Consider the following 115,343-nt stretch of genomic DNA (forward strand, 5'->3'; position numbering starts at 1 on the left):
AACTGGCCGAACACGCCGAGCGCGAGGGCAACCCGCCGAAGGTGCGCATCTACTGCTTCGGCGGTGACGCGGTGCCCAGCGCCAGCTTCGACCGGGTCAAGCGCGCCCTGGATCCGGACTTCATCATCAACGGCTACGGCCCGACCGAAACCGTGGTCACCCCATTGATTTGGAAGGCCGGTCGCGAGGTGGCGTGTGGCGCCGCGTACGCGCCCATCGGCAGCCGCATTGGCGACCGCAGTGCCTACGTGTTGGATGCTGACCTGAACCTGCTGCCCCAAGGCTTGGCTGGCGAGCTGTACCTGGGCGGCACTGGGCTGGCCCGGGGTTACCTGAACCGTCCGGGCCTGACGGCCGAGCGTTTTGTCACGGATCCGTTCAGCGCTGACGGCGGTTTGCTGTACCGCACTGGCGACTTGGTGCGCCAGCGCGCCGATGGCACCTTCGATTACCTCGATCGCATCGACAACCAAGTGAAGATCCGTGGCTTTCGCATCGAGCTGGGTGAAGTCGAGGCCAGCCTGCAAGCCCTCGAGGGTGTGCGCGAAGCCGTGGTGGTGGCCCAGGAAGGCGCTGCTGGCAGCGGCAAGCGCCTGGTCGCCTATGTGGTGGCCGATGCACCCGTGGGCAAGGATTTCGCCGAGCACCTGCGCGAGCAGCTCAAGGCGACCCTGCCGGCGCACATGGTCCCGGCCAATCTGCTGCTGCTTGAACGCTTGCCGCTGACCCCCAACGGCAAGCTCGACCGCAAGAACCTGCCCAAGCCCGACGTCAGCCATTTGCAGCACACCTACGTGGCGCCGCGCAGCCAACTGGAGCAGCAACTGGCGTCGATCTGGCGGGACGTGCTCAAGCTCGGGCAAGTCGGCCTGCGGGATAACTTCTTCGAACTGGGCGGTGACTCCATCGTCTCGATCCAGGTGGTCAGTCGTGCCCGGCTGGTCGGCATTCACTTCACGCCGAAGGATCTGTTCCAGCACCAGACCATCGAGGCCCTGGCTGCCGTGGCGCAGACCGGCGCGCCGCTGCAAGTGATCGACCAGCAACCGGTGACTGGCGAAACCGCGCTGCTGCCGATTCATCAGTGGTTCTTCGCCCAGCCGATCCCTGACCGTCATCACTGGAACCAGTCGGTGATGCTCAAGCCGACCCAGGCGCTGGATGCCCAGGCGCTTGAACGAGCCTTGGGCGCGCTGATCGTGCACCATGACAGTTTGCGCCTGGACTTTATCGAGCAAGGCGAAGGCTGGACCGCGCGTTATCGCGACATCGCGGCACAGGCCGCCGGCACGCTGCTGTGGCAAGCCGACGTCGCCGATCTCGCCGAGCTGGAAGTGCTGGGTAATCAGGCCCAGCGCAGCCTGCAACTGGACGGCGGGTCGCTGATCCGTGGGCTGCTGGCGAACCTCGCCGACGGCACGCAGCGGCTGCTGCTGATCGTCCATCACCTGGTGGTGGACGGCGTGTCCTGGCGGATTCTGTTCGAAGACCTGCAAAGTGCTTATCGCCAGACCCTGGCGGGCACGGCGGTGCAACTGCCGGCCAAGACCAGCGCGGTCAAAGCCTGGACCGCAGCGTTGCAAGACTATGCCGCCAGCGCACCCTTGCAGGCCGAGCTGGGTTTTTGGCAGCAACAGTTGCAAGGCGCCGCGGCGGGGTTGCCATGTGACAATCCCCAGGGAGGCCAGCAGCATAGCCAAGCCGTGACGATCCGCACGGCATTGGATAAAACCCTCACCCGACAACTGTTGCAGCAAGCCCCGGCGGCCTATCGCACCCAGGTCAACGACCTGCTGCTGACTGCTCTGGCGCGGGTAATGGTGCGCTGGACCGGCGCGGACAGTGTGTGGGTGCAACTCGAAGGTCACGGCCGTGAAGATCTGTTCGCCCAGGTCGACCTGAGCCGTACCGTCGGCTGGTTCACCAGCCTGTTCCCCGCGAAACTGACCCCGGCAGCCGATCTCGGCGCCTCGCTCAAGCAGATCAAGGAACAACTGCGCGCCATCCCCAACAAGGGCATTGGCTTCGGCGCCTTGGCGCACCTGGGCGATGAGCATGCGCGTCAAACCCTGCAAGGCTTGGCGAAACCGCAGCTCACCTTCAACTACCTCGGTCAGTTCGACGGCAGTTTCGATGGCGTCGAGGATGCCTTGTTCGTGCCCACCACCGAGCGCGGCGGCGAAGAAGTGAACATGCAAGGCCCGCTGGGCAGCCCGTTGGCCCTCGACGGCCAAGTGTTCGGCGGTGAGTTGGACTTGAGCTGGACCTTCAGCGGCGACCTGTTCAACGCCGCGACCATCCAGCGCCTGGCCGATGACTATGTGCAAGAACTCACGGCGCTCATTGCCCATTGCTGCGACCACCACAGCGGTGGCGTGACGCCGTCGGATTTCCCCCTGGCGCGGCTGACCCAGGCACAACTGGACGCACTGGTCCCACATCCCCAGGCCATCGACGACCTCTACCCGCTGTCGCCGATGCAGCAGGGTATGCTGTTTCATACCTTGCTCGAACAGGGCGGCGACTACATCAACCAGCTACGCCTGGACGTCGAGGGCGTCGATCCGCAACGCTTCCGGGCAGCCTGGCAAGCGGTGGTCGATGCCCATGACATCCTGCGCAGCGGCTTCTTCTGGCAGGGCGATCTGGCGCAGCCGGTGCAGATCGTGCAGCGCCGGGTCGAGGTGCCGTTCCGAGTGCTCGACTGGAACGGGCATGCCGACCTTGATAGCGCCCTGCAAACCCTCGCCGATGAAGAACGTGCCCAAGGCGTGGACCTGACCCAGGCGCCGCTGATGCGCCTGGTGCTGGTGCGCACCGGCACTGATCGTCATCACTTGATCTACACCAACCATCACATCCTGATGGACGGCTGGAGCAGCGCGCAGTTGCTCGGTGAAGTGCTGCAGCATTACCGGGGCGACAGCGTGGCCCGTCCGGTTGGTCGTTATCGCGATTACATTGCCTGGCTGCAACGCCAGGACGCGGCCGCCAGCGAAGCGTTCTGGGCGCCTGCGCTGCAGCGCCTGGAGACCCCCACACACCTGGCCGACGTCATGCCGAAGCCGGCGCAGGCCGATGCCGGTTATGGCGATCACCTGCAGGTGCTGGACGAAGCGCTGACGCGCCGCCTGGAGGCTTTCGCCCGGGCCTCGAAAGTGACCGTCAACACGCTGGTGCAGGCCGCGTGGCTCCTGCTGTTGCAGCGTTACACCGGCAAAGACACCGTGGCTTTTGGCGCAACCGTGGCCGGTCGTCCGGCGGATCTGCCGGGCATCGAGCAGCAGATCGGCCTGTTCATCAACACCTTGCCGGTGATCGCCAACCCGCGGGCCGAGCAGTCCCTGGACAGTTGGTTGCAAGCGGTGCAAGGGCTGAACCTGGCGCTGCGGGAGTTCGAGCACACTGCGTTGCTGGATATCCAGCGCTGGGCCGGGCAGGGCGGTGAAGCGCTGTTCGACAGCCTGCTGGTGTTCGAGAACTACCCGATTGCCCAGGCCCTGGAACAGGGCGCGCCGGACGGCCTGCGCTTCGGCCCGGTGGCCACCCAGGAGCAGACCCACTACCCGTTGACGCTGTTGGTGAGCCTGGATCGGCAGCTGTCAGTGCACATGAGCTACCAGCGAGCCAGTTTTGCGCCCGCCAGCGTGGCGCGCCTGGCGGCGCATCTGGTTCAACTGCTAGGACAGATGACCGCCGACGGCGAGCGCTGCCTCAGTGAGCTGTCGATGCTTGAGTTCGATGAGCATCAGCGCCTGACCCATGACTGGAACCCGGTTGACGCACCGTTCGAGCAAGCGCTGTGCATTCACCAGATGATTGCGCGTCAGGTTCAAGCCACGCCAGAGGCCCTGGCGGTGACTTTCGCCAACACCCAACTGAGCTACAACGAACTTGACGCTCGCGCCAATCGCCTCGCCCATAAGCTCATCGAGCTGGGTGTGGGGCCGGAAGTGCGAGTAGGCGTGGCAATGCCTCGCTCCGAGCAGTTGCTGATCGCCTTGCTGGCGGTGCTCAAGGCCGGTGGCGCCTACGTGCCGCTGGACCCGGACTACCCGGCCGAGCGGGTGGCCTACATGCTCGACGACAGCCGTGCGCGGGTGTTGCTGACTGAGCAAGCGGTGGCGGCGACGCTGAGCGTTCCGGCCGAGACCGTTGTGTTGAGGCTCGATCAGCTCGACTTGACGCACTACCCACTGAGCGCACCGCACACCCAGGTCAGCCCGGACAACCTCGCCTACGTGATCTACACCTCCGGCTCCACCGGCAAGCCCAAGGGCGTTGCGATTGCCCATCGCAACGTGCTGGCGCTGATCGACTGGTCCAAGTCCGTCTACAGCCGCGACGACATCCAGGGTGTGTTGGCCTCGACGTCGGTGTGTTTCGATCTGTCGGTGTGGGAACTGTTCGTGACCCTGGCCAACGGTGGTTCGCTGATCATCGCCCGCAACGCCCTGGAGTTGCCGCACTTACCGGCTCGCGACCAGGTGCGCCTGATCAACACCGTGCCCTCGGCGATTGCCGCGTTGCTACGCAGCGGTGAGATCCCCGCCAGTGTGCGCATCATCAACCTGGCGGGCGAACCGTTGAAGCAGAGTCTGGTAGATGCCCTGTACCAACACCCCACCTGGGGGAGTGGGCCTGTGCAAGCAGGACCAGTAGAAACAAAACCAGTGGGAGCAGGACCTGTGGGAGCAAAGCTTGCTCGCGACAGCGTCCTGTCAGCTGGCCCCTATGCGACTGACCCACAGCCATCGCGAGCAAGCTTTGCTCCCACAAGCTCGCTCCCACAGGTGGGGGGTGGGGTTGAGCATGTCTACGACCTCTACGGCCCTTCGGAAGACACCACCTATTCCACCTGGACCCGCCGCACCGCCGGCGGCACGGCGAACATCGGCCGGCCGCTCAAGCACACCGCCAGCTACCTGCTCGACGCCGACCTGCAACCCGTGCCCCAAGGCGTCTCCGCGGAGCTGTACCTGAGCGGCGCGGGCATCACCCGTGGCTACCTCGGCCGTGCGGCGATGACCGCCGAGAAGTACGTACCCAACCCGTTCTCCACATCCGGCGAACGCCTGTACCGCACCGGCGACCTGAGCCGTTATCGCACCGATGGCGTGCTCGAATACCAGGGCCGCATCGACCATCAGGTGAAGATTCGCGGCTTCCGTATCGAGCTGGGGGAAATCGAAGCGCGGCTGCTGCAACAACCCCAGGTGCGGGACGTGGCGGTCCTGGCTCAGGACGCAGCGGGCGGCCAGCAATTGGTGGCCTACGTGGTCGCCCCAGCGCTGACCCTGGATGCCACCCAAGCCCAACGTGCACTGCGCGATCAACTCAAGGCCGGCCTCAGGGAGCATTTACCCGACTACATGATCCCGGCGCACCTGCTGTTCCTCGATCAATTGCCGCTGACGCCCAACGGCAAGCTCGACCGCAAGGCGCTGCCAGGTGTGGAGAGCGGCCTGTTGCAGACCGGTTATGTCGCGCCGGCCAGTGCGCTTGAACAGCAGGTCGCGGCGATCTGGGCCGAGGTGCTCACGGTGGAGCGCGTGGGCTTGAACGATCACTTCTTCGAGCTGGGCGGCCATTCGCTGCTGGCGGTCAATGCCGTCTCGCGCCTGGCGCTCGAACTGGGGCTGACGCTGACCCCACAGCTGATTTTCCAGCACCCCGTCCTGAAGGATTTTGTCGCGCAACTGGACACTGGGGACGGGCCAATCAATGAACAGAAACTGAACAAGCTGCAAGCCCTGCTTGATGAAATGGAGGAAGTCTGATGGACAAGAGTGTTGCTTTGAGGATTGCCAAGCGCTTTATCACTCTGCCGCTGGACAAACGCAGGCTGTACCTGGAGAAGATGCTCGAAGAGGGCGTCTCGCCGGCCAACTTGCCCATTCCCGAGGTCCGTGGCGGGTTCGAAGACCTCCCGCTTTCCTACGCCCAGGAACGCCAGTGGTTCCTATGGCAGATGGATCCGCACAGCTCGGCTTATCACATTCCCAGTGCCTTGCGCCTCAAAGGTCCGTTGGACGTGCCGGCCCTGGAGCGCAGCTTCAACGCGTTGGTCGAGCGTCACGAGAGCTTGCGCACCACGTTCATTGAGCGCGGTGAGCAAGCCGTGCAGGTCATCCACCCGCAGATGCCTCTGTGTATTGCGCTCGAGGCATTGCCCGCCGGTTCGCCGGCCAGCCAGGACGACAGCCTCAAGGTGTTCGTCGAGCGCGAAATCGCCCGCCCGTTCGATTTGCGCCAAGGGCCGTTGCTGCGGGTTTCGCTGTTGAAAATCGCTGAGGACGATCATGTGCTGGTGCTGATCCAGCACCACATCGTTGCCGATGGCTGGTCGATGCAGGTGCTGGTGGATGAACTGGTCCGTCATTACGCCGCCGACACGGCCGGCGAATCGCTGGCGTTGCCGCAATTGCCTGTGCAATACGCCGACTATGCGATCTGGCAGCGCCACTGGCTCGAGGCCGGCGAGCGTGAGCGCCAGTTGGGCTATTGGGTCCAGACCCTGGGCGGCGAACAGCCGGTGCTGGAGTTGCCGTTCGATCATCCGCGCCCGCCCGTGCAAAGTTTTCGCGGTGCGCGGCTGGATTTGAATCTGCCGCCGCCACTGGGGGCAGCGCTCAAGCAACTGGCCCAGCGCCAAGGCGCCAGCCTGTTCATGGTGCTGCTGGCCTCGTTCCAGGCGTTGTTGCACCACTACAGCGGCCAGCCGCAGATCCGCGTCGGCGTGCCGGTGGCCAACCGCAACCGGGTCGAGACCGAGGGCTTGATCGGCTTTTTCGTCAACACCCAGGTGCTCAACGCCCATGTCGATGGGCAACTGCCGTTCGAGCGCTTGCTCGATCAGGTCAAACAATCGGCCATGGCGGCCCAGGCACATCAGGACTTGCCGTTCGAGCAGTTGATCCAGGCCCTGCAACCGGAGCGCAGCCTCAGCCACAGTCCGATCTTCCAGGTCATGTTCAACCATCAGACCACGGGCGCTGCCCAAGCCCGGCAGATGCACTTGCCGCAGCTGGGCATCCAGGACCTGGTGTGGGAAGGGCGCACCGCCCAGTTCGATTTGACCCTGGGCACTTATGAAACCGAGCAGGGCATCGCCGCGGAGCTGACCTACGCCACCGACCTGTTCGAGCCGCAGACCATCGAACGCCTGGCCCATCACTGGCAGAACCTGCTGCAAGGTATCGTCGCTGCGCCGCAGCAACGGATCGGCGAGTTGCCGTTGCTCGACAGCGCCCAACAGCGTCTGACGCAGCAAGACTGGCGCCGTGAGGTTGCTCATGGCCCAGCGACGTGCGTGCACCAGCGCATCGCCGAACAGGCCCGCATTGCCCCCGATGCATTGGCGCTGACCATCGATGGGCAGGCCCTGACCTACGGGCAACTGGACGCGCGGGCCAACCAGCTCGCCCACCGTTTGCTGGCCTTGGGCGTGACGCCCGACCAGAGCGTGGGCATCGCCGTGGAGCGCAGCGTCGAGATGATTGTCGGCCTGCTGGCGATCCTCAAGTCCGGCGGCGCCTACGTGCCGCTGGACCCGGCGTACCCCGAGGATCGCCTGGCCTACATGATTGAGGACAGCGGCATCGAACTGCTGCTGACCCAGGCCCGTTTGCAGGCGGTATTACCGATTCCGGCAACCCTGCAAACCCTGTTGCTGGACCAGCCCGACGCCGCGTTGCAAGACGCACCGCGCACCTGTCCGGTGGTGGCGTTGAGCGCCGAACACCTGGCCTACGTGATCTACACCTCCGGTTCCACCGGCAGACCCAAGGGCGTGATGGTGCGCCATGGCGCGCTGAGCAATTTCGTCACCAGCATGATTGCCCAACCGGGCCTGGCGGCCAGTGATCGCATGCTGTCGCTGACGACGTTTTCCTTCGATATTTTTGGCCTGGAGATCTACGGGCCTCTGTCGGCTGGCGCCAGCATCGTGCTGACCGGCCAGAACGTCCACCAGGATCCGCAAGCAGTGCTGGCGCTGATCGAGCGTCACGACGTGACCGTGCTGCAAGCCACCCCGTCGAGCTGGCGCATGCTGTTGGATCATGAGCACGCTGCGCTGTTGTCTGGGCGCACTTTCCTGTGTGGCGGCGAGGCGTTGCCCCTGGAGTTGGCGCAACGGCTACTGGCGCTGTCGCCGAAGGTCTGGAATCTTTACGGTCCGACCGAAACCACGATCTGGTCGGCGCTGCATCCATTGAGCCTGGAAAGCAGCCGTCCCTACCTGGGCAAGCCCCTGGACAACACCGCGTTGTACGTCGTCGGCAGCGACCTGACGCTCAACCCGCCCGGCGCGCCGGGTGAGCTGCTGATCGGTGGCGATGGCCTGGCGCGCGGTTACTTCCAACGCCCGGCCCTGACCGCCGAACGCTTTGTGCCGGACCCGTTTTCCACCACCGGCGAGCGGCTGTACCGCACCGGCGACCTGACCCGCTATCGGGCCGAAGGCGTGGTCGAGTACCTCGGTCGCATCGACCATCAGGTCAAGATCCGCGGCTTGCGCATCGAGCTGGGGGAAATCGAAGCGGCGCTGCTGGCCCGGGACAGCGTGCGTGAAACCGTGGTGGTGGCCCATGAAGGCCCGACCGGTGCGCAACTGGTGGGTTACGTGGTGCCCGCGAGCGGTGAAGTAGCGGACGAGTCTTTGTTACGCGCTTCGCTCAAAGCAGCGCTCAAGGCGCAATTGCCCGAGTACATGGTCCCGGCGCATTTGCTGTTCTTGGCGCAACTGCCATTGACACCCAACGGCAAGGTCGATCGCAAGGCGCTGCCAGCCCCTGATGCCGGCGATCTGCAACAGACCTACGTGGCGCCGCGCAGTCAGCATGAGCAACAGGTGGCAGCGATTTGGCAGGAAGTGCTCAAGCTCGAGCGGGTAGGGCTGGAGGACAACTTTTTCGAATTGGGCGGGCACTCGCTGTTGGTCACCCAGGTGGTCTCGCGAATCCGTCGGACGTTGGGGATTGAGGTGCCACTGCGTAGCCTGTTCGAACACGGCACGTTGCGCGATTTCGTCAGTGCCTTCGACCTCGGCCAAGCTGAACAACCATTGGCGATGGTGTCGGTGCCCCGTGACCAGCCGCTGCCGTTGTCGTTTGCCCAGGAGCGCCAGTGGTTCCTGTGGAAAATGGACCCCGACAGCGCCGCCTACAACATTCCCACCGCGCTGCGGCTGCGCGGCGCACTGGACAAAATCGCCCTGCGCCGCAGTTTTGAAGCACTGGTAGCGCGTCACGAAAGCTTGCGCACCCGGTTCGTGGAGAGCGATGGCGGCACCTGCCAGGTGATCCGTGCGCAAGGGCAGGTCGACTTCGTTGAACGACGCCTGGCCGGCGAGGATGAGGCCAGGGTCCAGGCCTTCATCGAACAGCAGATGCAAGCCCCGTTCGACCTCTTGAACGATGCGCTGCTGCGCGTGGTGTTGCTGGAATTGGGCGAGCAGGAGCACATTCTGGTCCTGGCCCTGCATCACATCGTGTCCGACGCCTGGTCGTTGCAGGTGATGGTCGACGACCTGATGAGCCTGTATTCAGCCTTCACGCTGGGGCAGCCCGCGCTGCTGCCCGCGCTGGCGGTGCAATACGCTGACTATGCGGTCTGGCAGCGCCAATGGATGGCGGCCGGTGAACGGGAGCGCCAACTGGCCTACTGGACCGGGCAACTGGGCGGTGAACAGCCGCTGCTGGAACTGCCCACGGACCATCCGCGCCCGGCGCAGCAGAGCCTGCGCGGCGCGCGTTTGCCGATTGTGCTGGATCGCGCGCTGAGTGATGCCCTCAAGGCCTTGGCTCGACGGGAAAACGTCACGCTGTTTGTGCTGCTGCTGGGCTCCTTCCAAGCCTTGTTACACCGCTACAGCGGTCAAGCCGACATCCGCGTCGGCGTGCCGATTGCCAACCGCCAGCGCCTGGAAACCGAGCGGTTGATCGGCTTTTTCGTCAATACCCAGGTGCTGCGCGCTGAGTTCCACGGCGATCTGACGGGCGCCGGTTTGCTGCAACAGCTCAAGCAGACGGCCATGGCGGCGCAGATGCATCAAGACCTGCCGTTCGAGCAATTGGTCGATGCCTTGCAGCCGCAGCGTAACTTGAGCCACAGCCCGCTGTTCCAGGCCATGTTCAACCATCGCAACGAAACCGCCTCGGCCTTTGAAAGCGCCTTGCCGGGCCTGGCGGTCGAACCCCTTGGCTGGGAGCAGCGCACCGCGCAGTTCGACCTGAGCCTGGAGACCACCGACAGCCCAGAAGGCCTGCACGCCGCGCTGATCTACGCCACGGACCTGTTCGAGCCAGCCACCCTCGCGCGCATGGGCCAGCATTGGCTTAACCTGCTGCAAGGCATGGTGCAGGATCTGCATCGTCCCGTTGCGCAGTGGACGTTACTGGGCGATGACGAGCGGCGGCACCTGCTCGTCGACTGGAATGCGACGGCGGTCTCCTACCCGCTCGATCGCAGTGTCCAGGGGCTGATCGAAGATCAGGTGCGCAGGACCCCGGACGCTCCGGCGCTGGTGTTCGGCGAACAACGCCTGAGCTACGCCGAGCTCAACGCCCGGGCCAATCGCTTGGCTCACACACTGATCGAGCATGGCGTGGGCCCGGATGTGCTGGTGGGCATCGCCGTGGAACGTTCGGTGGAAATGGTCCTGGGGCTGTTGGCGATTCTCAAGGCCGGCGGTGCCTATGTGCCGCTGGACCCTGAATATCCACAGGATCGCCTGGCCTATATGTTTGACGACAGTGGCATCGGTTTGCTGCTGACCCAGCAGCATCTGTTGGCGCAGTTGCCGATCCCGGACGGGCTGCGCAGCCTGGCGCTGGACCTGCCGGACGCTGGGCTGCACACGGGCCGCGAGAGCAATCCGGACGTCGAGGTCCACGCTGAAAACCTCGCGTATGTGATCTACACCTCCGGTTCCACCGGCAAGCCCAAGGGTGCCGGCAATCGCCATTCGGCCCTGGTCAACCGGTTGTGCTGGATGCAGCAGGCCTATCGGCTCGATGCCACGGACAGCGTGCTGCAAAAAACCCCTTTGAGTTTCGACGTGTCGGTGTGGGAATTCTTCTGGCCGCTGCTGACCGGTGCGACCCTGGTGGTGGCCGCGCCGGGCGCTCATCGTGACCCGACACAGCTGATCGAGTTGATCACCGCGCAGCGCATCACCACGCTGCACTTCGTGCCGTCGATGTTGCAGGCATTCGTGCAAGACCCACGGGTGGCCGAATGTACCAGCCTGACGCGCATCGTCTGCAGCGGTGAAGCCCTGCCGGTGGATGCCCAGCAGCAGGTGTTCGCCAAACTGCCGAACGCCAGCCTCTACAACCTCTACGGCCCGACCGAGGCGGCCATTGACGTGACCCACTGGACCTGTGTCGAGGAAGGTCGCGACAGCGTGCCGATTGGTCAGCCGATTGCCAACCTGGGCACCTACATTTTCGATGATGAACTGGCGCCGGTGCCGGTGGGGGTGATTGGCGAGTTGTACCTGGCGGGGGAAGGCTTGGCGCGTGGTTACCATCGGCGCGCAGCGCTGACGGCCGAACGCTTCGTGACCGGCCCCTTCGGCCACGGCCAGCGGCTGTATCGCACCGGTGACCTGGCGCGCTACCGCAGCGATGGCGTGATCGAATACGCCGGGCGGATGGACCATCAGGTGAAAATCCGTGGCCTGCGCATCGAACTGGGTGAAATCGAGGCGCGCCTGGCTGAGCATGATGAGGTGCGCGAAACCGTCGTCGTCGCTCAGGACGGCACCTTGCTGGTGGCCTACGTGGTGCCGGCAGGCGCTGAACGGCTGAACGCCGATGACGCGATTCGCCAGGCGTTGCAAGGCCGCCTCAAGGGCCACTTGAGCCAGTCCTTGCCCGACTACATGGTGCCGCAACACTGGGTGTGGCTGGAACAGCTGCCCGTCAGCCCCAACGGCAAACTGGAGCGCAAGGCGCTGCCCAAAGCCAATATCAGCGTCAGCCCCAAGGCTTACATCGCGCCCAATACCGCCCTCGAACAGGCACTGGCCGCTATCTGGCAAAGCGTGCTCGGCCGCGAGCAAGTGGGTGTCAGTGACAACTTCTTCGAGCTGGGGGGCGATTCGATCATTTCCATCCAGGTGGTCAGCCGGGCCCGGCAGGCCGGGATCCATTTCAGCCCCAAGGATTTGTTCGTCCACCAGACCATCCAGGGGCTCGCCAGCGTGGCCACCTTGGGCGCCAGCGGTCCGGGCTTTGACCAAGGCCCGGTGACGGGGAACGCGGTGTTGCTGCCGTTCCAGCAATTGTTCTTCGAACAGGACATGGCCGAGCCCCATCACTGGAACCAGTCGGTGCTGCTCAAGGGGCTGCGACCTGTACATGCCGAGCATCTGGAGCAGGCGTTGCAGGCCGTGGTTAGCCACCACGATGCCTTGCGCCTGGCCTTCGTGCGCGAGAACGACGCCTGGACCGCCCGCCATCAGACCCTCACAGAGCAAGACGCGGTTTGGCAGCGCTCAGCGCTGTTGTGGGCCGCCGAGGTGGCCGATGCCCCGGCGCTGGAGCGCCTGGCCGAACAAGCCCAGCGTAGCCTGGAACTGGAAAGCGGCGCTTTGTTGCGTGGGGTATTGGCAAGCCTGGCCGATGGCAGCCAACGGCTGTTGCTGGTGATTCATCACCTGGTGGTGGACGGTGTGTCCTGGCGGATTTTGCTGGAAGACCTGCAACAGGCTTATGAACAACTGCAAGCTGGCCAGGCCCCGAAACTGCCGGCCAAGACCAGTGCCACCCAGGCCTGGGCACAACGCTTGAAAACCCATGCTGGCAGCGCGGCGCTACAGGCCCAGATGGCTTATTGGCAAGGGCAGCTTGCGGGTGTTCGCAACGATTTGCCCTGTGACCGGCCTGAGGGTGAATTGCGCAGGTGTCACGAGGCGCAGGTGCAGACGCGCCTGGACAAGCACCAGACCCAACGACTCTTGCAGCAAGCGCCGTCGGCCTATCGCACCCAGGTCAACGATCTGTTGTTGACGGCCCTGTCTCGGGTGATCGGTCGTTGGACCGGCGAGGCTTCGACCTTGATTCAACTGGAGGGGCATGGCCGTGAGGCGCTGTTCGATGACCTGGACCTGAGCCGCAGCGTCGGTTGGTTCACCAGCCTGTTCCCGGTGCGCTTGACCCCAGCGGCGACCCTCGAGGATTCGCTCAAGGCGATCAAGGAGCAACTGCGCGCAATACCCGACAAAGGGCTCGGCTTCGGCGTGTTGCGCTACCTGGGCGATGAGCAGACTCGTCGCACCCTCGCGGCGTTGCCCATGCCTCGCATCACCTTTAACTACCTGGGGCAGTTCGACAGCGGATTCAGCGATGCCGCCGACGGGTTGTTTATCCCCGCCAGCGAGCCGGCGGGCACGCCACAGAGCCCGCTGGCGCCGCTGGACAACTGGCTGACGCTCAACGGTAGCGTCTATGCGGGTGAGTTGAGCATCGACTGGACCTTCAGCAGGCACATGTTCGATGAGTCGACGATCCAGCGGCTGGCCCTGGAATACGCTCAGGAGTTGCAGGGCTTGATCGACTACTGCTGCCAGACCCGGCATCAGGGCTTCACGCCGTCGGACTTCCCGCTGGCAGGTTTGAACCAGGCCCAGCTGGACGCATTGCCGCTGGCGCCGCGAGACGTCGAAGACATCTACCCGTTATCGCCGATGCAGCAAGGCATGTTGTTCCATTCGCTGTATGAGCAACAGGCCGGTCACTACATCAACCAACTGCGGGTTGATGTCGAAGGGCTGGACGTCGAGCGCTTCCGCCAGGCCTGGCAGGCGGCCGTGGATGCCCATGAAGTGCTGCGCAGCAGTTTCGTCTGGGAGGGGGATTTCAAGCGGGCGCTGCAGGTTGTACACAAGCAGATGGAGGTTGCGTTCCTGTTCCACGATGGATGCGCCGCAGCGAACCCATCCCAGGACCTGGACGCCCTGGCGTTGGCGCAGCGCCAGCAGGGTTTCGAGCTGGATGCAGCGCCGCTGTTGCGCTTGCTGGTGGTGCGCGTGGCAGAGGAGCGCTATCACCTGATCTACACCAGCCATCACATCCTGATGGACGGCTGGAGCAACTCGCAGTTGCTCGGCGAAGTGTTGCAACGCTACGGCGGCCAACCCTTCGTCGCATCGGGCAGCCGCTACCGGGATTACATCGCCTGGTTGCAACGCCAGGATGCGGCGGCCAGCGAAGCGTTCTGGATGCCCTTGCTGCAACGCTTGGAGACGCCGACACGGCTGGCCGATGCCATTGCACCACCGGCCCAGGCCAGCGCCGGTTATGGCGACCACGTGCAGGTCTTGGACGAAGCGCTGACCCGACGCCTGGAAGCCTTCGCCCGCGCCTCGAAAGTGACCGTCAACACGCTGGTGCAGGCCGCGTGGCTGCTGCTGTTGCAGCGTTACACCGGCAAAGACACCGTGGCTTTTGGCGCTACCGTGGCCGGTCGTCCGGCGGATCTGCCGGGCATCGAGCAGCAGATCGGTCTGTTCATCAACACCTTGCCGGTGATCGCCAGCCCGCAGGCCGGGCAATCCCTGGACAGCTGGCTGCAAGCGGTGCAGGCGCAAAACCTGATGCTGCGCGAGTTCGAGCACACCGCGTTGCTGGATATCCAGCGCTGGGCCGGGCAGGGCGGTGAAGCGCTGTTCGACAGCCTGTTGGTGTTCGAAAACTATCCGATTGCTCAGGCGTTGGAACAGGGCGCGCCAGACGGTTTGCGCTTTGGTCCGCCGATCACCCAGGAGCAGACCAGCTACCCGTTGACGCTGTTGGTGGAATTGGACCGGCAACTGTCGGTGCACATGAGCTACCAGCTGGCGAGTTTCTCGGCGGACACGGTGCAACGGCTGACGGCCCATCTGGCTCGGTTGTTGGGACAGATGGCCGATGGCAGCGAGCGTTGCCTGGGTGAACTGTCGATGCTGGCGTTCGATGAGCATCAGCGTCAGGTCCACGACTGGAACCCGGTGGACGCGCCGTTCGAGCAAGCGCTGTGCATTCACCAGATGATTGCTCGCCAGGCCCAGGCCATGCCAGAGGCCCTGGCGGTGACTTTCGCCAACACTCGCCTGAGCTATGGCGAACTGGACACCCAGGCCAATCGCCTGGCCCATAAGCTCATCGAGCTGGGCGTGGGCCCGGAAGTGCGAGTAGGCGTGGCAATGCCTCGCTCCGAGCAGTTGCTGATCGCCTTGCTGGCGGTGCTCAAGGCCGGTGGCGCCTACGTGCCGCTGGACCCGGACTACCCGGCCGAGCGGGTGGCCTACATGCTCGACGACAGCCGTGCCCGGGTGTTGCTGACTGAGCAAGCGGTGGCGGCGACGCTGGACGTACCGAGTGAAACCGCCGTGCTGATGTTGGATCACCTCGACTTGGCGAGTTACCCACTCAGTGCGCCACACACCGCGGTCACGCCAGACAATTTGGCCTACGTGATCTACACCTCCGGCTCCACCGGCAAGCCCAAGGGCGTGGCGATTGCCCATCGCAACGTGCTGGCGCTGATCGACTGGTCCAAGTCCGTCTACAGCCGCGACGACATCCAGGGTGTGTTGGCCTCGACGTCGGTGTGCTTCGATCTGTCGGTGTGGGAGCTGTTCGTGACCCTGGCCAACGGCGGCTCGCTGATCATCGCCCGCAATGCCCTGGAACTGCCGCACCTGCCGGCTCGCGACCAGGTGCGGCTGATCAACACCGTGCCCTCGGCGATTGCCGCGTTGCAGCGCAGCGGTGAGATCCCGGCCAGCGTGCGCATCATCAACCTGGCGGGCGAACCGTTGAAGCAGAGCCTGGTAGATGCCCTGTACCAACACCCCACCTGTGGGAGTGGGCCTGTGCAAGCAGGACCAGTAGAAACAAAACCAGTGGGGGCAGGACCTGTGGGAGCAAAGCTTGCTCGCGACAGCGTCCTGTCAGCTGGCCCCTATGCGACTGACCCACAGCCATCGCGAGCAAGCTTTGCTCCCACAAGCTCGCTCCCACAGGGGATAGAGCAGGGGATAGAGCATGTCTACGATCTTTATGGGCCATCGGAAGACACCACCTATTCCACCTGGAGCCGCCGCACCGCCGGCGGCACGGCGAACATCGGTCGCCCTCTCAAGCACACCGCCAGCTACCTGCTCGACGCCGACCTGCAACCCGTGCCCCAAGGCGTTTCGGCGCAGCTGTACCTGAGCGGCGCGGGCATCACCCGTGGCTACCTTGGCCGAGCGGCGATGACCGCCGAGAAGTACGTGCCCAACCCGTTCTCCGCAAGCGGCGAACGGCTGTACCGCACGGGCGACCTGTGCCGTTATCGCGCCGATGGCGTGCTCGAATATCAGGGCCGCATCGACCATCAGGTGAAGATCCGCGGTTTCCGTATCGAGCTGGGGGAAATCGAAGCGCGGCTGCTGCAACAACCCCAGGTGCGGGACGTGGCGGTCCTGGCTCAGGACGCAGCGGGTGGCCAGCAACTGGTGGCTTACGTGGTGGCTTACGTGGTGGCTTCTGGGGTGACTTCGGCGTTGCAACCGGACGAAAGCGCCCTGCGTGCTCAGCTCAAGGCAAGCCTCAGGGAACACCTGCCCGACTACATGATCCCGGCGCACCTGCTGTTCCTCGATCAATTGCCGCTGACGCCCAACGGCAAGCTCGACCGCAAGGCATTGCCAGCCGTGGAGACCGGGTTGTCGCAAAGCGGCTACGAGGCCCCCGTCAGCGAACTGGAGCAACAAATTGCCGGTGTCTGGCAAGAGGTGCTGGAGCTGGAGCAGGTCGGTCGCAACGATCATTTCTTCGAACGCGGCGGCCACTCGTTGCTGGCGACCCAGGTCGTCTCACGTTTGCGCAACTTGACGGACTATCCGCTGAGTCTGCGTGACCTGTTCAATCATCCGCAGCTCAAGGCGCTGGCGGCGCTGATGGCCGGAAACGTGGAGGGGCAGGTTCGCGCGGGTGATTCCCGAGGGGTTCGGCTCAAGGCTCATGGGCCGCGACGTTCGGCACCGCTGTCGTTGGTGCAGCGGCGTTTGTGGATCGCCGAACAACTGTCCGGCGGCACGTCGGCCTATGGTATGCCCATGGCGCTGCGCCTGTGCGGTGGGTTGTCGGTGGAACACCTGATGAGCAGCTTTGCCGAAGTGGTGCGCCGCCATGACGTGCTCCGTACCGCATATGTGCAAGACGAAGAAGGCGATCCGCTGGCGCTGATTGCCGACGAGGTGCAGTTGGACTTCCCGCTGATCGACCTGTCCGACCTCTCGCCCGGCGCCCAGCAGGAGCAGGTGGTCCAGGCGACGCTGGAGAACGCCCGCACTCCTATCGACCTGGAGCAGGCACCGCTGTTGCGCGGGCGGATCCTGCGCTTGGGGCCGAGCGAACATGTGTTGTTGTACGCCATGCATCACATCATCTTCGATGGCTGGTCGATGGGGCTGTTGGTCGACGAACTGGTGCAGGCCTATGAGGCATCGCTCACCGGCAAACCGATGCCGCTGGCGCCCCTGGAGGTTCAGTACCAGGACTTCGCGCTGTGGCAGCAGGCGCTGGAAGAGCAGGGTGTTCTGGCGCGTCAGGCCGAGTACTGGAAGCACCGCCTCAGCGGCTACGAGGGACGCCTGAACCTGCCGCTGGACAACCCTCGGGGCCAGACCGCGTCCTATGACGGCGATGCGTTGCAATTCCAGCTTTCCAGCGGCTTGACCGGGGCATTGCGGCGGTTATCCAGCGAGGCCGGGGTCACGCTGTACAGCACGCTGCTGGCGTCTTTCCAGGTGTTGTTGCATCGGCTCAGCGGTGCGCAAGACATGGTGCTCGGCGCCGACGTGGCCGGTCGTGAACAGCCGGAGCTGGAGCGGCTGATCGGTTTCTTCGTCAACGTGTTGCCCCTGCGTTCGCACTTGGACGCCGAGGCCACGTTCGCCAGCTTCCTGGCGCGCACCCAGGACAATCTGCTCGACGCGCTGGAGCATCAGGATCTGCCATTCGACCAGATTGTCGAAGCCTCGGGCGTAGCGCGACACAAGGGCATGAACCCGTTGCTCCAGGTGTTGTTCGTGATGAACAACGTGCCGGTGCGTCCACGGTCCATGGCGGGATTGAGCATGGAGTTCCTGCCGGCGCTGGAGACCCATTCTAAATTCGACATGGCGTTGTTCGTTGACGAAGAAGAAGGGCAATTGCGCGGTAATTGGCAATTCGCCACAACCTTGTTCGGACATGAGCGCATTCAGCACCTGATTCAGGCCTGGACAGCCCTGTTGGAACAGATCGTCGCTGATCAGGACATTCAATTGGGAGCTATCAGCATGCCAGTCGACAACACGGCGACGGCCGTCACGCCTGCCACCGTCCCGGGGCCCAAGGCCGACAAATTGGGCAAGTTTCTCAAGCGCTCCGTGACACCGCTCGCCAAGCCTCGTGCGGCGCGGGTGCGTGAATCACTGGTGGCTGCACCGCAGTGCTTTCCCTTGATGCTGGAACCGGGCGAGCCCCATCTGGATGTCATCGAGTGGATTCACCAGAACCGGCCGCTGATCGAGCAAAAGCTCGCTGAGCATGCGGGCATTCTGTTCCGCGGTTTCGAGCTGGACGGTATCCAGGGTTTTGAAGCGTTTGCCGAAGCAGTACAGCCAGGGCTTTATGGTCAGTACGGCGACCTGCCCAAGAAAGAAGGCGGCAAGAACACCTACCGTTCCACGCCGTACCCCGAGCGCAAGATGATCCTGTTCCACAACGAAAGCTCCCATCAGGATCGCTGGCCGCGCAAGCAGATGTTCTATTGCGAGCAAGCCGCGCCTGTGGGCGGGGCGACCCCGGTGGTGGATTGCCGCTTGATGTATGAACAACTGCCGGCGGACCTTCGCGAGAAGTTCGAAGACAAAGGCCTGCTCTACGTGCGCACCTTCACCGACAAACTCGACGTGTCGTGGCAGCACTTCTTCAAGACCGAAAACCGCCTTGAAGTGGAGGCCCGCTGTCGGGCGGGCGGCATCCAATGGCGCTGGCTCGATAACGACGAGTTGCAGACCCGCACACCGGGGCCCGCGATCATCACGCACCCGATCACTGGAGCGAAGTCGTTCTTCAATCAGGTGCAATTGCATCACATCTATTGGCTGGACCCGGATGTGCGGGAAGACCTGCTGTCGATGTTCGGCCTGGAGCGCATGCCCCGGCATGTGTACTACGGCGACGGCACACCGATTGAAGATGAGGTGATGGCGCGTATCGGTGAGCTGTATGAAGCCTGCGCGGTGCGTTTCGACTGGCAAAAAGGCGATGTGATCCTGCTGGACAACATGCTGGTGGCCCACGCCCGCGATCCGTTCGAGGGGCCGCGCAAAATCGTGGTGGCCATGGGCGATATGTACGACCACAGCAGCCTTGGGAGTCCGTCGGCCGCCGGGCAAACCGCCCGGGGCGCACTCAACACCGAGGAAGCCGGAGCATGAACGAGGTCACGATGGACGCGCACAGTTCAGGGTTCGCCCTGACCCCCGAGCAACAAACGCAGCTCGAACAACGGCCCGGCACGGTGACCTGTGGCGAGGCGTTGCGCTGGCTGAATGTGATGATCGACGGTGATCTCGATCCGCAGCGCTTGCAGGTCGCGTTCGATACGCTGCTGGCGCAGCAGCCGATGCTGTTGGCGCGGCTGGGCAAAGTCGCCGGTTTCCACGGTTGGCGTCAGGCCGTCGCCAGCGCCGCTCGCTTCCCGCTGACGGTACAGGCCGGCGAGCAACGGGCCGAGGACATCCAGGCGCAGATCGAGGACTTGATGGGGCGCGTTTTTGTGATCGGTGAATCGGACAGCCTCCAGGCCGTGCTCTATCGTCTGGCGCCACGGCAATGGCAATTGGTGCTGGGCATCGCCCGCTACAGTGCCGATGCGCAGTCGCTGAATCTGCTGCTTGAACACCTCCAGCAAGCCTGCGCCGGGGCTCATGCAGAGGATGACGAAGCGCCGGGCGAGTTTGCCCAGTACCTGGAATGGCGCAGTGAAGTGGTGCTGGATGAAGACGCCGCCAGCGCACGAGCTTACTGGCAGCAACACTTGCAAGGGATGCAGGCGGACATCGCTACGCCATGGCTGGCGGCGCGCAGCACCAGCGCTGAGACAGGTACCGCCGACAGCCACGTATCGCTGAGCCTGGAGCCGGCTCAACGTGAGGCTTTGCACTGCCTGGCCGAGCAGCTTGGCCAGCCGCTGGCCACGCTGCTGCAGGGCGCGTGGTGGGTGTTGCTGGGACGTTTGAGCGGGCTTGAACAGGCGCTGGTCGGCGTGCGCCATGACAGCCGCGACGACTATGAATACTTCGCCAATGCCGTGGGCGTGTTCGAGAAAACCCTGCCACTGTGCGTTTCGTTGCCTGCCACGGTGTCGTTCAGCGAGTGGTTGGACGAGCTGGCGGCGCGCCTTGAAGCCCATCGCACCTGGCAGGAATACTGGGCGCCGGAACTGGCGCCTGACGCGGCGCGCCCGGCCTACGGCTTTACGCTGGGGCAGGCGAGCGCTAGCGGGCACAGTGGCGGTCTGCACTGGACCGTCGCAGAGTCCGTGCATGTGCCGGCAGAACCGTTCGAGTTGCTGATGCAGGTTCAATTGAACGAGCGCCACACCACGCTCAATCTGCATTACGCCCGTTCGCGTTATTCGTCAGCCTCGGCCAACGCGGTACTGGAACAGTACGGCGTGCTGTTGGCCTCGATCCTGGCCGCGCCCCACCGTGCACTCGCGCAGCTCAGCCTGCTCAGTCGCGCTCAGGAGCAGCGCTTGTTGGCGATCAATCCGCCGATGCAGGCTTTGGCGGATGGCCGTTATCTGCCGCAGCGCATCGCCGATCTGGCGCTGCATATACCGGACGCCATCGCCCTGACCGACGCTCATCTGCAATTGAGCTACAGCCAGTTGCAAGCCCAGGTCGACAGTCTGGCGCTGGGGCTCAAGCACCAAGGCGTGGGCGCCGGTTCGATTGTCGCGCTGGCGTTGCCGCGCTCGGCGCAGCTGGTGATTGCAATGCTGGCGAGCTGGCGTTTGGGGGCGGCGTATCTGCCCCTGGATGTGCAGTGGCCCCAGGCGCGTCAGGCGTTGATGCTGGACCAGGCCGGCGCGGCGCTGTTGCTGACTGATGCGGCGCATCTGCCAGCCTGGCAGGACCAGCCGTATGAAGCCCTGACGGCGGCGCAGTTGCGTCAGTCGCCGGCGCCGTTGCCAGCGCTCGCCACCCAAGGCAACGACATCGCTTATGTATTGTTTACATCGGGCTCCACGGGTGTGCCCAAAGGTGTGGTGATCGAGCATCGGCAATTGCTCAACTACACCGCCCAAGCCAGTCAGGCACTGGGCCTTGCGCAGTGCAAAAACGTCGGTTTCAGTTCCACCGTAGCGGCGGACCTGGGCAACACCACGTTGTTTGGCGGGTTGTTCAATGGCGCGACCCTGCATGTGGCCAGCGATGAGCAGATGCAGGACGGCGCGTTGTTTGCCCAGTACCTGCAACAGCAGCAGATCGACTGCCTGAAGATCGTGCCGTCGCACCTTGCGGCGCTGCTCGACAGCGGGCGGGCGACACTGCCGCGTACCCTGGTGCTGGGCGGCGAATCGATTGCGCCGACCTTGATCGAGCGCATCGCCCGGTTGCGCGGTGATTGTCGGGTGTTCAACCACTACGGGCCGACCGAAGCCACGGTCGGGGTGATGATTCATCCGTTGTCACTGCACGGCGCTGCCGACGATTGTTCGGCGCTGACCCAGGTGTTGGGCAACAACCAGGTCTACGTGCTGGATGCCGATCTGCGTTTGGCGCCGGTGGGTGTGCTGGGCGAGCTGTACCTGGGCGGTGCGCAGTTAAGTCGGGGTTATCTGAATGCCCAGGCCGACGAGCAGATGTTCATCCAGAGTCCGTTCGATCCGGCGCAGCGTCTATATCGCAGCGGCGACCTGGCGCGTTATCGCGCGGATGGGGCGATCCAGTTGCACGGTCGGCGTGATCAGCAGGTCAAGGTGCGCGGTTTCCGCATTGAACTGGCAGAGATCGAGGCCGAGCTTCTGCGCCTGCCGCAGGTGGTCGAAGCGCTGGTGCTGCCGGCGGCGTCCGCCGAGCAGGGGTTGTTGGCCTTTGTCGTGGCACAGCAGGGGCTGTCGGCGGGCTTGCTGGACGTTGTGCGTGCTGAGCTGAGCGCACGCCTGCCCAGCGTGATGGTTCCACAGCGCCTGCAACTGATCGAACAGTTCCCGCGCCTGGCCAACGGCAAGATTGATCGCAAGGCGCTGCAGCAGAGGGCGGATGTGGCGGCGGATGACCAAGACGCCGCACCGCGCGATGCGCTGGAGCAATTGCTCGCCGCACGCATGGCGCAATTGCTTGGGTTGGAGCGATTGGGCATCGACCGCGACTTCTTCGCCGCCGGTGGGCATTCGTTGCTGGTGATCAAGTTGGTGGCAGGTATTCGCAAGTTGTTGCAGTGCGAAATTCATCCGGGGCTGGTCTTCGATCATCCGACCGTGGCGTCGTTGGCACTGGCCTTGCGGGCGGTGGAGAGCAGCCCGGGGCAACTGGAAAAAATCGCCCAGGTGCGCCTGCGCATGGAAGCGATGAGCCCCGAGGAAAAGGCACTGCTGACCGAACAGGCGCTGCAGCTGCAAGCCGCCAAGGCTGAGCAAGGCAGCTGACGAGGGATGCCATTGCGGCGTTGGGCTGCTTTAGGGGCTGCTCAGCTCTTAAGTGCTAAGCAGGGCCATCGTGGCGAGGGAGCTTGCTCCCGCTGGACTGCGCAGCAGTCCTGAAACTGGCTGTTGCCATTTGTCTGGCTCACCGTGCAATCGCTTTTGGGGGCCGCTGCGCAGCCCAGCGGGAGCAAGCTCCCTCGCCACAATGGTGTTCGCGGCTCTGGTGTCGGCCGTGTTCATGAAAGCCTGGTATTAAAAAGGCCGTCGCCTAACAGCGACGGCCTTTTTTTTATTATTTTTGTAAATGATAAATAAACTCATTCCGGTTTTTGGCAAGTGCTGCGTCTTACTTAGGTATGTGGGCAAATCGGGTCGGGCAGGACGTCCAGGCACCGGGTTTGTTCAGTAAAGACTTCGCCGTCGTCCAGCCGAATGACCGCGCCGGGGAGGGGCCGGTCGGCCACGCACTGACACGTTGCCCCGAGGCAATCGACCGTGCGGGTTCACGTGTGCTGGCGAGCGGCGGGCCCTTCGGCCCCATGGACTTTTACTTCTACCAATAATAGAGAGCACGATGTCATCCATTCATGAGTTGAAACCTCTGTTCAAGGCACTCGTCATGTCCCGCGGCCTGCGTTCGCGGCGGGTGTTGACCGGGCTGGGGTTGGTCTGCGTACTGCCCCTCAGCGCTCAGGTGATGGCTGAAGACGTCAGCATCAACATTGCTGCGCAACCGCTGCCGCAGGCACTGCAAGCGTTCGGTCAGCAGACCAACCAGCAAGTGATCTACAACGCCGACGAGATGGCCGGTCTGAAAAGCAACCGCGTCAGCGGCAAGATGAGTCCGCAGGCGGCCATCGCCGAATTGCTCAAAGGCACTGGCGTGCGCTACAGCGTCGAGGGCAATACCCTGATGCTGGTGCGCGGTTCTGCCGGTGAAGGCCTCGAACTGGGCGCGACCACCATCAGTGCCCAAGCGCTGGACGCGACCACCGAAGGCAGCAACGCCTACACCAGTAACGCCGTGACCATTGGCAAGGGCACCCACACCCTCAAGGAAATTCCCCAGTCGATCACGGTGATGACGCGCAAGCAGATGGATGACCAGAACCTGGTCAGCCTCAAGGACGCCGTCAACCAGACCACCGGCATCGTCGGCCTGCAGGGCGTCGGCCAAGGCATGATCCTGTCGTCACGCGGTTTCCAGATCGACGATTGGCAATACGATGGTGTGCCGATCCTGCGTAACAACTATTCGCTGGGCAATTGGGCGACCCAGGACCTGATCTTCTTCGACCGCCTGGAAATCATGCGCGGCGCCTCCGGCCTGCTGCAAGGCACTGGCAGCCCCGGTGGTGCCGTCAACCTGGTGCGCAAGCGCGGCCAGAGCGCACCGACCGTGACCCTGACCGGCAAGGCGGGCTCCTGGGATCACTACGGCCTGCAACTGGATGCTGGCGGTCCGCTGAACGAGGCCGGCAACATCCGCGGCCGTATCGTCGCCGATGAAGACCAGAGCAATTCCTTCGTCGACCATGCGTGGAACAAGACCCACTCGCTGTACGGTGCACTGGACATCGACCTGAGTGAAGACACCACCCTGGGCCTGGCAGTCAGCCAATCCAATGGCGAGTCGCGCGGCAATATCCGTGGGCTGCCACGCTACGCTGACGGTTCGATGCCGGACGTGTCGCGTTCGACCTACACGGGCGCGCGCTGGAACCGTTCCGAGATCGATGTCACCACCTACTATGCCGATCTGGAGCATCGCTTCAACGAGGACTGGGCGTTCAAGGTCGGGGGCATATACATGACCGAAGACAACCAGGCGAAAAACCAGCGGACGCAAAATGGCAATGTCGGCCTCAACCCCGATGGTAGCGGTGTGCAATATGCCGACTTCGTGACGGATTTCCAGTCCACGAAGGCCGGTCTGGACATGAACCTGACTGGCAAGTTCGAAGCCCTGTCGATGCAGCAGGAAGTCATGTTGGGTGGCAACTTCTCGCAGTTGGAGACGGATGATAAATTTGCCCGCACCTTCAACAATAGCAGCACCGACACGATCTTTGACCTGAACAACGATCGTCCGGACATCAGCTACGAAGGCCTGATCAACAGCCCTGGCGGGCGGGGCACCCTCAGCAAATACGATATCCGCCAGAAGGGCGTGTACGGCACTTGGCGCGTCAAACCGGTTGACGACCTGACGTTGGTACTGGGTTCCCGAGTCAGTTGGTATGATTTCAGCTACAAGTCGAAAACCGAAACGGCGGCCAATGGAATCACGCCCAACGACCCAAGCATCGCAACTGAAACCGGGGTGGTCACGCCGTACGGCGGTATCATCTATGACCTGAGTCGTGAGTGGGCGGTGTACGCCAGCTACACGGATGTATTCCAGCCCCAGACCGAGGTCGATCCCAGCGGCTCGGTGCTCAAGCCCATCGTCGGTACTAACTACGAAGTCGGCCTCAAGGGTGAGCTGATGGACGGTCGGGTCAATACCTCCCTGGCTGTCTTCCGTTACGACCATGAGAATCGTGCCGTCTCCATCCCCGGTTGTACTGACGTGAACTGCTCCTCTGCCTCGGGGAAAGTGCGCAGCCAGGGGTTCGATGCCGAAATCAGTGGTGAAGTGATAGACAACCTGCAGTTGTTCGCGGGCTACACCTACAACACCACCAAGTACCTGGAGGACCCGGATAATGAAGGTCGTGTCTACAGTACCTGGACGCCGAAACACATGCTGCGCGTGTGGGGCAACTACCAGTTCACCGGGGACTGGAGTCGTGTCAGCACCGGTCTGGGCTTCACCACCCAAAGCCATACGATGGTTTACGACTATGATCGTGAAATCCCGGGTTACACCGTGTGGAATGCTCGTGTCGGCTACCAGTTGACGCCTGAAATCGCCTTGGCGGTCAACGCCAACAACCTGTTCGACAAGACGTACCTAACGTCGGCTTACAACCAGCTCAATGGCAACAACAATTTTGGTGATCCGCGTAACTTGATGTTCAGCGTGAAGTACACCCCGGAGTTCTGATTCTTGCGTGAATGAGATAGATGCTGTCTTGTGCGTAATGTTGTTTGTTTAAGGAAACGGCGCTTTTTCCGGGTAGGGGAAGCGCCGTTTTCTTTTGGGTTGGGTTGGATTGGATTGGGGGTATATCCGTTGCTGCGGTAACGGCCACTTATGGTTCCGCTCTTACAGCGGGTCACTTTCGAAAAGCGCGAAAGTAACCAAAGCGCTTTTGCCCCACCACTCGGTGCCTCGCCTAGGCTCGGCATGCCCGAACGCAGGCATTGCTCCGTGGGCCGCCGCGAAGGGCCATCCATGGCCCAGCGCGGCTACCTCGGCATCCATGCCGAGGTGCCCACTGCGCAACACCTGCGTTCGGCCAGCGTGGTTAACGGGGCGCCGAGATCAACGTCCGCCGCGAGGCGGCCTGACAGCCGGCCTGGCTCTTATGGGTGTACACCCATCGGACCTGTTTGAGCATTAGCTGTGGGAGCAAAGCTTGCTCGCGATGCGGCCTTATAGCCGACATGGCTCTTGCGGGTGTACTCAATCCAATTGTGGGAGTGGGCTTTGTGTCGTTTACAGATGTTGTGAACACTCGCAAAACCCCTGTGGGAGCGAGCTTGCTCGCGATAGCGGTGGTTCAGCTGCATAGATGCTGGACATCTACTGTTCTTGCTTTGCTTTGCTTTGGACTTTGATCTCGACGCCCCGTTAAACCACGCTGGCCGAACGCAGGTATTGCGCAGTGGGCATCCCGGCATGGATGCCGGGATAGCCGCGCTGGACCATGGATGGTCCTTCGCGGCGGGCCCACGGAGCAATGCCTGCGTTCGGGCACACCGAGCCTAGGCGAGGTGCCGAGTGGTGGGGCAGAGCGTTTTTGGTTACTTTTGGCGCTCTTCCAAAAGTGACCCGCCGTAAGGGCGGAACCGCCAGTCGCCGTTACCGCAGCAACGGATATTCACACCGACCCCAAGCGCTTTTCCCCTACTATCGTACTGCCCAAAAAAACCTCAAGCAGCGAATCAAGCACCCCGTCATCAAAGATCATACTGCGATGACGCAACGGCGAGCGCACCGAACATTGCAGCTCCCCGGTCAGGCTATATCCCTTGATCAAGCCCTCGCAGAATGCCAATTCTTCCGGCGTTTTTTCCGCCTGGGTCCACCAGCAACTAGGGCGCACCCGTACCGGTTTGAAGGTGAACCCGTCAAAGGCTTCCAGCAAACGGTCATGTACCGAAAACGCCTGGGCGCTCATGACTTCATCCTTGACGCTTTGCACGATTGACAGCAAGTCGCCTCGCCCCGGCTCAATCTGGCGGGTGGCCCATTCATGGAAGGCCTGGACCGTGCTGGCGGGGTGTTCTTGCCGGTAAGCCGCTGTGCGTTCTGTGAGGGTTGGGAACAGCAAGTCGAAATATTCGATGGCTTCAAGCAGATCCTGGGAGGCCGGATCAGCGGCTTCGTCGCCTGGCAAATGCCGCTGACGCGAAAAGGTGGCCGGGTACAGGTGTTCAGGAATCGTGCTGTCCACCAGACCGAGGAAGCTGACGGTGTGGCCCTGGTTTTCCAGCGTCGCGGCGATGTCCAGCGCAATGGTTCCGCCCAACGACCAGCCCATCAGGTAATACGGGCCTTGGGGCTGGGCCGTGACGATTTCCCGGCTGTAATCGGCAATCATCTCGGCCCAGGCCTCAGGGCTTGCATGGGGTTCGCTGAAGCCTCGGTGCATGACGCCGATGACGCGTGCCCGGTGATTGAGTTTGCGCGCCAAGGGCTGGTAACAGAACACGATGCCACCGCTGGGGTGCAGGCAAAACAACTGTGGCGCACTGGTGGGGGCGGTGTTCAAGGGGACCAGGCATTGGCTTTGCTCCCGATGATTTTGCGCAATGAACAGCGCCAGCTGCGCGACGCTCGGGTTGGCCAGCAACGCTTGCAGGCGCACGCTGATGTTCAGGCGTGCCTTGAGGTTGGCAATCAGCTCGATCGCCAGGATCGAATGCCCGCCCAGTTCAAAGAAGCTGTCGTTGATGCCCACGCGCTCAACCCTGAGGGATTGTTGCCAGAGCTGCGTCAGCGCCTGTTCCAAGGGTGTGCGAGGGGCCACGTAATCGGTATGCCGCAGAGCGGCATCAGGTTCCGGCAAGGCCTTGCGGTCGAGCTTGCCATTGGCATTGAGCGGCCAGTGATCGATGAACAGCAGGTGGCTGGGCACCATGTAGTCCGGCAACTGCGCTTTGAGGGCGGCCAACAGACCTTCGCGTAACTCGGCCGTGGACGCGTGCGCGGCAATCACGTAAGCGACCAGTTGCAAGCCGGCTGGGCCTTCATGGGTCAATACGACGCCATCCTGAACCGCTGGTAGCGTTTGCAAACGTGCCTGGATTTCGCCCAGTTCGATGCGGAAGCCGCGAATCTTGACTTGATGATCCAGGCGCCCGATGTATTCGATGCTGCCGTCGCCGCGGTAGCGGGCCAGGTCGCCGGTGCGATACAGGCGGCCACCCGGCAGTGGATCGAACGGGTCGGGGATAAAGCGGCTGGCGGTCAGGTCGGCGCGCCGGTGGTAACCACGGGCCAGACCGGCCCGGCCGACATACAGCTCACCGATGCAACCCTTGGGCACGGGGTTCAGATGGGTGTCGAGTAAATACCAGGACAGGTCGACGATCGGCTGGCCGATAGGGCTCGCGGCCTCGCTGTGCAAGTCAGCGATCGACAGCGGCCGCCAGGTGACATGGACCGTCGTTTCGGTGATGCCATACATATTGATCAATTGCGGCGACTGGTCGCCGAAGCGTTCGAACCAGGGGCGCAAGCTTTGCACATCAATCGCTTCGCCGCCAAAAATGACCTGGCGCAACCGGTGGCCAAGCGGCTGATCAGGCGCGCAGGCGACCTGCAGCAACGCCTTGAACGCCGAAGGCGTCTGGTTGAGCACCGTGATGTTTTCCTGGCAAAGCAGGGCGTAGAACTCCTGCGGTGAACGGCTCACGGCGTGGGGCACGATGACCAGCCGGCCGCCGTGCAGCAGCGCGCCGAAAATCTCCCACACGGAAAAGTCGAAGGCATAGGAATGGAACAGGCACCAGACGTCCTGGTGATCGAAGCCGAACCAGTGATCACTGGCCTGGAACAATCGGCTGACGTTGTGGTGCGCCAGCAGGGCGCCTTTGGGCTGGCCGGTCGAGCCTGAGGTGTAAATCACATACGCCAGGTTATCCGGGTGCATCGGCACATCCGGGTTGTGCTCGGGATAGTCGCCGTCGACCTCGGCTGGTTCGAGCAGCAGACAGTTGAGGTCGGCGGGCAGCGCCAGGGATTCACGCAGGTGAGCTTGGATCAGGATCTGCGTCACGCCGCTGTCCTCGATCATGTACGCCAGGCGATCAGCCGGGTAGGCCGGGTCCAGCGGCACGTAGGCGCCACCGGCCTTGAGAATCGCCAGCAGGCCGATGATCATCTGCGGCGTACGTTCGGCGGCGATTCCGACCAGCACGTCGGGCCCGACGCCTTGCTCGATCAGCCGATGGGCCAGTCGATTGGCCTGTCGGTTGAGCTCGGCATAGCTCATGTGCTGCCCTGCAAAGGTCAGGGCGATGGCCTCACCGGTCGCGGCGGCATGGGTTTCGATCAACTGGTGCAAGCAGTGTTCACGGGGCAGTTGGGTCGGCTGACGGTTCCAGTCGTGCAGGGTGTGCTGGCGTTCATCAGCACTGAGCAAGTGCAGTTCGCCGAGGGCGCGTTCAGGCGTCTCGATCAGGCCCCGCATCAGGTTTTGCCAGTGGCCGGCCATGCGCTCGATGGTTTCAGTGCGGTAGAGATCACGGCTGTATTCGAACGTCGCCAGTATCTGCTGCTGTGAATAGTCGACATCCAGCGCCAAGTCGAACTTCGCCTGGCTTTCGCCTGTGTCGAGAAACGCCAGGGTCAGTTCGCCTTTGGGCGAGATCGGCTGGGCCGGTGCGCCGGTGCGCCAGTTGAACAAGACCTGGAACAAGCCCTGTGCGCCGGGGCGTTGCAGCTGATCGAGGATCAGTTCCAGCGGGTAGTCGGCGTGTTCCAGGGCGGCGAGGGACTGGGCGCGCAAACAGCGCAGAAAATCCAACGCGCTGTGGGTCGAGTCGATCCGCGCCCGATACACCTGGCTGCTGACGAAGAACCCCACCAGATCCTGGCTTTCATGGCTGTTGCGGTTGGCGTTGGGCACGCCGACGGTGAAATCGTCCTGGTTGCTGTAGCGGCCCAGCAGCAGTTGCCAGGCTCCCAGCGCCACCACGAAAGGCGTAAGTCCCTGGCGTTGGCAGAACGCGTCGAGGGCCTGGGTCTCTGCGGTGGCAAGCGTCACGTGCACGCGTCCGGCCCGGTGTTGCTGGCTCGTGGCGCGGGGGAAATCCAGGGGCAACTCCAACGTGGGCAGGTCGTGGCCCAGGTAGTGACGCCAGTATTCGCCGCTGCGCCGGCATTGCGGGCTTTGCAAATACTCGCCTCGTTGGTGGGTGGCGTAGTCGGCGTATTGCATGGGCAACGGCGGCAGCGGTGACGGATCGCCGAGCAAGGCCTGTGCATAGGCCTGGGTCATGTCCTGCATCAGGATCGTGTTGGACCAGGCATCGGAGACGATGTGATGCATGTTGAGCAACAGCACATGTTCGTCGCTGTCCAGCCTGAGCAGCGTTGCCCGCATCAGCGGCGCGCAGGTGAGATCGAACGGTTGCCGGGCGTGCAGCTCGATGCGTTGTGAGAGTGCCATGGCACGCGCCTGGGGGGCGAGAGCGCCGAGGTCCTCCCGGTGCAGGGTGAGGCAGGCGTTGCGCTCGACCACCTGGACCGGCGCAGCGTCGATGTCATTGAATGCGCTGCGCAGGATGTCGTGTCGGTCGATGACTCGATTGAGCGCCTGTTCCAGGGCATCGGCATTGAGTTCACCCGTCAGGCGCAGCGCGCGTGGCAGGTTGTAGGCCGAACGGGCCGGGTCACGCTGGTGTTCCAGCCACAGGCGTTGCTGGGCGAAGGATAAGGGCGCGCGGTCCAGCCGGCTGCCGGATCGGGTTTGCCCGTCGCGAGCGACATCCTCCAGCAGCAGCGTCAGCAGATCATCATCTAGCAGTTCGTTCATGGTGTTCTCGCGGCAAATAGCATGGCGTCAAGCAGGTTCAGGCAAAGGCTGCGGGGGCTTTTTCACTGATGACCCGACCGGCCTGCATCCGGACCAGTTGATCGGCGATGTCGAAATAGCGGTCGTCGTGGGAAATGACGATGATGGTTTTGCCCAGCGCCTTCAGTTCCGGCAGCAGTTCGGTGTAGAACACGCGACGGAATAGCGGATCCTGGTCGGCGGCCCATTCGTCGAACACCAGCACTGGGCGCTCCTCCAGCCAGGCGTTGAGCAGCGCCAGGCGTTTGCGCTGGCCGGTGGAGAGATCGGTGGTGCTGAAGGCGCCGTCCTGAATGCTGACCTTATGGGCGATTTCCAGGCGCTCCAAATAGCGGTTGGCGTCTTTGGGCACCTGTTGATCGCCCTGGACCAGCTCATCGAACAGGTAGTAGTCGGCAAAAATCGTGGTGAACAACTGGCGATAATCGTCCCGTTGCGCGGCCCCTACCGGCGCGCCGTCCAGGAGAATTTCGCCGCCCTGGGGGAAGTAGAGACCCAGCAACAGTTTGATCAGCGTGGTCTTGCCGCCACCGTTCTCGCCGACGATGAACACAATGTCACCCTGGGCGATGGACAGGTTGACCGGTCCCAAGGCGAAGGGTTGGCTGCCTTCGACCACTGGAAAGGCGTAGTGCACATCACGCAATTCAAGCTGCCGGAGCGTCGGCTTGGAAACGCTCTTGTCGTCTAGCAGCAGGTGCGGCTCCGGTGAGGAAAACTGCGCGTCAAGCTCGGCAATGCGCTTGAAGGCAATGTTTGCCCGGCTGATCACCGGCAAGGTCATCACCAGGTATTCCAGCGGGCCCTTCATGTACAGCAGCACCAGCACGAAACCGCTGAGCACGACCTTGTCCGTGCCCAGCCACAGCGATTGCAGGGCCAGGACCAGGCCAATGACCACAAAAAACAGCATCGAACCGAAGGTCTTGGCCACCACGAAGGTGTTGACCGAACGGATGTTGGTGTCGCAGATGTAATCGGCGGTCGCTTCGATGCGCTGGCTGAACATGCGCTGGCGACGTGGGCGGTGAATGCGCAGTTCCTTGGCCCCGGCGGCAATGGCGCCGTAGTGTTTTTGCAGCGCGTCCTCGGCCTCGCGGGCGGCTTCGAAACCCCTGATACCCCGGGCCCGAGCCAGGTATTGCACGACCGTGCCGATCACCAGCGCCACCAGCAGCAGCAAAAACATCGGCAGTGACAGATAGGCCAGGTAACCCAGGCAACCGAGGGTGACCGTGAAGGCAATGGCCAGCGGGGCGAAAGAAAAGGCAAAGTCGCTGACGGTGTTGACGTCGTGGGTCAACACCGGGATGAGCCGGTGACTGCGATAGCGTTCGATCTGTTCGATGGGCGCCAGCAGGACTTTCTTGCCCAGGGATTTACGCAGCTCGGCGATGATGTTCTGGCCGACATGGTTGGTGCCGATGTCGGAAAGAATCGAAGTCAGCAGCGCCGCCGCGCAAAGCCCGGCGAACGTCGCCAGCACCTGGGGCGTGGGCGTTGTGGCGGCGTTCAGGGCGTCGTTGATGGTTGCCAGCAGGGCGGTAATGCTCAGGCCGCCCAGCATGCCCAAGAGGATGGAACCTACGACAATCAGCCGGAAGGGTTTGAGCAGGCTGAACAGTTCACTGATCACCCCGCGTGTTGGTTGGCTCATGGCGGTTTCCCTGCTTGATGAAAAGGTCGAAGGCCATCGCGGGCGGTCGCCGCATGGGCTGGAGAGCGGCGGCACACCGGGTTGCGACACCTGTAGAACGATTGGAGGGGGAGGGGATTTAGCGAGGAGCCGCCTGACGCACATCATTGTGGCGAGGGAGCTTGCTCCCGCTGGGGTGCGAAGCAGCCCCAAGATTTTGCGGTCGCTGCGCAACCGAGCGGGAGCAAGCTCCCTCGCCACAAAAGCCTGTCTGTGTCCGGCAGGTTGATTTACATATCCCGCGCCACCCGAAAACCGATCCAGTCGCCGCGATCACTCGGCACCAGGGCGTTGCGGTTGCCGGAGCGGGAGAACACCGGTGCTTCGCCCCAGTCGTTGCCGCGGATGCGCTTGAACTCGCACTTGCCGGTCAGCCAGGCGATGCCGTCGCTGGGGGCGCCCACATAGTTTTCGTTGTAGCAGTCGGCGGTCCACTCGTAGACGTTGCCATGCATGTCGTACACGCCGAAGGCATTGGGCGCGAAGCTGCCGGCCGGTGCGGTGAAGTTGTAGCCGTCGGCCGCGCCGTAGGTGTTGGCGTGTTGGGCGATGCTGTACTCCTTGCCCTCGTCGAACGGGAAGGGAAACGGGCCGGTGCTGCCGCCGCGTGCGGCGTACTCGCGCAGGGATTCGCTGACCAGCCGGTATTGCTTACCGGTCTTTTTCGACAGCCACGCCACGTAGGCATTGGCCTCGGCGAAATCCATGCACACCGCCGGGTGGCGGTCGGTGTATTGCTTGCGCGGATCGCTGCCCTGGTAATCCGGGATACCGGCCTTGCAGGCGCGGCCGGGACGCTTGTCGCCGTCGGGCATCGTGTAGCCGGTGTCGCGCAGGTAGGCGAACCATTCACCCTTGAGCACCTGGAAACGACTGATCGCCAGCGGCTTGGCGAACGTCACCGGGTGCATCGGCCCCTCGTCGGGCTCGCGGCCCACTTCGTCGTCCGGGGTGCCCATCTGGAAGGTGCCGGTGGGCAGCACGACCATTTCCGGGCAGTCCTTGCAGTCACGAAAAACCTGGCCTGGTTGCGAGGCCTGGGCGCCGGAGGGCAGCAGGGCGACCAGGGCCAGTGCCGGGAGTAGCTTCAAGGAAAAACTGTTCATCCATCTCTCTCGATAAGGTCAGGTTCAGAGTGTCTTGCTCAGCAAGCCCATGAAGCGGTCGATCTCGGCTTCGGTGTTGAGCAGACCTGGCGCGGTGCGGATTACCGGACCCGCGTCGCGATGCACGGCGTCGGCAATCACGCGGTTCTTCATCAGGTAGCCGGCGATCGCATCGCTGTCGCGGCCCTTGACCCGGAAGAAGGTGAAGCCGGCGGACAGGTCTGGGCTCAGTGGCGTGACCAGTTCGATCTGCGGCAGTGCCACCAGCTGTTTTTTCAAGTAACTGTTGAGGGCATGAATGCGCGCCTGCACCTCGGCCTTGCCCAGTTGCAGGTGCAGCTTGAATGCTTCGTCCGCCGCCCAGCGATGCTCGAAGGCGTGGTAACCGCCGGGCGTCATGGTGGTGGAGAACGTCGTGGCTTCGGAGAAGGTCGGAATGATCGGCGTGACGTACTTGACCTCTTCGCTGCGGCTGCACACCAGGCCGGTGCCTCGCGGGCCGAACATCCATTTGTGCGTGCCGGCGATGAAAAAGTCGCAATTCATCGCCGGGAAGCTCAGGTCTTCAACGCCGAAGCCGTGCACGCCGTCCACCACGTAAAGGATGCGTTGCTCATCGCTGCGGCCTTGGTTGTGCTTGTCAACCAGGGCGCCGATCTTGTCGATGGGCAGCTTCACGCCGCTGCCCGAATGCACCCAGGTCATGCCCAGCACCCGAGTCTCGGGGCGGATGTTGCGCTCGATGGCGGTGAGGATTTCCTCGTGGGTGGCGTTGTGGGCGTTGTCGAACAGCTTGATTTTGCGCACCCGGGTGCCTTCCCGTTGGGTGCGCAGCTCAAGAATGGTGTGGGTGGCGTAATGTTCGTGGGCGGTGCTGAGGATCTCCTGATCGGCCGCCACATGGACGCCGCCGTAGATCATCGCCAGGCCTTCGGTGGTGCTGCCGGTGAGGGCGATCTGCTTCGGGTTCGCTTGCAGGTAGCGGCCAGCCCAGGTGCGCACGTTCTCCTCGCGCTCTTCGGTGACGCCCAGGTCCCAGTCCATCAGCAGCCCCGGGTTTTTATCCAGGGCCGCGCGGTGCTTGTCGATGGCCTCGCGCACCGGGCGCGGGTGGGTGGTGACCAGGAAATTGGAGAAGTGCAGATAGTCCGGGTCCTGGTTGAACAGCGAGCGCAGTTGTGCCCATTTGTTCTTCGGCAGCGGCGGCAGAGGATCGGCGCTGGCCGCGGCGGGCAGGCTGGCGGCGAGGGGCAGGCCGGCGGCGAGGATCCCGGCCTGCTTCAGGAAAGTGCGACGTTCATTCATGGCTGGACGGCCTTCTGGTTCGAGGCCAATGAGGGTTTTGCGGCTTGCTGGACCTGATCCCAGACCCGCAGGAAATTGCCGCCCCACAGCTTGGCAATGTCGGCTTCGGAGTAGCCGCGTGTCAGCAGTTCGGCGGTGACGTTGCGGATGTCGCCGACGTTCTCCCATCCCTTCACTCCACCGCCTTCGTTGAAGTCCGAGCTGATGCCGACGTGGTCGATGCCGATCTTGCGCACCGTGTAGTCGATGGCATCGCCCAGGTCCTTGAGGCTGGCCTTGGGTTCGTCTTCGAGGATGGCGTAGAGCTGGCCGGCGTATTCGCCGAATTTCTGTTCCGGCCAAGCGGCGATGATCGGGTCGCCGGGCATCAGCGCCATCGCCAGGTTGGGCAGTGGCGGCAGGCCGAAGCGTTCGCGCAGGGCGTTGAGTTTGTCCTGGGTCTTTTGCGTCAGTGGGCGCAGGTACTGGGAGAAACCGACGATCTGCACCACGCCGCCGCTGGCCTTGATCAGCTGCAGTTCCTTGTCGCTGAGGTTGCGCGGGATATCCACCATGGCCCGTGGCGCCGAATGAGAGGCCACCAGCGGCGTGCGGCTCAGTTGCGCGACTTGCTCCAGGGCCTGGGACGACATTTGCGACACGTCGATGATCACGCCCAGGTCGTTCAGACGCGTGACCGCCTGCTTGCCGATCTCCGAGAGGCCGCCGAGGGCGTCGGGTGAGTCGTTGAAGAACGGCAGCGGACGGGAGGAGTCGGCCCAGTCGTTGTTGCCAATGTAGCTGAAACCGAACATGCGCATCCCCCGCTCCGTCCACAGGTCCAGCAGGCTCAGGTCATGGCCGAGGGGATAGGCGTTGAGCATGCTGATGAAGATCGCGAACTTGCCTTCGCCATGCAGGCGCCGGAAATCATCCGGGGTGTAGGCGATGGCGACCTGGTTGGGGAAGTCGCGGACCAGGCCGGTGATGATCTTGTAGCGCACTTCCTGCTGGTTGCGCGCCTCTTCGACGAAGCCGGCGGTGGGCTTGTGCGGGGCGTTGAGGCCGTTCCAGATCTCGGGCCAGCCGAACACGGTCAGCGCTGCGCCGGATAGCTGCCCGCGATTGGCTTTCACCAGGTCGAACTGGCCGCTGCCGTCCTTGTCGGCTTCGTTGCCGGCGGTGCCGAAGTCCAGCGGCACGGTGATGTGGCTGTCGAAGGACAGCAGGCGCTCGTGCAGCTCCTTGGCCTCTTTCATCACCTTGACCGGGTAGCCGGGGTTGTCCCGCCACCCATAGTCCCAGGCCGCCAGGCCGCCACCCACGGCCAGCGCCAGGGCCAGGGGCACGCCGATGAAAAGAGCCTTTTTCGAACGTGGTTTTGTCATTGCCGATCTCAGTCAGGTTCGCCTTGGAAGGACAGGCGCGGGGGCCTTTTCTATCTGGGGAGAACGAGTGATCGGTGGGGAAATTTAGGCGTTCTCAAGGCCGCCATCGCGAGCAAGCTTTGCTCCCACAGGTGACCGCATCGCAATTGCGCTGTGGGAGCAAAGCTTGCTCGCGAGGCGGCCTTACAGTTGACCTGTTTCTCCTGAACGTACCCAGATCCCCTGTGGGAGCGAGCTTGCTCGCGATAGCGGCCTTAAAACCCACCCATCTCTTGCGAATGTACTCAGTTCCATTGTGGGAGCGAGCCTGCTCGCGATGAGGCCCCAACAGCCCCTGTAAATTTGTCAGCCCCCCCATCGTTCTAGCTTGGATAAAGCCCGCCCCAGGGCCGAACACAGGTAAGGCAATGACGATTTCTCGACGATGGTTCATGGCAGGCCTGGCGCTGACCGGTGCCGCCGTGCCTGCGGTGTATTACGGGCATCGCGAACTGACCCGGCCGGACCCGACCATCACTCCCGGCGAGGCCTCGTTCGACGTGGCCGACGTAGCGGGCCAGCGTCGGGCCGATACATTGCGGGGCATCTGGACGATCCGTTTCACCGGCCGCGACGCTGGCCTCGACGGCTTGCCCCGGGACGATCTGCAACTATTCCTCGATATCGGCCAAAGGGGTCGTGGTCTGGTGGGCTACCTCGATACCGCCGAGCGCTTGCGCGGCACCGATGAGCCGCGTTATCGGGTGTTGGGCGACCTGGCCGGAACCGACCCGAAGCAACTGAGCTGGCGGCTGATGAGTGCTCGACAGGGCGCGCCGGACTACGAATTCACCATGACCCTGGACGAAGTCTGGGCCGGTTTCGGCAATGCCGGCAGCGCCACCCTCAGTGGTCGTGTGTGGCGCCTGGACCGACTCTTGGCGCTGCCTGAACAGGACAATCATTTCATCGCCCTCAAACAGCGTTTCCCCGAGGCCCGGGAGCGCACGCCGTTGAGCCCGGCACTGCTGGCCTGGCTGGTGTCACCCGAGCATCGGCTGTTCCACCAGCTCTGGCACGCCACCCGGGACAAATGGCACACCCTGGACGAGGACAAGCGCAACGCACTGCGCGGTATCGGCTGGCAGCCCGGTCCCAGGGACCAGGAACGTGACGCCCGTGGCCCGCGCAAGGATCGCAACGGTTCAGGCATCGACTTCTTTTTCATGCACCGGCACATGCTCGGCACGGCGCGTTCGATCCAGCCGCTGCCGTCGTGGTCGCGCTTCCCGCTGCCGCAACCGGAACTGGAGCGTGATCACCAGGGGTTCGCCCGCTATTTCGATAACCACGACGGCACCGCCTTGCCGCCTACTTGGTTGGCCGACGGCGACGAGCAATACGCCCGGTGGGTCAGCGACATCAAGACCGCCGAGACCTACCACAGCAATTTCCAGGTCTGGGAATCGCGCTACCGCGACCCGCGCTACCTGGCGAAATTGACCCTCGGCCAGTTTGGTTCGGAAGTGGAACTGGGCCTGCACGACTGGCTGCACATGCGCTGGGCCTCGGTGCCGCGCGACCCATCCAACGGCCATCCAGTGCCGTTCGCCCGCGACCCGGACGACTTCGCCGCGCGCTGGTACGCACCGGAAAACGACTTCCTCGGCGATCCGTTTTCCTCCCATGTGAGCCCGGTGTTCTGGGCCTTCCACGGTTGGATCGACGACCGTCTCGAAGATTGGTTTCGTGCCCACGAACGCTTCCACCCGGGCGAGGTGAGTCGGCTTGAAGTCAACGGCGTGCCCTGGTTCGCCCCGGGCCGCTGGGTGGAAATCGCCGACCCTTGGCTGGGCCCGGACACCCACGGTTGCAGCACCACGCCTGGGTTGCAGGTTGGACGCTCGGTGGAAATGGACCCGGAAACCATGAAACTGGCGCTGCGCATCACCTTTGGCAGCGATGACAAAAAGCTTTCCGAGCTGTTTCGCCGCGTGCCGCAACGACCGTGGTATGCACGGAACCTCAAATCCAAGCCGGTGTGAACGCTGGCTTGGACTGGCCGAACCAGGGTTGTGAATGACTGCTTTTGTGGCGAGGGAGCTTGCTCCCGCTGGGCTGCGAAGCGGCCCCAAAACCAGCCTCCTCAAACTGTCTGACCCACCGAGGTGCCGGCCATAGGGGCTGCTGCGCAGCCCAGCGGGAGCAAGCTCCCTCGCCACGGGTGTCGCTTGGCTTGAGGTTTGTTGTGGAGTTTTCATCGCTACGCAGCGATGCCTAGGGCGGGGCTCGTGCTGGTCCCCCAGGAAAAATTACCATGCTAGTCAGCAGGCATCCCCACATCGCAGAGCATCAATAAAACTGAGGCCGACACCATTGTGGCGAGGGAGCAAGCTCCCTCGCCACAATGGTGTCGCTTGACTCTGAGGGAGTGTCAGCGCGGCGCGGCGATGTCCAGGGCGCGGTTTGCCAGTAGCTCACTCAGCTCGACCATCTGCTGGATCCCCAGGGCAAAACTCCGCCGAGCGCCTTCCAGATCAAATGCCAGTTCGTTGGCCATGACGTTGACCGAGGCAAGGGTTTCGCTGAGGTTGGCCAGCAGGCACTCCATGTCCGCGCCTTCTACAACGGTGAACAATTGGCCCGGCGGTGGATTGGGTTTTTCAGGTTTGGGATCGAGGTAAAAGGCAAGGGCGCGGTCGGCGGCTTCGTCGAGTTTTTTGGAATCGTCTTCGGGGGATTGGGGGTGATCTTGAACATGGTGTAACTCCTAGTATTCATTTTCAGGAGCCGACACCATCGCTACCAAACGATTGGGTGGCGGCCGTACGCGGGTTGGTAGACCGGAGCACTAGGAACCCGGCGCGCCCGAAGACGCCCTGCGCACGGCCACCATGACACAGGTGCGAGAGAGCATCTGTAGAAGGTGGCGCTTGCGCCTAGTTGACTCGCGGGCTACCAAACCCGATCGCTGGAATCAGCGACCTGGGAACAGTAAAAGCCACGAGCCAAGCGCACAAGCCGGCGGATTCTGGCGCAGTTGTAGGTAACGGCGCAAGGCAACGTAGCCTCGCTCGAGAGTCCTACATGGCCGGATAAACAGAACCAAAGCCGAACACAGAATGTGTGGCTAGGAGATTGATCTGTGGGAGCAAGGCTTGCCCGCGATGCAGACACCTCGGTCTTCCTGAAACCGTGTCGCCTGCATCGCGGGCAAGCCTTGCTCCCACAGGAGATAACCCTAGCCACACTGTATTACTTGGCTGAGGGCGCTGGCATGGCCTACATCACCCGCCAACCCCCACCCAACGCCCTGTACAACGCCACGCTCGCCTGCACCCGCGCCAATCTCAGTTGCACGTTCATATCCTGGGCGGCATACAGCGTGCGTTGGGTTTCCAGCACCGTGAGCAAATCTTCGGCGCCGGCCTGGTAGCGGCGTTGGGCGATGTCGAAGGCGGTCTGGGCCTGGTGCAGTTCTTCGCTTTGCCACTGCTGTTGCTGATCCAGGCCGTGGATGCCGTTCAGGGCTTTTTCGACGTCGGCGAAGCCGTTGATGATGGCGGTGCGATAGAGCGCCAGCAGTTCCTCCTGGCGGGCGGTGACCCTGTCTCGTTCGGCCTTCAGGCGGCCGTTGTTGAAGATCGGTGCGGCGAGGCCGGCGCTGAGGTTGTAGACGTTGTTGCGCAGCAACTGGTCGGCGATGTCGGCGCCAGTGCCCAGGCTCAAGCCCAGGGTCAGGGTGGGCAGCATGGCGGCGCGGGCCACGGTGATGTCGGCCTGGGCGGCGGCGAGGCGGGCTTCGGCGGCGGCGATGTCTGGGCGACGGCGCAGCAGGTCGCTGGGGACTCCGGCGTCGATGGACGGCCAGTGCAAACGGTCGAAATTTTCAGCATCTAGCCTCACCGATTGCACCGGTTGCCCCAGCAGCGCCGCCAGGGTGATCAAGGCGTCCCGGGCTTGTTGCTGCACCTGGGGCACGCGGCGTTGCTGGGCTGCCACCAGGCTTTTTTGCTGGGACAGTTCCAGGGCCGTGGCGCTGCCGGCGTCGTAACGGGTCTGCACCAGGTCGAGCACCCGTTGGGCGTTGTCCAGGTTGTGTTCGGCGATGCGCTGTTGCTCGCGCAGGGACAAGGCCTGGGTGTAGCTGTTGGCAACGCCGCTGAGCAGGGTCAATTCCACGGTCGCGCGGTCGAACTGGCTGGCCGACAGCGTCTTCAGCGCACTGTCCCGGGCCGCCCGTTTGCCACCCCAGAAATCCAGCTCATACGTGGCGCTGAGGTTGGCGTCGTAGTAGTCGATGGTGCGGTTGTCCCGGTCGACGTCCAGCTGGCTGTAGCCCTTGCCACGCAGCAACTCCTGGCGATTGCCGTTGAGCCCGGCCCTGATTTCCGGCAGCAGTGGCGCACCGGCAATGACGGCACTGGCCTGGGCCTGGCGCACCCGGGCCATGGCGGCGGCGAGGTCGTGGCTGTCCAGGCGCGCTTGCTCGATCAAACGGTTCAATTGTGGGCTGCCGAAGTGCGTCCACCATTGCTGGTTATCCGCTCGGGTGCCAGGTGTGTCGAGGCTTTGCCAGGCCGGTGGCGGTTGGAGGCCGCTGTCTGGTGCCGACAACGGGGTACCGCAGGCCGCCAGTAAAAGACCGGCGGCCAAGAGGGTCAGGTGCGCTTTCATAGGTTGGAATTCATTCACTGGTAAGGGCCGCGACCGGGTCGAGGCGGGCCGCCTTGCGGGCTGGCATGAAACCGAAGACCACGCCCGTGACCAGGGCGCAACCAAAGGCACCGAACACCGCCAGCCATTCGAACGCCACGGCGATCTTGCCCAGCAACAAGGCACCGCCCACCAGCAGGGCCAGGCCGATGCCAGCGAGCCCGCCGACCACCGAGAGCATCACTGCTTCGGTGAGAAATTGGCGCAGGATGTCGCGCTGCCGGGCGCCGGTGGCCATGCGGATACCGATCTCGCGGGTGCGTTCGCGCACGGTCATGAGCATGATGTTCATCACCCCGATGCCGCCCACCAACAACGAAATCGCCGCGATGGCGCCGAGCATCAGCGACAGCGTGCCCTGGGTGCGCGCCTCGGCCTGGATCATCGCGGCGTTGTTGGTCAGTTCGAAATCCTGCTTGCCGTTGTGCAGGCGCAACAGCGTTCGGGAGACGGCTTGCTCGGCTTGCTTGACCTTGCCCGCGTCCTTGGCGGCGATCACTACGTACTCGGGATGACGGCTGCCGAACAGCCGTACGCTGGCGGCGGAGTAGGGCACCGCGACACGGTTGTCGGCGTCGGAGTCCCCGGAGCTGGCGCCTTTCTCGGCCAATACGCCGACCACTTGGAACGGCACGTTCTCGATCAGGATGTAGCGACCGATGGGATCGGCGACATCCTTGAACAGTTTCTGCCGGACCTTGTGACCGATCACTGCGACTGCCGCCGCGCTACGCTCATCGGCCTCGCTGAAGTAATGGCCCTGGACCACTGGCCAATTGAAAATGAGCGGGAAGTTCGTATCGTTGCCGCCCACGTAGCTGGTGTGGTCGAGGTTGCCGAAGCGCACGCTGGCTTCGGCGCCGTTGACCGGCATGATCCGCTGCACCTCGGGCAGGGCGGCGAGGGCGGCCAGGTCTTGTTCGCTGATGATGCCTTTGGTGGCGCGCGGGTTGGGCGCGGTGCCGTTGAGGTAGATGATGTTCGAGCCGAAGGCGCCCATCTGGGCCATGACCTGGCGCTTGCTGCCTTCGCCCACGGCCAGCATCACCACCACCGAGGCCACGCCGATGATGATGCCGAGCAAGGTCAGGGCGGTGCGGAAACGGTTGATCCACATCACCCGCCACGCCGCCTGCACCGCGTCGAGCAACTCGCCTTTCCAGGCGCCGGTGTGTTCGCTGCCGGCACTCAGGCGCTGGCGCAGGTCGACGGCCTGCAGGGCCTTTGGGTTGGCTGGCACGTCGCTCGGCAAAGCGCTGGTGCTGTCGCTGATGATCAGTCCGTCGCGGATCTCGATGATGCGCTTTGCCCGGGCCGCCACTTCGCGGTCGTGGGTGATCAGGATCACCACATGGCCCTGGCTCGCCAGTTCGTCGAGCAAGGCCATGACCTCGATGCCGCTCTGGCTGTCGAGGGCGCCGGTGGGTTCGTCGGCGAGGATGATGTGACCGCCGTTCATCAAGGCCCGGGCAATCGACACCCGCTGCTGCTGGCCGCCGGACAGTTGATGGGGACGGTTGCCGGTGCGGCTGGCCAGGCCCAGGCGTTCGAGCAGGGCGCTTGCTCGGGCGTGGCGCTCGGCGGCCGAGGTCCCGGCGTAGATGGCCGGCATCTCGACGTTTTCCTGGGCGGTGCCGGAGGGGATCAGGTGATAGCCCTGGAACACGAAGCCGAACGCTTCGCGCCGCAGCCAGGCTAATTCATCGCTGCCCAGATGGGCGACGTCTTCGCCGGCAAAACGGTACTCGCCGTGGGTGGGGCGGTCGAGGCAACCGAGGATGTTCATCAAGGTCGATTTGCCGGAACCGGACGCGCCGACAATCGCCAGGAATTCCCCCGCGTGAATGGACAAGTCGATGCCGCGCAGCACTTCCACCCGAGGGCTGTCGCCACCGCCGTAGGCCTTGCGAATGTCCCGCAGTTCGATCAGGGGTGTGCTCATTCAGCCTCCGCTGCCGGTAGCCGGGCCGATCAGCACCCGATCGCCTTCGCTCAGGCCGTCGACAATCTCGGTACGCAGCCGATCGCTGACGCCAGTGCGAACGGTGCGTGGCTGGACATCGCCATTGTCGGCCAATACCCGCACCTGGCCGGCGTCCTGCAAGGCGGCGCTGGGCACGGTCAGCACGTCCTTGGCTTGGGCGGCGACGAAAAACACCTGGGCAGTCATGTCGGTCATCAGCGCGCGGTCGGCGTTGTCGACGTCGAGCAGCACGGTGTAGAGCACCACCCGTTCGCTGCCGCTGCGCCCACCGCTGGGGCTGCCACCCTGGCTGGCTTCCAGCGGACGTGGCGGCACCGGGAGGATCTGGCGAACGGTGCTGCTCCAGCGTCGGCTGCCGCCGGCCAGGGTCGTGAAGTAGGCGGTCATGCCCGGTTTGACGTGGCCGATGTCGGCTTCCGAGACTTCGGCCCAGACGGTCATCGGCGACAGGCGGGCGATGCGCAGGATCAACGGGGTTTGCTGCTGGGCGTTGAGAGTCTGGCCTTCCCGGGCGCCGACGGCGACCACGGTGCCGCTCATTGGCGCATAGATGCGCGTGTAGCCCAACTCGGCCTCGTCGCTGCGCAGGCTGGCCTGGGCCTGGCGGATCTGGGCCTGGAACATGTCGATGCGCGCCTGGGTCGCCCGCACTTCGGCCTGGGCAGTCTGCACGTCTTCCTCGCGGGTGGCGCCGCCGGCCTTGAGTTGCTGTTGGCGGCGGGATTTCTGCTGCGCCAGGTCGTGCTGGGCACGCTGTTCCTGGAGCTGGGCCTTGAGGTTCTCGATTGAAAAACGCCCGGCGTCGAGCCGGGCTTTTTGTGTGGACGGGTCGATTTCGACCAGCAGCTGGCCTTCGCGCACCTCGTCGCCGGCTTCCACATGAATCTTCTGGATCTGCCCGGACGCCTGGGCACCCACGTCGACATAACGCCGCGGTTGCAGGGTGCCCAGGGCGGTGACGCTGTTTTCGATATCGCCACGGGTGACGGGCGCGGTGACCAGGGGCGCGTGGCTTGGCGCGACCGCTTGCCAGGCGGCGAAAGCCACGGCCGGAAGCAGGGCGAAGGTGAGAAGCCAGGCGCGTCGGGTAGGGCGGGGACGTTTCATGCAGGGTTCCGGCCGGAGGTGTCGGGCCCGTTCCATGATGGGCAGGGACGGGAGGCTGTTCTGGTAAACGAGCGTTCCGGGCGGGAATTTACTGTGTGAAACACTTGGTAGCAGGTTGAAAAGATCAGTTGAAGCGTCACAACCTCCTGTGGCGAGGGAGCTTGCTCCCGCTGGGGCGCGAAGCGACCCTAAAACCTGCATCCCGGTTATGTCAGATTCAATAATGTCGCCGGCCTTGGGCCTGCTGAGCAGGCCAGCGGGAGCAAGCTCCCTCGCCACAAAAGCGGCCCTGGCGCCTCATTGATCTGAATGAATCAGCCCGGATACAAACCAAAGCTTTAAATCTATATGAGAATTACTATAAATTACGCGATTGAATCTGCCACCATCGTGCCATTGCCTGTTCCAGGCATGCAGAGTGGGCACAGGGATAGCGGTCGCAACCATTGCGCACGGGAGTCATGTTGGAAAACTACTATCGCGAGCTGGTGTGTTTCCTGAACGCCAGGCTAGGCAACCGCCAGGCGGCCGAGGATGTGGTGCATGACGCCTATGTGCGGGTGCTGGAGCGCGCCAGCGACACCCCCATCGAGCAGCCCCGCGCGTTCCTCTATCGCACGGCATTGAACCTGGTGATCGACAGGCATCGGCGCAACACCCTGCGCCAGGTCGAATCCCTGGAGGTGCTGGACAGCGAAGAGCGTTTCTTCACGCCGTCGCCCCATTCCAGCCTCGACCACGGCCAGCGCCTGGACATGCTCCAGCGTGCCCTGGCCGAGCTGCCGCCGCTGTGCCGCGAGAGCTTCCTGCTGCGCAAGCTCGAAGGTCTGTCCCACCCGCAAATCGCCGAGCGCCTGGGCATTTCCCGGGCACTGGTGGAAAAACACATCGTCAATGCCATGAAGCACTGCCGCGTTCGTGTGCGGCAGTGGGACGCGCATTAATCTGCCCACGCCGGTCGCCTCGCGGTAAATTTTTTTTCATTGTCCTCGTTCCTCTCAACAGACGACTTGTCGGCGCCCGAACGCCGGTCAGGTTCCCCAGGCTTTTCGTGCCCTGTTGAGGGGCTTTTCCAGAGGACACTGGACATGACTCAGGCAATTGCATCGCCCATCGTTCATGATTTGATCGGCATTGGCTTCGGCCCTTCGAACCTGGCGTTGGCCATCGCGCTGCGGGAGCGGGGGCCGGTCCAGGGTGAACTGGACGTGCTGTTCCTCGACAAGCAGGCCGACTACCGCTGGCACGGCAACACCCTGGTGACCCAGAGCGAGTTGCAGATTTCCTTCCTCAAGGACCTGGTGACCCTGCGCAACCCCACCAGCCCTTATTCATTCGTCAACTACCTCAAGCACCATGGCCGCCTGGTGGACTTCATCAACCTCGGCACCTTCTACCCGTGCCGCATGGAGTTCAATGACTACCTGCGTTGGGTGGCCGGGCACTTCCCCCAACAGAGCCGCTATGGCGAAGAAGTGCTGCGCATCGAGCCGGTGCTGCACAACCAGCAGGTCGAGGCGCTGCGGGTAATTTCCCGCACAGCCCAGGGCGAAGAGTTCGTACGCACCACCCGTTCGCTGGTGGTCAGTGCCGGCGGTACGCCGCGCATTCCCGACGTGTTCAAGGCTTTCAAGGATGATGGGCGGGTGTTCCACCATTCCCAGTACCTGGAGCGCATGGCGGGCCAGCCGTGCGTGAGCGGCCAGCCGATGAACATCGCCATCATCGGTGGCGGGCAGAGCGCGGCAGAGGCCTTCATCGACCTCAACGACAGCTTCCCTTCGGTGCAGGTCGACATGATCCTGCGCGGCTCGGCCCTCAAACCGGCGGACGACAGCCCGTTCGTCAACGAAGTGTTCTCGCCGGAGTTCACCGACCTGGTGTTCCAGCAACCCCACAGCGAGCGCGAGCGCCTGGTCAACGAGTACCACAACACCAACTATTCGGTGGTGGACATCGACCTGATCGAGCGCATCTACGGGATTTTCTATCGCCAGAAAGTCTCCGGCATCGCCCGCCATGCGTTCCGCACCCTCACCACGGTGGAGAAAGCCACGGCCACCGACGCCGGCGTGGAACTGGCGGTGCGCAACAACGCCACCGGTGAGCTGACGGTGCGTTGCTATGACGCCGTGGTGCTGGCCACCGGTTACGAGCGGCAGATGCACCGCACGCTGTTGGAGCCACTGACCCAGTACCTGGGGGATTTCGAGGTGGATCGCAACTACAAGCTGATCACCGACGAGCGCTGCAAGGCGGCGATCTACATGCAGGGCTTCTGCCAGGCCAGCCATGGCCTGAGCGACACCTTGCTGTCGATCCTGCCGGTGCGCGCCGATGAAATCGCCGGCTCGTTGTATGAGCATGGCAAGCATCGTGGGCAAGCGCGCGCAGTGCCCGATCTGCACCTGGCGACGGCATAGACAGCCGCTGTGTTCATCGCACCACCCTGTGGGAGCGGGCTTGCCCGCGATAGCGTCAGTTCAGCCAACCTCTATGTTGGATGACGCACCGCCATCGCGAGCAAGCTCGCTCCCACAAGGAAGTTGGGAGCAATTCCTCAGAAATTTCCTACACTCAGTCCACGCCTGCCGCCGTTTGACAGGCCCACGGACGGTTCGCTGTTCTCCCGTATTGGCAGTCTGAACCCATCAGCCGGGTACCCTGACTTGAACTGAAGTCGGTGGCGTTCCGGGCAGACTTCGCCAAGCGGATACAACCTGACCCCGATGAAGCTGCTTTTACGCACAGGCCTGGCGGCGCTGTTGCTGGGCTCATTGAGTGTGGCGCCACAGGCTGGTGCGGCACCCGAGACGTTGCAGGTGCTCGGGCGTTCCCATGCGAGCGACTATTCGGTGTCCCTGGACGAAGCCGATTGGACCTGGCTGCGTCAAAAGGGCACGTTGTTGCTGGGCGCCTCGGCGCCGGATGATCCACCTTTTGGCATCACTGGCAATGGCCGCGACTATGAAGGCCTGACCGCCGACTATGCCCAGTTGCTTGGGCAGTTGCTGCACGTCAGCGTGCAGGTACAGCGTTATCCGTCCCGTGCCGAATCGCTCCAGGCCCTGCGCAGCGGTGAGGTTGACCTGCTCGGCACGGCCAACGGTTTTGAAGCCAGCGACCCGGACCTGGCGATGTCCCAGGCCTATGCCGATGACCTGCCCACCCTCGTAGCCCGCATCGACGACAGCCAGGACTTGCCCACGGATCTGGCGGGCAAACGGGTGGCGATGCTGTATCACTACTTGCCGCCGGAGACGGTCGAGGCGTTTTATCCCGATGCTTCGCTGCAGTTGTTCCCCTCGACCTTGAGCGCCATCGGCGCCGTAGCGTTTGGCCAGGCCGACGTCTATCTGGGGGATTCAATCAGTTCCAATTACCTGATCAGCAAGAATTACCTGAACAATGTTCAACTGGCCGATTTCTCGCGCATGGAAGTGCAGCCGTTCGCCTTTGCCGTCAGCCGCGACAACGTGCGCTTGTTGCGCATCGTCAATGCCGCGTTGCAAGCCATTCCCGCCAGCGAACGCATGAGCATCCTGCGCCGCTGGAGTGCCGGCGGCGCGAGCATGCCGGGTCAGCAGGCGCTACATTTCAGCGTCAATGAGCAGCGCTGGTTGGATGCCCATCCGCGAATCAAGGTGGCAGTCAACGAGAACTTCCTGCCACTGACGTTCTTCGATGAACAGGAGCATTTGCGCGGCATCGGCGCCGATGTGCTGGCCCGGATCAGCTTACGTACCGGTTTGAAATTCGATGTGCAGCGTGGCGGCTCGGTTGACGATTTGATCGGGCAGATCAAGAGTGGCAAGGCCGACGTCCTGGCGACCGCCATACCCAGCACCGAACTCGAAGACGAGTTGCGCTTTACCCGACCGTACCTGACGAACCCGTTCGTGCTGGTGGTGCCTGCTCGGGCCAAGGGCCCGCTGACCCTGGACCAGATGGCTGGCAAGCGCCTGGCGCTGGTGCGTGGCAACGTGTTGCGCGAGTTCCTGCTGGAGCAGTTCCCCCGCGTGCAGTTGGTGACGGCGCAAAACACCGCCGACGCCATGGCCATGGTCGCCGCCGGTACGGCGGACGCGGCGATCAATCCACTGATCAGCGCCCGCTACATGATCTCTCGCCAGTACCGTGACAAGCTGCAGGTCACCAGTACCGTCGGCACCTTGCCCGCGCGCGTTGCGTTGGCCACGAACCGGGGCGCGTTGGAGCTTTATTCGATTCTCGATAAAGCGCTGTTGAGCATTTCTCCCGAAGAGATGGACGAGCTGACCAACCGCTGGCGCAGTGAGGTGGTGATCGACGACAGCTATTGGCTGCGCAACCGCACCACGATTCTCCAGGGGTTCACCGTCGCTGCGCTGCTGTTGCTGGTGACCTTGGGCTGGGTCATTTACTTGCGGCGTCTGCTGGAGCAATTGCGCGTCGCCAAGGAAAGCGCCGACGACGCCAATCGGGCCAAGACCACCTTCGTGGCGACCATGAGCCATGAGATCCGCACGCCGATGAATGCGGTGATTGGCTTGCTGGAACTGGCCCTGAAAAAAGCCGACCAGGGTGTCGTCGATCGGCACGCCATTGAGGTTGCGTCGGGGGCCGCCCATGGCCTGCTGGATCTGATCGGCGACATCCTCGACATTGCCCGCATCGAGTCGGGCCGGCTGTCGCTGGCGCCACAACGGGCCAATTTGTACGAGTTGATCGAGTCGGTTGTGCGGATTTTCGAAGGCCTGGCCCGACAGAAACAGCTGCGTCTGCAACGGGTGCTGGACGCCGAGGTCAACCGTGACGTGTTGATCGACCCGTTGCGCTTCAAGCAGATCGTCTCGAACCTGTTGAGCAACGCCATCAAGTTTACCGACCAGGGCGAGGTGCGCCTGAGTGTGCACGGCGAGCCGGACGTTGAACACGGGCGCCTGGGCATTTGCCTGCGAGTCGAGGACACCGGCTGCGGGATTTCGCCCGATGACCAGCGCCGCCTGTTCAGCCCCTTTACCCAGGCCGGCCATAACGCCCAGTCGGCCCGCAGCGGTTCCGGGCTGGGGTTGGTCATTAGCCGCACGTTATGCGAAATGATGGGCGGCACCCTGACCTTGTGCAGCGTGGTGGGGGAGGGCACGCAGGTCGAGATTCTGCTGGACCTGCCCGTGCTCGACGCCTTGCCGGCAGCGCCATCTGTCGAGGTCGAGGCGCTGGTGCCGGTGCGGGAGCTGAGTATTCTGGTGGTTGACGACTACCCGGCCAATCGCTTGCTGCTGTCCCAGCAACTGGGCTACCTGGGCCATCGTGTCCAGGAGGCGCAGAACGGTGTCGAAGGTCTGCACACCTGGCGCAGCGAACACTTCGATGTGGTCATTACCGACTGCAACATGCCCTTGATGAGCGGCTACGAACTTGCGCGGGCCATTCGCGACGAAGAGCGTGCGCAAAATCTGTCGCCTGGGGTGATCCTGGGATTCACGGCCAATGCCCAGCCTGAGGAAAAGGACCGCTGCGCCGAGGCCGGGATGGACGATTGCTTGTTCAAACCCATCAGTCTTCGGGCGCTCAACGCGTGCCTGGCTTCGGTCACGCCGGATGCGCTGGCGCCCCTGCCCAGCGATAGCATCGACTTGACCAGCCTGGACCAACTGACCGGCGGCGACGTGGCTGCCATCAAGGCACTGCTGGAAGAACTGGTCAGCAGCAATGCCGAAGATGCAGCGCGACTGCAGCACCTGTCCACCCGACAAGACTTGCCGGGCCTTGCGGACCTGGCGCACCGGATCAAGGGCGGGGCGCGGATCATCCAGGCGCAACGCCTGATCGCCGCTTGCGAGGCGCTGGAAAGGGCTTGTCGGGGAGACGACACGTTGCTGCTCGGCGACGCCGTGGAAGATCTTCGCCAAGCCATGGAAAACCTGGCGCAACGACTGGAAACCGATGTGGCGAGGGCGCTGGCTTCCGCTGGGCCGCGAAGCGGACCCTTCTGAATCTTTCCTGCGGAATAAATTCCCTCACTACAAGGGCTTCGTCTGGCTTCATTTTAGGAATAGTCCTACATCGTCTTTCAAACGCTTCCTCTAGCCTGACGGCCCTTAATGTTCTTGAGCCGGTTTCTACCTGGCGCATTGCTATTGGAACGCTTGCCATGCCGAACAAAGCCCTCCGTATCCTGATTGCCGACCCACACCATGCTCATCGAATCGTGCTGGAGCGCCTGTTCAATCAACAGGGCTATTTCCGGATTGTTCCCGTGAGCCATGTGCAGGAGTTGCTGACGCTGGTGGAGTACGGCAGCGAGCCCTTCGACCTGATTGTCGTCAATGCCGGGCTGGCAAGCGGGGCGTTGGACTTGCACGATTTTGTTATCTATAACCCACAGGTTCGTCACGGGATGATTTACAACGCGCAACCGGCCAGTCTGTCGTCGGTGCCGGTCGCGCGCCGATCGAGCATGCACCTGAGCCAGGCGCCACTGCCTGACCTTGCCTCCCTGCGGCGCCTGATGGAGCAGGTCGACCCTCAAGCCAACGAGTCGCCGCAACCGTGGACGCGCGCCCTCAGGCAGGGCCGTGGATGCTGAGAAAGACCGCTGGTCTGCACTGTTGGATCTGACAGGTGTCAGGGTCTGGCGCTTGTGCAAGAGTCCGGTGCAGTCATGGCACCGGTGCCGTTTGTAATGACCTGGGGAATTGCCTTGAAAGACGTGTTGATCGTGGACGACCACCCTGTGATACGAGGGGCGTTGCGGCTTGTTTGCCAGAATGAGGCGTTCACCCACATCAGGGACGCCAGCGGCGTGTCCGATGCCAGGACCCTCATCAAGGAGGCTGCGCCAGACCTGGTGATCCTGGACCTGGTGATGAATGGTTTCGATGGCCTGGACCTGCTGGTCTGGATCATGGCCCAGTTCCCTGAGTGCAGCGTGCTGGTGTTCACCTCCCAGGATGCGCAGCATTTCTGCAACCGCTGCATTTCGGCCGGGGCGCGGGGCTTTGTGACCAAGAAAAGCGATCTCAAGGAACTGACCAAGGCCATCCAGGCCTTGAAGTCCGGTTATGCCTATTTTCCACAGATGTCCGTCAGGCTGGATTTTCAGCAGCGCAGCGAACAGCAGGCGCTGGAAAGCCTCTCCACCCGTGAGTTGTCCATCCTGCGCATGCTGGCCATGGGCATGCGCGGCAAGGACATCGCCGAAAACCTGTTCCTGAGCCCAAAAACCGTCAGCACCTACAAGACTCGCCTGTTGGAAAAACTCGGCTTGCAATCCCTGGTGGGGTTGTCGGAGTTCGCCAAGCGCAATCACCTCTAACTGAACTGCAGCAAAAAATGTGGGAGCGAGCTTGCTCGCGATCGCGGTCTGATAGTCGATGCATCATTGACTAGCAGGGCGCTATCGCGAGCAAGCTCGCTCCTACAGGGTGGTTGATCGTTCTCTGGATAGAACGCTAAGGCCGATTTTTGCCGTCTAGTGCTTCAAGGGTGGCGGTTTTAAGCTGTGTCCATCGAATCGCAGTACCTGATTTTGGAGACACAGCATGAAAAACATCATCGGCCTCTACACCAGCCCACGGCCCCATTGGGTCGGCGATGGCTTCCAGGTTCGCACGCTGTTTTCCTATGACAACCTGGGCAAGCACGTCAGCCCGTTCCTGCTGCTGGACCACGCCGCCCCGACTGAATTCATGCCCACCACCGAGCGTCGTGGCGTCGGCCAGCACCCGCATCGCGGTTTCGAAACCGTGACCATCGTCTACCAGGGCGAACTGGAGCACCGTGATTCCACCGGCAGCGGCGGCAAGATCGGTCCCGGCGATGTGCAATGGATGACCGCCGCGTCCGGCATCATCCATGAAGAGTTCCACTCCGAAGCCTTCGCCCAACAGGGCGGCTTCATGGAGATGGTCCAGCTATGGGTCAACCTGCCCGCCAAGGACAAGATGGCCCCGGCCGGCTACCAGACGATCCTCAAGGGCGACATTCCGAACATCGCCCTGAAAGACAACGCCGGCAGCCTGCGCCTGATCGCCGGGCACTTCGACGGGCATCAAGGCCCCGCCAGGACCTTCACGCCTATCGATGTCTGGGACATTCGCTTGAATGCCGGGAAAAACCTCACCCTTGACCTGCACGAAGGCCACAACACCGCCTTGGTGGTATTGCGAGGCTCGGTCCAGGTCAATGGCCGCGAACGGGTCGAGGCCGGGCAGATGGCCCTGTTCGACCGGGCTGGCGACCAATTGAGCCTGCAAGCCAATAACGATGCCGTGGTACTGCTGCTCAGTGGCGAGCCGATCGACGAACCCATCGTCGGCCATGGTCCGTTCGTGATGAACAGCGAGCAGGAAATTCACCAGGCCTTCAACGATTTCCACTCCGGGCGTTTTGGCCGGATGGATGACTGAGCGCGAAGCGCAACCGTCCTGAACCCCTGTGGGAGCGAGCTTGCTCGCGATAGCGGTAGGACATTCAATGATGGTTGACTGTCAGACCGCTATCGCGAGCAAGCTCGCTCCCACAATGGGGATCTGCGGGGACCTCTACAGCGCGTTCATTCTGTGCCAATCTTCGCCAATCGCCTTCCTGGAGCTGTCCCGATGCTGTCTCTGATCTCTGAGCACCCGTTGCTCTGTGCCCTGGCGCTGCTGGTGCTCGACATACTGATGTGGCATTTGGTCAGTGCGGATCGGATCTATTGGAAAGTCGGCGCAAGGCTGGTGATTTTTTCGTTGTTCAGCGTGCTGCTGTTCAACGAGGGGCTCAACCCCATGGTCCCGGCCCAGTGGGTAGACGATGTGCCGCGGCACCTGGCGGCTACCGGTTTGCAGATTACTTGGTGGCTGTTTGCTGCGCGAACCCTGACGGCGCTGATCGTGGCGGCGATGATCAAACGGGTCGGCCACACCGGGCGGTTGTTGCAGGATTTGCTCGGTGCGGTGATTTTCCTGATTGCGGTCATCGCGGCATTGGCCTATGTACTGGATCTGCCGGTCAAGGGCGTGCTGGCGACGTCCGGTGCGATGGCGATCATCGTCGGCCTGGCCTTGCAGAGCACCCTCAGCGACGTGTTCTCCGGGATCGTGCTCAACACCACCAAGCCCTATCAGCTCGATGACTGGATTTCCATCGACGGTACCGAAGGCCGGGTCACTGACATCGACTGGCGCGCCACGCGCTTGCAGACCGCCCAGGGCAGCATGGCGGTGATTCCCAACTCGTTGGCGGCCAAGGCCAAGGTCATCAACTTCAGCCGACCCAGCGACGTCCATGGCTTGTCCATCAGCATCCAGGTCAGCCCTCACGCGCGGCCACAAACCGTGATCGATGCGTTGGAGCGGGCCATGATCGGCTGTCGTTCCCTGCTCGCCAGCCCGGCATCCAGCGTCGCCCTCAAAAGCAGCGGCAGTGGCGGCGCGGAGTACGAGATCAGCGGGTTTGTCGCCTCCATGGCCCAGAAACGCACGGTACGCAACCAGTTGTTCGACCTGGCGTTCCGGCATTTGCAGGCGTCGGGCGTGAGCCTGCTGTCCACCAGTGAGAGCGCCACGCCCCCGGTGGTGTCGCGGCCCCGGGCGTTGCTGGAAAGCTCGAACATTTTCTCTACCTTGCGTCAGGACGAGAAAGAGACCTTCAGCCAGAACATGACTCTGCAGACCTTCCGCGCGGGCGATGTGATCCTGGCGGCCGGGGAGGTCAGCGATCATCTGTTCATCATCGAGTCCGGGGTGGTCAGCGTGACCCTCATGCGCAACGGCCAGCCACTGGAGGGCGGGCGCATGGGGCCGGGAGAAGTGATTGGCGAAGCCGGGATCGTCGCCGAGCAGGCGGCCCTGGCGAATTTTTCCGCCAAGACCTTCTGCACCCTGTACCGCATCGAGAACAGCTACCTCAAGCCATGCCTGGAGGCCCGTCGCGACATCAACGACGCGATGAAAAACCTGCTGGACGTACGCATGCACCTCGCCCAGAACCTGACCCGCGAAGTCCCCAAGCCCATCGCCAAGAAACGCTTCCTGCAATGGTTGCGCAGCCGGGCCTGAAGCACATTTTGAAATACCCACAGACCTTGTGGCGAGGGAGCAAGCTCCCTCGCCACAAGAGCCGCTAGCCTGCCTTCAGGTGAACCCCCGACATGCGCCCCATTGGCCACCCGAACTTCCCAACAATTGGCTATTTGTACCGCGCCACTGCACGGCTAACGTAGCGCTACACCCAATTGTTCTGGAGTTCACCATGCAACCGCGTATCGATTTCTACACCGCTTCCCCTGACGCTTTCAAAGCCATGCTGGCCCTGGAAACCGCCGTCTCGAAGCTGGGCCTGGAGAAGTCCCTGCTGGAACTGGTCAAGCTGCGCTCTTCGCAAATCAACGGCTGCGCCTTCTGCATCGACATGCACACCGCCGATGCCCGCAAGGACGGCGAGACCGAACGTCGGCTGTACGCGGTGACCGCCTGGCGTGAAGCACCGTTCTTCACCGGCCGTGAGCGCGCCGCGCTGGCCTGGACCGAAGCGCTGACACGCATCAGCGAAACCCACGCCCCGGACGCTGACTACGCGCTGTTGAGCGAGCATTTCAGCCCCAAGGAAATGGTCGACCTGACCGTGGCGATCAACGCCATCAATGGCTGGAACCGCTTGGCAGTGGGCTTTCGCAAGATGCCTGAGGCGTAGTCAGGAGAAAAAACACCTGTGGAAGTAAGCCTGTGGGAGCAAAGCTTGCTCGCGATGACAGTGTGTCAGTCAATGGTGCATGGACTGTTGGACCGCTATCGCGAGCAAGCTTTGCTCCCACCTGAATTTAATCCTCATCTTGAAGCTTCGGATGACAGGCACCGCTATAGGTTTGCTTCAGGTTAATAGGAAGCATGACTATTCGCGCGCCGTTCCCACAGCGCGCCGTTATGCCCCCCAAGCTGCCAGCAGACCCGGCTTTTTCGAGCATTACGAAGAGTTGATCGGCACCTGGACCCGGCGCCTGCGCAATCGGCAGCAGGCCGAGGACCTGGCTCACGGCACCTTCGTGCGGGTGCTTGAGTCCGTGGCGCCGGGGTGAAAAACCTGTTCGATCACCCGTACTACACCCGTTCCAGCGACAACAACTCGGGCATTTACGTCGGCGCACCGCGTACGTTCTTTGTACAGGCGAGTGTGGGATTCTGAGCAAGACCCCTGGCTGAGGTTCACCCTTGCCACAGGGAATCTCCTTTCCACAGAGAGTGGTGCGAGGCCTCAAACCTTCAGCACCTTGCCGCTGACTGCCACCGCCACCAGCGACAGCGCAATCAACCCAAACGCAAAACTCAAGCTGCTGCCATGGGCGACAAAGCCGATCAGCGCCGGGCCGGCGAGGATGCCGGCATAGCCGATGGTGGTAATGGCCGGTACGGCGATGGCTTCAGGCATCAGGGTCTGTTTGCCGACGGCGGTGTACAGCACCGGCACGATGTTCGAACACCCGGCCCCCACCAACGCATAACCCAACAGCGCCGCTTGCCACATCGGCGCGAGGGTCGCCAGCAGGAACCCGGCCGCCGCAATCGCGCCACCGTAAATGATCACGCGTTTGGCCCCCAGGCGATGCACCACTGAATCCCCCGTCAGGCGGCCGACGGTCATGGTCAGCGCGAAGGCGGCATAACCCAGCCCGGCATAGGCGGTATCCACCGCGCGTTCGGTGGTCAGGAACACGGCGCTCCAGTCCAGCACCGCGCCTTCGGCCAGGAACACGATGAAACACAGGATGCCGATAAACAGCACCACGCCATGGGGAATGGCAAACGCCGGGCCCGAGCTTTCACTGCCGTAGGGCAGCAGGTGCGGCGCGGCTTTGAACAGCGCCACCAGTAGCACACCATTGACCACCAGCGTCGCCCCCAGCGGCGAAAGCCCCAGGCCCAGCAGCGCACTCACGCCGGCCGCGCCGATGATCCCGCCGAGGCTGAACATGCCGTGGAAGCCCGACATCATGGTTTTGCCACTGGCTCGCTCGACGATCACCGCTTGCAGGTTTACGGTCGAGTCCACGGTGCCGAGCCCGGCGCCAAACAGGAACAAGGCGGCCACCAGCCAGGGCAGGGAGGTCATCGTCGCCAGTAAAGGCAACGCCAGGCAGATCAGAATCGTGCCGCCGCTAAGCACCCGCCGGCAGCCGAACCGTGCCGCCAGCGCGCCGGAAATCGGCATCGCCAGGATCGACCCGACCCCCAGGCACAACAGCAGCAACCCGAGGGTGCCTTCATCCAGGTTCGCCCGCACCTTGGCGTAAGGCACCAGCGGCGCCCAGGCGGCGATGCCGATGCCGGCGATGAGATAGGCGATGCGGGTGGACATCTGCTCCAGGCGTCCGGGGATAAAAGTGGGCGGGGGCGTAATGGCAGTCATGAAACGTCCTTGGCTGTCGTGCGGTGTGGGGCGGCGGGCAGGGGGCTATGCTTGCATATCCACTGACCGCACCGCGACCCCAAGGTGCCGGCCAAAGCACAGGCTTTGCTCCCGCAGCCTGTACCGGCATAAAGTACCGGCCCTTGCTGGCTGGTTTCGAGTCTGGTCCATGACACAGTTTTATGATGCGCGCGGCAATATCTATGGCGTCGTTTCACCGCAACAGGTGCGTGACCACGGTATCGACCTGCCCTTGTCAGCCGCCCCCGCGGCACGGAGGCGCGAGTCCTGGACCACGGCCACCGTGCATGCCTTTTGCAGTTGGGCGCCGGACGAAGCTCCGCCGGACGCCAAGGCCCATCGCAGTGACGGCCTGCTGATCGGCCCGTTCCAGAGCGAACCGCCTTTTGATCTGTTGATCGTCAACACCGACGGCACCCTGGCCGAGCGCAGCGGCAATGGCCTGACGATTTTCTCCCAGGCCTTGCAAGCGCAGGGCTTGATGCCGGGCGCGGGTGAGTGTGTGCTGCAGGTTCATCACGATAAACCCGACGGTTTGTCACCGCTGCAAACCTCGGTTCGCGCCGCTGAATTCGAAGGGGCCCAAGGCTTCTGGCTGGACCTGGGAAAACCGCTGTTCGGGCCCCAGGCTGTCGGCGCCCATGAGGTCGAGAGCGTGCTGTTCAACCAATGCGATGTCAGCCGCGTGGCGGCGCTTGGGCGGTTGAACCCGGCATGGGGCAGCAGCCAGTTCGTGAACATCGGCAACCCGCATTGCGTGACGCTGGTGGACACTGCCGAGGCGTTGCCAAGCAATGGGCAGATGCGTGCTGCGGCGCTCTCGCAAAGCCTGACCCAAATTGCTTATGCGCCGCCCGGCGGGGCCGGTGTTCCGTGCCCGAGGGGGGTGAACCTACAATGGGCCTGGCGCGAAGCCGAAGGGCGAATCGCGGCCCGGGTGTTTGAGCGGGGCGAGGGGCCCACGGCTTCCTCGGGCACCAGCGCCAGCGCCGTGGCCAGTGCCGCGTGGCGGGTGGGTTGGGTGAAGGCGGGGCCCGTGAGCGTGGCGATGCCCGGCGGTACGGCGCCGATTTTGTTGGAGGAAGAGGCTGGCGAGTTGGTGCGGGTCAGGTTGTTTGGGACGGCGCGGTCTGTGCCCTAGCGTTTTCTGGAGGTTTTGTGGCGTGGCTGATGCCGCCATCGCGAGCAAGCTCGCTCCCACAGGGGAATCAGCCTGGCTGCTGCGCAAACTCGACCACCGGCATCTCCCACATTGATCTTCAGTGAGTACCAAATCTGTGTACGACACATATCCACTGTGGGAGCGAGCTTGCTCGCGATAGCGGCGGGTCAGTTACATCCATATCAACGGGTAGACCTCAATCGCGAGCAAGCCCGCTCCCACAGGGGAATCAGCCTGGCTGCTGCGCAAACTCGACCACCGGCATCTCCCACATTCGATCTTCAGTGAGTACAAAATCTGTGTATGACACATATCCACTGTGGGAGCGAGCTTGCTCGCGATAGCGGCGGGTCAGTTACATCCATATCAACGGGTAGACCGCCATCGCGAGCAGGCTCGCTCCCACAGGGCAATCAGCCTGGCTGCTGCGCAAACTCGACCACCGGCATCTCCCACATTCGATCTTCAGTGAGTACAAAATCTGTGTACGACACATATCCACTGTGGGAGCGAGCTTGCTCGCGATAGCGGCGGGTCAGTCACATCCATATCAACGGGTAGACCGCCATCGCGAGCAGGCTCGCTCCCAGAGGGGAATCATTCTGGCTGCGGCCCGAACTCGACCACCGGCATCTGCCGCTTCATCAGCACTTTACCGTTGCGAATCGAATAGAGCGGCAAGCCCTGGCTGCGGATCACTTCGTAGTCGCTGTCCGCCGACAGGATCAGCAGGTTCGCCGGGCGCCCGGGTTCCAGGCCGTAGCGCTCGCCCAGGGCCATGGCCTTGGCGCTGTTGTCGGTGACCAGGTCGAGGGCGCTTTGCAGGTTGCGGTAGCCGAGCATGTGGCAGATATGCAGCCCGGCTTCCAGTACCCGCAGGATATTGCCGTTGCCCAGTGGGTACCACGGGTCGACGATGGAGTCCTGGCCGAAGCACACGTTCATCCCGGCCTCGAGCAGCTCATTGACCCGGGTGACGCCGCGGCGTTTGGGGAAGGTATCGAAGCGCCCTTGCAGGTGAATGCTTTCGGTCGGGCAAGAGACAAAGCTGATGCCCGAGTGCCCGAGCAGGCGGAACAGTTTGGCGCAGTAGGCGTTGTCGTAGGAGCCCATGGCCGTGGTGTGGCTGGCGGTGACGCGCGCGCCCATGTCGCGGCTGCGGGCTTCCTCGGCGAGCACTTCGAGGAAACGTGAGTGCGGGTCATCGGTTTCGTCGCAATGCACATCCACCAGGCAGCCGGTGCGCTCGGCCAGGTCCATGAGGAACTTCACTGAGCTGACGCCTTGGTCGCGGGTGTACTCGAAGTGGGGAATGCCGCCCACCACGTCGGCGCCCATGCGGATGGCTTCTTCCATCAGCTCGCGGCCGTTGCGGTAGGACTCGATGCCTTCCTGGGGAAACGCGACGATTTGCATGTCGATCAGGTGACGGCTTTCCTCGCGCACTTGCAGCATCGCCTTGAGGGCCGTGAGCTCCGGATCGGTCACGTCGACGTGGGTGCGCACATGCTGGATACCGTGGGCGGCGAGGGCCTGGATGGTTTTCTTGGCGCGGGTCTTGGTGTCTTCCTCGGTGATGGTGGCCTTGCGTTCGCCCCAGCACTCGATGCCTTCGAACAGCGTGCCGCTCATGTTCCAGCGCGGCTCGCCGGCGGTGAGGGTCGCGTCCAGGTGAATGTGCGGTTCGACGAAGGGCGGGACCACCAGGTTGCCACCGGCATCGAGGTCTTCCGGGCCGAGGCTGGGTGCCTCGGTCTGGCGGGCGATGTTGGCGATCAGGCCGTTTTCCAGGTGCAGTTCATGCAAGCCTTCACGGTTACGCAGACGGGCGTTGATGATGTGCATCAGGCGAATCCTTTAGAGGTCTTGTAGGGGCGCATCAGCGGTGCGAGTACCCATTACGCTGATCAATAGCACATACGTTAGCGCGCCGGCAGCGATTCCTACCAGTGGCGCGACCCATGGCGAATTGAACGCCGCGACGGTGCCAACCCCATAGGCCAACAGCCCGGGCCAGTTGAACGCCGGCAGTTGCGCCTCGGCCAGGCGCGGATAACGACCACGCCAGCGGAAGAAGAAATCGGCCATGATCACCCCGCCGATGGGTGGGATCACCGTGCCCAGCAGGATCAGGTACGGCACCAGCATGTCGTACATGCCCAGCAGCGCCAGCAGCGTGCCGATCACCGCGCCGCCCAGGGTCACGGTTTTGCGCCGGCGGGTGCGCAGCAGGTTGCAACCGGCCACGGCGAAGTTGTAGATGGTGTTGTCCTGGGTGCTCCAGATGTTGAGCAGCAACATGGCCATCGCCGCCATGGCGAAGCCCTGCAGCAGCAACACTTCGACCACGTCCGGTTGTTGATAGACGATGGCCCCGTAGGCGCCGATCAGCACCATCAGGCCGTTACCCAGGAAGAAGCCGATCAGGCTCGCCAGCACCGCGACCTTCGCCGAGCGGGAGAACCGCGTCCAGTTGGTCGCCTGGGTCGCGCCGCTGACGAAGGTGCCGAAAACCAACGTGATGGCGGTGGACACGTCGAGGCTGCCCGTCGGCACCACCGCCAACAAGCCCTCGAAGCCGCCGACCTTCACCGTCGCGACCCACATCGACAGCATCAGCAGCAACATCATGGCCGGCACGGCGAGGTACGAGAGGATTTCCAGCCCGCGATAACCGACATAGGCCGTGGCACAGAACCCCAGGCCGAACAGCACCATCAACCCGAGTACGGTGCCCTCGCTCAACTCGAAATACTTGCCCAGCACCACCGCGGCGGTCGCCGTGCCCCAGGCGTACCAGCCGATCTGGGTGAACCCCAGGATCAGGTCACTGAGCTTGCTGCCCACCTCGCCGAAACAGAAACGGCCCATCAGCACCGAATTGAGCCCACTCTTGAAGGCGATATAGCCCAGGCCTGCGGCGTAGAGGCCCAGCAGCAGATTGCCGATGACGATGACCGTGAGCATCTCGGCAAAACCGAACGCCACTCCCAGCTTGCCGCCGGCAAACATGGTGGCGGTGAAAAAGGTGAAACCCAGCAGCACCATGGCTGTGGAGGCCAGGCCCTTGCGAGCGTGCATCGGGACTTCGCTCAAGGGATAGTCATTGCCCGGATCGTTCTGAGTCATGTGGCGGTCCTTGCGGATGAGGGATGTCGCAAGCGTGCAGCGGCCGTGCCAAGCGAGTGATCGCGAGGTTATTTATAGACAATCCTGGGGATTGGGTGGGCGAAGGAGGGCGAAAGCGGTGCAGCGGTGGTTCAAGTTGGAACACAGCTCTCATTGCCCATGAAAGCGCATTCTGTGGGAGCGAGCTTGCTCGCGATAGCGTCGGGTCAGTTTTATCGATGTCTACGGACAGGCCGCTATCGCGAGCAAGCTCGCTCCCACAAGGGATACGGTTTCTTCAGGTCAAGAACCGCAACACCGCCGCGACGACAGCCTCCGGCGCATCTTCCTGGACCAGGTGCCCGGCGTTCGGAACCGGGTGGAACTGCGCGCCGGGAATCAGCTTGTGCAAGGCCCGGCCACGCTCGATGGGGATCCACTGGTCATCCTCGCCCCAAAGAATCTGCGTCGGGCAGCGCACGCTGGGATACAGGTCCTGGGCCTCGCGGGTGTAACACTCGTCCATCTGCGCAATCTGCCGATAGAACGCCGCCTGGCCCGTTTCACCCAGCCACGGCTGTACATAAGGTGCCAGCTCTGCGTCCGGAATATCGCGCTTGATCGCGCCGCGGATATAGGCCGGCACGATGACTTGCTGGATGTAGTCGGGCAGGCCGCTGAACGCCGCTTCATGCTGACGCACATGCTGGACAAAGGGTGAGCCCCAGGGCGAGAGAGCCACCGGGTCGATCAGGGTCAGGCTGCGGTAGTCCTTGCCATTGAGCAGGTGCGTGCGCAGGGCCGTGGCGCCGCCAAAGTCATGGGCCACCACGTCCGGGCAATCCAGGCGCCAATGCTCCAGCAGTTGTGCGAGCAACGGGTTCTGCACGCCGAGGGACACATCGGCATCCGGTTGCGCGGACTGGCCATACCCCAGCAGGTCGAAGTAATGCACCGTGTGGGTGGCGAAGAACAGCGGGGCGATGCGGTGCCACACGTAGGAAGAGAAGGGTGTGCCGTGGACAAACACCAGCGGTGGGCCGTCGCCGTGGATGGCGTAGCGGATGGGGTGTCCGTTGTAGTCGTATGTTTGATCCAGCGGCCAGTCGGTCATGCTCGATGCTCCCCTGAAAATGGCTCAGGGAATCATAGGCCAATGCAGGCGGGTCAGGGAAAGCACAGTGGGGCAGCTAGGTCTTGTGGGAGCAAGGCTTGCCCGCGATGCAGGCGCCTCGGTTCCAAAGGAACTGTGTCATCTTCATCGCGAGCAAGCTTTGCTTCCACAGGCGACTCCCACCGGTTTTATTCGCCGTGGTAGATGCAACCGCTGGTGCAGGTCTCGTGGATGCGGATGGCGCTGAGTTCCGGCAGCAATGGCTTCAATTCATTCCAGATCCACTTGGCCAGGACTTCGCTGGTGGGATTTTCCAGGCCAGGGATGTCGTTGAGGTAGTTGTGGTCCAGGCGCTCGTAGAGCGGCTTGAAGATCGCCTTGATCTCCGAAAAGTCGCGAATCCAGCCCGTGTGCGGATCGATGTCGCCGCTCAGGTGGATCGCCACCTTGAACGAGTGGCCGTGCAGGCGGCCGCACTTGTGGCCGTCCGGCACGTGGGGCAGGCGGTGGGCGGATTCGAAGGTAAACTCTTTGAAAATTTCCACAGGTTCGGGCTCTTTAGATAGCGGTCGCAAGGCAGGCGGCGCAGTTTATCAGTTTGATAACGGCGTTGCGCGACCGTGCTGACTAAAGGGTCAGCAAACGCTCGCCCAGCCCGCCGTTGGCCGTCAGCTCCAGGAACTCATCACCGAGCCGGCGGCTCTCGTCCATCGCCGTGCGCCAGTACTGGCGGCGGCTCGGGTCATCGCCCATGAAACGCTTGAAGTCGTTGCGGTCCGGCAGTTTGCCGTAGGGCAGGCGCGCCAGGTATTCACGGGACGGTGCCAGCAACAGCACGTCTTGCAGGCGGTCGACGTTGCCCCGGCGCCACGGCAGGCCCTTGTCGAACCAGCCGGGAATGACCCGGTCGGTGAAGTGCGGGTACAGCACGATGTCCTCGCCGCTGTACGGCAGGTCGAGGTGGTAGTCCAGCAGGCCGCCGTCGCGGTAGGTGCCAGCCCCGGCGCCCGGCAGGTCGCGCACGCCTTCCATGACCATCGGGATCGAGCCCGAGGCCAGCAGGGCCTGGCGCAGGTTGCCGGTGGCCAGCGCAATGAAGCGCGACGGAAAGTCATTCAAAGGATGCAGGGGCGGGGCCAGGCGCGGGTCATGGATGATCAGCCGTTCGAAATGTCGCGACAACCGTGCCCGACCTCGCAGGTTGTCGGCGATCACCGACGACAACCCCAGGCCCAGCCGGCCGCGATGATCCTGGGCCAGCAGGCCGTGGCTCTTGACCACCATGATGTTGAGCCGGTACTGCGGGTTGTCGAGGATCGAAGCGTCGCGGCCGTCGAGCAAGTCATCGAGCATGCGTTGCGAGCTCTGGCTGACCCCGGCCATGGTCACGCCTTTGGCGAAGCTTTGTTCGTTGTACAAGGTGCCCAGGCGCCGGATTCCCTCGGCGGCGTCCGGCAGGCAGGCGCTGGCGAAGCGCCAGGCACCCACCGAGGCCCCGATCAGCGAGCGCTCCCGGGGCGCGGACGGCAGCCATTGGCCGAACAGCGCCAGGTCCAGCCCCTGGATGCCCAAGGCCTTGGGGCCGCCGGCGGCGCCCGGCAGGATGCCGACATCGGCGGCGTTCAAGCCGGCCTGGCGAATCCGCTCGAACGCACGGGGGCCGGCCTTGAGGGTGAGGGCGGGAAACTTGATGTGGATGGCGGTCATACCAGTCTCGGGCTTTGAGCAAGCAAAGGATTATAACGATACAACCCCCACAGGAGGGGCGACACCTTGATCTGGGTTCCATGATGGCCATTCAGTTTCAGTTAAGTTCACCCCGATACAGTCCCCCCGATGAAGATTATAAAAAGGAGACAACCCATGAACCGCCTGACTGCCTTTTTCATCGCAACCCTCATGGCTCTCGGTACGAGCCTGGCTCACGCCCGAGACTTGAACGCGGACGAAGCCCGCAAACTGCAAGACGCTGGTACCATCCTGTCCTTTGAAAAACTCAACGCCGCTGCCCTGGCCGAGCACCCTGGTGCCACCTTGACCGATACCGAGCTGGAGGAAGAGTACGGCAAGTACATTTACCAGGTGGATCTGCGCGATACGAAGGGCATTGAGTGGGATCTGGAATTGGACGCCACCAACGGCAAGGTGCTCAAGAATCATCAGGATACGTAATGAAGCTTAATCTGCGCGCCCATAGTCGATGGGCGCTGGTGCTCCTGGCGTTTTGTTCGCTGGCCGTGGCCCGGGACCTGGATCAGGACGAGGCCCTGCAACTGCGTCAGCAGGGTGTGATCTTGCCGTTGGAGCAACTGCTGCAACAGGCGCTGGACCTGCACCCCGGCGCCAAACTGCTGGAAGCCGAGTTGGAGGAGAAACACGGCGTCTATATTTATGAGGTCGAGCTGCTGGACACTGACGGCGTCGTGCGCGAATTGGATCTGGAAGCCGCGACCGGCCGCTTGCTCAAAGATAAGGAAGACTGATGCGCCTGCTTCTGGTGGAAGATCACGTACCCCTGGCCGACGAACTGATGGCCGGGCTTGCACGACAGGGTTACGCCGTCGACTGGCTCGCCGACGGTCGCGACGCGGTGTACCAGGGCAGCAGCGAGCCCTACGACCTGATCATCCTCGACCTCGGGCTGCCGGGTGTGCCGGGGCTCGAGGTGCTCGCCCAATGGCGTGCCGGTGGCCTGAGCACGCCGGTGCTGATCCTCACCGCACGCGGGTCCTGGGCCGAGCGCATCGAAGGCCTCAAGGCCGGGGCCGACGATTACCTGACCAAACCGTTTCATCCTGAGGAGCTGCAGTTGCGGATCCAGGCGTTGCTGCGCCGCTCCCACGGCCAGGTCAACCAGCCGACGCTGAAGTCGGCCGGGTTGCACCTGGATGAGAGTCGTCAGTGCGTGGTCCGCGACGGCACCGACATCCAGCTCACGGCGGCCGAGTTCCGCCTGTTGCGCTATTTCATGCTGCATCCCGAGCAGATCCTTTCCAAAAGCCACCTCGCCGAACACCTGTATGACGGTGAGACCGAGCGCGATTCCAACGTGCTGGAAGTCCACGTCAATCACCTGCGCCGCAAACTGGGGCGCAGCGTGATCGAGACTCGTCGCGGCCAGGGTTACCTGTTCGGCGGGCAGGCGCAGTGAGATCCATCCAGCGGCGCCTGAGCCTGGGGCTGATCGGTGTGATGGTGGTGGTCGGCCTGGTCCTGGCGCAGACCAGCCTGTGGCTGTTCGAGCTGGGCTTGCAGCGTTACCTGGAAGCCGGGTTGCGCAACGACAGCGAAAACCTGCTGGTGGCCCTGGTGCGCGGCCCGCAGGGTTTGCAGCTGGACGAACGACGTTTGTCGCCGGCCTATCAACGGCCGTTTTCCGGGCATTATTTCCGCATCGATTTTGCCGATGCGCACTGGCGCTCCCGTTCCCTGTGGGACCAGGAACTGCCCCGGCTCGACCATCCGGGCTTGCACAGTAACTTGCAACTGGGCCCTGAGGGCCAAAAGCTGCTGATGCTGCGTACTGACTATCGGCGGCTGGGCCAGGCGATTTCCATCAGCGTGGCCCAGGATTACACCCCCGTGCGTGACAGCTTCCGCCGGATGCAACAGGTCGGCCTCGGGCTCGGGTTGGCGGGGCTGTTGCTGATTCTGTTATTGCAACGCATCACCGTGCGCCGCGCCTTGCGTCCACTGGACCGGGCCCGGGAGCAGATTGCCCAGTTGCAGCGCGGGCAGCGTTCGCAACTCGACGAACAGGTGCCGCGGGAACTGGAGCCGCTGGTAACGCAAATCAACCATCTGTTGGCCCACACCGAAGACAGCCTCAAGCGTTCGCGCAACGCCTTGGGCAACCTCGGCCATGCCTTGAAGACCCCGCTGGCGGTGCTGCAAAGCCTGGCGTCGAACGAGAAGCTCGACCCGTATCCCGAATTGCGCAAGTTGTTGCTCGATCAATTGGAGCAGGTCCGCCAGCGCCTGAACCGGGAACTCAACCGCGCCCGCCTGTCCGGCGATGCCTTGCCCGGTGCGCACCTGGACTGCGACGCCGAGCTGCCGGGATTGTTGGCCACACTGAACATGATCCATGGCGAACACCTGCACCTGAGCTACGTCGCCCCGCCAGGCTTGCACCTGCCCTGGGACCGTGAAGATTTGTTGGAACTGCTGGGCAACCTGCTGGACAACGCCTGCAAATGGGCCGACGCCGAGGTGCGCCTGACCATGATCGAAACGGCCGAGGGATTCAGCCTGGCCGTGGAGGACGATGGCCCGGGCATTCCAGCGGACCGCCGCGACCAGGTGTTCAGCCGGGGCACGCGGCTGGACGAGCAGACCGATGGACACGGCCTGGGCCTGGGCATCGTGCGGGACATCGTCGACACCTGGGGCGGCCTGCTGGCGCTGGACGACAGTGAGTGGGGTGGGTTGAAGGTGGTGATCGAACTGCCCCGGCGCTGATGCCTGCGCTAACCCTTTATCGCCGGACCACAGATCCTTCGTCTGACTTGAATCCCTGTGGGAGCGAGCTTGCTCGCGATGGCGTTGGGTCAGCCACATCGATGTCGACTGACAGACTGCTATCGCGAGCAAGCTCGCTCCCACAGGGCAGGTGGCGGTTGCAAATATTGCGAGACTTGAAAACCCGCCCCACGGCCCTTGCAGCTTGCCGCCGCTTGCTGCAAAGTCGCGACCTTTTTGTCCGGTGGCTTTCCATCGCTGTGCTTTGAGGTAACGATGATAAATGCAGTAATTGCGGCGGTAGGCGTCATGCTGGTGCTCAGCCTGTCCCGCGTGCATGTGGTGATCGCGCTGATTATCGGCGCGTTGGTGGGTGGCCTGACGGGTGGCCTGGGGATCGAGGCGACGCTCAAGGCGTTCAATGCTGGCCTGGGTGGCGGCGCGACGGTGGCGTTGTCCTATGCCTTGCTCGGCGCCTTCGCCGTGGCGATTGCCAAATCCGGCATGGCCCACGCCCTGGCGGACAAAGCCCTGGCCCTGGTGGAGCGCCAGGACGCCGCCGGCGGCACAGGCGTCAAATGGGTGCTGATCGGTCTGCTGGGAACGGTCGCGGTCGCCTCCCAGAACATTTTGCCGATCCATATCGCTTTCATCCCGCTGCTGGTGCCGCCGCTGCTCTACGTGCTGACCAAGTTGCAGTTGGACCGCCGGCTGATCGCCTGCGTCATGACCTTCGGCCTGATCACGCCCTACATGTTCCTGCCGGTGGGTTTCGGCAATATCTTCCTCAATGAAATCCTCCTGGCCAACATCGCCCGCAGCGGTGTGGACGTCAGCGGCATCAACGTCACCCATGCCATGGGCATTCCGGCGTTGGGCATGGTGTTCGGTCTGCTGCTGTCGTTGTTCTCCTACCGCAAAAAGCGCGTCTACGACCTGAAGAAAATTGCCCGGGTCGAGCAAGTGGCGGTGCGCTACAACCCACTGAGCCTGATGGTGGCCGGTTTTGCGGTGGCGGCGGCGTTCGCGGTGCAGCTGCTGGTGGACTCGATGATCATCGGCGCCCTGGTCGGGTTCCTGATTTTCTCGCTCTCGGGAGTGGTGCGCTGGCGCGAGACCGACGACCTGTTCACCGAAGGCATGAAGATGATGGCGATGATCGGTTTTATCATGATCGCCGCCTCAGGCTTCGCCGAAGTGATGAAGGCTACCGGTGAAGTCCAGAGCCTGGTGGAAACTTCGGCGGGTTGGATCGGCCACAACAAGGGCGTCGGCGCGCTGATCATGTTGCTGGTGGGACTGCTGGTGACCATGGGCATCGGCTCGTCGTTTTCCACGGTGCCGATCCTGGCGACGATTTTCGTACCGCTGTGCCTGCAACTGGGCTTCAGCCCACTGGCAATCGTTTGCATCGTCGGCACTGCCGGCGCCCTGGGCGATGCCGGCTCGCCAGCCTCGGACTCGACCCTGGGCCCGACCTCCGGCCTGAACATCGACGGCCAGCACCATCACATCTGGGACACCGTGGTCCCGACCTTCATCCACTACAACCTGCCGCTGCTGGTGTTTGGTTGGGTGGCGGCGATGGTGTTGTAAGCCGAGACCGCGTCGCCTTTATCGCGAGCAGGCTCGCTCCCACAGTGGATCGGGGTGGACACAAGTGTTGTGGACACCACTGAATCCCTGTGGGAGCGAGCTTGCTCGCGATGAGGCCCTTGAATCCAGCGACTCTGCCGACGGACCGTTCACCTTGCCCTACAGTTTTGCCGTGCCTTGCCGTTAATACAGCTAACCACGCCATTAACACCAACAAGAGTGAACAGCATGCGCCTGAGCCTGAAGGCTAAAGTCCTGTCCCTTGCGATACTGCCGGTATTGCTGTCCGCCGTGATCATCAGCCTGACCACGGCGTTCATTCTGCAGGAACAAGCCGGCAAAGAGGTCCAGCAGACCCGCGAGCGCCTGCTCAGCGAGGCCAAGGCCACGCTGCAGAACTACGTGGCGGTAGGCTTGACCGCCATCAAGCCGCTCTACGATGCCGCTGCGCCTGGCGATAACGAGGCACGCGCCCAGGCAATCAAGCTGATGTCGAATATCAGCTACGGCAAGGATGGCTATTTCTTCGGCTACGATTCCGAGACCATTCGCCTGTTCAAGGCCAACAGCCCCGACGGCGTGGGCAAGAGTTTCAAGGACAACCGCGACCCGAACGGTGTCTACGTCAACCGTGACCTGGTGAAAGTCGCCAAGGAGGGGACGCATTACCTGGAATACAGCTCGCCGCTGCCTGGCAGCAACGACCTGGTGCCCAAGCTCGGCTACACCGAATACCTGCCCAAATGGGACATGGCCGTCGGCAGCTCGGTCAACCTGGACGGTATCGAAGGCCAGGTGGCGCTGGTGGAAGCCAAGGTCCATGAGCGCGTGCAGGGGGTGATCCTGAGCATTGTCGGTATCGCCGCCGTGGTGTTGCTGGTGATTGCGGTGGTAGGCCTGTTGCTCGCCAACGCCATCCTGCGACCCCTGCACTTGATGAAGGACAACCTCGACGACATCGCCGCGGGCGAGGGTGACTTGACCCGACGCCTGACGATCACCAGCCAGGACGAGCTCGGCCAACTGGCCGGTTCGTTCAACCGCTTCGTCGACAAGATCCACGGCCTGGTGCGGCAGATCACCGACATGACTTCGCAACTGACCGGCCTGGTGACGCAAGTTTCCGAGCAGGCCCAGCGCTCCGAGCAGGCCATGGAACGCCAACGCCACGAAACCGATCAGGTTGCCACGGCGATCAACGAGATGTCCTCGGCTGCCCAGGAAGTCGCCCGCAGCGCCCAAGGCGCGGCCGTCGCGGCCCAGCAGACCGACGAAGAAGGCCAGTCCGCCAAGCGGGTGGTGGCCGGCAGCATCCAGCAGATTCACGCGTTGGTGAGCGATATCCGCAGCAGTGGTGTGTCCCTGGACAGCCTGCAACAGGACGTGGCCTCGATTGTCAGTGTGCTCGGGGTGATTCGTTCGATTGCCGAGCAAACCAACCTGCTGGCCCTCAACGCCGCCATCGAGGCCGCGCGTGCCGGCGAGGCAGGGCGTGGGTTTGCAGTGGTGGCCGATGAAGTGCGGGCCCTGGCCAGCCGGACCCAGCAGAGCACCCAGGAAATCCAGGGCATGATCGACCGCCTGCAATCCGGCACCCACGCGGCGGTGGAAGCGATGCGCCGTTCCAGTGAGGCTGGCGAGGGTACTTCGGAACGGGCCAACGAGGCGGGTGCCTCTCTGGACACCATGGCGCAACTGATCGGCACCATCAACTCGATGAACGCCCAGATCGCCAGCGCTGCCGAAGAGCAGACCGCGGTGGCCGAGGAAATCAACCGCAGCGTGCATCAGATCGCGGTGGCCGTGGACAGCGTCGCCGACGAAACCCAACTCGGCGCCCAGACCTCCCGAAGCCTGGCCGACCTGGGCCAGCGCCTGGGCAAGCTGGTGGGGCAGTTCCGGATCTGACGCACCGCAGCAGGAGCTGCCGAAGGCTGCGATCTTTCGCTCTCGATCCAGATGTTTTCGCCTGGGCTACCAGGCCCTATCGGAAGCGGAGGATCGCAGCCTTCGGCAGTTTCTGCCGGGCTTCACTGGCGCAAACCGCTATAAAACCCTGTGGGAGCGAGCTTGCTCGCGATGGCGTCGGATCAGCCCATATTCATTTGACTGACACGCCGCCATCGCGAGCAAGCTCGTTCCCACAGGGGTGATTGCAGAGCCCCAGGCTAAGGCTCGCGCACATCGCGCATCAACAACCCAAACCGCAAATCCACCGCATCCGGGATGGGCACGTACACCACGTGCCCATCCCCCGGTGCAACCTCGATACCCTGGCCCTTGATGTCCTGCAACTGGTGCAGGTCGAAGTGGAAGTTGCCCTTTGGGGTCATCAGTTCCATGTGGTCACCCAGGCCAAAGCGGTTCTTCACCCGTACCTCGGCCAAGCGTTCGCGCCGTTCGCCGGTCAGTTCGCCGACGAACTGCTGGCGCTCCGATACCGAACTGCCGTTCTGGTAGTTCTGGTATTCGTCGTGCACGTGGCGCCTCAGGAAACCTTCGGTGTAGCCGCGCTGGGCCAGGGACTCCAGGTCAGTCATCAGGCCACGATCAAATTCCCGGCCGGCCACCGCGTCATCGATGGCCCGGCGATACACCTGGGTGGTGCGCGCGCAATAGAAGTGCGACTTGGTCCGGCCTTCGATTTTCAGCGAATGCACGCCCATGCGCGCCAGGCGCTCGACGTGTTGTACGGCGCGCAGGTCCTTGGCATTCATGATGTAGGTGCCGTGCTCGTCCTCGAAGGCCGGCATCGATTCTTCCGGGCGATTGGCTTCCTGAAGCAAAAACACCTGGTCGGTGGGCGCGCCGAGGCCCAGGGTCGGTTCGGGCTGATAGGTCTGCACAATGTCGCCCACGGCGTTTTCCACTGCCGGTTGTGCCGAATATTTCCAGCGACAGGCATTGGTGCAACTGCCCTGGTTGGCGTCGCGCTTGTTCAAATAGCCGGACAGCAGGCAGCGTCCTGAATAGGCCATGCACAGCGCACCGTGGACGAACACTTCCAGCTCCATCGCCGGCACCTGCTCGCGGATCTCGGCGATTTCCTCCAGGGACAGTTCCCGGGACAGGATGATCCGGCTCAAGCCCTGCTGCTGCCAGAACTCGACGCTCGCCCAGTTCACCGTGTTGGCCTGCACCGACAGGTGAATCGGCATCTGGGGGAAATGCCGGCGCACCAGCATGATCAGCCCCGGGTCGGACATGATCAGTGCGTCCGGCGCCATGGCGATCACCGGTTCGAGGTCTTTGAGGAAGGTGCGCAGCTTGGCGTTGTGCGGGGCAATGTTCACCACCACGTAGAAGCGCTTGCCCATGGCCTGGGCCTCGGCAATACCCAAGGCCAGGTTCGCATGGTCGAATTCGTTGTTGCGCACCCGCAGGCTGTAGCGCGGCTGGCCGGCATACACCGCATCGGCACCGTAGGCGAAGGCGTAGCGCATGTTTTTCAGGGTGCCGGCGGGCGCCAGTAGTTCGGGGGCAGCGAGGGTCATGGTGGGGTCAGGTCGCAAAAAGTGGCGAGGGTACGTCAGGGCCGGCCAGGCCTTATTGACCTGAATCAAGGCGCGGCGCAAACGAGAAGGCACTCCCACGAGTCCTGGCTGACTAATGTGTATCCCGCCTTTGGACATGGAAAGCTGATGAATCGAAAGATGCTACAAAACAAAGCCCAGATGTTGCTCCTGGTGCTGGTCACGGTCGCCTTCATCTGGATTCTGCTGCCGTTTTACGGCGCGGTGTTCTGGGCGGTGATCCTGGGCATCGTCTTTGCGCCGATGCAGCGCCGCCTACAGTTGAAATTCGGTTGGCACCGCAATGTCACCTCGCTGTTCACGTTGAGCGTCTGTGTGGTCTGCGCGATCCTGCCGGTGATCATTATCAGTACGTTGTTGGTCCAGGAAGGCGCGGCGCTGTACAAGAGCCTGGAAAGCGGGGAACTGGACATTGCCGATTACCTGGCCCGCTTCAAGGATGCCCTGCCGCCTTACTTCCAGCACCTGCTGGACCGCTTCGGCCTGGGCAACCTCAGTGGCTTGCGCGAGAAGATCGTCAAGAGCGCCATGCAGGGCAGCGAGTTCTTCGCCACCCAGGCGTTCAGCTTCGGTCAGGGCACTTTCCAGTTCCTGGTCAGCCTTTCCGTGATGCTTTACCTGCTGTTCTTCTTTTTGCGCGATGGCCCGGAACTGGTGCGCAAGGTGCGCGCCGCCGTGCCGCTGGCCGAACACCAGAAGCGGCGCCTGCAATTGAAATTCAATCGGGTGGTGCGGGCGACGGTAAAAGGCAACCTGCTGGTGGCGATCACCCAAGGTGCGCTGGGTGGGCTGATCTTCTGGATCCTGGGGATTCCGACAGTGTTGCCCTGGGCAGTGCTGATGGCGTTCCTGTCGTTGCTGCCGGCGGTAGGGGCGGGCCTCGTCTGGGCGCCAGTGGCGGTATATTTCCTGCTCTCGGGGGCCATCTGGCAGGGCGTAGTGCTGACGTTGTTCGGGGTGTTCGTGATCGGCCTGGTGGACAATTTCCTGCGCCCGATCCTGGTGGGCAAGGACACCAAGATGCCCGACTACATGGTGCTGGTCTCGACATTGGGCGGCCTGGCGGTGTTCGGGCTGAACGGCTTCGTGATCGGACCGCTGATCGCCGCGCTGTTCATGTCGAGTTGGGCCCTGTTCGTCGAAACCACGCCGCGGGTGCAGTTGCCTTAGGCGCTCAGCAGATACGGGCCGATGCGTTGCGACAGGGCCTGGGCGGCGGGCAGTGAAGTCAGCGGGCCACTGATGGTCACGCCGTCTTGCACCAGATACCAGCAGGCCAGCAACCCAAGCTCCCGGAGTGGGGCGGGGACCGCGCTGCCAATGACAGACATGATTTGAACCTTGGGCATGGGAAACCTCCATCAAACGATGGGGTTACCTTACGGCTCAGTGGGGGGGAGGAAAAATCAACCGGCTCAATAGTAGGAATCGATGTCGCTCAATCGACCACCAGATCGAGCATGTGCACCACTTCCTGCTCGTTGAGCAGACCTTTGCGCACCAGGTTTTCCGCCAGCAGGGAAAGGAACTTGGCGTTGCGGTGGCCTTCCAGTTGCTTGAGTTCGGTCAGCACGTTGTACACCTTGCTGGAGGTGCACAGGCCGACAATGCGATGGGGGTTTTGCGTGGGCATACCTTCGTCCTTGTTCTTATGAAGCTGTTGTTGGCGGACAGAACCAGTTTGCGGCCCTGTCATGACGCTCACGTGACAGCTTGGGTTGTTGGAAAAAGAAAGCAGGATCCGGACCATAATGCCTTTTTGGCGCCAGATTACTGTTCCGGCAGCGACCTCGGCCAGGCATATATGGCCATCGAACTGCTTTTATTCACAAGAAGGGATGCGTTTTGAGTGTCGAACGCCATGTGTTGTTCTATTTTTTGCTCAGCGCATTGGCCAGCTGCCGCATCGCCGCTTCGATTTTATGGGCGGTCAAGGACGAGTACCCCAATAGCCAACCTTGTTTCTTTTCTTCGCCGACGTACAGCCGGCTAAGGCCGGGCAGTTGCACACCCACACTGGCTGCTTGGAGGAGGGTCCTTTCCTCCGACCAGCCATCGACCAGCAGGCAGGGAATTTGCAGCCCGCCTTGTGGGCGCAAGGCGGTAACGATTCCGTCCAGGTGCTTGCCAATGGCATCGAGCAGGATGGTACGGCGTCCGGCGGAGAGTTTGCGCATGGCCCGGACATGGGCGTTGCAGTGGCCGTCTTCCATGAAGCGTGCCAGGGGCAACTGAAGGACCTGTGGTGTGTGGCCGTCCATGATGCTGCGCGCGTAGGTGAAGGCTTTGACCAGTTCGAAAGGTAGCACCATGTAACCCATCCGCAACCCCGGATAGAGGGTTTTGCCGAAGGTACCGAGGTAGATCGTGGATTTTCTTTATGACGGCAAGCAGTTTGTGGCGATTTAGTAATCTTTAGGAAAGCCTGAAATACTAATCAACTCGTGATGTCTTCGCTACTTGAGGTTCAGAAATCACGAGCCCATCGAAAAACAGACCTTTTCTGGGGGGGCTGAAGAAGTAACTTCCTTGGAGAAAAACTTAAGCCTAGACGCTGCGTATTTCGCAGTCTCACTTCTTTTGGATCGGTTTTTTTAGACCGTCCTTTGCGCGTTCAATTGATAGGCGCAATGGCACTAAATATACAAGTGGTTGGATCTGGTTATTTCACGCAGCGAGATTGATGTTTTTATATTGCGAATGACTGATAAGCCCCGAAGAGTGTTTTCAATAAAAAAGTTATACGCATCAATGCTTTTGCAGTGAATGTGCACAAGGAAATCATAATCCCCAGTCACGTTATGAAGTGAGTAGACTCCGGGGTGAGAGGTGATCTTTTCTTCCAGTTCCCGAGTGGCCTCTTCGGTGTGAGTATCCACAGAAAGATGCACAAAAGCTGTGACATTGTAGCCTAACGCAGCTTTGTCGAGGATTGCCTCGTACCTGGAAATGTAACCTTCTTCTTCCAGTCGTTTCAGGCGCCTCCAACAGGGCGTTTCGGTCATGCACAACTGGCTAGCCAAGTGAGAAGTCGTTGTTTTTGCGTCTCTTTGCATTGTATTGAGTATCGCAAGGTCGATTGCATCCAGCACGTCGGAGTTTTTTTTCAATTTCCATCATCCTGTAGGAAAATTCTTCCGAAAAATCTATCAAGCACCTAAAGCGAAAGCAATTTTTTTCCTCTGAGCATTGATTAGAATCTCTGTCAGACAGGAAATGATATGAAAAATCAATACGTTAAGCTATTTGAAATAAGAAAAATTCTCGGTGTTTCGTCGGCAGCCATGGTTGCGCGCCTCGCGATGGCGATGTTGCCTCTGTCCATCACTTTGATGCTTTTGGATAAAAACAGCTCACCGAATGTTGCTGGCTCCGCCGTCGCTTTTTTCTTTATGGGCGTCGGCATTTCTTTCCCGATTCTTAGCGTAATCAGCCAAAAAACCAGCATAAAATGGGCGTTCAGCCTAAGTACGCTTGCGTGTGTTGCAGTGGGACTTTTTGTGCTACGAATGGTCACCGACGTTGATAGGGCCGTCAGTCCGCAAGCTTTCTTACTTTTGGGTCTAAGTGTAGCGCCGGTGGGGCCCTCAATGCGGGCACTATGGTCGGAACAAACTAACGATTCTCAGCTATTACATACCGCCTCTTCGTTCGAAGCAACGTTGACAGAGTTCTTGTTTATAGTCGGGCCGTTTTTGGCGTCATTGATCGCGATTTTTTATTCATCGCAGATGACGTTTGAAGTGGCGCTCGGGTTATTGGTGTCGGGCACATTGATATTTGGCTTGGTCAGGCCGGTTGATATGCCACTGGTGCGCATCGATAACTCAGGAAATGCCAATATATTAACGCCTGAGTTGATACGAATTTTAATATCCATCGGGTTGACATCCTCTATGTCAACATCGTTGGTACTTGCCCTGACTTTTGGTTTGGAAAATTTTGGCGGCGAAAATTATACGGGTTTCTATTTGGGTTTGCATTCTTTTACCAGTGTGGTAGGGGGTGTTTTCTTTGGGCTCATGACGAGGGATTACGACTTTATGAGGACCTACAAAGTGATACTGATGGTATTGATTTGTGGGTTCTTTGGGCTGCCTCTGAGCCTGTTATTCGAGTCAGTAGCAACCATGGGCGTGCAAGTTGTACTGATCACCTGGGCGGTGATGTTAACTGCTTTGGGGCTGTTTATAGCCCCAATGTGCACCGTCGAGTTTCAGATCGTTGCTTCGTTGAATAGAACGAATACCACCAAAGTGGCGTTCGCTTACGTAGGCAGCTCGATTTTTTTCGGAGCGGCTTTTGGTGCTTGGGTTGTTGGTCAGGTAGCGGTGCTTGATTCATTGTTGCTGATTTTAAGTATTCCAGCTGCTTTCGCAATCCTCGCGTTGATGGTAGCCATTGTCCCATTGCAATCCAGTAGAGAAATAATAAGATGAATAAATATGTGGTAATCGTCGAGAGTCAAGTGTCGGATTTTGGTTTGCGTCCAATAATAGAAGCCAAGCGCAAGGGCTATAAAACAGTATTCGTTACCAATAAGCTCGCTAGGTACTCGGAGATACCAACATTCGATAAGGTTTTCTCAAGTTCGGTCGACGAAGTGTTGGAAATCGATGCGAACTCTTCATCTGTTATTTTGGAAGAGCTGAAAAAACGTAATATTGATAATGTACACGGTGTTTTGACAATTTGCGATTATAGCCTGGCGGTGGTGGCTGAACTCAGTCACTATCTGGGCTTGCCAGGTCTTTCTATCCAAGCGGCTGAAAACTGCCGAGACAAACTGAAGATGAGAGAAGCTTGCAAAGCCAAGGGGGTTGCAATCCCGGCTTATCTGCATGCGGAGACAGAAGAAGCAGCCGTGAACTTTGCTGAGCAGATTGGATTTCCGGTTGTTACCAAACCCATGACCGATTCCGCCAGTGTAGACGTCAAGCTGAGTTGGAGTGCGGATGATGTCCGACGTAGTTTCAAAGAACATATGCGATCCTCAATAAATATCAGAGGACAATTGAAACGCAAGGGCATGCTGTTGGAAGAGTATATGTCCGGCCCTGAGGTCAGCGTTGAGTCAGTGTACGTAAATGGAGAGAGGTTCTTTTACGGGGTGACTGATAAACAGTTGAGCGCGCATCCCTACTTCGTGGAAGTCGGCGATACATTTCCCAGCCTCTTGCCCAAAGATCTTTGCGAGCGCTGTATTGATGTCTGTCGCGAGGCCTTGGACGCAGTAGGGCATGATTTTGGCGTGGCACACGTTGAAATAAAAATTACTGAAGTCGGTCCGAAAATAGTTGAAGTCAACGGACGGGTGCCGGGTAATGAGATAACGAAAATCATCGAGCTGGCCACGGGCGTAGACTTGCTTGTCATTGCTGTAGATCAATATGTGGGTGATGTCCCCGACTGGCAGCCACGGCAGTCGCTGGCCGCAGCTTCAGTTTACTTGACTAGTTCAATAACTGGTGAAATCAGGGCCATATCTGGCATTGAGTTACTGGACCATGTTCCTGGCTTGGTCAAAAAAACGTTGTATGTATCGGTCGGTGATGAAGTTTCGGCGGCTTCGTCTAATCACGATATTCTCGGTGCTCTTGTTATTCAGAGTGATCACAGCGGACTTGCCCGGCGATGGGTGGATATGGCCGCCAATCAGATTAAATTCGAGATTGTCTGAAAATGGCACAGCTACGCATCAGCAGGGATATCGAAAATTTTTCGGCACTGGCGTGGGATAAGCATTTTTACAGTGGCGGTTTTTTTAGTCAGCATTCGTGGTGTACGCATGCTCAGCGCACGATGGATAAGGATGATTGTTATTACCTGTCAGTGGTTGACGGTGATGAAGTTGTCTCGGTGTTACCTGTTTATGCTCTCAGGGAAGACTCACCTTTTAAACTCTGCAGATTCGAGTTCGCTTTGGAGTCGCAGCGGAATGATACGGCTTCTAATGACCAGAAAAATTGGCAGGGTGTGCAATTATTTTGTGGCGGCAGGAATCCCTGCTTAACGACGGTTGGTCACACTGTTGCGTATCACGAGATAGAAATTTTGAGATCCATTGATAAGGAGCTTGAGGGGATTTGCAAGTCCCGACAAGTGAGTGGAGTTGGTTTTTTGTATGTTTCCGAATCTGACAAGGGGTTGATGTATGCCTTGGAAGAATTCGGGTATGAGAAACGCGTGACTCACTCCACTTTTTATCTAGATGTTCCTTTAACGGGGCTCTCAGCGTATATCGAGTCTCAGGGGAAGCGTAAGCGCGAACAAATTAGAAGAGAGATCAGAAATCTCCAGAACGCCGGCGTCGTCTATGAGGCTCTTTCACTCGATAAAACCGATCTTCTGCAGATTAGCGAGTTGGAGGCCAAGCTGTATAGGAAACACGGGGTGAGCGTCTCTCAAGAGCAGTTGATGGCCATATTGAAAAGCATCGCCACTAACGTTGAGTCCGCTAGCATTCTAACGGCGTGTTGTAAGGGGGAGTTGTACGGGTTTGTCGTGTTTTTTATATCCGGCGCAGAGGTCTTTGTCAGGCAGGTGGGGATTGATTATGAAAAAAAGCAAGAGCTTCCTGTTTATTTTGGGTTGATGTTTTATGAAATGATTGAACTCGCACACTCTAAAGACGCTACCCGGATCCACTACGGCATCGGGAGTGACGCCACCAAGCTATCCAGGGGGTGTAGCGAGATCAGGCAGTATTCATTTATCAAAAACGTCCGATAATTATCTCCAATAAATGAGTCTCTCATGGAAGAAATGAAGATTATTCACTGGGCTACTCCGCGCAGTATGTCAACGGTATTTGAGAAGGTTGTCAGCCAAGTGCCAGGTGTTGATATTATTCACGAGCCGTTCACTAATGACTATTATTTCGGCCCGGCGCGAAAATCCTCACGTTACGGTGATGATGAAAAACTCAAGCGGGAGTTAAGCCAAAACAAGCTTTGGCAAGCACGCTCGGAAAGGATGACCTTCATTAAGGAATTGGCATTTCAAGGTGAGCCATACATTAGCGAGCAACAGTTCCTTGACTATAAGCATAGTTTCATGATTCGACACCCTCAAAAAGTTTTAAACTCTCTTGTCAAGCTGAAGCCGGATGCGACTGATGAAGAGTTTGGTTTTGACTCGTTAATGGCAGCGTATGTGAAGGTGTGTAATCTTGCGGGATATTTACCCGCTGTCGTCGAAGGCGATCTGTTCCGCCAGCAACCCGAACCCATATTTGATAGGTACGCCACGGCGTTGGGTTTTACATGGGAAGGCAATATTTTTTCGTGGCCCGAGGGACGCATAAGTGCATGGAGCCAAGAAGAAGAGAAGTCGCAAGCTGTCTGGCATAAGGCACTTGAAGCAAGTAATGGAATATTACCTGCTCTTCAGGATGAGGTCGATGTGTCCATTCCCAAACATCTGCATCGCGCCTTTGATCGAGCGCTTGATATCTACGACACACTTTCGAAAAAAACACTGTAAAAAGGAGTGAGCACGATGCTGTCTAAAAACAAGAAATTTGATGTTATTCAACTCCCGAATATATCGCCATTGGCGAGCAGCGAATTTAATGAGTTGCCGAGCGACCCTTATTGCGGTTATGGGCAACGGTCACGCAGGTTTTCCCAGTATATGCTGTTTCACAATGGCACCGATTGGGTATTGAACGTCCTTCCTCACAGACCTTTTATACAATCCAAAGAGTACAATGCGTTTGTCGGGGGCGTCCCGCGCTACTTGGAGCCGTTAAGATTTGATCCGTCCGAGCAAATTATCAGTGGCGCGCTGCAAATTGGGTTAAGTACGGCCAACGCCTACCAAGTGAATGTGCACCAATGCAGAGTTATTACTAACAACGATATCAAGGGTGTATCTGTTCCAGAGGGGCCGCACCGTGACGGTCATGAGTATGGTCTTCTGGCTGTTTTTAGCAGGAACAATATCAGTGGTGGGGAAACGCAACTATTCCATAATGGAACCAAGGAAGATCCATTTTTCACTACAGTTCTTGAGCCTCAGACTGCTCTCATTTATGAAGACGGTGAGATGGTGCATAACGCTACGGATATCGTTGCACTGAATGATGACGGTGGTCATCGTGATCTCTGGATTGTTGCCTATAACACTTGGCCAAATCGCCGTTACGGACCTGAGTTTGAGGAGCGTGCAAAGCAGGAGGTCTCCAGTGTTCAATAAAGATCAAGCTGATTTGGTTCGTGCCGCTGTTAATAAATGGGGTACGCCTATTCATATATTTAATAAGGATCGATTGCTAAGTAATGCCGAACTGTTAACCTCCAAAGCCAGAGTTTTAAACGGATTCAAAACTTACTATTCTGTAAAGACCAATTATTTGCCCGATATTGTACGCAGTCTGGCCCAGGCAGGTTGGGGAGCAGACGTGGTTTCAGGGTATGAAATGGAATTGGCGTTGAATTGTGGGTTTCGCCCCGAGGATATAGTATTTAATGGCCCTATGAAAACCGAGGCTGAATTGATCCGGGCGGTCAAGTTAGGGGTTTTTGTAAATCTGGACTCTTTGGTTGAGGCGCAGCGCTTAAATAATATAGCGAGCGCTCAGGGTATCAAGCTGGATGTCGGTCTTCGATTGAATCCTAATATCAATGTATATCCCAGTACTGATGTAAGCTTCAATCTGGATATGGAGCATAAAGCGCGTCTGTCAAAGTTTGGCTGGCCCACGGAATGTCTTGATGACGCGGTATCTACATTTGGCGGATTTGAGAATTTGAATCTGGTAGGTGTTCATTGTCAATTGGGTTCGCAAATTACGTCTTTGGGGGCGCTATCAGCGGCAATTGAGAAGGTTGTTTTATCGGTATGTGAGTTACGTAAAAAATTCGCAATCCGATATTTAAACCTAGGCGGCGGGATTGCCGTCGGCGGAATTGTTCGCGCGCGGTCTGGTCCGCTCTATTCGTTGTTGGCCAATATGGCGAACACTCAGATCAAAGTCGAGCCTGAAATGTATAGCCTGGATGAATATTTTTCCAGCGTGAAAGGCTTAATAGATCGTTACGATCTTTCAGATATCAGTGTTTCCTGCGAACCAGGTCGAGTTATTGTATCTGACACCATGTGCCTTATAACCTCAGTGGTTAACCGTAAGGACAATGCACTTGGTTCCTGGTTAGTGGTGGACGGTGGCCTCAATTTAATGCCCACGGCTGGTCCTGCCGAAGTGCATGAAATCGAAGCGATGATGGGACGGGATAAAGGCGCTGACAAAAAATTTGTGCTTGGTGGTCCGATGTGTTACGAACAGGATATATTCAGTTATAACTGTTGTCTGCCTGAGAATGTTCAGGTAGGGGACTATCTGATCATAAAGGATACCGGCGCCTATACGGTCTCTAGATCAACGAATTTTATTCGGGAGCGAGCTCCTGTCGCTGAAGTTTCGCATGGCCAAAGTCGACTGTGTTGGCGGCGAGAGGAATATTCAGACATATTCTCTTTCGAGGTCGATGAATCGCTTTGAGGTAACATGAAATGAACAGCTCTAGTCCTAGTGATTCAAACCTGACTGCGAACGTTTCATACCTGAGTTCGGAGTTACTCGCTCAACAAAAAGGGCAGCAGCCTACTGTTATCTGGTTTACCGGATTATCCGGGGCGGGTAAGTCCACGATAGCGTCTTTGCTGCAAAAAAAATTCTACCTGAGTGGCCACCATGTTTGTGTTCTGGACGGCGATCAACTCCGTAAAGGGATCAATCGGGATTTATCATTCGCCGATGAGGATCGTGCCGAAAGTGTCAGAAGGGCCGGCGAGATGGCGAAACTGATGGCGGAAAGTGGTCTGATTGTACTGAGCGCGCTTATCTCACCATTTGCCCGGGACCGTTTGAGCGTCAAAGAGCTGTTGGGGGAGATCCACTTTATGGAAGTGTATTTGCACGCTCCAATTGATGTTCTCGTCAGCAGAGATCCCAAAGGACTCTATGAGAAGGCACTAAACGGGAAAATTGGAGACTTCACCGGTATTGATTCACGCTATGAACCGCCGGAAAATCCCGATCTATCCTTCGACACATCCAAAGTTTCTGCGGGAGAAGTAGTTCAAGCAATACTGGCGCAATATTTTTTTAGAAGCGATACGTCAAGCATTATTGCGTGATTGTTGTCTGCAATAGCCGGTATTTTGCCGGCTTTTTTATATCTGAAGGGAGACTCTGAGAATGGGTTTTCTTTTCCAGGGTTGACCTTGGTTTGGAAAAGCGTTATCTGTACGCTTAGCCTCCGGAGTGTCCATCCCAGCATGAATCTGAAGCCACGCAAGGCCCTCATCGACGATCAGTCTGCTATCGATCAGATAGTGGCTGCAGCTTACGCTCATTACGTTCCCCGAATAGGACGAAAACCTGGTCCTATGCTGGAAGATTATGTCAGCCACATTATTGATGGTCATGTTTATGTTCTGGAGTATCAACAAAGCATTCAAGGTTTGTTGGTACTTGTTCCCGAAGAGCATTGTTTGCTTTTGGAGAACGTGGCGGTTGCCCCACAGGCCCAAGGGCGCGGCTTGGGCAGGATAATGCTGGAGTTTTCTGAGATGGTCGCGATCGACTGCAACTATTCCTCCATAAGACTCTATACCCATGAGTTAATGATAGAAAATATCCAGACTTATCTGCGTTATGGGTATGTCGAAACCCACAGAGCTGAAGTCAATGGGTTGCGCCGAGTGTACATGAGTAAAGTGTTAAGTCAGCGTTGATCCCCACCAATATCAGCCTTTCTGCACCAACCAGCGCAGCAGCCGATCCAGCGGGTCCGGTCGATCCGGCTGCCATCCCACAGCGTCGGCAAGGTGGTGATCGCCTTGAGCAGATGCTCTTTGCTCATGGTGCTGCTGCCCAAGAACTGGCCACATACATCATTGAGCAAGCCCATGCTGGGCAAGCCCTAGCACAGGCTTTTGACCAGAGCCTCAATGGTGGGGTCGGCAATGATCAGTCTTGGCGGTACCGGCTCGGATAGCTCACCGATCAGCGGGAAGAGGTAAGTTTTGAGGCGGCTCATCACTGTCTTGGAATAGTCCGGTGCCCACTTGGCTGACATTTCCGTGTGCCAGTCGAGGGCAACGCTTTCAAAGGTGCGGTCTTTGATCCGGGCTTGCGTCTTTGCTTGGTTCTTGGCTCCTATGGGATCAATACCATCCGCCAGCGTTCGCTTGCCCTCCAGGCGCTTGCGGCGCGCATCGGCGAGACCAACGATGGGGTAGTTGCCGAATGAGGTCAGTCCTTCCGGCCGTCAGGTTTGACGTATCTGAGACGCCAGCCTTTGCGGCCATTGGGTTGGACTAGAAGGTAAAGGCCGTCGCCGTCGAAAAGCTTGTAGGCGCGGTCTGTGGGCTTGGCCGAGCGGCAAGCGGCGTGGGAGAGTGGAGCCGTGGTGCGCGACATAAGGGTGCTCCCTTTTATCGAACTGACCTTTATCCCAAACTCTACCTTTAAACGGTTGGTGCCCACCGGACTCCGATGGAACGCCAAAACGAAAAAAACCGCCAGAAGGCGGTTTTTTCGGGGGGGTGCAGAGATTTTGGAAGCCTTCTCTGGAGCCTTGTATGGCTCCACGACCTGGACTCGAACCAGGGACCCAGTGATTAACAGTCACTTGCTCTACCAACTGAGCTATCGCGGAATGGCGCGTATGTTACTGATTGGAAAAGAGAAGTCAAGCGTCCATTGCCGGACGGTGCATTCCTGATGCCCTTTGACGGTCAATCAACGATTGGCAGTTACCGCCAGAGCAGGAGAGGACTACCATGGTTGCCCGGAAGTGGCAGGACGCGCTGCCGGCCATTCGCCGACATTAAGGTACGCGCCATGAACCACCTGTTACCCCTTCACACAGCCTGCCGCGCCGAGGTGCTCTTGTGAGTACCGCCCAGATCAGCTTGCCCAAGGGCGTGGGGCCTCATGCCGAGAAACTGTACGACGCCATCACCCAGGCCAGCACCGCCGAAGAACTGAACCGTGCCGGTGGCAAGGCCGAGGGCTTTGTCCTGGGGCTGGAAAGCACCAAGGCGATCAAGAGCCAGGTGGCCGAGTCGTTGTATGTCGTTTATGACGATGCGGCGAGCCAGCGGGCGATGGAGCTGTAGCCTCGACGAAAGTGTTGTGCCTGGTGCCTTTGTGGCGAGGGGATAAATCCCCTCGCCACAGGTTTGCGACTAAAAGGCATAAAAAAGGGAAGCCCTATGGCTTCCCTTTTTTCATCCAGCGCCGAGGCGTCAGATCACCTGGACGATGGCCTTGGTCACCGCCTCGATGTTGTTCTGGTTCAGCGCGGCCACGCAGATGCGGCCGGTGTCCAGGGCATAGATGCCGAACTCGTTGCGCAGGCGCGTCACTTGTTCAACGGTCAGGCCGGAGTAGGAGAACATCCCGCTCTGGCGTGCGACGAAGCTGAAGTCGTGGTGCGGGGCGGCCTTGGCCAGCATGTCCACCATCTGGATACGCATGCCGCGAATGCGCAGGCGCATCTCGGCGAGTTCGGCTTCCCACTGGGCGCGCAGCTCAGGGCTGTTGAGCACGGCGGCGACGATGCTGGCGCCGTGAGTCGGCGGGTTGGAGTAGTTGGTGCGAATCACCCGCTTGACCTGGGACAGCACGCGGGCACTTTCTTCTTTCGATTCGCTGACGATCGACAGGGCGCCGACGCGCTCGCCGTACAGCGAGAACGACTTGGAGAACGAACTGGAGGCAAAGAACGTCAGGCCCGATTCGGCGAACAGGCGCACGGCCGCCGCGTCTTCGTCGATGCCGGCGCCAAAGCCCTGGTAGGCCATGTCGAGGAACGGAACGTGGTTCTTGGCCTTGACCACGGCCAGCACGTTTTTCCAATCTTCCGGGCTCAGGTCCACGCCGGTCGGGTTGTGGCAGCAGGCGTGCAGCACAACGATCGAGCGGTCGGGCAGGGCGTTGAGGTCTTCCAGCAGGCCACTGCGGTTCACGTCGTGGGTGGCGGCGTCGTAATAGCGGTAGTTCTGCACCGGGAAGCCGGCGGTTTCGAACAGGGCGCGGTGGTTTTCCCAGCTTGGGTCGCTGATGGCGACGACGGCGTCAGGCAGCAGTTGCTTGAGGAAGTCGGCACCGATCTTCAGCGCACCGGTGCCGCCCACGGCCTGGGTGGTGATGACGCGACCGGAAGCGATCAGCGGCGAATCCTTGCCGAACAGCAAGGTCTGCACGGCCTGGTCGTAGGCGGCAATGCCGTCGATCGGCAGGTAACCACGGGAAACGTGCTGAGCCACGCGCGCCGTCTCGGCCTCGACAACCGCGCGCAAGAGTGGAATGCGCCCCTCCTCGTTGCAGTAAACACCCACGCCCAAGTTGACCTTATTGGTACGGGTGTCGGCGTTGAATGCTTCGTTGAGGCCCAGGATGGGGTCGCGGGGTGCCAATTCGACAGCGGAAAACAGGCTCATTATTGCGCGGCTCTGAATGGAGAGTGAGGGGAGATGTGGCGCTCCAGCCGAATGCACTAGAGCGGTGCACAAACGGGGAGCTAGTATAGAGGCCATCACTCGGCGCGGCGACAGGCGATTCGGTTTTTACGTTAAGTTTTTACGATTTTTTTCGACCGTTAGTCCTCTCTCCGCGTCAAAGTCTTCAAGGTGTGTAGGACGTTCGTCTTGAAAGCGAAGGCATTCACCTCCACATTGTGTGCATTCCAGTTTTTTCCTCGGGCGACATCAGTCGTTTCGGTCTTTCTCGTTCCTGTCGGCTGGCCGACAGGGATGAACCCAGAGGTTTTGTCATGTCTGAATTCCAGCTAGTCACCCGATTCCAGCCCGCCGGCGACCAGCCGGAAGCCATCCGCCTGATGGTTGAGGGCATCGAGGCCGGTCTGGCGCACCAGACCTTGCTTGGTGTGACCGGCTCGGGCAAGACCTTCAGCATCGCCAACGTGATCGCCCAAGTGCAGCGCCCGACGCTGGTGCTGGCGCCGAACAAGACCCTGGCGGCGCAGCTGTACGGTGAGTTCAAGGCGTTTTTCCCGAATAACGCCGTGGAGTACTTCGTTTCCTACTACGACTACTACCAGCCCGAGGCCTACGTGCCATCGTCGGACACCTTCATCGAGAAGGATGCCTCGATCAACGACCACATCGAGCAGATGCGACTGTCGGCGACCAAGGCTTTGCTCGAGCGCAAGGACGCGATCATCGTCACCACGGTGTCGTGCATCTATGGCTTGGGCAGCCCGGAAACCTACCTGAAGATGGTGCTGCATGTGGATCGTGGCGACAAACTCGACCAGCGCGCCTTGCTCAGGCGCCTGGCGGATTTGCAGTACACCCGCAACGACATGGATTTCGCCCGGGCCACCTTTCGGGTGCGTGGCGATGTGATCGACATCTACCCGGCGGAATCGGATCTGGAAGCGATCCGCATCGAACTGTTTGATGACGAGGTGGAGAGCCTCTCGGCGTTCGACCCGCTGACCGGTGAAGTGATCCGCAAATTGCCACGCTTCACGTTCTACCCCAAGAGCCACTACGTGACGCCCCGGGAAACCCTGCTGGACGCCATCGAAGGGATCAAGGTCGAGTTGCAGGAGCGCCTGGAATACCTGCGCTCGAACAACAAATTGGTGGAAGCCCAGCGCCTGGAGCAGCGGACCCGCTTCGACCTGGAGATGATCCTGGAGCTGGGCTACTGCAACGGCATCGAAAACTACTCGCGCTACCTGTCGGGCCGTCCGGCGGGCGCGCCGCCGCCCACCTTGTATGACTACCTGCCGGCCGATGCCTTGCTGGTCATCGACGAATCCCACGTCAGCGTGCCCCAGGTCGGCGCCATGTACAAAGGCGACCGTTCGCGCAAGGAAACCCTGGTGGAATACGGTTTCCGCCTGCCATCGGCCCTGGATAACCGGCCGATGCGTTTTGACGAATGGGAGAGCGTGAGCCCGCAGACGATTTTTGTCTCGGCCACCCCAGGCAACTATGAGGCCGAACATGCCGGCCGGGTGATCGAGCAATTGGTGCGGCCAACCGGGCTGGTCGACCCGCAGATCGAAGTGCGCCCGGCGCTGACCCAGGTTGATGACCTGCTCTCGGAGATCACCAAGCGCGTGGCCTTGGAAGAGCGGGTGCTGGTGACCACGTTGACCAAGCGCATGTCCGAAGACCTTACCGACTACCTGGCGGACCATGGCGTGCGGGTGCGCTACCTGCACTCGGACATCGATACGGTGGAGCGGGTTGAGATCATTCGTGATCTGCGTCTGGGCACCTTTGATGTGCTGGTGGGCATCAACCTGCTGCGTGAGGGCCTGGATATGCCGGAAGTGTCGCTGGTGGCGATTCTCGACGCCGACAAGGAAGGTTTCCTGCGTTCCGAGCGTTCGTTGATCCAGACCATCGGTCGCGCGGCGCGTAACCTCAATGGCCGGGCGATTCTGTATGCCGACCGCATCACCGGCTCCATGGAGCGGGCCATCGGCGAGACCGAGCGCCGTCGCGACAAGCAGATCGCCTTCAACCTGGCCAACGGGATCACGCCAAAAGGGGTGTTCAAGGACGTCGCCGACATCATGGAAGGCGCCACCGTGCCCGGCTCGCGCAGCAAGAAGCGCAAGGGCATGGCCAAGGCCGCCGAAGAGAGTGCCCGCTACGAAGCCGAACTGCGCTCGCCGAGCGAAATCACCAAGCGTATCCGGCAGTTGGAAGAGAAGATGTACCAACTGGCCCGGGACCTGGAGTTCGAAGCGGCGGCGCAGTTGCGCGACGAGATTGGCAAGTTGCGCGAGCGGTTGCTGGCTGTCTGAGATTTTGTGGTGAAGTCGAGGGCCTCATCGCGAGCAAGCTCGCTCCCACAGGGGATCATTGGACGACTCGATTAAACTGTGGGAGCGAGCCTGCTCGCGATTGAAGGCAGCTCGGTCTAACGGCTGAGCACACAAATCCCGCTCTCACTGGAGCCCGCCCGCCATCGCCTGTTACCATTCGCCCCCTGTTTGATCTTCGCTTTTATATTCTTTCCGAGACATGCCATGACCACCGTCCGCACCCGCATCGCGCCTTCGCCCACTGGCGATCCCCATGTCGGCACCGCCTACATCGCTTTGTTCAACTATTGCTTTGCCAAGCAGCATGGCGGCGAGTTCATCCTGCGGATCGAGGACACCGACCAGTTGCGTTCGACCCGCGAGTCCGAACAGCAGATCTTCGACGCCCTGCGCTGGTTGGGGATCGACTGGAGCGAAGGCCCGGACGTCGGCGGCCCGCACGGTCCGTACCGCCAGAGCGAGCGCGGCGATATCTACAAGCAGTATTGCCAGCAACTGGTGGACATGGGGCATGCGTTCCCGTGTTTCTGCACCGCCGAAGAGCTGGACCAGATGCGCGCCGAGCAAATGGCCCGTGGCGAAACCCCGCGCTACGACGGTCGGGCGCTGCTGCTGTCCAAGGAAGAAGTCGCCCGCCGCCTGGCCGCTGGCGAGCCCCACGTGATCCGCATGAAGGTACCGTCCGAAGGTGTCTGCGTGGTGCCGGACATGCTGCGTGGCGATGTCGAGATCCCATGGGATCGCATGGACATGCAAGTGCTGATGAAAACCGACGGCCTGCCGACGTACTTCCTGGCGAACGTGGTCGACGATCACCTGATGGGTATCACCCACGTGTTGCGCGGTGAAGAATGGCTGCCGTCGGCGCCGAAACTGATCCTGCTCTACGAATACTTCGGCTGGGAACAGCCGCAGCTGTGCTACATGCCGCTGCTGCGTAACCCGGACAAGAGCAAGCTGTCCAAACGCAAGAACCCGACTTCGGTGACGTTCTACGAGCGCATGGGCTTCATGCCCGAGGCGATGCTCAACTACCTGGGGCGCATGGGCTGGTCGATGCCGGACGAGCGCGAGAAGTTCTCGTTGCAGGAAATGGTCGAGCATTTCGATCTTTCGCGCGTCTCCCTGGGCGGGCCGATCTTCGACGTCGAGAAGCTGTCGTGGCTCAACGGCCAGTGGCTGCGGGACCTGCCGGTGGAAGAGTTCGCTGCACGGGTGCAGAAGTGGGCGTTGAACCCTGAGTACATGATGAAGATCGCTCCCCATGTGCAGGGCAGGGTAGAGACCTTCAGCCAGATCGCCCCGCTGGCCGGCTTCTTCTTCGCCGGTGGCGTGACGCCGGATGCCAAGTTGTTCGAATCCAAGAAGCTTTCGGGCGACCAGGTGCGCCAGTTGATGCAGCTGATCCTGTGGAAGCTCGAAAGCCTGCGTCAGTGGGAGAAAGACAGCATCACCGCGACCATCCAGGCCGTGGTCGAGTCGCTGGAGTTGAAACTGCGCGATGCCATGCCGCTGATGTTCGCCGCCATTACCGGCCAGGCCAGCTCGGTGTCGGTGCTCGATGCGATGGAAATCCTCGGGCCGGACCTGACCCGTTTCCGCCTGCGCCAGGCCATCGATCTGCTTGGTGGTGTGTCGAAGAAGGAAAACAAGGAGTGGGAAAAACTGTTGGGCGCGATCGCCTAAGCGGTCGATGAGGCAGGGCATACCCCGGTTTTCCGGGGTTTGTCGGTAAGTGATTGTTATCCCGGCAAAAAACTTTCAAATTTGTTGAAAATAAATTTGACAGCCCTCCGATACGCCCTTAAGATTCGCCCCGTCCTCAGCGATGAGGGGCTATAGCTCAGCTGGGAGAGCGCTTGCATGGCATGCAAGAGGTCGACGGTTCGATCCCGTCTAGCTCCACCAATTTACACTTCGAGGCCTGGCCACACTGGCCTTGAAGCGATCAGCACTCAGCGTTGATCAGTTGTACAGAAGGGTTTGCGTCCCCTTCGTCTAGTGGCCTAGGACACCGCCCTTTCACGGCGGTAACAGGGGTTCGAGTCCCCTAGGGGACGCCAGTTTTACAGAAGCGATGTTGCAAGATATCGCTCCGCCGCGAGGCGAAAAATCTGGGGCTATAGCTCAGCTGGGAGAGCGCTTGCATGGCATGCAAGAGGTCGACGGTTCGATCCCGTCTAGCTCCACCAATTACAGATTCAAGGTCTGGCCACACCGTCCTTGAATCGATCAGTTCTCAGCGCTGATCAAGTTAGAAGGTTTGTGTCCCCTTCGTCTAGTGGCCTAGGACACCGCCCTTTCACGGCGGTAACAGGGGTTCGAGTCCCCTAGGGGACGCCACGATTACCCGCTCTGCGGGATTTTATAAGGGTCATTCAATTCTTGAATGGCCCTTTTGTTTGTCTGGCGTTTGGCCAATTCCCTTATCCTTGAAAGAGACTTCTGACCAGCGGTCAAAATGAGCGCTTGCGGAAAATTATTATAGGAATAATATTTCATTCGTAATATTCGGAGGCGACGATGAGCGATAAAAAGGCACAAACCCGTGAACGCATTCTCAAGGCCGCCAGCGATGCGCTGATCCAGCGTGGGCCGGCTGAGCCGAGCGTGGGCGAGGTGATGGGCGCGGCCGGGCTGACGGTGGGCGGTTTTTATGCCCATTTCGAAAGCAAGGATGCCTTGATGCTGGAAGCATTCAAGCAATTGCTCAATCGGCGCCGCGGCCTGATCGCCGACATGGATGGCGAGCTGACAGGCGAAGAGCGGCGCGCTCTGGTGGCGGCGTTCTATCTGTCGCGCAAGCACCGTGACTCCACCGAACACGCCTGCCCGATCCCCGCGTCGGTCGGCGAGCTCGGCCGGCTGCCGGATGCGTTTCGTGAAGTGCTCGATGAGCATATCGAGTTGATGGTCGCGCAATTGGCGGCCAGCCCGGAGGACGCCGACAAGGCCCTGGCCGACATCGCCTTGATGGTGGGCGGCCTGGCCCTGGCGCGGGCGCTGGGTCCTGGAGAGTTATCGGATCGTTTGCTGCGCGCCGCCAAGTCAGCGGTGCGATGAGCTAAGGCGCAAGCCCTGGAGATGAGCGATGAACAGGTTGAGCTGGATTCGTAGCGTCAATTGCACGCTTGGTTGGGTGGCTCCGCGCCTCGTGGCCAAACAAATGCGTTCGCTGTTCATGCGCCCGCGAAACTTGCCGCCGCGCGATTGGGAGCTGCCGCTGCTGGCCTCCTCCGAGCGTATCACCTTGCGTTTCGGTCTCTCGGCGTTGCGCTGGGGCAAAGGCCCGGCAGTCTTGCTGATGCATGGCTGGGAAGGGCGGCCGACTCAGTTCGCGGCCTTGATCACGGCCTTGGTGGACGCTGGTTATACGGTGGTGGCGCTGGACGGTCCGGCCCATGGTCGCTCACCGGGTCGCGAGGCGAATGTCCTGTTGTTTGCCAGGGCCATGCTCGAAGCCGCTGCTGAGCTGCCGCCGTTGCAGGCCGTGATCGGGCATTCCATGGGCGGCGCCAGTGCCCTGTTGGCCATCCAGTTGGGATTGCGTACCGAGACGCTGGTCAGCATCGCCGCACCCGCTCGCATTCTTGGGGTGCTGCGTGGTTTCTCCCGGATGATGGGTCTGCCGCCCAAGGCGCGTTCGGCGTTCATTCGCCAGGTGGAAAGCGATGTGGGCATGCCCGCTTCGAAGATGGATGTAGCGCATTACCAGCTGGACGTGCCGGGGTTGATTGTCCATGCCGAGGACGACACGTCGGTTTCGGTCAGGGAGTCGCAATTGATCCATGAAGCCTGGTTCGACAGTCGTTTGCTGCGACTGCCACAGGGCGGGCATCAACGGGTGCTGGCCGATCCACGGGTCATTGATGGGGTGTTATCACTGCTGGCCGGTAGAAGCCTGCAAGCGCGGCAATCGGCTTGAGCGAGCAAGGCTTGCCCGCGATGGCGGTCGAGCTCGGATCCGTTACACTGCCCCCATCCATATTCGACCAGGAGAGGGGCATGGGCTGGGATCGGGCAACGCCGTTCATCATTGATCTTCAAGTAAATGCCGAAGACATCGACGGGTTGGGCCACGCCAACAACGCGGTGTACGTTACCTGGCTTGAGCGCTGCGCCTGGCGCCATTCCCAGCGCCTGGGCCTGGATCTGGTGGAGTACCGGCGCCTCGACCGAGCCATGGCGGTGGTGCGGCATGAAATTGATTACCTGGCGGCCGCCTATGAAGGCGACGAGCTGCAATTGGCGACCTGGATCGTCGACTGGGACCAGCGTCTGAAAATGACCCGGCATTTCCAACTGGTCCGTCCCAGCGACAACACCACGCTGTTGCGGGCCCAGACCACCTTCGTCTGCATCGAATTGTCCACCGGCAGGCCCAAGCGCATGCCGCCGGAGTTCATCGAGGGTTATGGTCCCGCGTTGAAGCCATCCGGCATCCTCATCGATTGACCCACCGCCATCGCGAGCAAGCTCGCTCCCACAAGGGATTTGTGGTGAGCACAGGATTTTTGAACGATCGAGAACCACTGTGGGAGCGAGCTTGCTCGCGATAGCGGCGCTACATTCAACATTTGCGCAAGCTTATTCACCGCCATCGCGAGCAAGCTCGCTCCCACAGGGTTTGGTGGTGAATTCCGATGTCGTGGGCAAAATCCGGTAAACTGCCGCACGTTTTTTCGTTCGAGTGTGTGTTTCCATGCAAATTGCCCTGGCGCCCATGGAGGGGTTGGTCGACAACATCCTGCGGGATGTCCTGACCCGTGTTGGTGGGATCGACTGGTGTGTCACCGAGTTCATCCGTGTCAACGACCGCCTGCTCACGCCGGCCTATTTCCATAAGCTCGCCCCTGAGTTGCTGGCCGGTGCCCAGACGGCTGCCGGCGTGCCGTTGCGGGTGCAGTTGCTCGGTTCCGATCCGGTGTGCCTGGCGGAAAACGCGGCGTTGGCGTGTGAGTTGGGCTCGCAGGTTATCGACTTGAACTTCGGTTGCCCGGCCAAGACCGTGAACAAATCCCGGGGTGGGGCGGTGTTGCTCAAGGAGCCGGAACTGCTTAACGAAATCGTCGAGCACGTGCGTCGTGCGGTGCCAAAACACATTCCGGTCACCGCCAAGATGCGCCTGGGTTTCGATAGTCCGGACGGTGCGCTGGTGTGTGCCACGGCGCTGGCCGAAGGCGGTGCGGCGCACATCGTGGTGCACGCGCGGACCAAGGTCGATGGCTACAAGCCTCCGGCTCACTGGGAGTGGATTCCCCGGGTGCAGGAAGTGGTCAAGGTGCCGGTGTTCGCCAATGGTGATATCTGGAGCGTGGAAGATTGGCGCCGTTGCCGCGAAATCAGCGGTGTCGAAGACATCATGCTCGGTCGCGGTCTCGTTTCCCGTCCTGACCTGGCCCGGCAAATCGCCGCCGCCCGAGCCGGTGACGATGTGGTCGAGATGTCCTGGGCCGAGCTGCAGCCGATGCTCCAGGACTTCTGGGTGCAAGTGGTCGAGCAACTGACACCGCGCCAGGCCCCGGGCCGGTTGAAGCAGTGGCTGGCGATGCTGACCCGCAATTACCCTGAAGCGGTGGCGCTGTTTACCGCTTTGCGTCGGGAAACCGACCTGGACGCGGTGGGCCATTTGCTGGGTGTGCAGCGCACCCAAGCGGCCTGAAAAAAATTTCAAAAAAAGCTCTTGAAAAGTTTTTGGCGGCCCCTAGATAGGGGTTACGCGATGCCGAATTCGGGTCGCGGAGACAAAAAAACTTGCTGAATTTTTCAGGAGATTTGAATCATGAGTACTGCATTTTCGCTGGCCCCTCTGTTCCGTTCCTCGGTGGGTTTCGATCGCTTCAACGATCTGTTCGAAACCGCCCTGCGCAACGAACCGGGTAGCAGCTATCCACCTTACAACGTGGAAAAATACGGTGATGATGAATACCGTATTGTTGTCGCCGCCGCGGGTTTCCGGGAAGAAGACCTGGAACTGCAGGTGGAAAAAGGTGTGCTGACCATCAGCGGCGGTAAGCGCGAGGCCAGCAACGACAGCGTCACCTATCTGCACCAGGGCATCGCCCAGCGTGCGTTCAAGCTGTCCTTCCGGTTGGCCGATCATATCGAGATCAAATCCGCCGGCCTGAGCAACGGTCTGTTGAGCATCGACCTGTTGCGGGTGATCCCGGAGGAGGCGAAAGCCAAGCGCATCCCGATCAACGGTGCGCAGCAGCAACCCGCGCTGCAGAACTGATGCATCGCAACTGAAGAAGGGCGCCAGATGGCGCCCTTTTTCGTATTTGGAACTGTTTGGTCCGGGGCCATGATGAACCTGTGGCGAGGGAGCTTGCTCCCGCTGGGGCGCGAAGCGGCCCTAAAGGCGCCAATCGCTTCGACGATTGATTGGGACTGCTACGCAGTCCAGCGGGAGCAAGCTCCCTCGCCACAAAAGCTTTCTGCCTGGCTGGACAGGCTATGGCAACAACCGCTCGAACGCGTCCAGCGGCAACGGTCGGCTGTGCAGGTAGCCTTGGTATAAATGGCAATCGAGCCCTTGCAAGAAATGCAGTTGCTCCAGGGTCTCCACCCCTTCGGCGATCATCACCAGGTTGAGGCTGCGGGCCATGGCGACGATGGCACGGATGATTTCGGCGTCGTTGGGGTCGCTGGTGGCGTCGCGCACGAATGACTGGTCGATTTTCAGCGTGTCCACCGGCAGGCGCTTGAGGTAGGTCAGCGACGAATAACCGGTGCCGAAATCGTCCATGGCGAAGCTCACCCCCAGTTTCTTGAGTCGGCGCATCTTGGCAATGGTGTCGTCCAGGTTCTGGATCACGATGCCTTCGGTGATCTCCAGTTTCAGCAAGGAGAAGGGCAGGCCGTGAGTGACGAGACTATTTTCGATGCGTTCGACAAAGTCGCTCTGGCGAAATTGCCGTGGGCTGATGTTCACGCACAGGCTGAATTGCTGGGGATCGATCTTGCCCTTGGCGATCAGTTGCTTGAAGCCGTCGCAGGCTTCATCGAGGATCCAGGTCCCGACTTCCAGGATCAGGCCGCTGTCCTCCAGCACTTTGATGAATTCATTGGGCGATTGGGCGCCCAGGTCCGGGTGATGCCAGCGCACCAGGGCTTCGGCGCCGATGATGCGGTTGTCCCGGGCGTCGACCTGAGGCTGGAAATGCACGCTGAACTCGCCACGGGCCAGGGCAAGGCGTAGGTCGGTCTCCATGCGCAGCCGTTCGCTGGCGGCTTTTTGCATGGTGGTGTGAAACATCTGCGAGGTGTTGCGCCCTGAGTCCTTGGCGCGGTACAGCGCAATGTCGGCGCGCTTGAGCAAGTCGGTGGGCGTGGAGCCGTGGTCGGGAATCAGCGCTATACCGATGCTCGGCGTGACCTGCAGTCGCTGGCCATCGAGGAACATCGGCTCCGAGAGCAGTTCGCGCAGGGTGTCGGCCAGGGTCTGCACTTGCTTGCTGACTTCGCTGCGCGAGCCTTCCAGGCCGCTGAGCAGCACCACGAATTCATCGCCGCCCAGTCGTGCGACGGTGTCTTCCATGCGGACGCTGGCTTCCAGGCGCGCGGTGATGATCTTCAGCACGGTGTCGCCCACCGGGTGACCGAGGGAGTCGTTGATGTGCTTGAAGTGATCCAGGTCGAGAAACAGCAGGGCGCCGCGCAGGTTGTGGCGTTTGAGCAGGGCGATCTGCTGGCTCAGCCGGTCCATCAGCAAGGCGCGGTTGGGCAGGTTGGTCAGCGGGTCGTGGTAGGCCAGGTGGCGGATCTGGGCTTCGGCATTGCGCAGCAGGCTCACGTCCCGGGCGGTCAGCAGCAGGCACGCCGTTTCATTGAGCGTGATGGGCTCCACCGAGACTTCCAGCGTGAGGATTTCCCCCAGTTTATTGCGTCCGAGCATTTCCTGGTGGTGCACGCGACCCTTGAGTTGCAGCTCGGCCAGCAGCGCCGCTCGCTGTTTTTCTTCGGCCCAGATCCCCACTTCGTAGACCGTGTGCCCGATCACCTCGTCGGCGCGGTAGCCGGTCAATCGGCAGAAGCCGTCATTGACTTCAAGGTAGCGGCCACTTTCGTGTTCGGTGATGGTGATGGCGTCGGGGCTGGAATGAAACGCCTTGGCGAATTTCTCTTCGCTGGCCTTGAGGGCGGCTTCGGAGCGTTGTTGCTGGGTGATGTCTCGCAAAGTCGTGACGACGCAGGGCTGGTTGCCGACGTTGATTTGCCGGCTGGAAATCACACAGGTCAGCGGTTGGCCGTTCTTATGGTGAACGACGATGGCGACATTGTTCAGCGATTTTTCGCGGATGACCCGTTCGATGCGTTGCAGGCTACTGCCCGAGGCGTCCCAGAGGCCGATTTCGTCGGCGTCGAGGCCAATCACGTCGCTGGCGCTCCAGCCGAAGGTCTGGGTGAAGCTGGAGTTGATCTCAAGGAATCGGCCGCTGTCCTGGTGAGTGACGCAGATGGGATCGGGGCTGACCTGGAACAGCGTGGCGAATTTTTCCTCCGAGGCGGCCAGACTCTGTTCGCGCTCCACCTGGTCGGTGATGTCGAGCAAGGTGCCGGCCATGCGCAAAGGGCTGCCGTCGTCGTTGCGGTAGAGGCGGGCGCGGCTTTCCAGGTAGCGCGAGCTGCCGTCCGGCAGTTGCACGCGGTAGGTCAACTGATAGTTGCCCGCAGGGCCTTCGCGCAGGCTGCGATAGGCGTTGCGCATGTTGTTGCGTTCTTCCGTGGGGACTCCTTCGAAAAACGCGTCGAACGATTCGTGGAACGGTTTGGGCTCCAGGCCATGGAGCTGCGCGGCCCGGGCCGAGCCGTAGAGCATGCCGCTGGGAATGTGCCAGTCCCAGGTGCCCAGTTGCGCCGAGTCGAGGGCCAGGTCCAGGCGTTCCTGGCTGTCCTTGAGGGCCTGCTCGGCGAGCTTGCGCTCGGTGGTGTCGAGGAAGGTGCTCAACAGGTAGGGTTGGCCTTCCAGCTCGACTTTCTGCGCGCTGAGCAGGCCGGTGTGGATCTGGTTGTTGCTGGCTCGCAGTACCACTTCCATGCTCGCCAGTTCGCCCTTGGCATTGATGGCTTCCAGCAGTTTTGCCCGTTGCCCGGGGTCGACCCACAAGCCCAGTTCCAGGGTGGTCCGGCCAATCACATCGTGCAGCGGCCAGCCGAACAGGCTTTCGAAATACTGGTTGGCCTCGCTGATCATCCCGTCTTCCTGGCGAGTCAGCAGCACCATGTTCGGGCTCAGGTGGAACAGCGTGGCAAAACGTTTTTCCGAGCTGCGCAGCGCCTGTTCCCGCTCGCGCTGATGCGTGATTTCGCGGATCACCCCGATCATGCGCGGGCGACCGTGCTTGTCGGGCAGCACGCTGCCGCTGATCTCCAGCCAGTGCAGGCTGCCGTCGGGCCAGACGATGCGGTGGTGCATGGCCTGTTCCAGCGGCGCCCCGGCCACTGCCGCGTGAAAGGCGCGCATGGCCCGGGACCGGTCTTCGGGTAGTAACAGGTCCAGATAATCCACATCCGCCGGCAATGGCTGGCGCGGATCGAAGCCAAACAGCGCCTGGGTGCCCCGGGACCAACTGATCTGCCCGCTGTCGATGTCCCACGACCATGCCCCCAGCCGCGCACCGTTCAGGGCGGCCAGCAACTGCGGCGCACTGTCCCAGCTCTGCTCGGACCGTTTCGGGTCGAGCGCCTGGATGCGTGGCAAGGGCGGGAGGTGGTCAGCGGGTTTGGGCATTATCTAGCGAGCCTTGAGCGGGTTTGGGCATTAAGCACAAGCATTCAAGGCCCTACAGGCGTGGCACAACCTATGCCCTTGTCCCTGGCAAATCGATTTGTGCGTCCAGTAAGGCCATGAAAGCCCGTGCGGCGTTCGACAGCGTCCGTTCGGTGTGCAAGATATAGCCTAGCTGGCGACTGAGCTGTATGCCCGGCAAAGGAATGCGCGCTACCTGTTCGTCGAGCATGGTGCGCGGCAAAACGCTCCAGGCCAGGCCGATGGAGACCATCATTTTTATCGTTTCCAGGTAATTCGTGCTCATGGCGATGTTCGGCGTCAGGCCCTGGGCCTCGAACAACCGTTGCACGATGTGATGGGTAAACGTGTTGCCCCCCGGGAAAACCGCGGGATGCAAGGCAATGTCCGCCAGGCTGACCGCACCGTTTTCCAGCAACGCATGCTCGGGGGCGACCACGAAGTCCAACGGGTCGTCCCACACCGGCGTGGCCCGTACCAGCGTGTGGGGTTCGGGGGCGAGGGTGATGACGGCCAGTTCCGCCCGGCCATGGAGGATTTCTTCGTAGGCCACTTCCGAATCCAGAAACTGGATATCCAACGCCACCTGGGGGTAGCGTCGGGTGAATTCCCGCAATAACGGTGGCAGGCGGTGCAGGCCGATGTGGTGGCTGGTGGCGAGCGTCAGGCGCCCGGTCACTTCGCCGCTCAGGTTGGTCAGGGCGCGGCGGGTGTCGTCCAGCACGTTGAGAATCTGATAGGCCCGTGGCAGCAGGGCGCGACCGGCCTCGGTCAGGCCCACTTCACGGCCAAGGCGATCGAACAGGCGCACCTTGAGCTGTTGCTCGAGGCCGGCAATGCGCTTGCTGATGGCGGGCTGGGTCAGGTGCAGGCGTTCACCGGCGCCGGAGAAACTGCCCGTCTCGGCGATGGCAATAAAGGCATTGAGGCTGGCAAGGTCCATGGCGGTTCCGGTCGAATTCCAGTTGGTTATGCAAAGTATGAAAAATATGAATTTGAGTTATTTAATGTAACCCCATAGGATCAGCCTCACAAGCCAAGGGGTTATTGATTCGTTCAAGGCCCGGGGCATAGAAACAAGCTGATGAGGAACCGTCTGATGGCCGGCAAAACGCTCTACGACAAGCTCTGGGATTCGCATTTGGTCAAGCAGCGCGACGATGGCTCGGCGCTGATCTACATCGATCGTCACATCATTCATGAAGTGACTTCGCCGCAAGCCTTCGAAGGCCTGCGCCTGGCTGGGCGCAAGCCTTGGCGTATCGATGCCAACATCGCGACCCCGGACCATAACGTACCGACCACGCCGGAGCGCAAGGGCGGCATCGAAGCCATTGCCGACCAGGTATCGCGCTTGCAGGTCCAGACCCTCGACGATAACTGTGACGAATACGGCATCGTTGAATTCAAGATGAACGATGTGCGCCAAGGCATCGTCCACGTCATCGGCCCGGAGCAGGGCGCGACCTTGCCTGGCATGACCGTGGTCTGCGGCGACTCGCACACCTCGACCCACGGTGCTTTCGGGGCCCTGGCCCACGGCATCGGCACCTCCGAGGTGGAGCATGTGCTCGCCACCCAGTGCCTGGTCGCCAAGAAAATGAAGAACATGTTGGTGCGCGTCGAGGGCAAGTTGCCGTTCGGCGTGACGGCCAAGGACATCGTCCTGGCGGTGATCGGCAAGATTGGCACCGCCGGCGGTAACGGCCATGCCATCGAGTTCGCCGGCAGCGCGATCCGCGACCTGTCGGTCGAAGGCCGCATGACCATCTGCAACATGTCCATCGAGGCCGGTGCCCGCGTTGGCCTGGTGGCCGCCGATGAAAAAACCGTGGAATACGTCAAGGGTCGCCCGTTCTCGCCAAAAGGCGCGGAATGGGACATGGCGGTCGAGGCCTGGAAAGACCTGGTCTCCGATGCCGATGCCAAGTTCGATACCGTGGTCGAACTCGACGCCACGCAGATCAAGCCGCAAGTCAGCTGGGGCACTTCGCCTGAGATGGTGTTGGCGGTGGACCAGAACGTACCGGATCCGGCCAAGGAAATGGACCTGGTCAAGCGCGACTCCATCGTCCGTGCCTTGAAATACATGGGCTTGAGCGCCAACCAGGCGATCACCGACATTCAGCTTGACCGTGTGTTCATCGGCTCTTGCACCAACTCGCGGATCGAAGACCTGCGCGCCGCGGCGGTGATCGCCAAGGGTCGCAAGGTTGCTTCGACCATCAAGCAGGCCATCGTGGTGCCGGGCTCGGGCCTGGTGAAGGCCCAGGCTGAAGCGGAAGGGCTGGACAAGATTTTCCTCGAGGCCGGTTTCGAATGGCGTGAGCCAGGGTGCTCGATGTGCCTGGCGATGAACCCGGACCGTTTGGAGTCGGGCGAGCACTGCGCCTCCACCTCCAACCGTAACTTCGAAGGCCGTCAGGGCGCCGGTGGCCGTACGCACCTGGTGAGCCCGGCCATGGCCGCTGCGGCGGCTGTCAACGGCCGTTTTGTCGATGTCCGCGAATTGATCTGAAGGAGCGCAGCATGAAAGCTTTTACCCAGCACACCGGTCTTGTCGCGCCTTTGGATCGTGCCAACGTCGACACTGACCAGATCATTCCCAAGCAGTTCTTGAAGTCCATCAAGCGCACCGGTTTTGGCCCGAACCTGTTTGACGAATGGCGTTACCTGGATGTGGGCCAGCCGTACCAGGACAACTCCAAGCGGCCGTTGAACAAGGATTTTGTGCTCAACGCCGAGCGTTACCAAGGCGCCAGCGTGTTGCTGGCCCGTGAGAACTTCGGCTGCGGCTCGAGCCGCGAGCACGCGCCATGGGCCCTGGAAGAGTACGGTTTTCGCAGCATCATCGCGCCGAGCTACGCCGACATCTTCTTCAACAACAGCTTCAAGAACGGTTTGCTGCCGATCATCCTCAGCGATGCTGACGTGGATGAGCTGTTCCAGCAGGTCGAAGCGAACCCTGGCTACCAGCTGCAAGTCGACCTGGCGGCCCAGACCGTGACCCGTCCCGACGGCAAGGTGCTGGGTTTCGAGATCGACGCGTTTCGCAAGCATTGCCTGCTCAACGGCCTGGATGATATCGGCCTGACCTTGCAGGACGGCGAGGCGATTGCCACGTTCGAGGCCAAGCACCGGGCGAGCCAGCCTTGGTTGTTTCGCGATGCTTGATTGATTTGAGATTCAGACAGTACTGGCCTCATCGCGAGCAAGCTCGCTCCCACACTGGATTTGCGGCGTCCACAAACCCTGTGGGAGCGAGCTTGCTCGCGATGGGGGCCGCCCAAGCGATACAAATCTTAAGGACATCCCATGACCAGCACCGCCCACAGTCAGGTTGTACAAAAGCAATTCGGTGAGCAGGCCTCGGCCTACCTGAGCAGTGCCGTGCACGCCCAGGGCGCCGAGTTTGCGCTGCTACAGGCTGCGCTGGCTGGCCGTGGCGATGCCCGTGTCTTGGACCTGGGGTGCGGCGCCGGCCATGTGAGTTTCCACGTGGCGCCGCTGGCCGGTGAAGTGGTGGCTTATGATTTGTCCCAGCAGATGCTCGACGTGGTCGCCACGGCGGCTGCCGAGCGTGGCCTGGGCAATATCAGCACGGTCTGCGGCGCCGCGGAGCACCTGCCGTTCGCCGACGCTGAGTTCGACTTCCTGTTCAGCCGCTATTCGGCGCATCATTGGAGCGACCTGGGTCTAGCATTGCGCGAAGTGCGCCGGGTGCTCAAGCCGGGCGGCGTGGTGGCGTTCATCGACGTCCTGTCGCCTGGCATGCCGTTGCTGGACACGTACCTGCAAAGCGTCGAAGTGCTGCGCGACACCAGTCATGTGCGCGATTATTCTGCCGGCGAGTGGTTGCGCCAGGTCAGCGAAGCGGGGTTGCACATCCGCAGCACCTCGCGCCAGCGCCTGCGCCTGGAATACCACTCTTGGGTCGAACGCATGCGCACGCCCGAGGTGATGCGCGGGGCGATCCTTGAGCTGCAGCGTTCGATGGGCGATGAAGTGCGTGAGTATTTTGAGATTGAGGCCGATGGTTCGTTCAGTACAGATGTACTGGTGCTGTGGGCCGAGCGATAGCATTTTTCCCGGCCAGGCGTTGGGTACAAAGCCCAGGCGTGTGCCGACAGAGCAAACGAGGAAAGCATGAGCAAGCAGATTCTGATTCTCCCCGGTGACGGTATTGGCCCGGAAATCATGGCCGAAGCGGTCAAGGTCCTGGAACTGGCCAACGACAAATACGGCCTGGACTTCGAGCTCAGTCACGACGTGATCGGCGGCGCGGCCATCGACAAGCACGGCGTACCCCTGGCCGATGAGACCCTGGACCGTGCCCGTGCCGCCGATGCCGTGCTGTTGGGCGCCGTAGGCGGACCGAAATGGGACAAGATCGAACGCGACATCCGCCCCGAGCGCGGCCTGTTGAAAATTCGCGCGCAACTGGGCCTGTTCGGCAACCTGCGTCCGGCGATTCTTTACCCGCAACTGGCCGATGCCTCGAGCCTGAAGCCGGAAATCGTCTCGGGCCTGGACATCCTCATCGTCCGTGAGCTGACCGGCGGCATCTACTTCGGCGCCCCGCGTGGCACCCGTGAGCTGGATAATGGCGAACGCCAGGCCTACGACACCCTGCCGTACAGCGAAAGCGAAATCCGCCGTATCGCCCGGGTCGGCTTCGACATGGCCCGCGTGCGTGGCAAGAAGCTGTGCTCGGTGGACAAGGCCAACGTGCTGGCTTCCAGCCAGTTGTGGCGCGAAGTGGTCGAGCAGGTGGCCAAGGATTACCCGGACGTCGAACTGAGCCACATGTACGTCGACAACGCCGCCATGCAACTGGTGCGCGCGCCCAAGCAGTTCGACGTGATCGTCACTGACAACCTGTTTGGCGACATCCTGTCCGACGAAGCGTCGATGCTCACCGGTTCCATCGGCATGCTGCCGTCGGCCTCCCTGGACGCCAACAACAAGGGCATGTACGAGCCGTGCCACGGTTCGGCGCCGGACATCGCCGGGCAGGGCATTGCCAACCCGTTGGCGACCATCCTGTCGGTGTCGATGATGCTGCGTTACAGCTTCAACTTGAACGATGCCGCCGACGCGATCGAAAAAGCCGTCAGCCTGGTCCTGGACCAAGGCTTGCGCACCGGTGATATCTGGTCGCAAGGTTGTACCAAAGTCGGTACGCAGCAAATGGGCGATGCAGTAGTCGCCGCGCTGCGGAATCTGTAATCTTTCGGGCCCACTGCTTCGACGGTGGCCCACTTTTGTATAGGTGTAGTTGCGATGAAACGTGTAGGTCTGATCGGTTGGCGCGGCATGGTCGGTTCCGTGCTCATGCAGCGAATGCTGGAAGAGCAGGATTTCGATCTCATTGAGCCGGTGTTTTTCACCACTTCCAATGTCGGTGGCCAAGGCCCGTCCGTGGGCAAGGACACCGGTGCGCTCAAGGATGCCTACAGCATCGAAGAGCTCAAGACCCTCGACGTGATCCTGACCTGCCAGGGCGGCGACTACACCAGCGAAGTCTTCCCCAAGCTGCGTGAAGCCGGCTGGCAGGGTTACTGGATCGACGCCGCTTCCAGCCTGCGCATGCAGGACGACGCGGTGATCGTTCTCGACCCGGTAAACCGCAAGGTCATCGACCAGCAGCTGGACGCGGGCACCAAGAACTACATCGGCGGCAACTGCACCGTCAGCCTGATGTTGATGGGCCTGGGCGGCCTGTTCGAAGCCGGTCTGGTGGAATGGATGAGCGCCATGACTTACCAGGCCGCTTCCGGTGCCGGCGCGCAGAACATGCGTGAATTGATCAAGCAGATGGGTGCCACCCATGCCGCTGTCGCCGATGACCTGGCCAACCCGGCCAGCGCCATCCTGGACATCGACCGCAAGGTCGCCGAAGCGATGCGCAGCGATGCCTACCCGACCGAGAACTTCGGTGTGCCGCTGGCCGGCAGCCTGATCCCCTGGATCGACAAGGAACTGCCTAACGGCCAGAGCCGCGAAGAGTGGAAGGCCCAGGCCGAAACCAACAAGATCCTGGGTCGCTTCAAGAGCCCGATCCCGGTGGACGGCATCTGCGTGCGCATCGGCGCCATGCGCTGCCACAGCCAGGCGCTGACCATCAAGTTGAATAAAGACGTGCCGATCGCCGACATCGAAGGGCTGATCAGTCAGCACAACCCTTGGGTCAAGCTGGTGCCGAACAACCGCGAAATCAGCATGCAGGAGCTGAGCCCGACCAAGGTCACCGGCACTCTGAATGTACCGGTGGGTCGTCTGCGCAAACTGAACATGGGCTCGCAGTTCGTCGGTGCCTTCACCGTCGGCGACCAACTGCTGTGGGGCGCGGCCGAACCGCTGCGTCGCATGCTGCGGATCCTGCTCGAGCGTTGATCGATTGCGGCTGTGAAAGAACCCGTGCCTTGTGAGAGGTGCGGGTTTTTTATTGGGGGCAGTTGTGTCGGGGCTGACCTCATCGCGAGCAAGCTCGCTCCCACATGGGGGCTTCAGTGACCACAAAACCTGTGGGAGCGAGCTCGCTCGCGATGAGGCCCGCCCAGGCACTGCAAACCCTCCGGCCAATTGCCTGCCTACCCAGCACCCGGTAAAGTGCCGCTCCCCACGTTTTACCTGAGGTAGACCCATGAGCCAGTCCTTTGATATTGCCGTGATCGGCGCCACCGGTACTGTCGGCGAAACCCTCGTCCAGATTCTCGAAGAGCGGGACTTCCCGGTCGGCAACCTGCATCTGTTGGCCAGCAGCGAATCGGCAGGTAGCTCGGTGATGTTTCGCGGTAAAAACGTGCGGGTGCGCGAAGTCGACGAGTTCGATTTCAGCAAAGTCCAACTGGTGTTCTTCGCCGCCGGCCCGGCGGTGACCCTGAGTTTCGCCTCGCGGGCCACGGCGGCTGGCTGTGCGTTGATCGACCTGTCCGGCGCCTTGCCGCCCGAACAGGCGCCGCAGATCGTGCCGGAAGCCAACGCCCAGATGCTCGCCGGTTTGAGCAAGCCGTTGCAGGTCAGCAGCCCCAGCGCTTCGGCCACGGCCTTGGCGGTGGTGCTGGCGCCGCTGCGCGAATGCCTGGACTTGCAGCGCATCAGCCTGACCGCCAGCCTCGCGGTGTCGGCCCAGGGCCGCGTGGCCGTGAGCGAGTTGGCGCGCCAGACCGCCGAGCTGCTCAACGCCCGTCCGCTGGAGCCGAAATTCTTTGATCGGCAGATGGCATTCAACCTGCTGGCCCAGGTCGGCGCCCCGGACGAGCAAGGCCATACGCAGTTGGAAAAGCGCCTGGTCCGCGAGTTGCGCCAGGTGCTGAATCAACCTTTGTTAAAGATTTCCGTCACTTGCATTCAAGCCCCGGTGTTTTTTGGCGATAGCTTTAGCGTGACTGTGCAGTCTGCGAGCCCCGTCGACCTGGCCAAGGTCAACGCGGCGTTGGAAGCGGCGCCCGGTATCGAGCTGGTGGAAGCGGGTGATTACCCGACGGCGGTGGGCGATGCGGTGGGGCAGGATGTGGTCTACGTTGGTCGTGTGCGCGGTGGGATCGACGATCCGGCGGAACTAAATATGTGGCTGACGTCAGATAACGTGCGCAAGGGCGCGGCACTCAATGCCGTGCAGGTGGCTGAGTTGTTGATAAAAGACTTGCTGTAAAAGATACTTGGCATCAATTTGTCGAATGATTCTAGCTGGGCGCTATGCTTGGCCGGAGTGCTGAAGGCGAACATCCCTCTGGGGGACTTTCCCGGGGCATGAGTGAAATGATCGCGCGCACCGTCGCTTCGGGGCTGCGCGCAATGCCTTACGGCAGCGGCATCAATACCTTCTCGCTGGCCGAGGAATGTTCAAACAAAGGAAGAGGCTATGGTTCAAGTTCGCAAACTGGTGTTAGCAATAGCGGCCGCCTCGGCGCTGTCCTCCGGTATGGCGCAAGCGCTCGGGCTCGGGGAATTGACCCTGAAGTCGACGCCGAACCAGCCTCTGGTCGCCGAGATCGAGTTGCTCGACGTCCAGCAACTGACCGCTGCCGAAGTCGTGCCGAGCCTGGCCTCGCCCGACGACTTCGCCAAGGCCGGTGTCGACCGCCAGGCCTTTCTCAACGACCTGAGCTTCACCCCGGTGATCAACGCCAATGGCAAGAGCGTCCTGCGGGTAACGTCCAGCCGGCCGTTGTCCGAACCCATGGTCAAGTTCCTGGTCCAGGTGATGTGGCCCAACGGCCGTCTGCTGCGCGACTACAGCGTATTGCTCGACCCCTCCAAATTCTCGCCACAGGCCGCCGACGCCGCCCGGGCGAAACCGCCCCAGGTCGTGTCCACGCCGGTCACCGGCGCCACCAAGCCGTCCCAATACACCACCACGCCGCGCGATACCCTGTGGGAAATCGCCGCCAAAGTGCGCAACGGTGGGTCGGTCCAGCAAACCATGCTGGCGATCCAGGCGTTGAACCCTAACGCGTTCATCAACGGCAACATCAACCTGCTCAAGACCGGTCAGGTGTTGCGCCTGCCGGACCCGGTGCAAAGCACTGCATTGCCGCAACCCCAGGCTATCGCTGAAGTGGCTGCGCAGAACGCCGCCTGGCGCTCGGGTCGTCGTGGCGTGGCGGGTGCTGGCAAGCAGCAGCTGGATGCCACCAAGCGTGGCCGTGGCGAAGGCGCGCCGGCACAGGCTGCCGGTCGCGATAACTTGAGCCTGGTGTCGGCTGACTCAGCGAAGGCGGGCGGCAAGGGCAAGGGCGCTGCTGGCGATGCCCAGGCGCTTACCAACAAGCTTGCAGTTACCCAGGAAAGCCTCGACTCGGCTCGCCGGGATAACGAAGAACTGAAAAGCCGCATGGCGGACCTGCAAAGCCAACTGGACAAACTGCAACGCCTGATCGAGCTCAAGAACAACCAACTGGCCAAGATGCAGGCCGAAGGCGCCGCTGTTCCGCCTGCTGGCGAGGCACCTGGGGCGATATCCGCGCAGCTGACTCCCGCGCCAGCGACACAGGCCCCGACGGCAGCACCTGCGCCAGAGGCGGCCCCGGAAGCGACGCCACCTGCCGCTCCGGTCGAGCCGACGCCTGCCGCGTCCAACGAGCAAAAATACAACGATCTGCTGACCAATCCGATCCTGCTGGGATTGATTGGCGGCGGCGCGCTGCTCCTGCTGTTGTTGCTGTTGTTGCTTGCCCGTCGCCGCAAGGCCCAGCAGGAAGCGGAAAAACACTTGCGCATGGCCCGGGCCCTCGAGGAGGAGGCTGACTTCTCCCCGGAGCTCGATCTGCCCCCGAGCAGCTTCGAGGGCATTGACGTTCCGCCACCGAGCGTAAAACTTGAGCCAAAACCCGTGCCCGCTCCTGCGCCAGTACCCAAGCCGGCTCCGGTGGTCGCGCCTGTAGTGGTCACACCGCCTATCGCCGCGCCATTGGTGGCCCCAGCCGCCGAGCGTTCCGACGACGTGCTGCCCCAGGCCCAGTCCCATATCGATCGCGGCCGCTTGAATCAGGCCGCCGACCTGCTTGAGCAGGGTATCAAGGCCGAGCCTCAGCGCAGCGACTTGCGCCTGAAACTGATGGAGGTCTACGGTCAGCAGGGGGATCGCGACGCCTTTGTCGCCCAGGAACGCCAACTGGTGGCCAACGGCGAAAACTTTGCCCAGGTCGAACAGCTGAAAAGCCGTTTCCCGGCCATGGTGGTCGCCACCGCCGCAGGCCTGGCCGCCGCGACCGTGGCAGCGGAACTGGACGCGCAGTACGTCAAGGATCTGCTGGAAGACAATTCGCCAACCGACGAGGAGCTCGACAGCGCCTTCGACCTGAGCCTGGATGACCTGGAAACGACCCCGGTCGCGCCGACGCCAGAGCCTGTCGCTGAGCTGGACGCGTTCCCTGAAGACGATGACCTGAGTTTCGAGTCGGTGCTCAAGCAGCAGACTGAGGCCAACGAAAGCCTGGACGACCTGTCGGATTTCGACCTGGACCTGGACCTGGGCGCCGATGCGCCAACCCCGGTCCCGGCGCTCGACGATGAAGACTTCCTGCTGGACCTGGGCGATGATCTCAAGGGGCTGGACCTGCCGGCTACCGAAGCGCCAGCCTTGGCCGATACGCCAGCTGACGATCTCGAACTGCCGGCGGATTTCGATCTGTCCCTGTCTGACGAAATGGACGCGCACGATGCGCCCAAGGATGCCTTCGAGTCCGAGTTGGACGATGTAAACGCCGAACTGGATCGCCTGTCCGACAGTCTGGGCCAGCCGACGTTTACCGCCGAAGATGCCTTGGTTGGTGCTGAAGACGAACCGGACTTCGACTTCCTTAGCGGTACCGACGAAGTGGCGACCAAGCTCGATCTGGCCCAGGCCTACATCGACATGGGCGACAACGACGGCGCTCGGGACATCCTTGGTGAAGTCCTCAGTGAAGGCAACACCACGCAGAAGAGCGAAGCACAGGAGATGTTGACGCGCTTGGCGTGAGTCAGCGATTAAACGAAAACGGCAGCCGATGAGGCTGCCGTTTTTGTTTGGGGCCGGATTAGCGGGTGTTTGGGCTGGCCTCATCGCGAGCAAGCTCGCTCCCACAAGGGTGCTGCGGTGAGCTCAGCATTCATGGCCCGCCCGCGTATCCCCTGTGGGAGCGAGCTTGCTCGCGATGGCGCCAGCCCATTAAACACAGGATTACCCGCCGGACTGGCATCCCAAGCCATCGGCCTTATAATGCCCGCCTTTGCGTACCTCAGCAGGCTGTAATTCCTTGGCAAACATAGACAACCCGGCCGCCGAAATGGCGGCCGACGGCTTTTTCCGCATCGCCTTGGGCGTTGAATACAAGGGCTCGCGCTATCGTGGCTGGCAGCGCCAGGCTTCCGGTGTATTGACGGTGCAGGAAACCCTTGAAAACGCCCTGTCCAAAGTCGCCGACTCGCCCGTGTCGCTGCATTGCGCCGGCCGCACCGATGCCGGCGTGCATGCCTGCGGCCAGGTGGTGCATTTCGACACCCAGGTCGAGCGCTCGATGAAGGCCTGGGTGATGGGCGCGAACATCAACTTGCCCCACGATGTCAGCGTCAGTTGGGCGAAGGTGATGCCGGCGCATTTCCATGCCCGCTTCAAGGCCATCGCCCGGCGGTATCGCTACGTGATCTACAACGATCAGATCCGCCCGGCGCACCTGAATGAAGAAATCACCTGGAATCACCGCCCGCTGGACGTCGAGCGCATGGCCGAGGCCGCGCAATACCTGGTCGGCGTCCATGATTTCAGCGCCTTCCGGGCCGGTCAGTGCCAGGCCAAGTCGCCGATCAAGGAGTTGCATCACCTGCGCGTGACCCGTCACGGCAAGATGATTGTGCTCGACATCCGCGCCAGTGCGTTCCTGCATCACATGGTGCGCAACATTGCCGGCGTGCTGATGACCATTGGTGCTGGCGAGCGGCCGGTGGAGTGGATCAAGGAGGTGCTCGACAGTCGTGTCCGTCGCTCCGGTGGCGTCACGGCGCACCCGTTTGGCTTGTATCTGGTGCAGGTCGAATATCGCGATGAATTCGAACTGCCGCAGCGTTACATCGGGCCACATTTCCTCACGGGCTTCTCGGAACTCGACGGCTGACGCCCTGCGCAGCATTTGCTACCATCCGGGACTTTCACGGATTTGCCTGAGGTTTTACCCACCATGCCGGTCGTTCGCAGCAAGATTTGCGGGATCACCCGCGTCGAGGACGCGTTGGCGGCGGTCGAGGCCGGGGCCGATGCCATCGGGCTGGTGTTTTACGCCAAGAGTCCGCGCGCGGTGACGGTGCAGCAGGCCAGGGCGATCATCCAGGCCTTGCCGCCGTTCGTGACGCCCGTGGGCTTGTTCGTCAATGCCAGTCGTTGCGAGTTGGGCGAAATACTCGACGCGGTGCCGCTGGGCTTGTTGCAGTTCCATGGCGATGAGACCCGAGCCGATTGCGAAGGCTGGCATCGTCCGTACATCAAGGCGTTGCGGGTCAAGGCCGGGGATGACATTGCCGCCAGTTGTGCAGCGTTCGCCAGTGCCAGCGGCATTTTGCTGGACACCTATGTGGAAGGCGTTCCCGGAGGGACGGGCGAAGCGTTCGATTGGTCGCTGGTGCCCCAAGGCTTGGATAAACCGATTATCCTGGCAGGTGGCCTGACGGCGGAAAATGTCGCTGCGGCCATTCGCCAGGTTCGCCCTTACGCGGTGGACGTGAGCGGCGGGGTGGAGCAGGGCAAGGGCATCAAGGATCCGGCAAAGATTCGCGCGTTCATGGCCGCTGTGCGCAGCGGCCAGTCGTCAATGTGACGGCTGGCAGACTGCCGCCGTCCATACCTGCACTGTACAAAGCAGGCAGGCACCGCCTTCGGGTGGGCCGATAACGTAGTGGTAACCGCAGTGCAGCGGTTGCCGGGATGGCTGAGGAGGTTGGGCTGCACGCAGGTCATGTTTTGCGCTGACCGTGGTGGCCGTTCGACCCTCGCCGCACAATGAATTTAGCTCAAGGGCATACGCGGGGCCGCGAACCAAAGCGTTCGGGCCGCCGGTACTGGAGAAAGAAAGCATGAGCAACTGGTTAGTAGACAAACTGATCCCTTCGATCATGCGTTCCGAGGTGAAGAAAAGCTCGGTGCCTGAAGGTCTGTGGCACAAGTGTCCATCCTGCGAAGCGGTGCTGTACCGCCCCGAGCTGGAAAAGACCCTGGACGTTTGCCCCAAGTGCAACCACCACATGCGCATTGGCGCGCGTGCCCGTATCGATATTTTCCTGGACGCTGAAGGCCGAGTGGAGCTGGGCGCCGACCTGGAGCCGGTTGACCGCCTGAAATTCCGCGACGGCAAGAAATACAAGGATCGCCTGACCGCTGCCCAGAAGCAGACCGGCGAAAAAGACGCCTTGGTGTCCATGAGCGGCACTTTGCTCGGCATGCCAGTGGTGGTCTCGGCCTTCGAATTCTCCTTCATGGGCGGTTCCATGGGTGCCATCGTTGGCGAGCGCTTCGTTCGCGCTGCCAACCATGCCCTGGAAAACCGTTGCCCGATGATCTGCTTCGCCGCTTCCGGCGGTGCGCGGATGCAGGAGGCACTGATCTCCCTGATGCAAATGGCCAAGACCTCTGCGGTGCTGGCGCGTCTGCGCGAAGAAGGCATTCCGTTCATCTCGGTGCTGACCGATCCGGTCTACGGTGGCGTTTCCGCCAGCCTGGCCATGTTGGGCGACGTGATCGTCGGTGAGCCGAAAGCCCTGATCGGCTTTGCCGGCCCGCGCGTGATCGAGCAGACCGTGCGTGAAAAACTGCCGGAAGGCTTCCAGCGCAGTGAGTTCCTGCTGGAGCACGGCGCCATCGACATGATCATCCATCGCCAGGAGCTGCGTCCGCGCCTGGGCAACCTGCTGGCGCAACTGATGGGTCTGCCGACACCGAAATTCGTCGCCGCGCCGATCGAGCCGATCGTGGTTCCGCCAGTGCCTGCCGGGCTATGACCCAACGCACCCTGGGCGACTGGCTTGCCTACCTCGAGCAGTTGCATCCATCGGCCATCGACATGGGGCTGGAGCGCTCGCAAACGGTAGCGTCCCGCATGGGACTGGCCAAGCCGGCGCCCCGGGTCATCACCGTCACTGGCACCAACGGCAAGGGATCGACCTGCGCCTTCGTCGCTTCGCTGCTGCGGGCCCAGGGGCTGAGCGTCGGTGTCTACAGCTCGCCGCACCTGCTGCGCTACAACGAGCGGGTGCAAGTGAACGGCGTCGAAGCCACTGACACCCAGCTCTGCGAAGCCTTTGCCGCGGTGGAAGCCGGGCGAGGCGATACAACCCTCACTTATTTCGAGATGGGCACCCTGGCGGCGTTCTGGTTGTTTGCCCGTGCCGGTCTCGATGCGGTGGTGCTGGAAGTCGGCCTGGGCGGACGACTGGATACGGTCAACCTGGTGGACGCAGACATTGCCCTGGTCACCAGCATTGGCGTGGACCATGCCGATTACCTGGGTGATACCCGCGAATCCGTGGCCTTCGAAAAAGCCGGTATCTTTCGCCAGGGCGCGCCTGCGCTTTGCGGCGATCTCAATCCCCCCCAGCCGTTGCTGGACAAGGTTCGCGAATTGAACTGCCCGTTCTTTCTGCGCGGGCGAGATTTCGACCTGGCGATGACCGAGCAGCATTGGCAGTGGCGCGGCAGCGACCTGCAGGGCAATCCGGTGGAGTTGCACGATCTGCCCTTGCTGGACCTGCCGATGGAAAACGCCGCCCTGGCGCTCCAGGCCTATCTGTTGCTGGGCTTGCCATGGGATGCCGGGCAAATCATCCAGGCGTTGCAGGCGACCCGTGTGGTCGGGCGCCTCGATCGTCGTCAGTTCGATTGGCAAGGCAAGCGTCTGAACCTGTTGCTGGATGTCGGCCATAACCCCCACGCGGCGCAGTACCTAGCCGAGCGCCTGGCGCGGCGGCCTGTGGTGGGGCGGCGCCTGGCGGTGTTCGGGCTGCTGTCCGACAAGGATCTGGATGGCGTTGTCGAGGCGTTGGGTGCTAGTGTCCAGCATTGGGCGGTGACGCCACTGGATTCGCCGCGCTCGCGTACAGCGGCGCAGTTGCAGGAAGCCTTGCAGCGCCGTGGCGCTTCAGTGCAAGCCTACGCTAGCGTGGCCGCCGCGCTGGAAGGGCAGTGCGCCCTGGCGACGGCCGATGATGAAATCCTGCTGTTCGGATCATTTTTTTGTGTTGCCGAGGCCCTTCAATGGTTGGCCCGGCGCTCCACGGAGGAGGCTGCAGATGGCATTGCTGGATAAGGCGTACAAGCAGCGCATGGTCGGGGCCCTGGTGTTGGTGGCCCTGGCGGTGATTTTCCTGCCGATGCTGTTTTCCCGTCAGGACGAGCAGCGCCAGGTCACGGTCGACGCGCCGGCCGCGCCTCAGGCGCCTTCGGTGCCGCCTGTGCAAGTCGAACCGGTGGCGGTGCCCGAGCCCCAGGTGTTGCCTCAGGAGCCTGTGCCAAGCGACGAGGAGTTGGCCGAGCAATCGGCGCCGTCGATGCCGATTGCGCCAGCACCCGCACCGCCTGCGCCTGCCGCACCGAGCAAGCCGTCAGTCGCTCCGGCTCCCGTTCCGGCCGCTCCAGCGATCAAGCCGGCCCCAAGCCAGCCGATTACCGCCGCCACGACCAAGCCTGACACCACGCAAAGCCGCGTGGATGCCAATGGCCTGTCGGTCAGCTGGTCGGTGCAACTGGCCAGCCTGACCAGTCGCGAAAGTGCCGAGAACTTGCAGAAAACCCTGCGCAGCCAGGGCTACAACGCCTACATCCGCTCCGCCGATGGCAAGAACCGGGTGTTTGTCGGCCCGCTGATCGAGCGTGCCGAAGCCGACCGCTTGCGTGATCTGCTCAGCCGCCAGCAGAACCTCAAGGGTTTTGTGGTGCGCTTCCAGCCAGAGCGCGGCTGACAGCGATTTAGCTGATTTGAATCGTGCAGCTTACCGACAGCCCTGCGCTCTGCTAAAATGCGCCGCCTTATCCGTCTGTAGGCTGCACCGTGCCATTTACCTGGGTTGACTGGGCGATCGTTGCGATCGTCGCCATCTCCGCATTGATCAGTCTGAGCCGCGGCTTCGTCAAGGAAGCCCTCTCGCTGCTGACCTGGATCATCGCGGGAGTCGTAGCCTGGCTGTTTGGTGGTTCGCTGTCCCAGTACCTCGCCGGATACATCGAAACTCCGTCGGCTCGCGTGATCGCGGGCTGTGCCATCTTGTTTATCGCCACCTTGCTGGTTGGCGCAATGATCAATTATCTGATCGGCGAACTGATTCGCGTCACCGGGCTTTCCGGGACGGACCGGTTCCTGGGCATGGCCTTTGGCGCGGCGCGTGGCGCGTTGCTGGTGGTCGTGGCCGTCGGGCTCTTGAGCCTGGGGCCGGTACAGCAGGATACGTGGTGGCAGGAGTCCCGGCTCGTGCCACAATTTCTATTGGTCGCAGACTGGTCCAAAAACCTGATCCTGGGTTGGAGCAGTCAGTGGCTTGCCAGCGGTATCAGCGTACCCGCTGAAATACCGTTCAAGGAACACCTCTTGCCGATGGCCAAAACGCCGCAGTGAGTGTTGTTCAGTTCAGATCCATTAAGTAGGGGTTGCGTCGCATGTGTGGCATCGTCGGTATCGTCGGTAAGTCGAACGTCAATCAGGCGCTGTATGACGCGCTAACCGTGCTCCAGCACCGCGGCCAGGACGCTGCCGGTATCGTGACCAGCCATGACGGCCGGTTATTCCTGCGCAAGGACAACGGCCTGGTGCGTGATGTGTTCCATCAGCGTCACATGCAGCGCCTGGTCGGTCACATGGGTATTGGCCATGTGCGCTACCCGACCGCGGGCAGTTCGACGTCGGCTGAAGCCCAGCCGTTCTACGTCAACTCGCCTTACGGCATCACCCTGGCGCACAACGGCAACTTGACCAACGTCGAGCAACTGGCCAAGGAGATCTACGAATCTGACTTGCGCCACGTCAACACCAGTTCCGACTCGGAAGTGATGCTCAACGTGTTCGCCCATGAGCTGGCCCAGCGCGGCAAGCTGCAGCCAACCGAAGAAGACGTGTTCGCCGCCGTGACCGACGTGCACAACCGTTGCGTGGGCGGCTACGCGGTAGTGGCGATGATCACCGGCTACGGCATCGTCGGTTTCCGCGATCCCCACGGGATCCGTCCGATCGTGTTCGGCCAGCGCCACACCGACGAAGGCGTCGAGTACATGATCGCCTCCGAAAGCGTGTCCCTGGACGTACTGGGCTTCACCCTGATTCGCGACCTGGCCCCGGGCGAAGCGGTCTACATCACTGAAGACGGCAAGTTGCACACTCGTCAGTGCGCGACCAACCCGTCCTTGACGCCATGCATCTTCGAACACGTCTACCTGGCGCGTCCGGACTCGATCATCGACGGCGTCTCGGTCTACAAGGCCCGTCTGCGCATGGGCGAGAAACTGGCCGACAAGATCCTGCGCGAGCGTCCGGAACACGACATCGACGTCGTTATCCCGATCCCGGACACCAGCCGCACCGCCGCTCTGGAACTGGCGAACCACCTGGGCGTCAAGTTCCGCGAAGGCTTTGTGAAGAACCGCTACATCGGCCGGACCTTCATCATGCCGGGCCAGGCCGCACGGAAAAAATCCGTCCGCCAGAAGCTCAACGCCATCGAACTAGAGTTCCGCGGCAAGAACGTGATGCTGGTGGACGATTCCATCGTGCGTGGCACCACGTGCAAGCAGATCATCCAGATGGCCCGTGAAGCTGGCGCCAAGAACGTCTACTTCTGCTCCGCGGCCCCGGCCGTGCGCTACCCGAACGTCTACGGCATCGACATGCCGAGTGCCCACGAGCTGATCGCTCATAACCGCACCACCCAGGACGTGGCGGACCTGATCGGCGCCGACTGGTTGATCTACCAGGACCTGCCGGACTTGATCGAAGCGGTCGGTGGCGGCAAGATCAAGATCGAGCACTTCGATTGCGCGGTATTCGACGGCAAGTACGTCACCGGCGACATCGACGAGGCCTACCTGAACAGGATCGAGAACGCACGTAACGATGCGTCCAAGGCCAAGACCCAGGCGGTCAGCGCGATCATCGATCTGTACAACAACTGATTAACCAACCGGCCCTGAGGGGCCGGTTTGCGTTTAAACCGATTTCAGGAGTGGCAGCATGAGTCAGGATTGGGATGCCGGTCGGCTGGACAGCGACCTTGAAGGCGTAGCGTTCGATACCCTGGCGGTTCGCGCGGGTCAGCACCGTACACCGGAAGCCGAGCACGGTGATCCGATGTTCTTTACCTCCAGTTACGTGTTCCGCACCGCTGCCGATGCAGCCGCACGGTTTGCCGGTGAAGTGCCGGGCAACGTGTACTCGCGCTACACCAACCCGACCGTGCGGGCTTTCGAGGAGCGCATCGCCGCCCTGGAAGGCGCCGAACAAGCCGTGGCGACCGCCACCGGCATGGCCGCGATCATGGCCGTGGTGATGAGCCTGTGCAGCGCTGGCGACCACGTGCTGGTGTCACGCAGCGTCTTCGGTTCGACCATCAGCCTGTTCGAAAAGTACTTCAAGCGCTTTGGCGTGGAAGTCGATTACGTACCCCTGGCGGACCTGTCCGGTTGGGATGCGGCCATCAAGGCCAATACCAAGCTGCTCTTTGTTGAATCTCCCTCTAACCCGCTCGCCGAACTGGTGGACATCGCCGCGTTGGCGGAAATCGCCCACGCCAAGGGCGCCATGCTGGTG

At 61.4% G+C, this 115,343-nt stretch carries 73 protein-coding genes, 5 tRNA genes and 5 pseudogenes (2 of these 83 only partly in view); 58 read left to right on the forward strand and 25 right to left on the reverse strand.

Translation table 11 applies throughout. From position 1 onward, the window contains the following. From KI237_RS10145 to KI237_RS10160, 4 genes are all read left to right on the forward strand, one after another. A protein-coding gene (locus KI237_RS10145; protein ID WP_212799699.1) for a non-ribosomal peptide synthase/polyketide synthase crosses the window boundary here: on the forward strand, nucleotides 1-5,780 show its 3' end. 6,838 nt of this gene lie to the left of the window's left edge; only the last 5,780 of its 12,618 coding nucleotides appear in the window; its start codon lies off the left edge, out of view; its stop codon occupies nucleotides 5,778-5,780. After that, nucleotides 5,780-19,468: a non-ribosomal peptide synthase/polyketide synthase gene (locus KI237_RS10150; protein ID WP_212799700.1), complete on the forward strand. Its 13,689-nt coding sequence runs from the start codon at nucleotides 5,780-5,782 to the stop codon at nucleotides 19,466-19,468. Before KI237_RS10145 ends, KI237_RS10150 begins: the two co-directional genes overlap by 1 nt. Beyond that, entirely contained in the window at nucleotides 19,465-22,689 is a 3,225-nt protein-coding gene (locus KI237_RS10155) for a non-ribosomal peptide synthetase (protein WP_212799701.1), read from the forward strand. Before KI237_RS10150 ends, KI237_RS10155 begins: the two co-directional genes overlap by 4 nt. Before the next feature lie 571 nt (nucleotides 22,690-23,260). Then, nucleotides 23,261-25,735 (forward strand): TonB-dependent siderophore receptor, encoded by a 2,475-nt coding sequence (locus KI237_RS10160; protein ID WP_212799702.1) that lies wholly within the window; start codon nucleotides 23,261-23,263, stop codon nucleotides 25,733-25,735. Between the two features lie 940 nt (nucleotides 25,736-26,675). On the opposite strand, the gene KI237_RS10165 is transcribed toward KI237_RS10160, so the two are convergent. From KI237_RS10165 to pvdM, 5 genes are all read right to left on the reverse strand, one after another. Then, entirely contained in the window at nucleotides 26,676-30,839 is a 4,164-nt protein-coding gene (locus KI237_RS10165; RefSeq protein WP_212799703.1) for a non-ribosomal peptide synthetase, read from the reverse strand. Nucleotides 30,840-30,876: 37 nt separating this feature from the next. After that, complete coding sequence (locus KI237_RS10170) at nucleotides 30,877-32,535, reverse strand: cyclic peptide export ABC transporter (protein WP_212799704.1); 1,659 nt, start codon at nucleotides 32,533-32,535, stop codon at nucleotides 30,877-30,879. 269 nt (nucleotides 32,536-32,804) lie between these two features. Next, nucleotides 32,805-33,680, reverse strand: coding sequence for a dihydropyoverdine dehydrogenase (gene pvdO, locus KI237_RS10175; protein ID WP_212799705.1), 876 nt, complete (start codon nucleotides 33,678-33,680; stop codon nucleotides 32,805-32,807). A 24-nt stretch (nucleotides 33,681-33,704) separates the two neighbouring features. Continuing rightward, the gene (gene pvdN / locus KI237_RS10180) at nucleotides 33,705-34,985 is read right to left on the reverse strand and encodes a pyoverdine-tailoring periplasmic protein PvdN (RefSeq protein ID WP_212799706.1); all 1,281 of its coding nucleotides are present in this window, start codon (nucleotides 34,983-34,985) and stop codon (nucleotides 33,705-33,707) included. Then, the gene (gene pvdM, locus KI237_RS10185) at nucleotides 34,982-36,352 is read right to left on the reverse strand and encodes a pyoverdine-tailoring dipeptidase-like protein PvdM (RefSeq protein WP_212799707.1); all 1,371 of its coding nucleotides are present in this window, start codon (nucleotides 36,350-36,352) and stop codon (nucleotides 34,982-34,984) included. The genes pvdN and pvdM overlap by 4 nt, the downstream gene beginning before the upstream one ends. A gap of 407 nt (nucleotides 36,353-36,759) precedes the next feature. Here pvdM and pvdP point away from each other — a divergent pair, with 407 nt between their 5' ends. After that, complete coding sequence (pvdP, locus tag KI237_RS10190; protein ID WP_212799708.1) at nucleotides 36,760-38,376, forward strand: pyoverdine maturation tyrosinase PvdP; 1,617 nt, start codon at nucleotides 36,760-36,762, stop codon at nucleotides 38,374-38,376. A gap of 389 nt (nucleotides 38,377-38,765) precedes the next feature. Here the strand turns inward: pvdP and KI237_RS10195 are convergent. The 4 genes and pseudogenes from KI237_RS10195 to KI237_RS10210 form a co-directional block, all read right to left on the reverse strand. Continuing rightward, nucleotides 38,766-39,091, reverse strand: a pseudogene (locus KI237_RS10195) (DUF6124 family protein). Between the two features lie 522 nt (nucleotides 39,092-39,613). Beyond that, nucleotides 39,614-41,008, reverse strand: a complete 1,395-nt coding sequence (locus KI237_RS10200) for an efflux transporter outer membrane subunit (RefSeq protein WP_212799709.1) — start codon at nucleotides 41,006-41,008, stop codon at nucleotides 39,614-39,616. A gap of 10 nt (nucleotides 41,009-41,018) precedes the next feature. Continuing rightward, nucleotides 41,019-42,989: a MacB family efflux pump subunit gene (locus tag KI237_RS10205; protein ID WP_212799710.1), complete on the reverse strand. Its 1,971-nt coding sequence runs from the start codon at nucleotides 42,987-42,989 to the stop codon at nucleotides 41,019-41,021. Continuing rightward, the gene (locus KI237_RS10210) at nucleotides 42,990-44,138 is read right to left on the reverse strand and encodes an efflux RND transporter periplasmic adaptor subunit (protein WP_212799711.1); all 1,149 of its coding nucleotides are present in this window, start codon (nucleotides 44,136-44,138) and stop codon (nucleotides 42,990-42,992) included. It lies immediately after the preceding gene. Between the two features lie 461 nt (nucleotides 44,139-44,599). Between KI237_RS10210 and KI237_RS10215 the strand changes: the two genes are divergently transcribed. From KI237_RS10215 to KI237_RS10260, 10 genes and pseudogenes are all read left to right on the forward strand, one after another. After that, on the forward strand, nucleotides 44,600-45,082 hold the full coding sequence (locus tag KI237_RS10215; protein WP_283246302.1) for a sigma-70 family RNA polymerase sigma factor: 483 nt from the start codon (nucleotides 44,600-44,602) through the stop codon (nucleotides 45,080-45,082). Nucleotides 45,083-45,226: 144 nt separating this feature from the next. Then, complete coding sequence (locus KI237_RS10220; protein WP_212799713.1) at nucleotides 45,227-46,561, forward strand: lysine N(6)-hydroxylase/L-ornithine N(5)-oxygenase family protein; 1,335 nt, start codon at nucleotides 45,227-45,229, stop codon at nucleotides 46,559-46,561. Between the two features lie 306 nt (nucleotides 46,562-46,867). After that, nucleotides 46,868-50,116, forward strand: coding sequence for a transporter substrate-binding domain-containing protein (locus KI237_RS10225; RefSeq protein ID WP_212799714.1), 3,249 nt, complete (start codon nucleotides 46,868-46,870; stop codon nucleotides 50,114-50,116). A 158-nt stretch (nucleotides 50,117-50,274) separates the two neighbouring features. Then, nucleotides 50,275-50,709, forward strand: coding sequence for a response regulator (locus KI237_RS10230; protein WP_212799715.1), 435 nt, complete (start codon nucleotides 50,275-50,277; stop codon nucleotides 50,707-50,709). A 114-nt stretch (nucleotides 50,710-50,823) separates the two neighbouring features. After that, nucleotides 50,824-51,438: a response regulator gene (locus KI237_RS10235; protein WP_502937108.1), complete on the forward strand. Its 615-nt coding sequence runs from the start codon at nucleotides 50,824-50,826 to the stop codon at nucleotides 51,436-51,438. 226 nt (nucleotides 51,439-51,664) lie between these two features. After that, the gene (locus KI237_RS10240) at nucleotides 51,665-52,531 is read left to right on the forward strand and encodes a pirin family protein (RefSeq protein ID WP_212799716.1); all 867 of its coding nucleotides are present in this window, start codon (nucleotides 51,665-51,667) and stop codon (nucleotides 52,529-52,531) included. Between the two features lie 192 nt (nucleotides 52,532-52,723). Further along, the gene (locus KI237_RS10245; RefSeq protein ID WP_212799717.1) at nucleotides 52,724-54,166 is read left to right on the forward strand and encodes a mechanosensitive ion channel family protein; all 1,443 of its coding nucleotides are present in this window, start codon (nucleotides 52,724-52,726) and stop codon (nucleotides 54,164-54,166) included. Between the two features lie 193 nt (nucleotides 54,167-54,359). Further along, on the forward strand, nucleotides 54,360-54,800 hold the full coding sequence (locus KI237_RS10250) for a carboxymuconolactone decarboxylase family protein (RefSeq protein ID WP_212799718.1): 441 nt from the start codon (nucleotides 54,360-54,362) through the stop codon (nucleotides 54,798-54,800). A 280-nt stretch (nucleotides 54,801-55,080) separates the two neighbouring features. Further along, nucleotides 55,081-55,173 (forward strand): annotated as a pseudogene (locus KI237_RS30935) (RNA polymerase subunit sigma-24); the annotation flags it as partial. Then, nucleotides 55,170-55,289: pseudogene (locus tag KI237_RS10260) on the forward strand (hypothetical protein); the annotation flags it as partial. The pseudogenes KI237_RS30935 and KI237_RS10260, both read left to right, overlap by 4 nt. Nucleotides 55,290-55,358: 69 nt before the next feature. Here the strand turns inward: KI237_RS10260 and KI237_RS10265 are convergent. Beyond that, entirely contained in the window at nucleotides 55,359-56,510 is a 1,152-nt protein-coding gene (locus tag KI237_RS10265; protein WP_212799720.1) for an MFS transporter, read from the reverse strand. A gap of 169 nt (nucleotides 56,511-56,679) precedes the next feature. On the opposite strand from KI237_RS10265, the gene KI237_RS10270 reads away from it, so the two are divergent. Then, the gene (locus KI237_RS10270) at nucleotides 56,680-57,672 is read left to right on the forward strand and encodes a diaminopimelate epimerase (RefSeq protein ID WP_212799721.1); all 993 of its coding nucleotides are present in this window, start codon (nucleotides 56,680-56,682) and stop codon (nucleotides 57,670-57,672) included. Between the two features lie 618 nt (nucleotides 57,673-58,290). Here the strand turns inward: KI237_RS10270 and codA are convergent. From codA to KI237_RS10295, 5 genes are all read right to left on the reverse strand, one after another. Next, on the reverse strand, nucleotides 58,291-59,538 hold the full coding sequence (gene codA / locus KI237_RS10275) for a cytosine deaminase (RefSeq protein ID WP_212799722.1): 1,248 nt from the start codon (nucleotides 59,536-59,538) through the stop codon (nucleotides 58,291-58,293). Between the two features lie 12 nt (nucleotides 59,539-59,550). Next, complete coding sequence (gene codB / locus KI237_RS10280; RefSeq protein WP_212799723.1) at nucleotides 59,551-60,822, reverse strand: cytosine permease; 1,272 nt, start codon at nucleotides 60,820-60,822, stop codon at nucleotides 59,551-59,553. Nucleotides 60,823-61,099: 277 nt separating this feature from the next. Continuing rightward, on the reverse strand, nucleotides 61,100-61,915 hold the full coding sequence (locus KI237_RS10285; RefSeq protein WP_212799724.1) for an alpha/beta fold hydrolase: 816 nt from the start codon (nucleotides 61,913-61,915) through the stop codon (nucleotides 61,100-61,102). A gap of 188 nt (nucleotides 61,916-62,103) precedes the next feature. After that, a complete protein-coding gene (gene queD, locus KI237_RS10290) occupies nucleotides 62,104-62,460 on the reverse strand; it encodes a 6-carboxytetrahydropterin synthase QueD (RefSeq protein ID WP_003203918.1) in 357 nt (118 codons plus the stop codon). A gap of 82 nt (nucleotides 62,461-62,542) precedes the next feature. Then, nucleotides 62,543-63,622, reverse strand: a complete 1,080-nt coding sequence (locus KI237_RS10295; protein WP_212799725.1) for a patatin-like phospholipase family protein — start codon at nucleotides 63,620-63,622, stop codon at nucleotides 62,543-62,545. 156 nt (nucleotides 63,623-63,778) lie between these two features. Between KI237_RS10295 and KI237_RS10300 the strand changes: the two genes are divergently transcribed. The 6 genes from KI237_RS10300 to ctpM all read left to right on the forward strand — a co-directional run bounded on the left by KI237_RS10300 (nucleotide 63,779) and on the right by ctpM (nucleotide 69,880). Then, nucleotides 63,779-64,087 carry a PepSY domain-containing protein gene (locus KI237_RS10300; protein WP_212799726.1) on the forward strand — a complete coding sequence of 103 codons (309 nt, stop codon included), beginning with the start codon at nucleotides 63,779-63,781 and terminating at the stop codon, nucleotides 64,085-64,087. Beyond that, a complete protein-coding gene (locus tag KI237_RS10305) occupies nucleotides 64,087-64,398 on the forward strand; it encodes a PepSY domain-containing protein (protein ID WP_212799727.1) in 312 nt (103 codons plus the stop codon). Before KI237_RS10300 ends, KI237_RS10305 begins: the two co-directional genes overlap by 1 nt. Then, nucleotides 64,398-65,066 carry a response regulator transcription factor gene (locus tag KI237_RS10310; protein ID WP_063320294.1) on the forward strand — a complete coding sequence of 223 codons (669 nt, stop codon included), beginning with the start codon at nucleotides 64,398-64,400 and terminating at the stop codon, nucleotides 65,064-65,066. The genes KI237_RS10305 and KI237_RS10310 overlap by 1 nt, the downstream gene beginning before the upstream one ends. Continuing rightward, complete coding sequence (locus tag KI237_RS10315; protein WP_212799728.1) at nucleotides 65,063-66,376, forward strand: sensor histidine kinase; 1,314 nt, start codon at nucleotides 65,063-65,065, stop codon at nucleotides 66,374-66,376. The genes KI237_RS10310 and KI237_RS10315 overlap by 4 nt, the downstream gene beginning before the upstream one ends. 279 nt (nucleotides 66,377-66,655) lie before the next feature. Further along, entirely contained in the window at nucleotides 66,656-67,972 is a 1,317-nt protein-coding gene (locus KI237_RS10320) for a Na+/H+ antiporter family protein (RefSeq protein WP_212800582.1), read from the forward strand. Between the two features lie 228 nt (nucleotides 67,973-68,200). After that, nucleotides 68,201-69,880 carry a methyl-accepting chemotaxis protein CtpM gene (gene ctpM / locus KI237_RS10325; RefSeq protein ID WP_212799729.1) on the forward strand — a complete coding sequence of 560 codons (1,680 nt, stop codon included), beginning with the start codon at nucleotides 68,201-68,203 and terminating at the stop codon, nucleotides 69,878-69,880. A 260-nt stretch (nucleotides 69,881-70,140) separates the two neighbouring features. Here ctpM and trhP read toward each other — a convergent pair whose 3' ends face one another. After that, nucleotides 70,141-71,466: a prephenate-dependent tRNA uridine(34) hydroxylase TrhP gene (trhP, locus tag KI237_RS10330; RefSeq protein ID WP_212799730.1), complete on the reverse strand. Its 1,326-nt coding sequence runs from the start codon at nucleotides 71,464-71,466 to the stop codon at nucleotides 70,141-70,143. Nucleotides 71,467-71,613: 147 nt separating this feature from the next. Here trhP and KI237_RS10335 point away from each other — a divergent pair, with 147 nt between their 5' ends. Continuing rightward, entirely contained in the window at nucleotides 71,614-72,675 is a 1,062-nt protein-coding gene (locus tag KI237_RS10335; RefSeq protein ID WP_212799731.1) for an AI-2E family transporter, read from the forward strand. Here KI237_RS10335 and KI237_RS10340 read toward each other — a convergent pair. The 4 genes and pseudogenes from KI237_RS10340 to KI237_RS10355 all read right to left on the reverse strand — a co-directional run bounded on the left by KI237_RS10340 (nucleotide 72,672) and on the right by KI237_RS10355 (nucleotide 74,615). Next, nucleotides 72,672-72,854: a hypothetical protein gene (locus KI237_RS10340; RefSeq protein ID WP_003203898.1), complete on the reverse strand. Its 183-nt coding sequence runs from the start codon at nucleotides 72,852-72,854 to the stop codon at nucleotides 72,672-72,674. The genes KI237_RS10335 and KI237_RS10340 overlap by 4 nt on opposite strands. Nucleotides 72,855-72,943: 89 nt before the next feature. After that, nucleotides 72,944-73,138: a hypothetical protein gene (locus tag KI237_RS10345; RefSeq protein ID WP_212799732.1), complete on the reverse strand. Its 195-nt coding sequence runs from the start codon at nucleotides 73,136-73,138 to the stop codon at nucleotides 72,944-72,946. Nucleotides 73,139-73,376: 238 nt separating this feature from the next. After that, nucleotides 73,377-73,874 (reverse strand): annotated as a pseudogene (locus KI237_RS10350) (MocR-like pyridoxine biosynthesis transcription factor PdxR); the annotation flags it as partial. Nucleotides 73,875-74,141: 267 nt separating this feature from the next. Further along, nucleotides 74,142-74,615, reverse strand: coding sequence for an Lrp/AsnC family transcriptional regulator (locus KI237_RS10355; protein WP_212799733.1), 474 nt, complete (start codon nucleotides 74,613-74,615; stop codon nucleotides 74,142-74,144). Nucleotides 74,616-74,726: 111 nt separating this feature from the next. On the opposite strand from KI237_RS10355, the gene KI237_RS10360 reads away from it, so the two are divergent. The 8 genes from KI237_RS10360 to KI237_RS10395 all read left to right on the forward strand — a co-directional run bounded on the left by KI237_RS10360 (nucleotide 74,727) and on the right by KI237_RS10395 (nucleotide 82,248). Next, nucleotides 74,727-75,944, forward strand: a complete 1,218-nt coding sequence (locus KI237_RS10360) for an MFS transporter (RefSeq protein ID WP_212799734.1) — start codon at nucleotides 74,727-74,729, stop codon at nucleotides 75,942-75,944. After that, nucleotides 75,941-77,185 (forward strand): ATP-grasp domain-containing protein, encoded by a 1,245-nt coding sequence (locus KI237_RS10365; protein ID WP_212799735.1) that lies wholly within the window; start codon nucleotides 75,941-75,943, stop codon nucleotides 77,183-77,185. The genes KI237_RS10360 and KI237_RS10365 overlap by 4 nt, the downstream gene beginning before the upstream one ends. A 2-nt stretch (nucleotides 77,186-77,187) precedes the next feature. Further along, nucleotides 77,188-78,237 (forward strand): GNAT family N-acetyltransferase, encoded by a 1,050-nt coding sequence (locus tag KI237_RS10370; protein ID WP_212799736.1) that lies wholly within the window; start codon nucleotides 77,188-77,190, stop codon nucleotides 78,235-78,237. Nucleotides 78,238-78,261: 24 nt separating this feature from the next. Continuing rightward, the gene (locus KI237_RS10375) at nucleotides 78,262-78,990 is read left to right on the forward strand and encodes a sulfotransferase-like domain-containing protein (RefSeq protein WP_212799737.1); all 729 of its coding nucleotides are present in this window, start codon (nucleotides 78,262-78,264) and stop codon (nucleotides 78,988-78,990) included. Nucleotides 78,991-79,005: 15 nt separating this feature from the next. Beyond that, on the forward strand, nucleotides 79,006-79,704 hold the full coding sequence (locus KI237_RS10380; RefSeq protein ID WP_212799738.1) for a 2OG-Fe dioxygenase family protein: 699 nt from the start codon (nucleotides 79,006-79,008) through the stop codon (nucleotides 79,702-79,704). Beyond that, nucleotides 79,694-81,010 carry a diaminopimelate decarboxylase family protein gene (locus tag KI237_RS10385; RefSeq protein ID WP_212799739.1) on the forward strand — a complete coding sequence of 439 codons (1,317 nt, stop codon included), beginning with the start codon at nucleotides 79,694-79,696 and terminating at the stop codon, nucleotides 81,008-81,010. The genes KI237_RS10380 and KI237_RS10385 overlap by 11 nt, the downstream gene beginning before the upstream one ends. A gap of 11 nt (nucleotides 81,011-81,021) precedes the next feature. Then, nucleotides 81,022-81,648 (forward strand): adenylyl-sulfate kinase, encoded by a 627-nt coding sequence (cysC, locus tag KI237_RS10390; protein WP_212799740.1) that lies wholly within the window; start codon nucleotides 81,022-81,024, stop codon nucleotides 81,646-81,648. 141 nt (nucleotides 81,649-81,789) lie between these two features. Next, the gene (locus tag KI237_RS10395; RefSeq protein ID WP_212799741.1) at nucleotides 81,790-82,248 is read left to right on the forward strand and encodes a GNAT family N-acetyltransferase; all 459 of its coding nucleotides are present in this window, start codon (nucleotides 81,790-81,792) and stop codon (nucleotides 82,246-82,248) included. A 50-nt stretch (nucleotides 82,249-82,298) separates the two neighbouring features. Here the strand turns inward: KI237_RS10395 and KI237_RS10405 are convergent. Beyond that, nucleotides 82,299-82,936 (reverse strand): annotated as a pseudogene (locus tag KI237_RS10405) (integrase arm-type DNA-binding domain-containing protein); the annotation flags it as partial. Nucleotides 82,937-83,098: 162 nt separating this feature from the next. Continuing rightward, a tRNA-Asn gene (locus tag KI237_RS10410) sits at nucleotides 83,099-83,174 on the reverse strand. Nucleotides 83,175-83,409: 235 nt separating this feature from the next. Here KI237_RS10410 and KI237_RS10415 point away from each other — a divergent pair. Further along, a complete protein-coding gene (locus KI237_RS10415; RefSeq protein WP_212799742.1) occupies nucleotides 83,410-83,637 on the forward strand; it encodes a hypothetical protein in 228 nt (75 codons plus the stop codon). A 129-nt stretch (nucleotides 83,638-83,766) separates the two neighbouring features. On the opposite strand, the gene KI237_RS10420 is transcribed toward KI237_RS10415, so the two are convergent. Then, nucleotides 83,767-84,963 (reverse strand): amino acid aminotransferase, encoded by a 1,197-nt coding sequence (locus KI237_RS10420; RefSeq protein ID WP_212799743.1) that lies wholly within the window; start codon nucleotides 84,961-84,963, stop codon nucleotides 83,767-83,769. Between the two features lie 332 nt (nucleotides 84,964-85,295). Between KI237_RS10420 and uvrB the strand changes: the two genes are divergently transcribed. The 11 genes from uvrB (at nucleotide 85,296) to KI237_RS10475 (ending at nucleotide 93,567) form a co-directional block, all read left to right on the forward strand. Next, on the forward strand, nucleotides 85,296-87,311 hold the full coding sequence (uvrB, locus tag KI237_RS10425) for an excinuclease ABC subunit UvrB (protein WP_212799744.1): 2,016 nt from the start codon (nucleotides 85,296-85,298) through the stop codon (nucleotides 87,309-87,311). 225 nt (nucleotides 87,312-87,536) lie between these two features. Continuing rightward, nucleotides 87,537-89,018 (forward strand): glutamate--tRNA ligase, encoded by a 1,482-nt coding sequence (gltX, locus tag KI237_RS10430; RefSeq protein ID WP_212799745.1) that lies wholly within the window; start codon nucleotides 87,537-87,539, stop codon nucleotides 89,016-89,018. Nucleotides 89,019-89,164: 146 nt separating this feature from the next. Further along, nucleotides 89,165-89,240 (forward strand) — tRNA-Ala (locus KI237_RS10435). Nucleotides 89,241-89,319: 79 nt separating this feature from the next. Next, nucleotides 89,320-89,395, forward strand: a tRNA-Glu gene (locus KI237_RS10440). Nucleotides 89,396-89,448: 53 nt separating this feature from the next. Further along, nucleotides 89,449-89,524: transfer RNA gene (locus tag KI237_RS10445), tRNA-Ala, on the forward strand. A gap of 75 nt (nucleotides 89,525-89,599) precedes the next feature. After that, nucleotides 89,600-89,675, forward strand: a tRNA-Glu gene (locus KI237_RS10450). Nucleotides 89,676-89,855: 180 nt separating this feature from the next. Then, complete coding sequence (locus KI237_RS10455; RefSeq protein ID WP_212799746.1) at nucleotides 89,856-90,395, forward strand: TetR/AcrR family transcriptional regulator; 540 nt, start codon at nucleotides 89,856-89,858, stop codon at nucleotides 90,393-90,395. Between the two features lie 28 nt (nucleotides 90,396-90,423). Further along, nucleotides 90,424-91,257 carry an alpha/beta fold hydrolase gene (locus KI237_RS10460; RefSeq protein WP_212799747.1) on the forward strand — a complete coding sequence of 278 codons (834 nt, stop codon included), beginning with the start codon at nucleotides 90,424-90,426 and terminating at the stop codon, nucleotides 91,255-91,257. A gap of 80 nt (nucleotides 91,258-91,337) precedes the next feature. After that, nucleotides 91,338-91,787 (forward strand): acyl-CoA thioesterase, encoded by a 450-nt coding sequence (locus tag KI237_RS10465; protein ID WP_018612412.1) that lies wholly within the window; start codon nucleotides 91,338-91,340, stop codon nucleotides 91,785-91,787. Between the two features lie 247 nt (nucleotides 91,788-92,034). Beyond that, entirely contained in the window at nucleotides 92,035-92,994 is a 960-nt protein-coding gene (locus tag KI237_RS10470) for a tRNA dihydrouridine synthase (protein ID WP_212799748.1), read from the forward strand. Nucleotides 92,995-93,114: 120 nt separating this feature from the next. Beyond that, entirely contained in the window at nucleotides 93,115-93,567 is a 453-nt protein-coding gene (locus KI237_RS10475) for an Hsp20 family protein (protein ID WP_212799749.1), read from the forward strand. A gap of 219 nt (nucleotides 93,568-93,786) precedes the next feature. Here the strand turns inward: KI237_RS10475 and KI237_RS10480 are convergent, their stop codons facing one another. Both KI237_RS10480 and KI237_RS10485 read right to left on the reverse strand, forming a co-directional pair. Beyond that, complete coding sequence (locus KI237_RS10480; RefSeq protein WP_212799750.1) at nucleotides 93,787-97,065, reverse strand: EAL domain-containing protein; 3,279 nt, start codon at nucleotides 97,063-97,065, stop codon at nucleotides 93,787-93,789. Between the two features lie 70 nt (nucleotides 97,066-97,135). Continuing rightward, entirely contained in the window at nucleotides 97,136-98,026 is an 891-nt protein-coding gene (locus KI237_RS10485; protein ID WP_212799751.1) for a LysR family transcriptional regulator, read from the reverse strand. A gap of 156 nt (nucleotides 98,027-98,182) precedes the next feature. Here KI237_RS10485 and leuC point away from each other — a divergent pair, with 156 nt between their 5' ends. The 15 genes from leuC to KI237_RS10560 form a co-directional block, all read left to right on the forward strand. Then, complete coding sequence (leuC, locus tag KI237_RS10490) at nucleotides 98,183-99,601, forward strand: 3-isopropylmalate dehydratase large subunit (protein WP_003203866.1); 1,419 nt, start codon at nucleotides 98,183-98,185, stop codon at nucleotides 99,599-99,601. An 11-nt stretch (nucleotides 99,602-99,612) separates the two neighbouring features. Next, nucleotides 99,613-100,257 carry a 3-isopropylmalate dehydratase small subunit gene (leuD, locus tag KI237_RS10495; RefSeq protein ID WP_212799752.1) on the forward strand — a complete coding sequence of 215 codons (645 nt, stop codon included), beginning with the start codon at nucleotides 99,613-99,615 and terminating at the stop codon, nucleotides 100,255-100,257. Between the two features lie 141 nt (nucleotides 100,258-100,398). Beyond that, nucleotides 100,399-101,163 carry a class I SAM-dependent methyltransferase gene (locus tag KI237_RS10500; protein ID WP_212799753.1) on the forward strand — a complete coding sequence of 255 codons (765 nt, stop codon included), beginning with the start codon at nucleotides 100,399-100,401 and terminating at the stop codon, nucleotides 101,161-101,163. A gap of 66 nt (nucleotides 101,164-101,229) precedes the next feature. Next, the gene (gene leuB, locus KI237_RS10505) at nucleotides 101,230-102,312 is read left to right on the forward strand and encodes a 3-isopropylmalate dehydrogenase (RefSeq protein WP_212799754.1); all 1,083 of its coding nucleotides are present in this window, start codon (nucleotides 101,230-101,232) and stop codon (nucleotides 102,310-102,312) included. 54 nt (nucleotides 102,313-102,366) lie between these two features. Next, nucleotides 102,367-103,479 (forward strand): aspartate-semialdehyde dehydrogenase, encoded by a 1,113-nt coding sequence (gene asd, locus KI237_RS10510; protein WP_003203857.1) that lies wholly within the window; start codon nucleotides 102,367-102,369, stop codon nucleotides 103,477-103,479. A 250-nt stretch (nucleotides 103,480-103,729) separates the two neighbouring features. Then, entirely contained in the window at nucleotides 103,730-104,740 is a 1,011-nt protein-coding gene (locus tag KI237_RS10515; RefSeq protein ID WP_212799755.1) for an aspartate-semialdehyde dehydrogenase, read from the forward strand. Between the two features lie 210 nt (nucleotides 104,741-104,950). Then, a complete protein-coding gene (locus KI237_RS10520; RefSeq protein ID WP_212799756.1) occupies nucleotides 104,951-107,551 on the forward strand; it encodes a FimV/HubP family polar landmark protein in 2,601 nt (866 codons plus the stop codon). A 307-nt stretch (nucleotides 107,552-107,858) separates the two neighbouring features. After that, nucleotides 107,859-108,683 carry a tRNA pseudouridine(38-40) synthase TruA gene (truA, locus tag KI237_RS10525; RefSeq protein ID WP_212800583.1) on the forward strand — a complete coding sequence of 275 codons (825 nt, stop codon included), beginning with the start codon at nucleotides 107,859-107,861 and terminating at the stop codon, nucleotides 108,681-108,683. A gap of 63 nt (nucleotides 108,684-108,746) precedes the next feature. Then, the gene (locus KI237_RS10530; RefSeq protein ID WP_212799757.1) at nucleotides 108,747-109,379 is read left to right on the forward strand and encodes a phosphoribosylanthranilate isomerase; all 633 of its coding nucleotides are present in this window, start codon (nucleotides 108,747-108,749) and stop codon (nucleotides 109,377-109,379) included. Between the two features lie 256 nt (nucleotides 109,380-109,635). Then, nucleotides 109,636-110,556 carry an acetyl-CoA carboxylase, carboxyltransferase subunit beta gene (accD, locus tag KI237_RS10535; protein WP_003179765.1) on the forward strand — a complete coding sequence of 307 codons (921 nt, stop codon included), beginning with the start codon at nucleotides 109,636-109,638 and terminating at the stop codon, nucleotides 110,554-110,556. Continuing rightward, the gene (gene folC / locus KI237_RS10540) at nucleotides 110,553-111,860 is read left to right on the forward strand and encodes a bifunctional tetrahydrofolate synthase/dihydrofolate synthase (protein ID WP_212799758.1); all 1,308 of its coding nucleotides are present in this window, start codon (nucleotides 110,553-110,555) and stop codon (nucleotides 111,858-111,860) included. The genes accD and folC overlap by 4 nt, the downstream gene beginning before the upstream one ends. Next, nucleotides 111,844-112,512: an SPOR domain-containing protein gene (locus tag KI237_RS10545; RefSeq protein ID WP_212799759.1), complete on the forward strand. Its 669-nt coding sequence runs from the start codon at nucleotides 111,844-111,846 to the stop codon at nucleotides 112,510-112,512. The genes folC and KI237_RS10545 overlap by 17 nt, the downstream gene beginning before the upstream one ends. 89 nt (nucleotides 112,513-112,601) lie before the next feature. Then, nucleotides 112,602-113,162, forward strand: a complete 561-nt coding sequence (locus KI237_RS10550; RefSeq protein ID WP_212799760.1) for a CvpA family protein — start codon at nucleotides 112,602-112,604, stop codon at nucleotides 113,160-113,162. 41 nt (nucleotides 113,163-113,203) lie between these two features. Continuing rightward, complete coding sequence (gene purF / locus KI237_RS10555) at nucleotides 113,204-114,709, forward strand: amidophosphoribosyltransferase (protein ID WP_212799761.1); 1,506 nt, start codon at nucleotides 113,204-113,206, stop codon at nucleotides 114,707-114,709. Nucleotides 114,710-114,767: 58 nt separating this feature from the next. Beyond that, on the forward strand, nucleotides 114,768-115,343 hold the 5' end (the start) of the coding sequence (locus KI237_RS10560; RefSeq protein ID WP_212799762.1) for an O-succinylhomoserine sulfhydrylase. The gene runs 636 nt beyond the window's last position; only the first 576 of its 1,212 coding nucleotides appear in the window; the start codon lies at nucleotides 114,768-114,770; its stop codon lies beyond the right edge, outside the window.

The organism is Pseudomonas sp. St316, assembly GCF_018325905.1.
In the GTDB taxonomy this organism is placed as follows: Bacteria; Pseudomonadota; Gammaproteobacteria; order Pseudomonadales; family Pseudomonadaceae; genus Aquipseudomonas.

What these genes read in the sequence shown, in the direction of transcription:
- KI237_RS10370 (WP_212799736.1), top strand. Translation starts at nt 77,188, where the DNA reads ATGGCACAGCTACGCATCAGCAGGGATATCGAAAATTTTTCGGCACTG.
- pvdN (WP_212799706.1), bottom strand. Translation starts at nt 34,985, where the DNA reads ATGAATGAACGTCGCACTTTCCTGAAGCAGGCCGGGATCCTCGCCGCC.
- KI237_RS10270 (WP_212799721.1), top strand. Translation starts at nt 56,680, where the DNA reads ATGACACAGTTTTATGATGCGCGCGGCAATATCTATGGCGTCGTTTCA.
- KI237_RS10460 (WP_212799747.1), top strand. Translation starts at nt 90,424, where the DNA reads ATGAACAGGTTGAGCTGGATTCGTAGCGTCAATTGCACGCTTGGTTGG.
- KI237_RS10465 (WP_018612412.1), top strand. Translation starts at nt 91,338, where the DNA reads ATGGGCTGGGATCGGGCAACGCCGTTCATCATTGATCTTCAAGTAAAT.
- uvrB (WP_212799744.1), top strand. Translation starts at nt 85,296, where the DNA reads ATGTCTGAATTCCAGCTAGTCACCCGATTCCAGCCCGCCGGCGACCAG.
- codB (WP_212799723.1), bottom strand. Translation starts at nt 60,822, where the DNA reads ATGACTCAGAACGATCCGGGCAATGACTATCCCTTGAGCGAAGTCCCG.
- KI237_RS10225 (WP_212799714.1), top strand. Translation starts at nt 46,868, where the DNA reads ATGAAGCTGCTTTTACGCACAGGCCTGGCGGCGCTGTTGCTGGGCTCA.
- KI237_RS10545 (WP_212799759.1), top strand. Translation starts at nt 111,844, where the DNA reads ATGGCATTGCTGGATAAGGCGTACAAGCAGCGCATGGTCGGGGCCCTG.
- KI237_RS10340 (WP_003203898.1), bottom strand. Translation starts at nt 72,854, where the DNA reads ATGCCCAAGGTTCAAATCATGTCTGTCATTGGCAGCGCGGTCCCCGCC.
- pvdP (WP_212799708.1), top strand. Translation starts at nt 36,760, where the DNA reads ATGACGATTTCTCGACGATGGTTCATGGCAGGCCTGGCGCTGACCGGT.
- KI237_RS10520 (WP_212799756.1), top strand. Translation starts at nt 104,951, where the DNA reads ATGGTTCAAGTTCGCAAACTGGTGTTAGCAATAGCGGCCGCCTCGGCG.
- asd (WP_003203857.1), top strand. Translation starts at nt 102,367, where the DNA reads ATGAAACGTGTAGGTCTGATCGGTTGGCGCGGCATGGTCGGTTCCGTG.
- KI237_RS10150 (WP_212799700.1), top strand. Translation starts at nt 5,780, where the DNA reads ATGGACAAGAGTGTTGCTTTGAGGATTGCCAAGCGCTTTATCACTCTG.
- KI237_RS10530 (WP_212799757.1), top strand. Translation starts at nt 108,747, where the DNA reads ATGCCGGTCGTTCGCAGCAAGATTTGCGGGATCACCCGCGTCGAGGAC.
- KI237_RS10345 (WP_212799732.1), bottom strand. Translation starts at nt 73,138, where the DNA reads ATGCCCACGCAAAACCCCCATCGCATTGTCGGCCTGTGCACCTCCAGC.
- KI237_RS10240 (WP_212799716.1), top strand. Translation starts at nt 51,665, where the DNA reads ATGAAAAACATCATCGGCCTCTACACCAGCCCACGGCCCCATTGGGTC.
- ctpM (WP_212799729.1), top strand. Translation starts at nt 68,201, where the DNA reads ATGCGCCTGAGCCTGAAGGCTAAAGTCCTGTCCCTTGCGATACTGCCG.
- KI237_RS10295 (WP_212799725.1), bottom strand. Translation starts at nt 63,622, where the DNA reads ATGACCGCCATCCACATCAAGTTTCCCGCCCTCACCCTCAAGGCCGGC.
- truA (WP_212800583.1), top strand. Translation starts at nt 107,859, where the DNA reads ATGGCGGCCGACGGCTTTTTCCGCATCGCCTTGGGCGTTGAATACAAG.
- leuD (WP_212799752.1), top strand. Translation starts at nt 99,613, where the DNA reads ATGAAAGCTTTTACCCAGCACACCGGTCTTGTCGCGCCTTTGGATCGT.
- KI237_RS10515 (WP_212799755.1), top strand. Translation starts at nt 103,730, where the DNA reads ATGAGCCAGTCCTTTGATATTGCCGTGATCGGCGCCACCGGTACTGTC.
- KI237_RS10285 (WP_212799724.1), bottom strand. Translation starts at nt 61,915, where the DNA reads ATGACCGACTGGCCGCTGGATCAAACATACGACTACAACGGACACCCC.
- KI237_RS10335 (WP_212799731.1), top strand. Translation starts at nt 71,614, where the DNA reads ATGAATCGAAAGATGCTACAAAACAAAGCCCAGATGTTGCTCCTGGTG.
- KI237_RS10245 (WP_212799717.1), top strand. Translation starts at nt 52,724, where the DNA reads ATGCTGTCTCTGATCTCTGAGCACCCGTTGCTCTGTGCCCTGGCGCTG.
- cysC (WP_212799740.1), top strand. Translation starts at nt 81,022, where the DNA reads ATGAACAGCTCTAGTCCTAGTGATTCAAACCTGACTGCGAACGTTTCA.
- KI237_RS10215 (WP_283246302.1), top strand. Translation starts at nt 44,600, where the DNA reads ATGTTGGAAAACTACTATCGCGAGCTGGTGTGTTTCCTGAACGCCAGG.
- accD (WP_003179765.1), top strand. Translation starts at nt 109,636, where the DNA reads ATGAGCAACTGGTTAGTAGACAAACTGATCCCTTCGATCATGCGTTCC.
- KI237_RS10205 (WP_212799710.1), bottom strand. Translation starts at nt 42,989, where the DNA reads ATGAGCACACCCCTGATCGAACTGCGGGACATTCGCAAGGCCTACGGC.
- KI237_RS10380 (WP_212799738.1), top strand. Translation starts at nt 79,006, where the DNA reads ATGCTGTCTAAAAACAAGAAATTTGATGTTATTCAACTCCCGAATATA.
- trhP (WP_212799730.1), bottom strand. Translation starts at nt 71,466, where the DNA reads ATGACCCTCGCTGCCCCCGAACTACTGGCGCCCGCCGGCACCCTGAAA.
- leuB (WP_212799754.1), top strand. Translation starts at nt 101,230, where the DNA reads ATGAGCAAGCAGATTCTGATTCTCCCCGGTGACGGTATTGGCCCGGAA.
- KI237_RS10155 (WP_212799701.1), top strand. Translation starts at nt 19,465, where the DNA reads ATGAACGAGGTCACGATGGACGCGCACAGTTCAGGGTTCGCCCTGACC.
- KI237_RS10420 (WP_212799743.1), bottom strand. Translation starts at nt 84,963, where the DNA reads ATGAGCCTGTTTTCCGCTGTCGAATTGGCACCCCGCGACCCCATCCTG.
- KI237_RS10265 (WP_212799720.1), bottom strand. Translation starts at nt 56,510, where the DNA reads ATGACTGCCATTACGCCCCCGCCCACTTTTATCCCCGGACGCCTGGAG.
- KI237_RS10485 (WP_212799751.1), bottom strand. Translation starts at nt 98,026, where the DNA reads ATGGACCTTGCCAGCCTCAATGCCTTTATTGCCATCGCCGAGACGGGC.
- gltX (WP_212799745.1), top strand. Translation starts at nt 87,537, where the DNA reads ATGACCACCGTCCGCACCCGCATCGCGCCTTCGCCCACTGGCGATCCC.
- KI237_RS10300 (WP_212799726.1), top strand. Translation starts at nt 63,779, where the DNA reads ATGAACCGCCTGACTGCCTTTTTCATCGCAACCCTCATGGCTCTCGGT.
- KI237_RS10310 (WP_063320294.1), top strand. Translation starts at nt 64,398, where the DNA reads ATGCGCCTGCTTCTGGTGGAAGATCACGTACCCCTGGCCGACGAACTG.
- KI237_RS10360 (WP_212799734.1), top strand. Translation starts at nt 74,727, where the DNA reads ATGAAAAATCAATACGTTAAGCTATTTGAAATAAGAAAAATTCTCGGT.
- KI237_RS10455 (WP_212799746.1), top strand. Translation starts at nt 89,856, where the DNA reads ATGAGCGATAAAAAGGCACAAACCCGTGAACGCATTCTCAAGGCCGCC.
- KI237_RS10230 (WP_212799715.1), top strand. Translation starts at nt 50,275, where the DNA reads ATGCCGAACAAAGCCCTCCGTATCCTGATTGCCGACCCACACCATGCT.
- KI237_RS10470 (WP_212799748.1), top strand. Translation starts at nt 92,035, where the DNA reads ATGCAAATTGCCCTGGCGCCCATGGAGGGGTTGGTCGACAACATCCTG.
- codA (WP_212799722.1), bottom strand. Translation starts at nt 59,538, where the DNA reads ATGCACATCATCAACGCCCGTCTGCGTAACCGTGAAGGCTTGCATGAA.
- KI237_RS10375 (WP_212799737.1), top strand. Translation starts at nt 78,262, where the DNA reads ATGGAAGAAATGAAGATTATTCACTGGGCTACTCCGCGCAGTATGTCA.
- KI237_RS10250 (WP_212799718.1), top strand. Translation starts at nt 54,360, where the DNA reads ATGCAACCGCGTATCGATTTCTACACCGCTTCCCCTGACGCTTTCAAA.
- pvdO (WP_212799705.1), bottom strand. Translation starts at nt 33,680, where the DNA reads ATGAACAGTTTTTCCTTGAAGCTACTCCCGGCACTGGCCCTGGTCGCC.
- KI237_RS10210 (WP_212799711.1), bottom strand. Translation starts at nt 44,138, where the DNA reads ATGAAACGTCCCCGCCCTACCCGACGCGCCTGGCTTCTCACCTTCGCC.
- KI237_RS10500 (WP_212799753.1), top strand. Translation starts at nt 100,399, where the DNA reads ATGACCAGCACCGCCCACAGTCAGGTTGTACAAAAGCAATTCGGTGAG.
- pvdM (WP_212799707.1), bottom strand. Translation starts at nt 36,352, where the DNA reads ATGACAAAACCACGTTCGAAAAAGGCTCTTTTCATCGGCGTGCCCCTG.
- leuC (WP_003203866.1), top strand. Translation starts at nt 98,183, where the DNA reads ATGGCCGGCAAAACGCTCTACGACAAGCTCTGGGATTCGCATTTGGTC.
- folC (WP_212799758.1), top strand. Translation starts at nt 110,553, where the DNA reads ATGACCCAACGCACCCTGGGCGACTGGCTTGCCTACCTCGAGCAGTTG.
- KI237_RS10365 (WP_212799735.1), top strand. Translation starts at nt 75,941, where the DNA reads ATGAATAAATATGTGGTAATCGTCGAGAGTCAAGTGTCGGATTTTGGT.
- KI237_RS10160 (WP_212799702.1), top strand. Translation starts at nt 23,261, where the DNA reads ATGTCATCCATTCATGAGTTGAAACCTCTGTTCAAGGCACTCGTCATG.
- KI237_RS10305 (WP_212799727.1), top strand. Translation starts at nt 64,087, where the DNA reads ATGAAGCTTAATCTGCGCGCCCATAGTCGATGGGCGCTGGTGCTCCTG.
- KI237_RS10165 (WP_212799703.1), bottom strand. Translation starts at nt 30,839, where the DNA reads ATGAACGAACTGCTAGATGATGATCTGCTGACGCTGCTGCTGGAGGAT.
- purF (WP_212799761.1), top strand. Translation starts at nt 113,204, where the DNA reads ATGTGTGGCATCGTCGGTATCGTCGGTAAGTCGAACGTCAATCAGGCG.
- KI237_RS10475 (WP_212799749.1), top strand. Translation starts at nt 93,115, where the DNA reads ATGAGTACTGCATTTTCGCTGGCCCCTCTGTTCCGTTCCTCGGTGGGT.
- KI237_RS10480 (WP_212799750.1), bottom strand. Translation starts at nt 97,065, where the DNA reads ATGCCCAAACCCGCTGACCACCTCCCGCCCTTGCCACGCATCCAGGCG.
- KI237_RS10220 (WP_212799713.1), top strand. Translation starts at nt 45,227, where the DNA reads ATGACTCAGGCAATTGCATCGCCCATCGTTCATGATTTGATCGGCATT.
- KI237_RS10170 (WP_212799704.1), bottom strand. Translation starts at nt 32,535, where the DNA reads ATGAGCCAACCAACACGCGGGGTGATCAGTGAACTGTTCAGCCTGCTC.
- KI237_RS10200 (WP_212799709.1), bottom strand. Translation starts at nt 41,008, where the DNA reads ATGAAAGCGCACCTGACCCTCTTGGCCGCCGGTCTTTTACTGGCGGCC.
- KI237_RS10395 (WP_212799741.1), top strand. Translation starts at nt 81,790, where the DNA reads ATGAATCTGAAGCCACGCAAGGCCCTCATCGACGATCAGTCTGCTATC.